A 113,403-nucleotide genomic window follows, 5' to 3' on the forward strand; every position below is an offset into this window, starting at 1 on the left:
CAAGGTGGCTGCTGGCGAAGCCGGTGGCATTACTCAGCACATCGGTGCGTACCACGTTGAAACCGACCGTGGCATGGTGACGTTCCTCGATACCCCGGGTCACGCCGCGTTTACCGCGATGCGTGCCCGTGGTGCCAAGGCGACCGACATCGTGATCCTGGTGGTTGCAGCGGACGACGGCGTGATGCCGCAGACCGTTGAAGCTGTTCAGCATGCCCAGGCCGCCGGTGTTCCGCTGGTCGTGGCAGTGAACAAGATCGACAAGCCGGGCGCCGATCTCGATCGCATCCGCAGCGAGTTGTCGGTACACGGCGTGACGTCGGAAGAATGGGGTGGCGACACGCCTTTCGTTCCGGTTTCGGCGAAGATGGGTACTGGCGTCGACGAACTGCTCGAAGCCGTATTGCTGCAAGCCGAAGTGCTGGAACTGACTGCAACCCCGTCGGCTCCTGGCCGTGGTGTCGTGGTTGAGTCGCGCCTGGACAAGGGCCGTGGCCCGGTGGCTACCGTTCTGGTTCAAGACGGTACCCTGCGCCAGGGCGACATGGTCCTGGTCGGTTCGAACTATGGCCGTGTTCGCGCCATGCTCGACGAGAACGGCAAGCCTATCAAGGAAGCCGGTCCGGCCATCCCTGTCGAGATCCTCGGCCTGGACGGTACCCCGGACGCTGGCGACGAGATGAGCGTGGTTGCAGACGAGAAGAAAGCCCGTGAAGTGGCTCTGTTCCGTCAAGGCAAGTTCCGCGAAGTCAAACTGGCTCGGGCTCACGCCGGCAAGCTGGAAAACATCTTCGAAAACATGGGTCAGGAAGAGAAGAAGACGCTCAACATCGTCCTCAAATCCGACGTCCGTGGTTCGCTGGAAGCTCTGCAAGGCGCTCTGAATGGCCTGGGCAACGACGAAGTGCAAGTGCGCGTAGTCGGTGGCGGCGTCGGTGGTATCACCGAGTCCGACGCCAACCTGGCACTGGCCTCCAACGCTGTACTGTTCGGCTTCAACGTGCGTGCCGATGCCGGTGCTCGCAAGATCGTCGAGCAGGAAGGTCTGGATATGCGTTACTACAACGTGATCTACGACATCATCGAAGACGTCAAGAAAGCCCTGACCGGCATGCTCGGCAGCGATGTTCGCGAGAACATTCTGGGTGTGGCCGAAGTGCGTGACGTGTTCCGTTCGCCGAAGTTTGGCGCGATCGCCGGTTGCATGGTGATCGAAGGTGTTGTTCACCGTAACCGTCCGATCCGTGTACTGCGTGAAGACATCGTTATCTTCGAAGGCGAGCTGGAATCCCTGCGCCGCTTCAAGGATGACGCGTCCGAAGTGCGTGCCGGCATGGAATGCGGTATCGGCGTGAAGAGCTACAACGACGTCAAAGTCGGTGACAAGATCGAAGTCTTCGAGAAGGTTCAGGTTGCTCGCAGCCTCTAACTCGCGCACTTCAGGGGCCACGCCACGCCGCTGCATGTCAATGCGCGGCACGGTGTCAGTGCTCTGAACGCAACGCCCGGTCTGGCTTTTTGCCAGGCCGGGCGTTTGCCGCTTTCAGACCCTTCGGATTTCACCGTGGGGCAGTAACAGGTAACAAGACATGGCAAAAGAATACAGCCGTACCCAGCGTATCGGCGATCAGATGCAGCGTGAGCTGGCACAACTGATCCGTCGTGAAGTCAAAGATCCACGCGTCGGTCTGGTGACCATTACCGCTGTTGAAGTCAGCCGTGACGTCGGTCACGCCAAGATCTTCATCACCGTGATGGGCCAGGACAACGCCGAAGACATCGCGCAAAGCATCAAGGTGCTCAACTCCGCTGCCGGTTTCCTGCGCATGCAGCTGGCCCGCGAAATGAAGTTGCGCAGCGTTCCACAGCTGCACTTCCACTACGACGAAAGCGTCGTGCGGGGCGCGCACCTGTCGGCCCTGATCGAGCGTGCGGTGGCTGAGGACAGTCAGCACCCGGTTGCGGCAGAAGCCGAAGACACCAAGGAGTAACCGGTGGCTCAGGTCAAACGTATCCGTCGTAACGTCAGCGGCATCATCCTGCTCGACAAGCCCCTGGGGTTTACCTCGAACGCGGCCCTGCAGAAGGTTCGCTGGCTGCTCAACGCCGAAAAGGCGGGGCACACCGGCAGTCTCGACCCGCTGGCGACCGGCGTGTTGCCGTTGTGTTTCGGCGAGGCCACCAAGTTCTCGCAATACCTGCTCGATTCCGACAAGGGGTACGAAACCCTGGCGCAACTGGGCAAGACCACCAGCACGGCGGATGCCGAAGGTGAAGTTTTGCAGGAGCGCCCGGTGACCGTTGGTCGATCCGATGTCGAAGCGGTGCTGCCGAAATTTCGCGGCCAAATCAGTCAGATACCGCCGATGTATTCAGCGCTCAAGCGTGATGGGCAGCCGTTGTACAAGCTCGCTCGTGCAGGTGAAGTAGTGGAGCGCGAACCGCGTTCTGTTACTATTGCGCGCTTGGAATTGCTGGCCTTCGAAGGTGATACTGCTCGGCTTGCGGTGGATTGCAGCAAAGGCACCTATATCCGTACCCTGGTGGAGGATATTGGTGAGCAACTCGGTTGTGGCGCTTACGTGGCAGAATTGCGACGTACCCAGGCCGGGCCTTTCACGCTGGCGCAGACGGTCACGCTCGAAGAGCTGGAAGCGGTGCATGCCGAAGGCGGCAACGAAGCGGTCGATCGCTTCCTGATGCCATCGGACAGCGGCTTGCTGGATTGGCCGTTGTTGCAGTTCTCGGAGGCGAGTGCTTTCTACTGGCTCAACGGCCAACCGGTACGTGCCCCGGACGCCCCGAAATTCGGCATGGTGCGGGTACAGGATCACAATGGTCGCTTCATCGGTATCGGTGAAGTGAGCGAAGACGGGCGCATCGCGCCGCGTCGACTGATTCGGTCAGAATGACCGGAACCAGTGGGGTGTGAAGGCGTCGTTGCTTTTGCACCCATTGGGACGAGGGTGGCTGTTAGCAGGCATGGTCACTTCTCATTTTTAGATACAGGGATTTGTCCCTGGCCTGTTGAAGCTGTTTCCCTGAAACAGTTTCCTGATAAAAGGATTGCCTCATGGCTCTCGACGTTCAAGAAAAAGCTCAAATCGTAGCTGACTACCAGCAAGCTGTTGGTGACACTGGTTCGCCAGAAGTGCAAGTTGCACTGCTGACCCACAACATCAACAAACTGCAAGGTCACTTCAAGGCCAACGGTAAAGATCACCACTCCCGTCGTGGTCTGATCCGCATGGTAAACCAGCGTCGCAAGCTGCTGGACTACCTGAAAGGCAAGGACGTGAGCCGTTACAGCGCTCTGATCGCTCGCCTGGGTCTGCGTCGCTAATCAGCGATTGCGCTAGAGGTTGGTTGTCTGTCGCACGTCAGTGGGTTTCCCGCTGGCTTGCGGCAGGCTCCCAGCCTCAAGTTTTATCTGGATGCACGTTTTACCCTGGACAGGCGTTGGGCCGATTCCCGACATTGCCCAAGAATTTCGCAAGAAGACAAGTTCCCCCAAGAGCCACAAAAGAAGGTAGGACACCGTGAACCCGGTAATCAAAAAATTCCAGTTCGGTCAGTCGACCGTTACCCTCGAGACTGGCCGTATCGCCCGTCAGGCCTCCGGCGCAGTACTGGTCACCGTTGACGACGACGTCAGCGTATTGGTGACCGTAGTCGGTGCCAAGCAAGCCGATCCAGGCAAGGGCTTCTTCCCTCTGTCCGTTCACTACCAGGAAAAGACTTACGCTGCCGGTAAGATCCCTGGCGGTTTCTTCAAGCGCGAAGGCCGTCCTTCCGAGAAAGAGACCCTGACTTCCCGACTGATCGACCGTCCGATCCGTCCGCTGTTCCCGGAAGGCTTCATGAACGAAGTGCAGGTTGTCTGCACCGTCGTTTCCACCAGCAAGAAAACCGATCCGGACATCGCTGCGATGATCGGTACTTCGGCTGCGCTGGCCATCTCCGGTATTCCTTTCGATGGCCCGATCGGCGCCGCTCGCGTCGCTTTCCATGAAAGCACCGGCTACCTGCTGAACCCGACCTACGAGCAATTGGCGGCTTCCAGCCTGGACATGGTCGTTGCCGGTACCGAAGAAGCCGTGCTGATGGTTGAATCCGAAGCCAAAGAGCTGACCGAAGACCAGATGCTGGGCGCCGTGCTGTTTGCCCACGATGAGTTCCAGTCGGTCATCAAGGCTGTCAAGGAACTGGCTGCCGAAGCGGCCAAGCCAACCTGGACCTGGGCTCCACAGGCAGAAGCCACCGAACTGCTGGGCGCGATCCGTGCCGAGTTCGGCGAAGCGATCTCCCAGGCCTACACCATCACCGTCAAGGCCGACCGCTACGCTCGCCTGGGCGAGCTGAAGGACCAGGTCGTTGCCAAGCTGGCCCGCGAAGACGGCCAGCCTTCCGCTGCCGACGTCAAAGCGGCTTTCGGTGAAATCGAATACCGCACCGTTCGCGAAAACATCGTCAACGGCAAGCCACGTATCGACGGTCGCGACACCCGCACCGTCCGTCCGCTGAACATCGAAGTCGGCGTGCTGCCGAAGACTCACGGTTCGGCGCTGTTCACCCGTGGTGAAACTCAGGCGCTGGTCGTTGCAACCCTGGGCACCGCCCGTGACGCGCAACTGCTGGACACCCTGGAAGGCGAGAAGAAAGACCCGTTCATGCTGCACTACAACTTCCCTCCGTTCTCGGTGGGCGAGTGTGGTCGCATGGGTGGCGCCGGTCGTCGTGAAATCGGTCACGGCCGTCTGGCCCGCCGTTCGGTTCAGGCCATGCTGCCGGCCGCCGACGTGTTCCCGTACACCATTCGCGTAGTGTCGGAAATCACCGAGTCCAACGGTTCGAGCTCCATGGCTTCGGTCTGCGGCGCTTCCCTGGCCCTGATGGACGCTGGCGTTCCAATGAAGGCACCGGTGGCCGGTATCGCCATGGGTCTGGTCAAGGAAGGCGAGAAGTTCGCCGTCCTGACTGACATCCTGGGTGACGAAGACCACCTGGGCGACATGGACTTCAAGGTAGCCGGTACCGCCAAGGGCGTGACCGCGCTGCAGATGGACATCAAGATCAAGGGCATCACCGAAGAGATCATGGAAATCGCCCTGGGCCAGGCCCTGGAAGCGCGCCTGAACATCCTCGGCCAGATGAACCAGATCATCGGCCAGTCGCGTACCGAGCTGTCGGCCAACGCGCCGACCATGATCGCGATGAAAATCGACACCGACAAAATCCGTGATGTCATCGGTAAAGGCGGCGCGACCATTCGTGCGATCTGTGAAGAGACCAAGGCTTCGATCGACATCGAAGACGACGGCTCGATCAAGATCTTCGGCGAAACCAAGGAAGCGGCTGAGGCAGCACGTCAGCGCGTTCTGGGGATCACTGCCGAGGCTGAAATCGGCAAGATCTACGTCGGCAAGGTTGAGCGCATCGTCGACTTCGGCGCATTCGTCAACATCCTGCCTGGCAAGGACGGTCTGGTTCACATCTCGATGCTGAGCGATGCTCGCGTCGAGAAAGTGACCGACATCCTGAAAGAAGGCCAGGAAGTGGAAGTACTGGTACTGGACGTGGACAACCGCGGCCGTATCAAGCTGTCCATCAAGGACGTTGCCGCCGCCAAGGCTTCGGGCGTTTAATCACCCGCCACGCCTGACGGCTTCATCGTCATGAAAAATGCCCCGCAGTGAACGCTGCGGGGCATTTTTTTTGCCTGGATGAAAGGCAAGCGCATCGTGAAGTTGCCTGGCTTTACCGTCAGTGCTAGGTTTAGCCCACTGCCCGTGTAGCTCAGTCGGTAGAGCAGCGCACTCGTAACGCGAAGGTCGCAGGTTCGATTCCTGTTTCGGGCACCATCTCTCCTATTTCACCTTCCTGCTCAAGTCTTCGACGGTTCGTTTGAGCTGATCGATGGCCCGGTCCTGATCGCTGACTTTCTGTTTCAGGCTGGAAATCTCGCTGTTGCTCGAACTCGAACTGGAACCGCTGCTGCGCTTGAGCTCCTCGATCTGTTTGCGCTGGTTGTCCAGGTCGCGCTCCTGCTCTTTGACGGTGCGCTTGAGTTCATCGATCTCCTTGCTGCTGGAACTGGAGCTGGACCCGCTGCTGCGCTTGAGTTCTTCGAGCTGGCGCCCATGATCGTCGAGCGTTTCGCGCATTTTCCTGAGGTCAGTGACGTCGATATCGGTTCTGATCAGCACTTCCTTGCCGTACTGGCTTTGAGTGGCGATCATTTTGTCGCCGTATGTCGCAGAGCCCGTGTTGCTCAGTTCAATGCCGGCCATTGCCATTCCTGGCAGGGCCAGGAGGCTCAACAGGGCCGCGAGCGTGGTAGTGGACAGAGCAGGGGAAAGCTTCGGGTAGCCAGGCATCACAAAGGTTCCTTGGGATGTGCGGAGATGGCACATCGCTATGACTCGGGCTTTCGACTTATGTTCCCGGTCGATCGCACGGCCCTGTGGTTTTTTGCGGGGCGGATGTAAAGAGGCGTGTAAATCGACCGACAAACATCCTATATTCGGAACTTGCCCGGGATTGTCCCAGGTGTTTTCAAATGATCCCCGAATGGTTCTGAAGGCCAGATAACCCGACGGTTCGCGGTTTTTTGCGTCAGAGAGATCCTTGATGATCCAGATCCATCTTCCATTCCCTCGATCAGCGAGAACGACATGACCGTAACAGCATTGAGCCAGGAAGCCCGGCACGAAGAAGCGCTTAAGAAGTACCTGCTCGAGTCCCCTCAATTGGCCGACGAGATCAAGGACCTGCCCGCCGACGATCAGAAAGACCAGCTCCAGTGGGCATTCGAGGATGAGGCTGAGGCCCAGGGCTTGCAGCCGTGGGAGTTGACGCTCAGGTACACCTCGAGCCCGGAGGAGTTCGAGGCGGCGCGACTGGCCCTGCACCGGGAGGCGGCCGAGGTGTTGGGCGTCGAGTGGGAAGAGTACTGCGAGATGAACAACCTGGTGGTTTGAGCCCCTGCGGCGGCAAACCTGTGGGAGCGCGCTTGTTCGCGAAGCGCTGTGTCAAACGACGAACCCGTTGCCTGACACAGCGCTTCGCGAGCAAGCCCGCTCCTACCCCTTGGCTCAGAGGCTGAGTCGCATCGACAGATCGACCGCCTTCACATCCTTGGTCATCGCACCGATCGAGATGTAGTCCACACCGGTTTGTGCAATCGGCAGCAACGTCGTTTCGTTGATACCGCCACTGGCCTCCAGTTTCGCCTTGCCGCCGTTCAGGCGAACGGCTTCGCGCATATCGTCCAGGCTCAACTCGTCCAGCATGATGATGTCGGCGCCGGCCTCGAGGGCCTCCTTGAGTTCTGTCAGGCTTTCCACTTCGATTTCAACCGGCTTGCCCGGGGCGATCTTGTGCGCGGCGTTGATGGCTTGCGCAATGCCACCACAGGCGGCGATGTGGTTTTCCTTGATCAGGAAGGCGTCGTACAGGCCGATGCGGTGGTTGTGGCAGCCGCCGCAGGTCACGGCGTATTTTTGCGCCATACGCAAACCCGGCAGGGTTTTGCGGGTATCGAGCAACTTCACCTGGGTCTGGGCAACGAAATCCGCCAGGTATTGCGCACGTGTGGCCACGCCGGACAGCAATTGCAGGAAGTTCAGGGCGCTGCGTTCACCCGTCAACAGCGAGCGTGCGGGGCCTTCGAGATGGAACAGGGGTTGATTGGGCTTCACTCGCTCGCCATCGCGCACCTGCCAGTGCACCGCTACGCGCGGGTCCAGTTGCCGGAACACTGCGTCCACCCAGGCCGTACCGGCGATGACAGCGTCGTCGCGGGTGATGATGGTGGCTTTGGCCAGTCGCTCGGCCGGGATCAGTTGCGCGGTGATGTCGCCGCTGCCGACGTCTTCGAGCAGCGCGCGGCGCACGTTGGCTTCGATTTCGGCGGTCAGGTCGGCGAGACGTAGATTCGGCATAACGGACTCCACAAACAAAGTGGCCCGATTATAGGGCCTTGGCGCAAGGCAACCCAAGGCGTGAGAGGCCTTTCGGTCGCTCCGGCTGCGTTTATTTGGTCGATCCGTCGGAGCAATTGGCGTTCTGCAATGGTCAATCTCCTGCCTCTGTTTTCAAGAGGGCACAGAGTCTGCTGGCACACGGGACATCTTTTGCAAGATAATGCGCCTTGCATTTGACGCCATGGCTTTGACGGGTACGGGAGGGCAGGATGCACAAAGACGGGAATGTGGTGCCTTTGCACAAGGCCGCTACCGATACGGCGAGTTCCTCGCCGCTCGCCCGTGTGCCCGTCATTCTGCTTCAGGTTCGCGACAAGGCCGTGCTTCAGCTGCGTCATGGCTTGCAGGAACTGTTCGATAACGCCGACGACACTTTGTTTGAAATGGCCGACCGCGCCAGCAATGACGTCGAGCAGAACATCTTCTTCCAGGCCATGCGCGATTTGCGCCTCAAGCGCAAAAGCATCGAACGGGTGTTTTTCGAGCATGTCCTGGAGGCGTTCGTCAGTCTCACCCGGTACAGCGGCGCTGCGATTGCCGCGCCTGTGGCGCCGGTCCTCGATGCGATGTCCGGCGATGAGCTGGAGCGTAGCGTGGCGGTGGAAGCCATGGTCAATAAAGTGCTGAACCGCGACGGTTTCGCGCTCGACCAACTGACAGCCAGGCTCAGCACCCTGATCGGCAAGAAACTGGTGACCCAGCATAATCCGCTGGGTCCGGCGATGCTCTGCGAGTACTTCATGCGGGCCGGGCGCAATCTCGGCGTGGAGATCAAGGTCAAGCTGATCGTCCTCAAGCTTTTCGAGCGCTATGTGCTCAGCGACGCCGACCAGCTCTACACCGAGGCCAATGAGTTGCTGATCGCCACCGGCATATTGCCCGACCTCAAGTCTGCCCCGGGGCGGCGCGCTCTCGACCGTGCCCAGGCCAGCGTCACTGAGCAACCCGTCGAAGCCAGCGCGCCGCTCGACGAGGGTGTGCAGGAAGTGTTCGCTGCGCTGCAGACGCTGCTGCTTCAAGTGCGTGGCAGTGTGGCGCCGACACTGGAACCCAGTGCGCCGGCACAACCGATCTCCACCCGTGACCTGCTGCGCATGCTCTCGCACTTGCAGCAATACGTGCCGCCCCTGGCGGTGCAGGACGATTTCGACCTGCGCGCCCAGCTCGAGCAGTTGTTGACCCGAATCAGCGTCAAAAGCGGCAAGTCACGGGTGGTTGGCGTCGCCGATGAGGACGTGATCAACCTGATCGCCCTGCTGTTCGAGTGCATCCTCGATGACCGCAATTTGCCGGACTCGCTCAAGGCGCTGATTGCCCGTCTGCAAATTCCGATGCTCAAGGTGGCCGTGCTGGACAAGAGTTTCTTCAGTCGCAGCACCCATCCGGCCCGGCGCCTGCTCAACGAAATTGCCGCGGCGGCCATGGGCTGGGGCGATTGCGACGATCATCAGCGCGACAGCCTGTACCTGCGGATCGAGCAGGTGGTGCAACGGTTGTTGAACGACTTCGTCGATGATCCGGCGATTTTCTCCGAGCTGCTGGCGGATTTTCTGGCCTTCACCAGCGATGAACGCCGTCGCAGCGAGCTGCTGGAACAGCGCACTCGCGATGCCGAGGAGGGCCGGGCCAGAACCGAACTGGCACGCCGGCGGGTCGAACAGGCCTTGAACACCGTGGTGTTGGGCAAGGTGCTGCCGCAGCAGGTGCTGGCGTTTGTTCAGGACGCCTGGAGCCAGGTCCTGCTGCTGACGTGTCTCAAGCACGGCGAGCCGTCTGATGAGTGGCGTGCCGACGTGGAGACCCTGGAGCAATTGGTCTGGAGCGTGCAGCGCCACGACGAGCCGGATACCCAGCAGCGGCTGTTGGCGCTGGTGCCGGGGTTGCTCAAGTCGTTGCGTAGCGGCTTGAGCCGCTCGGCGTTCGATCCGTTCGCCACCGCCGAGTTCTTCAGCGAGCTGGAAAGCCTGCACCTGCAATTGTTCGAACGCACGGATCAAACCGTGGCCTCCGAGGGTGAGGCCGACACGCCGCTGATGGTGCAAGTGCAGGAGCAGATCCAGTTGCGCACCGCCGACGAAGGACCGGTCGAGGCAGCCTCGACACGCTTGTCGGTGGATGATGAAAGCCTGGTTCAGGTCGATCGATTGACGCTGGGGTGCTGGGTCGAGTTCCGGGAAGACGAGGACAACACCCTGCGCTGCAAACTGGCCGCGATCATCGACGCCACGGGCAAATACATCTTCGTCGACCGCACCGGGATGAAGGTGCAGGAGCGTAGTCGCGCCGGCCTGGCATTGGATTTTCGCCAGGGAGTGGTGCGAGTCCTGGACGATACCCTGCTCTTCGACCGCGCCCTGGAGTCGGTGATCGAGCACCTGCAACGCCTCAATCGCGGCAAGTGATCGCACGCCGGGGGGCTATCGCGGCATACTGGGCGCCAACACAGTCGACGTTGAAGGAACCTGTATGCAGTTGGACCCCGCGAGCGGTTGGTGCCTGGGCGTGAATACCTGCCCCTCTCCCAACTTCAATGCGCGCCCCACGGGCGAAGTTTCCCTGCTGGTGATCCACAACATCAGCCTGCCGCCGGCGCAGTTCGCCACCGGCAAGGTGCAGGAATTCTTCCAGAACCGGCTGGATGTCACAGAGCATCCCTACTTCGAGGGGATCGCTGACCTGCGGGTATCCGCGCATTTCCTGATCGAGCGTGACGGCACGGTCACGCAGTTCGTCTCGTGCCTGGAGCGTGCCTGGCATGCTGGCGTGTCGTGTTTCGAAGGCCGGGAAACCTGTAACGATTTTTCCGTGGGCATCGAACTGGAAGGCACGGATGATCTGCCGTTCACCGACGCCCAGTACGAGGCATTGGTTGCCTTGACGTTGCAACTGCAAGGCGCCTTCACGGCGATTACCCCGCAACGCATCTGCGGTCACAGCGACATCGCGCCCGGACGCAAGACTGATCCGGGGCCGGCGTTCGACTGGGCGCGTTATCGATCCGCCCTGGCACGTAGCCCTGGCTAAAGAGGTACAACGATGAGTTTTCTGGTGTTGCTGTTGGCGGTGTGGATCGAGAAGTTCTCGGCCCTGCGCCATCGGATTCAACGTGACGGCGGTTGGGTGCGCGAGCTGCACAAGCTCGAGTCCAGCCCGCGCCTGATCAATCACCCCTGGTGGGTATTGGTGATCCTGGTGTTGCTGCCGGTGGCATTGCTGGGGCTGTTGCTGGTAGTGCTGGAGCCGGTCGCGTATGGGTTGCTGGCGTTGCCGGTGCATTTGCTGGTGGTGATTTACAGCCTGGGACGAGGTGATCTGCAGGGCGGTCTCGGGCCGTTTCGGGATGCCTGGCGCCGGGAGGACCTGCAAGCGGCCGCCCACGTGGCCAAGCGTGACCTCGATATCTGCGCCGACAGCGGCGAGCAGTTGCTGGAACGGGTCCAGGGCCATCTGCTGTGGCAGGCCTACCAGAGCTTTTTCGCGGTGATTTTCTGGTACTTCCTCCTCGGGCCGGTGGCTGCGTTGAGTTACCGGTTGCTCGCCCTGGCCGAAACGCATGGAAAAAACCCGGTCGTCGTCGAGTGCGCGACGCAACTGCGCCATGCGTTCGACTGGGTGCCGGTGCGCCTGCTGGCGGCGAGCTTCGCCCTGGTCGGCAATTTTGTCGCGGTGAGCCGGGTCATGCTGCATGAGTTGTTGAACTGGAATATCAGCGCCGCGCAACTGATCGAGAGAATCGGGCTGGTGGCGGGTGAAATTCCTGCCCCGGTGGCCGGGCCGGATGGCATCAATAACCTTGATCGGCTCTGGGAATTGCTGCTGCGCGCGGCGGTGCTCTGGTACGCCGGTTTCGCCTTGTGGACGGTGCTGCCCTAAGCCGAATGCCTAGCCGCAGGGCAAGCCTGCGGCTGTCGGTTTGAGACCGTTCCCGTTAACTTTAAGTTACAAAACCCCTTGTCGATTTGAGTTATACAACGGTAGCGCTCAATAGTGGCTATCTGCTGTCGATGCGCGCCTGCCAATAAAAATAAGAAATCGAAAGGGGGGACTTCCAGTGAAGAGCTTGCTCTATCCCGCTGTCGCGCTGATGAACCGCCTGAGCTTCGGCATGAAGTTCAGCCTGATCAGTATCCTGTTCCTGGTGCCGATGTTGGTGACCAACTTTTACCTGGTGCGCGATTCCTATCGTGAATTCCAGGGCACTCAGGTGGAACTGCAGAGCCTCGATCTGCTGGGCAGCAGCCTGACCCTGCGACGCGACCTGGAAACCCTGAATAACCTGGTGCAGATCAACGTCGTGCTCGGTCAGGCCGGCAAGGCCGGTGACGTCGAATCCAGGATCACGGCCCTTGAACAGGGTGTGCTGGCCCGTCTGCAAGGGTTGACGGCAATGACCATCGATCCTGAGCAGGTCGCCGTGTTCGATGGCAAGCGGGATGAAATGATCGGCGCGTTCAAGGCCCAGCAGACGGAAAACTCGTTGCAAAGCAAAAGTGCGCTGATCGGCAAGCTGCTGGGCAATGCACAGATTTTCAGCCAGATCATCGCCAGCCAGGCGGGGTTGAGCCGTGACACCCAGGGCGACATGCGCCAGCTCACCGAACTCATCACCAACATCACGCCACCTGTCACCCAGTTGCTGGGCGACGGTCGCGCCATGGGCGCCTACTCCCTGGGGCAGGGGTTTCTCAATTCGTCGTCGAGTACGCGGTTCGATGAGTTGTTGGCGCAGATCGAAAAGCAGCAGGCGGAATACGGCCTGAAACTCCAGGATGCGCTGGGCTCGAGCAAGGCCGCGCGGGAAACCCTGGCGGCCCAGGCCGAGATCAGCAAGGCGTCGTTGAAAAAGGCCAGTGAACTGTTCGAAGAGCAGGTTGTGATGGCCGATACCCTCGAGGCGCCGTGGCAGGCTTTCTACGATCAGGTCAGCGGCCTGATGGAGCAGACCTACCAGCTCAACGACGCGACCCTGAAATTCCTCGATACCCAGTTGCAGCAGCGCCTGATCCAGAACCGCACCCACATGCTCTTGCAGGCCATCGCGCTGTCGGTGGTGTTCGTGCTGATTTTCTATCTCTACGGCGGTTTCTATGCCTCGACGCGCACTACCCTCAGGCGCCTGGGCGCGATGATGGACAAGGTGGCGGCCGGCGACATGACGGTGACCTTCAACGCGAACAGCCGTGATGAACTGGGCGAGTTGGGCGAGGTGTTCAACGGCACCGTGAAGAAAATCCATGACCTGATCGAGCGGGTTGGCCAGACCGTCGCGGAAGTCGAGCGTCAGGCCGGGCAGGTCGAGACCGTCTCCGCCCGCAGCAACCAGGCTGTCGCGGGGCAGCGTACACAGATCGAACAGGTGGCGACGGCAATGAACCAGATGTCGGCCACGTCCCAGGAGGTGGCTCGCAGTGCGGCCGCAGCGGTCAGCAGCGCCCACAGCGTCAATGACGAAACCATCAACGGGCGCGGCCTGGTGGAGTCGCAGCAGGGCAGCATTGCGGCATTGGCCGGCGAGATCGATCAGTCGGTGCGGGTGATCAACCAGTTGGCCAGCGACAGCCAGTCCATCAGTACGGTGCTGGAGGTGATCAAAAGCATTGCCGAGCAGACCAACCTGCTGGCGCTCAACGCAGCCATCGAGGCGGCGCGGGCAGGGGAACAGGGTCGCGGTTTTGCCGTGGTGGCGGACGAGGTCCGGACCCTGGCCAAGCGCACCCAGCAATCGACCGAAGAAATCGAACAGATGATCGCCAGGCTGCACAGCGGCGTCGGTGCCGCGGTGAAGGCCATGGGCACCAGTCATCAAATGGCCAGCGGTACGGTTGGGCAGTCGGAAAAAGTCCAACAGGCGTTGGAAAACATCCTCGGTGCTGTAGGAATGATCGTCGATCAGAACCAGCAGATCGCTGCCGCCGTCGAACAGCAGACGGCCGTGGCGCACGACATCGACCAGAACATCGTCGAGATCAACCGGGCTGGCGAGCGCACTGCCGAAGGCGCACACCAGACCGAGGACGCCAGCCGGGCGTTGTCGGTACAGGTGCTGGAGCTCAAGCAACTGATCAACGCGTTCCGGGTGTAAGGCCTGCCGGACCCGCAGGAGCGAGCGTGCTCGCTCCTACAGGTTTCGGTGCACATTTTGTAATACTTGTTACCCCACCGCGTCGGCCCTATCTGGTTTTCCTCCAGGCTCTGGTTTTTGCTCTTCAATGAAGGATGATCCACAACCCTGACCTACCTTGAGGAGGCTCGGTTATGTCCGTCGCTATCACTGGAATCCACGGCCAATGCGCCCATTGCGCAAGCATTTGTCTGCTTGCACCCTGGCAGCTCAACGCCATCGCCATCAATGAAGCCTTTCCCTGTTCCCACTGCCACAAAGCCTTGAAGTTGAGTGACCCGAAACAGATCAGGCGGATCAAGTCGCTGGACTCGCTCGCGCTGCTGCGCGCCAGTACCTTGGTCATGGTTTGCACCGCGATGCTGGTGGCATTGGTGATGGAGTGGGTCGGGTTGCTCAGCGTGATCGAGCAGATCAACTTTACCCTGGTGGCGATTCTGATCTATCTGGTCGTTGTGCAATACGCGAGGCACCGGCAACACATCACACTGATTCTGGAAGCGGCCAGGGCACACGCCGACTGACGCTACCAGTTGAACAGCTCGCAGGCATTGGCCGTGCTCGCGGCGGCCAGTTGCTCGGGGCTGATCGACAAGATGTGCGCCAGTGCCGAGCAGATCGCCGGCAAGTGCGCCGGGCTGTTGCGCTGGCCGGCAAACATGGCAGGCGCCATGTCCGGCGAATCGGTTTCCAGCACCACGGACGCCAGCGGCAATTCGGCCAGCACGCGGTGCATGCGCAAGGCCTGTGGCCAGGTGGCGGCACCGCCCAGGCCCAACCTGAAACCGAGCCTGATGTACTCCCGGGCCTCTTCGCGACTGCCGGCGAAGGCGTGGATGATGCCGGCGCGTTTGAGCTTGAAGCGTTTGAGGGTGGCGATCACCGCCGCATGACTGCGCCGTACGTGCACCAGCACGGGCAGATTGAAGTCGACGGCCAGTTGCAACTGGGCTTCGAACAACGCCTGCTGGCGTTCGCGATCAAGGGTCTCGATGAAGTAGTCCAGGCCGATTTCGCCGACGGCGCAGAGCTGGCGGTGACCGGCCAGGCGACTCAGCCAGTCACCCAGTTCACGCAGATCTTCGGGTCGATGCTGCTCCAGGTACACAGGATGCAGGCCAAAGGCTGCGTGCAGGTCCGGATCGCCCTGCACCAGCTCCCAGACCCGCTGCCAGTTGCCCTGGTGAACGCCCAACACCACCATCCGACGCACGCCGAGGGCGCGACTTTCGGCCATCAATGCCTGGCGGTCGGCGTCGAAGTCCGGGAAGTCGAGGTGGGTATGGGTGTCGATCAGCTCCACGGCTCAGTCCTGGCGAATTCGCTGCTTGAAGGTCCGCGCGATGGCGTGCACGCCGGGTTGGTAGTCCGACTGCTCGATGGCGGCGAGGGCCAGTTGCAGCGCCTTGTCGGCGATCAACTGATGCTGCTGGGCCATCGCGTTGACCGGCAGGGGCAGGAAGTCCAGCAGCTGCGTGTCGCCAAAGGTGCCGAGGCGCAGGGGGCGGGATTTCAGCGGGAAATCGTGCAAGGCATCGAACACACCCTGCAGCAGCACATAGGATGTGGTGACCAGCGCATCCGGCAGATGCCCCAGGCGCTCAAGCAGTTCTTCCATCAATTGCTTGCCCCATTCGCGGCTGAACGACTCGCCGTGTTCGATCAGGATCTCGCCGGTGAATCCATCCAGCGCCTCCTTGAACCCGGCGGCCCGCTCCTGGCTGATGCTCAGTTCAGGGCGCGCGCCGATCAGGGCGATCTGCCGGGGGACGGGGTCGAGCAGGCTGCGCGTCAGCTGCAGGCTGGCTTCGCGGTCGTCGCTGATCACCGAACAGAAGTCGTCAGGCGCCATGACCCGGTCGATGGCGATGATCGGCATCCCCTTGGCTTGCAACTGACGGTAGCTGTCGTCATCGGCTGGCAGGCAACTGGCGACGATCAAGGCGTCGCAGCGCCGGGCGCGGAACAATTGCAGCAATTGCCGCTCGCTGTCCGGCGCATCGTCGGAGCTGGCGATCAACAGTTGATAGCCACGCGCCCGGGCCCCCTGTTCCAGCAACTTGGCGATCCGCGCATAACTGGGGTTTTCCAGGTCCGGCAGGATGAAGCCCAGGGTGCGGGTATGCCGGCTGCGCAGCCCCGCCGCTTGCGGGTTGGGCGTAAAGCCATGAAGTTCGACGACCGCGCGCACGCGCTCGACGGTGGCGCTGCTGATCCGTTGCTGTTCAGCCTTGCCATTGATGACATAACTGGCGGTGGTCACGGACACACCGGCCAACTGTGCAATATCACTGAGTTTCAAACCGGGATTTCCTTTTTTTCGGGCGTGCCCCGACATTTTCGCCAATCCTACCCGATTCGGGCATGCACCCTATTGTCGCAACCATCCGACAGGTTGGGCTTCAACCCTGAAAGATTATCGAGTAACGTGCCCAACATTCTAGATTAAACGTTTCAGCAAGCGTATTTTCTACACATTAGGTGCATTTGGCCGGTTCTGCCGCGAAACCGCCAAAAGTTGCGACCAAGCGCCTAAGCTGACTCATTCAAAACAATACCTGGCGCCCCGAGGTGCCAAAAAGGAGAACGCATGCTCGAGCTTACGATAGAGCAGATATCCATGGGCCAATCGGCCGTGGACAAGTCCGCCGCGCTGGAGCAGTTGGCCCGGCACCTGGTGGCCGATGGCCTGGTTGCCGACGGTTACCTCGCCGGTTTGCAGGCCCGCGAGGCCCAGGGCTCGACCTTTCTGGGTCAAGGTATTGCCATTCCCCACGGTACCCCGCAAACCCGCGATCAGGTGTATTCCACCGGCGTGCGGCTGATGCAATTCCCCGAGGGCGTGGACTGGGGCGACGGCCAGATGGTGTACCTGGCCATCGGCATCGCGGCCAAGTCCGACGAGCATTTGCGGCTCCTGCAACTGCTGACCCGCGCCCTCGGCGAAACCGATCTGGGCCAGGCCCTGCGTCGCGCCAGTACGCCCGAAGCGCTGTTGAAACTGCTGCAGGGCGCGCCCCAAGAGTTGGCCCTGGACGCCCAGATGATCGGCCTGGGAGTGTCGGCCGAAGATTTCGAAGAACTGGTCTGGCGCGGTGCGCGTCTGCTGCGTCAGGCGGACTGCGTCAGCAACGGTTTTTCCGCTGTCCTGCAGCAGGTCGAAGCGTTGCCTCTGGGGGATGGCCTGTGGTGGTTGCACAGCGAGCAGACGGTCAAGCGTCCGGGCCTGGCGTTTGTCACGCCGGACAAGCCCATGCGTTATCTCGGTCAGCCACTGACGGGGCTGTTTTGCCTGGCCAGTCTCGGTGAAGCGCACCAGGCCCTGCTCGAGCGCCTGTGCGCGTTGCTGATTGAAGGTCGTGGTCATGAACTGGGCCGTGCCACCAGCCGCCGTAAAGTCCTCGAAGTGCTCGGGGGCGAGCTGCCCGCAGACTGGCCGAGCGCGCGCATCGCCCTGGCCAACGCCCATGGCTTGCACGCGCGTCCGGCGAAAATCCTCGCGCAGCTGGCGAAAAGTTTTGAAGGCGAGATTCGTGTGCGTCTCGTCGATGGAAACGACAGCGCCGTGTCGGTGAAGAGCCTGAGCAAGTTGCTCAGTCTCGGCGCCCGCCGCGGTCAGGTGCTGGAATTCATTGCCGAGCCGGACATCGCTGCGGATGCCTTGCCGGCCCTGCTGGCCGCCATCGAAGAAGGCCTGGGTGAAGAGGTCGAGCCGCTGCCCGTGGTGAGCCCGCCGCGCGAAGTCATCACTGACATTGCCGAAGTGCTGCTCGCCCCGGCGGCCGGCAGTGTGGTTCAAGCGATCCCTGCCGCCCCGGGCATCGCTATCGGCCCGGCGCATGTCCAGGTGGTGCAGGCCATCGACTATGCGCTGCGTGGCGAGTCCGCCGCAGTTGAGCGCGAGCGTCTGCAACAGGCCTTGGCGCATGTGCGTCGCGACATCGCCGGGTTGATCGAGCGGAGTCTGTCCAAGGCCATTCGGGAAATTTTCATCACCCATCAGGAAATGCTCGACGACCCGGAACTGACCGATGAGGTCGAGGCCCGCCTCAAACAGGGCGAGAGCGCCGAAGCCGCCTGGATGACGGTGATCGAGGGCGCGGCCCGGCAACAGGAATCGTTGCAGGATGCGCTGCTCGCCGAGCGCGCGGCGGACTTGCGCGACATCGGTCGTCGGGTGCTGGCGCAACTCTGTGGCGTCGAGACCCCGAGTGAACCCGATCAGCCGTACATTCTGGTGATGGACGAAGTCGGACCGTCCGATGTGGCGCGCCTGGATCCTGCCCGGGTCGCCGGCATTCTCACCGCTCGGGGCGGCGCCACCGCGCACAGTGCGATCGTCGCCCGCGCACTCGGCATCCCGGCATTGGTCGGCGCGGGCGCGGCGGTGTTGCTGCTGGCGCCGGGCACGCCGCTGCTGCTCGATGGCCAGCGCGGTCGCCTGCATGTCGACGCCGATGCGGCGACCCTGCAACGTGCCGGTGCAGAACGGGATGCGCGCGAACAACGCCTGAAAGCGGCGGCCGAACAACGCCATCAACCGGCGTTGACCCGCGATGGTCATCCGGTGGAAGTGTTCGCCAACATCGGTGAAAGCGCCGGCGTCAGCAGCGCGGTGGAGCAGGGTGCCGAAGGCATTGGGCTGTTGCGCACCGAACTGATTTTCATGGCCCACCCGCAGGCGCCGGACGAGGCCACCCAGGAAGCCGAATACCGGCGCGTGCTCGATGGCCTGGCCGGTCGGCCGCTGGTGGTGCGCACCCTCGATGTCGGTGGCGACAAACCGCTGCCATATTGGCCCATCGCCAAAGAAGAGAACCCGTTCCTCGGGGTGCGCGGCATTCGCCTGACCTTGCAACGCCCGCAGATCATGGAAGCGCAATTGCGCGCCTTGTTGCGGGCTGCCGATAACCGGCCGCTGCGCATCATGTTCCCGATGGTCGGCAGTGTGGAGGAGTGGCGCGCGGCACGGGACATGACCGAACGCCTGCGCCGGGAAATCCCGGTCGCCGATCTGCAACTGGGGATCATGATCGAAGTGCCGTCGGCGGCGTTGCTCGCCCCGGTGCTGGCCAAGGAGGTCGACTTCTTCAGCGTCGGCACCAACGACCTGACCCAATACACCCTGGCCATCGACCGTGGTCATCCGACCTTGTCGGCCCAGGCCGACGGTTTGCACCCGGCGGTGCTGCAACTGATCGACATCACCGTGCGTGCCGCCCACGCCCACGGCAAATGGGTCGGTGTGTGCGGCGAGCTGGCGGCCGATCCGCTGGCGGTGCCGGTGCTGGTCGGTCTTGGCGTGGATGAACTCAGCGTCTCCGGGCGCAGCATTGCCGAGGTCAAGGCGCGCATCCGCGAACTCAGCCTGACCCAGGCTCAAACCCTTGCCCAACAGGCGTTGGCCGTGGGCAGCGCGAACGAAGTGCGCGAATTAGTGGAGGCGCTGTAATGGCCCGGATTCTCACCCTGACCCTCAACCCGGCACTGGACCTGACGGTGCAGTTGCCACGCCTCGAGCCCGGCCAGGTCAATCGCAGCGACGACATGCACACCCATGCCGCCGGCAAGGGCGTGAACGTGGCGCAGGTGCTGGCGGACCTCGGGCACCAGCTCACCGTCAGCGGATTCCTCGGCGAAGACAATCTGCAAGCGTTCGAAACCCTGTTCGCCAGGCGCGGTTTCGTCGATGCCTTCATCCGTGTTCCGGGCGCCACCCGCAGCAACATCAAGGTCGCGGAAGGCGACGGGCGCATCACTGACATCAACGGCCCGGGGCCGAAGGTCAGTGAAGCGGCGCAACAGGCGTTGCTCGATCGCCTGGATCAGGTTGCACCGGGGCATGACGCGGTCGTTGTCGCTGGCAGCCTGCCCCAGGGCATCAGCCCGCAGTGGTTGCAGGCGTTGGTGCTGCGCTTGAAAAAACTCGGGCTGAAGGTGGCGCTCGACACCAGCGGTGAAGCCTTGCGCGCGGCGCTCAAGGCGGGTCCGTGGCTGATCAAGCCGAATACCGAAGAGTTGGCTGAAGCGCTTGGCCGAGAGGTGGTTTCGGTCGCCGCGCAAGCCGATGCCGCGAGCCGTTTGCACGGGCAAGGCATCGAGCATGTGGTGATTTCCCACGGTGCCGACGGCGTGAACTGGTTCAGTGTCGGCGCGGCGCTGCATGCCACGCCACCGAGGGTCAGCGTCGCCAGTACGGTGGGCGCCGGGGATTCGTTGTTGGCCGGCATGCTTCACGGTCTGCTCAAGCCCGACACCCCGGAGCAGACCCTGCGCACCGCCACGGCAATTGCAGCGATGGCGGTGACGCAGATCGGTTACGGCATTGGCGATGCGACGCAATTGGCGCAGCTCGAACAGGGGGTACGCATTCATCCCCTGACAGAACAATAAGAGGGTATGTCATGAAGTTAGCCATTGTTACGGCCTGTCCGAACGGCATGGTCACCAGTGTGCTGTGCGCCCGCTTGCTCGATGCGGCGGCACAGCGCCAGGGCTGGAGCACCAGCGTCGAGGTCATCGACGCGGCGCACCCGGAGCGACAGTTGTCGGCGGCGACGATCGAGGCGGCCGAGTGGGTGCTGCTGGTGACCAGTGCGCCGGTCGACCTGTCGCGGTTTGTCGGCAAGCGCGTGTTCCAGAGCACCCCGGCGCAGGCGCTGCAGGATGTCGAGGCGGTGTTGCGCCGTGGGGCGCAGGAAGCACAGGTGCATGTGGCACCTGAGGCGGCGGTCGAACCTGTCGCCGATGCGCAGAATGCCCCGCGCCTGGTGGCGATCACGGCGTGCCCGACCGGGGTGGCCCATACCTTCATGGCGGCCGAAGCCTTGCAGCAAGCCGCCAAAAAATTGGGCTACGACCTGCAGGTTGAAACCCAGGGCTCGGTGGGCGCGCGCAATCCCTTGAGCGCCGCCGCGATTGCCGAAGCCGACGTGGTGCTGCTGGCCTGCGATATCGAAGTCGCCACCGAGCGATTTGCCGGCAAAAAAATCTACCGTTGCGGCACCGGTATCGCCCTGAAACAGGCCGAGGCGACGCTGAACAAGGCCCTGGCCGAGGGCAAGCAGGAAAGTGCGGCTGCCGGGGCCAAGGCACCGGCCAAGGAAAAGACCGGCGTCTACAAACACCTGCTGACCGGCGTGTCGTTCATGCTGCCGATGGTGGTGGCGGGCGGCTTGATGATCGCGTTGTCGTTCGTCTTCGGCATCACTGCGTTCAAGGAAGAAGGCACCCTCGCGGCGGCCCTGATGCAGATCGGTGGCGAGACGGCCTTCAAGTTGATGGTGCCGCTGCTGGCAGGCTACATCGCCTATTCGATCGCCGACCGCCCGGGCCTCGCGCCGGGGATGATCGGCGGCCTGCTGGCGAGCACGCTGGGCGCCGGTTTCATCGGCGGGATCATTGCCGGTTTCATCGCCGGCTACGCGGCGCAGGCGATCAATCGCTACGCGCGTCTGCCGCAAAGCCTTGAAGCGCTGAAGCCGATTCTGATCATCCCGCTGTTGGCGAGCCTGTTCACCGGCCTGGTGATGATTTACGTGGTCGGTAAACCGGTGGCGGGAATGCTTGCCGGGCTGACGCATTTTCTCGACAGCATGGGCACCACCAACGCGATTCTGCTCGGCGTGTTGCTCGGCGGCATGATGTGTGTGGACCTTGGCGGGCCGATCAACAAGGCGGCGTATGCCTTCTCGGTGGGGCTGCTGGCCTCGCAGAGCTACGCTCCGATGGCCGCGACCATGGCGGCCGGCATGGTGCCGCCCATTGGCCTGGGCATCGCCACGTTCCTCGCCCGTCGCAAGTTCGCCCAGACCGAACGCGAGGCCGGGAAAGCGGCGCTGGTGCTGGGGTTGTGCTTCATCTCCGAAGGCGCCATTCCCTTCGCCGCCAAAGACCCGTTGCGGGTGATCCCGGCAAGCATGGCCGGTGGCGCGCTGACCGGGGCCCTGTCGATGTACTTCGGCTGCAAACTGATGGCGCCGCATGGTGGGTTGTTTGTATTGGCGATTCCCAATGCGATCAACCATGCCTTGCTGTACCTGTTGGCGATTGTCGCCGGCAGCCTGCTGACCGCCGTGGCCTATGCCCTGTTGAAGCGCCCGGAAGCGGTCGAGCTGGCCGTCGAACCGGTCAACGCCTGACCTTCTGATCTGTGTGGGAGCGAGCCTGCTCGCGAAGGCGGTGCTACAGCCAACCGATAGGTTGGAGAAGAAACCGATGTCGCGAGCAGGCTCGCTCTCACAGGGCGTCAGTAGACGTCCCGACGATAGCGTCCCTGTTCGATCAGCCGCTCGACCTCTGCGGCGCCGAGTACGTCGTTGAGTACCTGGTCCACGCCGCTGGCCATGCCTTCCAGGCTGCCGCAAACGTAGAGCATCGCGCCGTCGGCCAGCCATATCTTCAGTTCATCGGCGGATTCGCGCAGGCGATCCTGAACGTAGATCTTCTCGGCCTGATCCCGCGAGAAAGCCAGGTCCAGGCGCTCGATATCCCCTGAAATCAGCCACTCCTGCAACTCATCGCGGCACAGGAAGTCATGCTCGCGATTGCGCTCGCCAAACAGCAGCCAATGACGCTGTTGCCCGTCGGCGATCCGAGCCTTGAGCAAGCTGCGCAGGCCGGCCAGGCCGGTACCGTTGCCCACCAGGATCATCGGCACGGGCTCGACCGGCAGATGGAAACCGCTGTTGCGGCGTACCCGCAGGCTGATGCCGCTGCCCACCGGGGCGTGTTCGGTCAGCCAGCCGGAGCCAATGCCCAGGCTGCCATCGGCATGCAGTTGCTGGCGCACGATCAATTCCAGCACGCCGTCGGCGGCAATCGACGCGATGGAGTATTCGCGCATCGCCAGAGGCACCAGCGCATCGACCAGGGCCTGGGCATGCAGGCCGACCAGATGGGTACGGTTCTCGGGCAGCTGGCGACTGGCGAGTGCCTGTTCCAGTGGCTGCGACAGGCTGTCGAGCTGCACCGTGGCCCGGCCATCGAGCCCCAGACCATCAAGGAAGTGTTCGATGGCCCATGGGCAATTGCGCGGCAGCACTTCCACCAGGTCACCGGCCAGCCAGCTGCTGGTGGTCGGGGCGCGAAGGCCGAGCAGGTACACCGGCGAGCCGCTGCTGTCGGGGTTCATCAGCTCTCGGCGCACCAGCGTCCAATGGTCGTAGCTCGGTGCCTGCCAGGTGTCCACGGGCGCATGACCGGTCAGCAGGCCCAGCTGTTGCTGCCAGTGACGCAAGGCGTACGGGTCGCCGCTGTCCACTTCCACCGGGGTGAACAGACTCTTGCCGCCGTGCTCGCCCAGCCAGGTGTGCAGGCGCCGGGCGAAACCGCAGAAGTGCTGATACTGGCGATCGCCCAGGCCCAGCACGGCGTAGTTCAGTCGCTCCAGGCTCAGCGCCCGGCCCAGCACCTTGCGTTCGAACCCGCGGGCACTGTCCGGCGCGTCGCCGTCGCCGAAGGTGCTGACCACGAACAGCGCGTTGTTCGATTCCCGCAGATCCTGTTCGCTCAGGCTCGCCAGCGGCTGCACGTTCACCGGCAACCCGGCGGCCTGCAACTGGCCGGCGGTCTGCCACGCCAGTTGCTCGGCAAACCCGCTCTGGCTGGCGAAGCCGATCAGCCATGCCGGGGTGTTGCCGCCCGGTTGGACCAGGCCCTGGCGCGCTTGCTTGATCTGGCGCTTCTTGCGGCGGCGATCGAGATAGAGCATCCAGCCGGTGATGAAAAACAGTGGCATGGTCAGGGCGGTGAGCGTCAGGATGATGCGTCCGCCAATACCGAAGTAGCTGCCGGTGTGCAGGGCGTAAATGCTGGTCAGCAACTGCGCCTTGAAGCTTTTGTCGCTGTAGCGGTCGTGCCGTTTGATCACGCCGGTGACCGGGTCCAGGGTGATCTGGTTCAGGGCGCGGTCATGGGGCGAGTCTTTCAACAGGTAGAACACCGTCGCCGGTTGTCCGGCCACGGGTGGCATGCGGGTGTTGTAGAAACTCAGGTCGGGACCCGCCGCGCTGTAGATGCTGCTCCACATGGCCGAGTAATCGGCGACCGGCGCCGGGCCGGCTGGCGCCGGGCCGCGATTGCGCACGCGTTCGTTCTGCGGCGCGTCGGAGAGCAACCGGGTCAGGCCCTTGCTGTACCACTCGTAGGACCAGAACAGCCCGGTCAGCGCCGACAGGAGGTAAAACACCAGGCACCAGGTGCCCGCGACGGAATGCAGGTCCCAGTTGAAGCTGCGACCTTTTTTCTTCCAGTCCAAGGTCAGCCAGGCGCGCCAGCTTTTCCACTGGCGGGGCCAGCGCAGGTAGAGGCCGGACAGGCAGAAGAACACCAGGATCAGCGTGCAGGCCCCGGTGATCTGGCGACCGCTGTCGCCCATGGCGAGGAAGCGGTGCAATTGCAGCATCAGGCCGAAGAAGGACTGGCCGCTCGCTTCGCCCAGCAGTTCGCCGGTGTACGGATCGAAGAAACGCATGGGACCGCGCCGTTCACCCGGCGGCGGGGTGAAGAAGGCCCGGGCGGCGATGTCGCTGTCGATATCGACCGAGAGCATCGCGACCTTCAGGCCGGTGGCCGCTTCGACTTTCGCCACCAGTTCGGCGGGCGGCAGCACACCGGCAACCTGTTTCTGCACCTGCAGCACAGAGGGGTTCACCGCATACAGGATTTCATCCTGAAACGAGACCATTGCCCCGGTGATGCCCATCAGGGCCAGGACCAGCCCGGCACTGATGCCAAAAAACCAGTGCAACTGGAACAGGGTTTTCTTCAACACGTCGCTCGCCTTGTTCGTTCGAAAGTGGTCATCACGGCGCGCATTATGATGCCGTGGGTTGTCGAGAAACATTCTTTTTCACACGCAAAAGCCCTGTTCATCCGGATGAACAGGGCTTCGCCTGACGGTTACTGCTTCGGTGGGAGCGAGCGGGCTCGCTCCCACCGGTCTGGCGGTGTTCCGGGAATCAGAAGTGGAAATTGGTGCTCAGCAATGCCGTACGACCGGCCGCCTGGTTGGCGAAGTGGGTCGAGAAGGCTTTGTCGTAATAGGTTTCGTCAGTCAGGTTCTGCACGTTCAATTGCAGGTCGATGTTCTTGGTCAGCTTGTAGGCGGCCATCGCATCGTAGCGAACGTAGGAATCCACCATGGTGGTGTTGTCCACGTTGCCAAATACCTTATCGACGTAGAACGCTCCGCCACCGATGGTCAGCTTTGGCGTGACTTGATAAGTCGTCCACAGGCTGGCGCTGTTTTTCGGGGTGTTCGGTAGTTCGTTGCCATTTTTGGCCTTGTTGGCAGGCAGATCACCGCCATCGACCTGTTCGCTGTCCATGTAGGCGTAACCGGCGAACACTTGCCATTGGTCGGTAAGCTTGCCGCTGGCCGACAGCTCGATGCCCTGGACGCGGGTTGTGCCGGCGTTTTCATACGACGTGGTGTTGACCTGAACCCGGGCGTTTTCCTTCTCGGTGCGGAACACGTCGGCGGTCAGCGACAGGCGATCGTTCAGGAAGTCCCACTTGGTGCCGATTTCGTAGTTCTTGGTGGTTTCCGGCTCCATGTCGCTGCTCAGCAGGTTGCCGCTGCGATCCGGTGTGCCGCTCAACGGGTTACCGTCCTGGCCTTCACCGAGGGTGGCGCCCGGTGGTGTGGCCGACGTCGCATAAGAGGCGTAAATGCTGCCGTTCGGTGCCGGCTTGTAGACCACGCCGAACTGACCGGTGACGAACTCACTGACGTCATCGCCCTTGTAGGTCGTCGCGCCGGCTGCGGTGTAGCTTTTGTATTCGGTGTCGAAATGGTCGTAGCGCAGGCCCATGTTCACCAGCCACTGCTCGGACAACTCCAGGGTGTCGAACACGTACAGCGCATAGGTGTCGGCTTTGGTGTCGGTGCCGGCATAGTTGCGCGAGATCGCGCCGTTCCATGGATCGTTCGGGTTCGGGTTCGACAGCGAGGTGCAGTTATAGCCACTTGGCGCGCCGATCATGGGAGGACGGCAGTTGGTGCTGGATGGAGGCGCTGTGGTCAGCGGCGTCGTGTCAGTGTTCACGTTGTACGAAGATTTTTCACTTTCTTCGCGGCTGAACTCGATGCCGGTGGAGAAGCTGTTCTTGAACCCGGCGATGTAGACATCACCAAACAGATCGGTCTGGTTGGTCGTCGTTTCCGTGTTGCTGACGCGGGTGTTGGCCCGGCGCCAAACGCTGTCGAAGTTGACGTTGCCCTTGCTGTCGTCCGGCTGGGTCAGGATGTAATCCTGCATGCTGGTGCCGTGGCGCAAGGTGTTCTTGATCGTCAGCGCGTCGCTCAGATCATGCTCGATGGCGAAGGTGGCGGTATCGGTGCGGCCCTTGCGGAAGTCACGGTCCAGACCATAGAAGTTGCTGTCGTCGCCTCCGGAGAACGGTTTGTCCGGATTGGCCTTGGTGCGCGGCGACGAGAACGAATATGGAATGCCCGAGTCCGGTGTGTCGTTGCTTTCCAGGTGGTAGTAATCGAGATTGACCCGGGTGTCGGTGCCCAGGCCGAACACCAGGGATGGCGCGACACCCCAACGGTCGTAATCGACCTGATCGCGGCCGGCGACATTGCTTTCGTGGCTCATCAGGTTCAGACGGCCGGCAGCGGTGTCGGTGAACTGGTAGTTGCCATCGAAGGTGTAACGCTGGGTCTGGTCCGAACCCCAGGTGAAGCCACCGTCGAGCGAGTTGCCAAGGTGGGCTTTCTTGCTCACCAGGTTGATTGTGCCGCCGGCCGCGCCACGACCGCCAATGGCGGAATTCGGGCCCTTGCTGACTTCGATCGATTCGACCGCGAAGATCTCACGGCTTTGCGAACCGGTGTCGCGCACGCCGTCCAGGTAGGTATCGCCCTGGGCATCGAAGCCGCGAATGAAGGGACGGTCGCCCTGCGGGTTACCGCCTTCACCGGCGCCAAAGGTGATGCCGGGAACCGTGCGCAGGGCGTCCTGCATGTTCAGCGCGCCGGTGTCCTTGAGGACTTGTTGTGGAATGACGGTGACCGAGCGCGGCGTGTCGACCAGCGGGGCGGTGTACTTGGGCGAAGAGGCCTTCTCGGCGTTGTAACTGGTCGCGTCCTGCGCTTCACCGGTGATGGCAGTGGCATCCAGGGCAATCGCGCCGTTCGGTGCCTTTTCGTCCGTCTTCTCGGCGGCGAACACCATGTGGCCTGCGGAGCCGGCGGTAAGTGCCACGCCAATCGCCGAGGCGAGCAGACGCGGTGAACTGACAGGTAATTGTGCTGGTTGGCGCGACATCTGAATTTCCCTTCCCCAAGGATTTGAGGTCGCGGAATATAGGGTAGACGCGTCTTTGTATCAATTGCGAAACGTTACTATTCGCACTGAATTTACATTCTTTACAATTTGCCCTTACGGTTTTTGATGATTCATTCGTCTGCCGGGTTTTACACTGGCAATAAGAATCAATACCATTGCCATCCTTTAGCCTTCAGGTACTTTCCATGCTGCTGCACATCAAGGGCTTGTTCACCAAAGAAGAGGTGCAGCGTATTCGCGAAGCCCTGGAACAGGCCGATTGGGCGGACGGCAAGATCACGGCCGGCTATCAGTCGGCCAAGGCCAAACACAATCTGCAATTGCCCGAGGGCCATCCGCTGGCCAAGGAGATCGGCGCGGCGATGGTCGAGCGGTTGTGGAAAAACCCGCAGTTCATGTCGGCGGCGTTGCCGCACAAGGTCTTTCCACCGTTGGTGAACTGTTACACGGCGGGCGGCAGTTTCGACTTCCATATCGACAACGCCGTGCGCCAACCCAAGGGCAGCATCGAGCGCGTGCGCACCGACCTGTCATCGACGCTGTTCTTCAGCGAGCCCGAGGATTACGACGGCGGTGAGCTGGAAATCCAGGACACCTACGGCGTGCAGCGGGTCAAGCTGCCGGCTGGCGACATGGTCCTGTATCCCAGCACCAGCCTGCACAAGGTCAACGCTGTCACCCGAGGCTCGCGGTTCGCCGCGTTCTTCTGGACGCAAAGCCTGGTCCGCGAAGACAGCCAGCGCGCGCTGCTGTTCGAAATGGACGGGGCGATCCAGCAACTGACACAGGACGTGCCTGATCATCCGTCACTGGTTCGCCTGACCGGGACCTATCACAACCTGCTGCGTCGTTGGGTCGAGGTATGAATTTCCGACTGCGCCGTGAGGAAGTGCTCGATGGCGACCAGCTCAAGGCCATGCTCGAAGAAAGTCCCGCCCGCGCCGCCCAGGCCATACTGCTCGCCGCTGGCGAAGGTGTGATCGACGCCCAGGCCTTGCTCGGACAGATCCTGCTGGAAGGCCAGGGCATTGCACGGGACCAGACGCTGGCGCTGCGCTGGTTCGAGATTGCCGCACAGGGTGGACACCTGATGGCGCGCAACATGCTCGGGCGCTGTCATGAACATGGCTGGGGCTGTGTGGCGGATGTTGCGCTTGCCGCGCGGCACTACCGCCTGGGCGCCGACGCGGGTCTGGATTGGGCGATGTACAACTATGCCAACCTGTTGGCGACCGGACGGGGTGGAGTCGAGGATCAGGTGCAGGCGCTGAGCCTTTATCGACGTGCCGCGCAGTTGGGCCACGCGAAGTCGATGAACCTGCTGGGGCGATACCTGGAGGAGGGGCGGTTCTGTCCAGCGGACCCGGCGGGCGCTGTGCACTGGTATCGACGTTCGGCCCTCGGCGGCGATTTCCGTGGGCAGTTCAGTTATGCGGCGGTGTTGGCGAGTGAAGGCAACCTCGATGAGGCGCTGGATTGGTTACGCAAGGCGCTGGTCGGCGGCAATCTGAATTTCCTGCGGGTGGCGAGCCAGTCGTTGCTGGGCGCCACCGATCCACAGATCCGTGCCCTGGCAGCCGACTACACCGAACGCTGCGCTGAACTCGAGCAGACGCTAACCCCCTTGTAGGAGCGAGCATGCTCGCGATGGACTTGAACGATGACGCGGGGTGCCTGATGCCCACGCGGCGTGCTTGAGTCCATCGCGAGCATGCTCGCTCCTACAGGGGGTACGATCTACAGGTGCACAAAAAAGCCCATGACAGGTCATGTCATGGGCTTTTCAATGCCTGCAGCGTTTACACGTAGAACGATTTCAGCGGCGGGAAGCCATTGAATTCAACGGCGCTGTAGCTGGTGGTGTAAGCACCGGTCGACAGCCAGTACAGGCGATCGCCGATGGCCAGGTTCAGCGGCAGGCCGTACTTGTAGTTTTCGTACATGATGTCGGCGCTGTCGCAGGTTGGGCCCGCGATCACCACTTCTTCCATCTCGCCTTTCTTCTCGGTCCAGATCGGGAACTTGATCGCTTCGTCCATGGTTTCGATCAGGCCGGAGAATTTGCCCACATCCGTGTACACCCAACGCTCGACGGCGGTACGGGATTTACGGGCAACCAGCACCACTTCACTGACCAGGATGCCGGCGTTGGCAATCAGCGAACGGCCGGGCTCCAGGATGATTTCCGGCAGGTCGTCACCGAAGTCTTCCTTGAGGAAGCGGATGATTTCCTCAGCGTAGGTTTCCAGGCTGTTGGTGCGGGTGATGTAGTTGGCCGGGAAGCCGCCACCCATGTTGATCAGCTTGAGGTGGATGCCGTCTTCTTCTTTCAGGCGCTCGAAGATCACCTTGACCTTGGCGATGGCGGCGTCCCAGACGCTGATGTCGCGCTGTTGCGAGCCGACGTGGAACGAGATGCCGTAAGGCACCAGGCCCAGATCGCGGGCGAGGATCAGCAGGTCCATGGCCATGTCGGTCTGGCAGCCGAATTTGCGCGACAGCGGCCAGTCAGCCGTGGTCGAGCCTTCGGTGAGGATGCGCACGTAGACCTTCGAGCCCGGTGCCGCCTTGGCGATGTTGCGCAGGTCGGCTTCGGAGTCGGTGGCGTACAGGCGCACGCCCTTGTCGTAGAAGTAGCGGATGTCCTTGGACTTCTTGATGGTGTTGCCATAGCTGATTTGATCCGCGCTCACGCCACGGCTCAGCACCTTGTCCAGCTCATAGATCGAGGCGATGTCGAAGCTCGAACCTTTCTCTTTGAGCAGGTCGATGATCTCGACGGCCGGGTTGGCCTTGACCGCGTAGTAGACCTTGGCGAATTCGAAACCGGCACGCAGGTCATCGTAGGCCTGGGCGATCATCGCGGTGTCGATCACCACGAACGGGGTTTCCTGTTTGTCGGCGAAGGCCTTCATTTTCTGAAAGGTTTCGCGCGCGAAATAGTCTTCGACCTGGATCGACATGCTGGGAACTCCTACTGGCAAACTGAAAAATCAATGGGTGCAAATGAACGCCCTCCGTATCCCCACTTTGGTTCGCCTACTTCCCAAGGCATTGCCGCCGAAAGCAAAAAGGCCATCCAGATCGTTTGAGAGCTACTGCAGGCTCGGCGCCTACGGCGCTACGCACGCAATACTGCGTTGGGAAGAGGCTCGGAATGCTCATTTACAATCAGTAGACTCCGCTTCCTCGCCTCTTCCCGCCTTGTCTTGCCTGCGCTCGCTACGCTCTCAAACGATCTGGACCTGTGTTCCCTTGGCCTTGCTGTCTCGTCGTCAGTACTTGAGCCGGATGGATCGTTTCCAGCATGGACGTTCGGCGCGAACTTTAGGGCGTGAGGGGCCTGAGATCAACAAAAAATGTCGCGTTTTTGCACTCTTCTGACGTGCGTGACCGACGTCACTCTTTGTAGCGGACAGAGATGACGGGCAGATGTTCCCGGACAATTTTCAAGTGTTAAAAATACCTGCACGTTCGACACTTATGAGCCCCAGATCATCGATAACTACGATGACGTCAACATCGGCGACGTTGGCTGCGAGACGGTTCTGTCAGTGCAAATCTGGTGAGTGCGAGGGCGGTTTTTCGAAGCGGTTGAAAGGCGTGGGTGTTGATATTTCTTTCCGGCCGTTGAGTAACGCCGAATGGCAGCGAAAAAGTGGGAGCGAGCCTGCTCGCGATTTGCCATGGCCACATTGTCGTTGGCTGACACTCCGCTATCGCGAGCAGGCTCGCTCCCACAGGTTGACGTGATGGGGTCCGATCAGACGGCCGCAGCCTCCGCCGGCGAAACGATGCTGGTCTTGCCGCCACGGGATTTGCCGGAACTCAGGTACTCGGCGATCGATTCTTGGGTCACTTCCCCCAGGAACACCCGTTCGGCATCCATCACCGGCAACCACGAACGGTTGAACTCGTACATCCGCGACAACAGGATGCGCAAATGCTCGTCATACGCCGCAGTGGCATTGAACTCACGCAGGTACTGCGCACAGGTGCCGGTCTGACGATGCAGGTCGCGACGTCTTACGTAACCGAGCGCCTTGTTCTCACCATCCGTGACCACGACGTAACGACGGTCATGCTCATCCATCAATTCCAGCGCATCGGCCACCGGGGTTTCCGGGCTGACCGACGGCGCGTTGTCCGCCGCGTCTTCGGCCTTCACCAGCAACAGGCGCTTGAGGGTGCTGTCCTGGCCGACGAAGTTACTGACGAACTCGTCCGCCGGGTGGGCCAGCAAGGTGTCCGGGTGGTCGATCTGCAACAGCTTGCCGGCGCGGAAGATGGCGATCTTGTCGCCCAGCTTGATGGCTTCGTCGATGTCGTGGCTGACCATGATCACGGTCTTGTTCAGCGCTCGCTGCATCTCGAAGAATTCATTCTGGATCATCTCGCGGTTGATCGGGTCGACCGCGCCGAACGGTTCGTCCATCAGCAGCAGCGGGGCGTCGGCGGCCAGTGCGCGGATGACGCCGATCCGTTGTTGCTGACCCCCGGACAGTTCGCGGGGGTAGCGGTGCAGGTACTGTTTGGGTTCCAGCTTGATCATGCTCATCAACTCGCGGGCGCGGTCGTGGCACTTCTGTTTGTCCCAGCCGAGCAGTTTCGGCACGACCACGATGTTCTCCTCGATAGTCATGTTCGGGAACAGGCCGATCTGCTGGATCACATACCCGATGTTGCGCCGCAGCGTCACTTCGTCGAGGTCGGTGGTGTCTTCGCCGTTGATCAGGATCTTGCCCGAGGTCGGCTTGATCAGGCGGTTGATCATTTTCAGCGTGGTGCTCTTGCCGCAACCCGACGGCCCGAGGAACACGCAGATCTCGCCCTCATTGACGGTCAGGCTGACCGAGTCCACGGCTTTCACGTCTTTGCCGTTGCTTTGGAAGGTCTTGCTGAGGTTTTGGAGTTCGATCATTTCAGGAGTCCTTTTGGAGTCAGCGTGCGTTGCAGCCATTGCAGGAGCAGGTCGGCGAAGATGGCCAGGAGACTGACCAACACGGCGCCGACGATCAGCATCGACATGTCGCTGCGGCTGATGGAAGCGAGGATGAGTACGCCGAGGCCACCGGCCCCGATGGTGGCGGCGATGGTCATGACACCGATGTTCATCACCACGGCGGTGCGCACGCCCGCGAGGATCACCGGCACCGCGATTGGCAGTTCGACCATGCGCAGGCGCTGGCCGAAGGTCATGCCAATGCCGCGTGCGGCTTCGCGGATGCCCGGTTCGACGCCGGTCAGGGCCAGGTAGGTGTTGCGCATGATCGGCAGCAACGAATAGAGAAATACTGCGGTGATCGCCGGCATCGGGCCAAGGCCCTGGCCGAAGGTCGAGTAGAACGGCAGCAACAGGCCGAACAGGGCGATCGACGGTACGGTCAGCAGCACCGTGGCGCTGGCCTGCAATGGGCCGGCGAGGGTCGGGAAACGCGTCATCAGAATGCCCAGCGGCACGCCGACCACGATCGCCAGGGTCACGGCGATGCCGACCAGGGTGATGTGCTGCCAGGTCAGGTGCAGCACTTGCTGCCAATCGAGGTGGGAAAAGGCGTTGATAAATTCCATGTCTTTTCCTTTATCAGTTCAAGGGATGCTGGCGCAGGAAGTCTGCGGCAACGGCTGAAGGGCTTTGGTGATCGACATCCACCCGCGCGTTGAGCTGGCGCATGGTTTCGTCGTCGAACAGTTCGGCCAGGGGCTTCAACTGCTCGGCCAGTTGCGGATGGGCATCGAGGAAGGCCTGGCGCACCACCGGCGCGGCGGTGTAATCGGGGAAGTAATGCTTGTCGTCTTCGAGCAGTTTGAGTTTGAAGGCGTTCAGGCGGCCGTCGGTGGTGTAGACCAGTCCGGCGAACACCTGACCGTTGCGCAACGCGGTGTAGACCAGGCCGGCGTCCATCTGGCGGATGTTCTTGCGCGTCAGGTTCATGCCGTACAGATCGACCATGCCGGCCAGGCCGTCGGAGCGATTGGCGAACTCGGTGTCCAGGGCCACCAGGTTGTTGGTCGTGGCTTCCTGGCGCAGCACCTTGTTCAGATCGCTGATGCTGTTGATCTGCGGGTACTCGTCGGCCACCTTTTTCGGCAGGGCGAGGGCGTAGGTGTTGCTGAATTTCGACGGGCTCAGCCAGACCAGACCTTTTTTCGCGTCGAGTTCTTTCACCCTGGCGTAGGACTGTGCGCTGTCGAGCTTTTCGGTGACATGGTTGTAGGCCACCAACGACACGCCGGTGTATTCCCAGAGCATGTCCAACTGACCGCTTTCGTGGGCACTGCGCGCCAGGTTACTGCCCAGGCCACCGGTGACTTGCACGTCGTAGCCCTTGGTGCGCAGGTATTGCGATGTGATTTCCGCCAGCAGGGTTTGTTCGGTGAACACCCGGGCGCCGATGCGCAGCAGCGGTTTTTCGGCGGCTTGGGCAAAGCCAGCGAGCAGCAGGAGGCCGCCTAGAATCAAGCTTGGTATTTTCATGAATATTCCTTTGCCGAGGCTTAAGACGGGCGCAGGCCGCGTTCGAGCCAGAGTCGGCTGGCGAATGTCACCAGGCCGTCGAGCAGCAGGGCCAGCAGGGCGGTGCAGGCGGCGCCGAGCAGCAGTTGCGGCTGATTGTTCAGGGCGATGCCGGGGAAGATCAGACTACCCAGGCTGTTGGCGCCGATCAGGAATGCCAGGGGGGCTGTCCCGACGTTGATCGCCAGGGCCACTCGCACGCCGCCGATGATGATCGGCACCGCGTTCGGCAGTTCGACTTTCCACAGGACCTGGCGCGGGGTCATGCCGATGCCGACGGCGGCTTCCTTGAGCGAGCCCTGGACGTTTTTCAAGCCTTCGTAGGTGTTGCGCACGATGGGCAGCAGCGAGGCGAGGAACAGGGCGAAGATCGCAGGACCGCTGCCGATGCCCAGAATGCCCAGGGCGATGGCGAGTACGGCCAGAGGCGGCACGGTGTTGCCGATGTTGAAGATTTGCATGAAGCGCTCGGCACGGTCGGTCATCGACGGACGGCTGAGAAAGATCCCGGCGGGGATGCCCACAACGAGGGCGGCCAGCATGGAGGCCAGGACCAGAATCAAATGCGCTTGCAGGTAAAACAATAAATCGTCGCGGTACTGTTCAATCGTGTTGATGCCAATCCAGTGGACCAGCAGGGCCAGGAGGGCGACCGCAACCGCACCTCCTGTCAGCCCTTTGCCATAGCGAATAGCCACAGGCGGACTCCTTTTCTTGGTCGGCGAACGCAGTCCCGTCTGGCAGGCCATTGCTGGCTGCCGGGCAGGCGTTCGCGAGAAGCGGCTGATGGCCGAGCGCTTTCCACTGCAGGAGCGAGTTTGCTCGCGATAGGCGTCCAGGCAACGGGTACTTTCAGAAGCACGCGTTATCGTTGACGACCATCGCGAGCAAGCTCGCTCCTACTGGGGACGGCGTACGGCCACATCGAGCCATGAGCACAGCCTCGTCAGGCTAACTTGCTGATTTTTCAGCCCCTGATACGAGTGTCGTAACAGGGGAGTGGACGCCTCCACCTTTTAAAAGGTTCCATAGCTGGCAGCATTTAGCCACCCCTTATCCTGCCTCACGTCCCTTTCAAGACCGCAAAGTGGCCGGCGGGCGGTGGTTCGGGACGGTCGGTTTGCGCTATACTCGCCGCCCTTTTTTGAATCACCGCCAGGCGATTTCCCATGACCAGACAGGCCGCCGAAGTCGCGAAACGCCGCACTTTTGCCATTATTTCCCACCCCGATGCCGGTAAAACCACCATCACCGAGAAGCTCTTGCTGATGGGCAAGGCGATTGCGATTGCCGGTACGGTGAAATCCCGCAAATCCGACCGCCATGCCACTTCCGACTGGATGGAAATGGAAAAGCAGCGGGGCATCTCGATTACCACGTCGGTCATGCAGTTCCCGTATCGCGAGCACATGATCAACCTGCTCGACACCCCGGGTCACGAAGACTTCTCCGAAGATACCTATCGCACCCTGACGGCGGTGGACTCGGCGTTGATGGTGCTCGACGGCGGTAAGGGTGTAGAGCCACGGACCATCGCGCTGATGGACGTCTGCCGACTGCGCGACACGCCGATTGTCAGCTTCATCAACAAACTCGACCGTGACATCCGCGACCCGATCGAACTGCTCGACGAGATCGAAGCCGTCCTCAAGATCAAGGCTGCGCCGATCACCTGGCCGATCGGTTGCTACCGTGATTTCAAAGGCGTTTACCACCTCGCCGGCGACTACATCATTGTCTACACCCCTGGCCATGGTCATGAACGCACCGAGACCCGGATCATCGAGAAACTCGACTCCGACGAGGCGCGCGCGCACTTGGGGGACGAGTACGAGCGCTTCCTCGAGCAGCTCGAACTGGTCCAGGGTGCCTGCCACGAATTCAACCAGCAGGAGTTCATCGACGGTCAGATGACCCCGGTGTTCTTCGGCACCGCGCTGGGCAACTTCGGCGTCGATCACGTCCTCGACGCCGTGGTGGACTGGGCGCCGCGCCCGCTGGCGCGTGTGGCCAACGAGCGCACCGTGGAGCCGGTGGAGGAGAAGTTCTCGGGCTTCATCTTCAAGATCCAGGCGAACATGGACCCCAAGCACCGCGACCGTATCGCCTTCATGCGCATCTGTTCCGGCAAATACGAAAAAGGCATGAAGATGCGCCACGTGCGCACTGGCAAGGACGTGCGCATCGGCGACGCCCTGACCTTCTTCTCTTCCGAACGTGAGCAACTGGAAGAGGCGTATGCCGGCGACATCATCGGCCTGCACAACCACGGCACGATCCAGATCGGCGACACCTTCAGCGAAGGCGAAACCCTGGGTTTCACAGGCATCCCGCACTTTGCCCCGGAACTGTTCCGCCGCGTGCGCCTGCGTGACCCGCTGAAATCCAAGCAATTGCGCCAGGGCTTGCAGCAACTGGCCGAAGAAGGCGCGACCCAGGTGTTCTTCCCGGAGCGCAGCAACGACATCATCCTGGGTGCCGTGGGTGTGCTGCAGTTCGACGTGGTCGCCAGCCGCCTGAAAGAGGAATACAAGGTGGAATGCTCCTACGAGCCGATCACCGTGTACTCCGCGCGCTGGATCGAATGCGCCGACAAGAAGAAACTCGAGGAATTCTCCAACAAGGCCGTGGAAAACCTGGCACTCGACGGCGGCGGTCACCTGACCTACCTCGCCCCGACCCGGGTCAACCTGGCCCTGATGGAAGAGCGCTGGCCAGACGTGAAATTCCGCGCAACGCGCGAGCATCACTAAACGCTGAGCTGAAACACCCAAAACCCCGGTCGCCAAAGCGCCGGGGTTTTTTATTGTTATCACGGTCCCTGTAGGAGCGAGCTTGCTCGCGATGGTCTGAAGTGCGCCGCTGGATGTCAGGCTGCCAGCGTCATCGTTAACGTCCATCGCTAGCAAGCTAGCTCCTACAGGGCGGTGGAACGATTGGAATAAGGGTAATTCACAACCGGTCTTTCGATTGCTTGCATTTTCTGGATGCAGTGGCGTCCTATCTGGAGAGCGGAGTTGATCGGCACTGATGGGTTTCAGCGCCGGATGGCATTCGTTGATCAGGAGGGAATCGGCTATGAACAGGTTGTTTCGCATTCTATTGCTGTTGAAGGTGTTGGTGATGCTGTCCTTCGGGACGTCGATGGCCTGGGCCGAGTGCGAGGACCATGACACGCAGGCGTCGAGCGGGCAGGTGGGGCATGCGGGGTTGATGGTCGCCAAGTCCGAGTCGGAGCCGGGTGATCAGGGACAGGGTGGCAGTTCGGGGGACGATGATTCGATGGACGATCCGGGTGCTGATGACGCGGATGAGGATGATAGTCAGACGTAAACTGCGGGAATCGACGCAACCTTGTGGGAGCGAGCCTGCTCGCGATGGAGGTCTATCGGGCAACGATGATGTTGACTGATTTGACGCCATCGCGAGCAGGCTCGCTCCCACAGGTCTTTTTTACGCGGCGCCGTCCAGGAACTGCTCCGCGTAGTGGCAAGCCACCTGACGGCTGTCCAGTGGACGCAGCAGCGGCTCTTCAGTGCTGCAGCGCTCGGTCGCGTAAGGGCAGCGCTTGTGGAAGGCGCAGCCCGGCGGCGGGTTCAGCGGGTTGGGCAGCTCGCCGACGATCTTGATTTTCGGCTTGGCCGGATCCGGGTGGATGGTCGGTGTCGCCGACAGCAGTGCCTGGGTGTAGGGGTGCAGCGGACGGGCATAGATGTCGTGCTTCGGACCGATTTCCACCGGGCGACCGAGGTACATCACCATCACATCATCGGCCACGTGTTGCACCACGGCCAGGTTGTGCGAGATGAACACGTAGCCGGTGTTGAATTCCTGCTGCATGTCCATGAACAGGTTCAGCACCTGTGCCTGGATCGATACGTCCAGCGCCGAGGTCGGTTCGTCCGCCACCAGCACCTTGGGCTGCAGCATCATCGCACGGGCCAGGGCGATCCGCTGGCGCTGACCGCCGGAGAACATGTGCGGATAACGCTGGTAGTGCTCGGGACGCAAGCCAACCTGCTTCATCATCGCCTGGACTTTCTCGCGACGTTCGGCGGCGCTCAGGCTGGTGTTGATCAGCAGTGGCTCGGCCAGTTGATCACCGATCTTCTGGCGTGGGTTGAGCGAGGCGTACGGGCTCTGAAACACCATCTGCACGTCTTTGCGCAATTGCTTGCGCTGGGCCTTGTCGGCACCGGCCACTTCCTGACCGGCGATTTTCAGGGACCCCGAGGACGGCTCTTCGATCAGCGTCAGGGCGCGGGCCAGGGTGGATTTGCCGCAACCGGATTCACCGACGACGGCCAGGGTCTTGCCGGCTTCCAGTTCGAACGATACGCCGTTCAGGGCGCGCACGGTGGCGTGGCCCTTGAACAGGCCACGGGACACTTCGTAGTGACGGGTGAGGTCGCGGGCGGTAAGTACGACGGCCATTACGCCACCTCCTGGTTCAGCGGGTAGAAGCAGCGGGCGAGGCTGTGGCTTTTCGGATCAAGGCCTGGACGTTGCGCACGGCAGTTGTCCTGCACGTACGGGCAGCGCGGCGACAGCAGGCAGCCCTGCGGACGGTCGTAACGACCGGGAACGATGCCCGGCAGCGTCGACAGGCGTGACGCCCCGAGGCTGTGCTCCGGAATCGCCTTGAGCAGTGCTTCGCTGTACGGGTGCGCAGGAATGTCGAACAGTTGCGGCACCTGGCCGACTTCAACGGCCTGGCCGGCGTACATCACGCACACGCGCTGGGCGGTTTCGGCCACGACCGCGAGGTCGTGGGTGATCAGCACCAGGCCCATGTTCTGCTCTTTCTGCAACGCCAGCAGCAGCTCCATGATCTGCGCCTGAATCGTGACGTCGAGGGCGGTGGTCGGTTCGTCGGCGATCAGCAGTTTCGGTTCGCCGGCAATCGCCATGGCGATTGCGACACGCTGGCTCATGCCGCCGGACAACTGGTGCGGGTAGGCGTCCATACGGCTGGCGGCGCCCGGGATTTCAACCTTTTCCAGCAGTTCGATGGCACGCTTGCGCGCCGCCTTGCCGGACATTTTCAGGTGCAGGCGCAGGACTTCTTCGATCTGGAAACCGACGGTGTAGCTCGGGTTCAGTGCGGTCATCGGGTCCTGGAACACCATCGCCAGGTCCTTGCCGACGATCTGCCGGCGCTGGCGGTTGCTGAGCTTGAGCATGTTCTGGCCGTCGAAACTCAGGGAATCGGCGGTGACGATCCCCGGGTGCTCGATCAGACCCATCAGCGCCATCATAGTTACGGACTTGCCGGAGCCGGACTCGCCAACGATGGCCAGGACTTCGCCCTTGTCCACCTTGAGGTCGAGGCCGTCGACCACGGGTGTGGCGTTCTTGTCGCCGAAGCGGACGTTGAGATTCTTGATTTCTAGCAGTGACATGGGAATCTCCTCAGGCGGCGTTCTTGAGTTTCGGGTCCAGCGCATCGCGCAGGCCGTCGCCCATCAAGTTGATTGCCAGCACGCTGAGCAAAATGGTCAAGCCCGGCAGGCTCACCACCCACCAGGCGCGTTCGATGTAGTCGCGGGCCGAAGCCAGCATGGTGCCCCACTCCGGGGTTGGCGGCTGTACGCCAAGGCCGAGGAAGCCCAGGGCGGCGGCATCGAGAATCGCCGAGGAGAAACTCAGGGTGGCCTGAACGATCAGCGGCGCCATGCAGTTGGGCAGCACGGTGATGAACATCAGGCGTGGCAGGCCGGCACCGGCCAGGCGTGCAGCCGTCACGTAGTCGCGGTTCAGCTCGCCCATGACAGCGGCGCGGGTCAGGCGAACGTAGGACGGCAGCGACACCACGGCGATGGCGATCACGGTGTTGATCAGGCCTGGGCCGAGGATGGCGACGATCGCCACCGCCAGCAGCAGCGACGGCAGGGCCAGCATGATGTCCATCAGGCGCATGATGGTCGGGCCGAGCATTTTCGGGAAGAAACCGGCGAACAGACCGAGCAGGATGCCCGGAATCAGCGACATCACCACCGACGACAGACCGATCAGCAACGACAGGCGCGAACCCTGGATCAGCCGTGACAGCAAGTCGCGTCCCAGTTCGTCGGTGCCGAGCAGGAATTGCATCTGCCCGCCTTCGAGCCAGGCCGGAGGGGTCAGCAGGAAGTCACGGTATTGCTCGCTCGGGTTATGCGGGGCCACCCACGGCGCGAAGATCGCGCAGAAGATCACCAACAGCATGAACAGCAGGCCGGCGACAGCGCCTTTGTTCCGGGCGAACGCTTGCCAGAATTCCTTGTAGGGCGAGGGGTACAGCAGGCTTTGATCCGCCGCGGAGGCAGCGGTGGCTACTGAGGAAGTTGGAGTGCTCATGAATGATGTCCTCAGCGCTGATGACGGATGCGTGGGTTGGCAAAGCCGTAGAGGATGTCCACCACGAAGTTGACCAGAATCACCAGGCAGGCGATTAACAGGATGCCGTTTTGCACGACCGGATAGTCACGGGCGCCGATGGCTTCGATCAGCCATTTGCCGATGCCCGGCCAGGAAAAGATGGTTTCGGTCAGGACCGCACCGGCCAGCAGGGTGCCGACTTGCAGGCCGACCACCGTCAGGACCGGAATCAGCGCGTTGCGCAGGCCGTGCACGAACACCACGCGAGCGGGCGACAGGCCTTTGGCGCGGGCGGTACGGATGTAGTCCTCGCGCAGCACTTCGAGCATCGACGAACGGGTCATCCGCGCGATCACCGCCAGCGGGATGGTGCCGAGCACGATGGCTGGCAGGATCAGGTGATGCAGGGCGTCGGCAAACGCACCGGGCTCATCGGCCAGCAGCGTGTCGATGAGCATGAAGCCGGTGCGCGGCTCGATGTCGTACAACAGGTCGATCCGTCCGGAAACCGGGGTCCAGCCCAGGGACACCGAGAAGAACATGATCAGGATCAGGCCCCACCAGAAGATCGGCATCGAGTACCCCGTCAGGGAGATGCCCATCACCCCGTGGTCGAACAGCGATCCTCGCTTGAGTGCCGCGATGACCCCGGCCAGCAGGCCCAGGATGCCGGCGAACAACAGCGCGGCCATGGACAGCTCCAGGGTCGCGGGGAAGAGGGAGGTGAACTCGGTCCATACGCTTTCACGGGTACGCAGGGATTCTCCCAGGTCGCCGTGGGCCAGTTTACCGATGTAGTCCAGGTACTGGGCGTAGAGCGGTTTGTTCAGACCTAGGCGTTCCATTGCCTGAGCGTGCATTTCGGGGTCGACCCGACGTTCTCCCATCATGACTTCCACCGGATCGCCAGGGATCATGCGTATCAACGCGAAAGTCAGCAACGTGATGCCGAAGAACGTGGGGATCAGTAACCCCAGTCGGCGGGCAATAAAACTAAACATCGTGTGGTGTACCTCATCAGCCGGTTAGGCGTGCCTGGTGTCCCTGGGGTCAGGGACACCGGGAGTTTTCTTATTTACTTCACCTGGGTGGTGGCGAAGTTATTCGTGGTGAGGGGGCTAATGTGATAGCCCTCTACGTTGTTGCGCATTGCGGTGAACATTCTAGTGTGCGCCATGCTGATCCATGGCTGATCCTGGTTAAAAAGAACCTGGGCCTGTTCATACAAGGCTGCACGTTCGGCCGGGTCGGTTTTCGCCCGGGCCTGATCAAGCAGGGTTTGAAACTTGTCGTTACACCAGCGGGCGTAGTTTTCGCCGTTTTTGGCCGCCTCGCAACTCAGAAGAGGCGTGAGGAAGTTATCCGGGTCGCCGTTATCGCCCGCCCATCCGGCGGAAACCAGGTCGTGCTCACCGTTTTTCGCGCGCTTGAGCATTTCGCCCCATTCCATCACGCGAATGTCGATCTTGATCCCGACCTTGGCCAGGTCAGCCTGCATCATCTGCGCGCCGAGCATCGGGTTGGGGTTGGTCGGACCGCCACCGTTGCGGGTGAACAGGGTGAAGGTGGTGCCTTCCGGTACGCCGGCTTCCTTGAGCAGGGCACGGGCCTTGTCGAGGTCGCGGGTCGGGTTTTTCAGCGTGTGGTTGTAGCCTAGCAGGGTGTCGGGGTACGGGTTGACCGCGACGGTGGCATTGCCCTTGCCAAACAGCGCGTTGACTGCCGCTTCCTTGTCGAACGCTATGTCGATGGCTTTGCGCACGCGCACGTCGCTCAAGTATTTGTGCGACGTGTTCATGGCGATGTAGGCAACGGTCATCGCGTTGAGTTCATCGACTTTCAGCTTCGGATCGTTCTTGATGCTCGGAATGTCATCGGGCTTGGGATACAGGGCGATCTGGCATTCGTTGGCCTTGAGCTTCTGCAGGCGCACGTTGTTGTCGATGGCGATCGCCAGGATCAGCGAGTCAGCCGGGGCCTTGCCACGGAAGTACTCCGGGTTGGCCTTGAAGCGAACCTGGGCGTCCTTGTTGTAGCGCTGGAAGATGAACGGCCCGGTGCCGATCGGTTTGCTGTTCAGGTCGCCGGTCTTGCCGGCCTTGAGCAGCTGGTCGGCGTACTCGGCAGGGTAGATCGAGGAGAACGCCATGGCGATGTCGGCCAGGAACGGCGCTTCCCGGCGGGTCAGGGTGAATTTGACCGTGTTGTCGTCAACTTTCTCGACGCTTTTCAGCAGCTCCTTGAAGCCCATGCTTTCAAAGTAGGGAAAGCCCACGCTCGACTTGTCGTGCCACGGGTGCTTCGGGTCCAGCTGACGCTGGAAGCTCCAGACCACATCGTCGGCGTTCATGTCGCGGGTCGGCTTGAAGTAATCGGTGGTGTGAAACTTGACGCCCTTGCGCAGGTGGAACGTGTAGGTCAGGCCGTCTTCGCTGATGTCCCAGGACTCGGCCAGTGCCGGCACGACATCCGTAGTGCCGGGCTTGAAGTCTGCCAGGCGATTGAAAATGGTTTCGGCCACCGCGTCGGCTGTGACTGCAGTCGTGTATTGAACCATGTCGAAGCCTTCCGGACTGGCCTCGGTGCAAACCACCAGGGGCTTGGCCGCTGCGCCAACCGCAACACTCAGCAAGGCGGCCGCGATGGCCGCACGTAGGGGAAGCATTTTCATCAAGAACCCTCTGCAATCGGTTAAGAGGACAAAAGCCGAACGGCCGATTCATCGCTGAATCAGCCGTTCGGCCGGGTGCATTACAAAATGTTGAACGGGATGGTGGTCACGAGGCGGAACTCGTTGATGCTGCCATCGGATTGTTGCTCACTGGCGCGGTGGGTGGTGTAGGTGGCGCGGATGGCAGTGGCTTTCAGCGGGCCGCTTTGTACCGCGTAGGAGGCGCCGATGCCATATTCGTAATGGTGTTCACCGTCCTGTTTCTGAATACCATCGTAGCCTTTGCCTTCTACGCCGCCATTGCCGTTGTAGTGAGTGCCGTCGATGCCCCAGCCGCGCGCCTGGTAGAGGTTGAATTTCAGGCCTGGCACGCCGTATTCAGCCATGTTCAGGCCGTAGGCGATCTGGAACGATTTTTCGTTCGGGCCGTTGAAGTCCGACAGCAGGGAGTTGGCCAGGTAGATGCCGTTGGTTTCGTGCAGGTAGTCGAAGTACTCGTTACCGTTCACTTCCTGATACGAGAAGGTCAGGCTGTGGGCCTGGTGAGTCAGGCCGAACGACAGCGAGTAGGTGTCGTTGTCGATGTCGCCGAGCAGCTTTTTACCTTCGTCCTGGGTTTTGTAGTAGTTCAGGCCGGTGGTCAGGCTCAGCACCTGGCTGTCACCCAGCACGTGGCTGGCGCCGAAGTAGTACTGGTTCCAGAAGTCCTTGGCCTGGGTCGCCCAGAGGCTGGTGGTCAGGCTGGCCAACGGATTGTAGGTGATGCCGCCAGTGTAGATGTGATCGGACTCCACGCTGCGGTTGCCGTATTCGGAACGGAATTTCTGCTGGCTCTGCTCCATACGCGGGGACACGCGGTCAAAGGTCGCGAAATCGAAAGCCAGGTTGTCCAGCTCGCCGATTTTCAGGCTGGCGCCCTGGAAGCTCGATGGCAGCGCACGGTTGCCGATGGTGTCCACTTGCGGGCTGCTGTAGCTCTGGCGACCGACGGTCAGGGTGCTGTTGGACAAGCGTGCCTTGACGTTGGCCAGGCCGAGTTTGCTCCACTGGTCGACCGCGTCGCCGTTGGAGTGGGCCAGGGTACGGTTGGAACCACCCTTGATGTCTTCGCGGCTGCGATCCAGCGCAATGGCGTTGTACGCCGCCACTTCGGTGCTGAAACCCACGGTGCCCTGGGTGAAGCCCGAGCTGTAGTTGAGGATGGTGCCCTGGACCCAATTGATCCGGCGCGAGCCTTCCAATTCCTCACCGTGGCGCTCGTAGCCATAACGGCCACCGCGCTGCAGGTCTTCGTTGGAGTACCAGTTGCGGGTCGTGCCGCTCAGGGACTGACCGTCGATGAAGCCGGTCGCTTCGCTTTGTGCACTCTTGTCTTTCACGGTGACCGGGGTGAACGCCTGGCTCTGGGTTTCCGCGTAAGCCGTGGCGGTGATGCTGCTGATGGCCAGGGCCAATATCGCGGTGCTGCTCAGTTTCATGGGTGAAGCTCCTTACTTTCTTTTTTTTTAATGCCGGTTTTTTTGGTGGTCCGGCTATTTGTTGGAACTCATTCACGCAAGGCAAACGTTTGCTAGTTGCCCATAAGGCGATTTACGGCAATACGCTTGCGTGAGGGTGCAATGCACCCCCAAGCGTTTTAGCTACACGGTTTGTTATTTATCGATGCTGACACCCGAGAACACGTTGCGGCCGAACGGACTTACCTTGAAGCCTTCGACTTTGGCGCTCAACGGCTGGTTGACCGTCGAGTGGGCGATAGGCGTGATCGGCACCTGCTGCTTGAGCAGTTGCTGGGCCTGTTTGTAGAGCACGGTGCGCTGGTCGCGATCGGTGACGATCTTGGCCTGCTTGATCAACTTGTCGTAAGCCGGATCGCACCATTGGGAATAGTTGTTGCCGCCGATGGCATCGCAGCTGTAGAGCGTGCCGAGCCAGTTGTCCGGGTCACCGTTGTCGCCGGTCCAGCCGATCAGACTGATGTCGTGTTCGCCATTCTTGGTGCGCTTGATGTATTCGCCCCATTCGTAGCTGACGATCTTCACCTTGAGCCCGATCTTCGCCCAGTCGGCCTGGAGCATTTCGGCCATCAGCTTGGCGTTCGGGTTGTAGGGGCGCTGGACCGGCATCGCCCACAGGGTGATTTCGGTGCCTTCCTTGACGCCGGCAGCCTTGAGCAGTTCCCTGGCTTTTTCCGGGTTGTAGGCGACGTCCTTGATGGTGTCGTCGTAGGACCATTGGGTCGGCGGCATGGCGTTGACCGCCAGTTGGCCGGCGCCCTGGTAAACGGCGTTGAGAATGCCCTGCTTGTTCACCGCCATGTCCAGCGCCTGGCGCACCTCGAGCTGGTCGAAAGGTTTGTGGCGCACGTTGTAGGAAATGTAGCCGAGGTTGAAACCAGGCTTCTCGATGAGCGTGAGTTTCGGGTCGTTCTTCAGTGCGTCGACATCGGCAGGGCGAGGGTGCAGGGTGACCTGGCACTCGTTGGCCTTGAGCTTCTGCACCCGTACCGAGGCGTCGGTGTTGATGGCGAAAATCAGGTTGTCGAGTTTGACCCGGCTCGGGTCCCAGTACTGCTTGTTGCCGCTGTAACGGATGTTGGAGTCTTTCTGGTAGCTCTTGAACACGAACGGCCCGGTGCCGATCGGCTTCTGGTTGATTTCGCTCGGCTTGCCCGACGCCAGCAACTGCTCGGCGTACTCGGCGGACAGGATGGCGGCGAAACTCATGGCGATATTCTGGATGAACGCGGCGTCCACGCTGTTGAGCGTCATGACCACGGTCAGCGGCCCGGTCTTTTCGACCTTGGCGATGTTCTTGTTCAGGCTCATCCCGTTGAAATACGGGAACTCGGTCGGGTAAGCCTTACGGAAAGGTTGCTGCGGATCGAGCATGCGGTTGAAGGTGAACAGCACGTCATCGGCGTTGAAGTCACGGGTTGGCGTGAAGTACTTGGTGGTGTGGAACTTCACCCCTTCGCGCAGGTGGAAGGTATAGGTCAGGCCGTCTTCGGAAATATCCCAGCTCTTCGCCAGCCCCGGGACCACATTGGTCGCGCCTTTTTCGAACTCTGCCAACCGGTTGTACAGCGGTTCGGCGGCATCGTTATCGGTTGCAGTGGTGTACTGCGCGGTGTCGAAGCCCGCCGGGCTGCCTTCTGAGCAGAACACCAGGCTGTTGTTGGCGGCCTGGCTGACGGAGGTTGCGGCCAGCAGGCCGGTGCCCAGCAATGCGGATAAAACCAAGGTATGGCGCATGACGCTCCCTTTTCTCGTTCTCTAAGTGTTTTCAACGAGTGACCCACCCCTTCGCAGGCGTGGTGGCCTCTCTGTTTCAATCCATGACAAGCAGCGATAACCCATTGCCCACGCATACACTGGTCAGATCCCGACGTTAAGAGGCGTGGGTCTGGCAGTAAATGCGTAAAGTCCTAAAGACTCGTAGGAAAGGTCAACGCGTCCGGCACCGCTGGCGTGGTACTTGGCGGAATTTTATGTAGGTAATTTCCTACTTTGCCGGCAGATAAAACGGCGGCGACGTCAGGAACGTCGCCGCCGTCAAACCTTACTTGCTGACGCTGACGCCGTAGAAGGAGTTCAAGCCAAATGGGCTGATCTTGAAGTCCTGCACGTTGGCGCGCATGGGTTGGAACACCGTCGAGTGAGCGATAGGTGTCATTGGAACAGCGTCCTTGAGGACGTGTTGCGCCTGCTTGTACAGTTCGGTGCGCTTGGCCTGGTCCGAAGTACGCTTGGCTTGCTTGACGATGTCGTCGAACTTCTTGTCGCACCACTTGGAGAAGTTGTTGCCTTCCAGCGAGTCGCAGCCGAACAGCACGTTGAGCCAGTTGTCCGGGTCACCGTTGTCACCGCTCCAGCCAATCAGCATCGCGCCGTTCTCACCACCCTTGGAGCGCTTGATGTACTCGCCCCACTCGTAGCTCTGGATCTTGACCTTCAGGCCGATCTTGGCCCAGTCGGACTGCAGCATTTCTGCCATCAGCTTGGCGTTCGGGTTGTACGGACGCTGTACCGGCATGGCCCACAGGACGATTTCGGTCCCTTCCTTGACGCCCGCTTCCTTGAGCAGCTCCTTGGCTTTCTCAGGATCGTACTTGGCATCCTTGATGGTGGTGTCGTAGGACCACTGGGTCGGCGGCATGGCGTTGACCGCCAGTTGGCCGGCGCCCTGATACACGGAATCGATGATCTGCTGCTTGTTGACCGCCATGTCCATGGCCTGGCGCACTTTCAGCTGGGACATCGGGTTTGGCTTGTCGTCGCCCTTGATCTTGTCCATCACGTTGTAGGCGATGTAGCCAAGGTTGAAGCCTGCCTGGTCAGGCATCTTCAGGTCCTTGTCTTCCTTCAGCGCCTTCAGGTCGGCCGGACGAGGGAACAGGGTGACCTGGCACTCGTTCTTCTTCAGCTTCTGGATACGCACCGACGGGTCGGTGGTGATGGCGAAGATCAGGTTGTCGATCTTGACGTCTTCAGGCTTCCAGTAGTCCTTGTTCCCGGTGTAGCGGATGTTGGAGTCTTTCTGGTAGCTCTTGAACACGAACGGGCCAGTGCCGATCGGCTTCTGGTTGATGTCCGGGGCCTTGCCGTCCTTGAGCAGTTGCGCGCCGTATTCGGCGGACTGGATCGAGGCGAAGCTCATGGCCATGTTCTGGATGAACGCGGCGTCAACGTCCTTGAGGACGAACTTGACGGTCTTGTCGTCGACTTTCTCGACCTTGGTGATGTTGGTGTCCATCCCCATGTCGGTGAAGTACGGGAATTCAGTCGGGTACGCCTTACGGAACGGATCGTCCTTGTTCAGCATGCGATTGAAAGTGAACAGCACGTCGTCGGCGTTGAATTCGCGAGTCGGCTTGAAATACGGGGTGGTGTGGAACTTGACACCGTCGCGCAGGTGGAAGGTGTAGGTCAGGCCGTCAGGGGAGACGTCCCAGCTGGTTGCCAGGCCAGGAATGACGGCGGTGCCACCACGCTCGAACTGAGTCAGGCGGTTGAACATGGTTTCTGCAGAGGCGTCGAAGTCGGTTCCGGTGGTGTATTGACCTGGATCGAAACCGGCCGGGCTCCCTTCGGAGCAGAACACCAGGTTAGTCGCAGCTTGAGCGAAGGGTGCGCTAGCCAGCAGGCTGGCGCCGACTAAAAACGGAATGACCGCGTGTTTGAGCATGGTGGCCTCATGATTTGTTGTCATTTTTGAATGTGAGGACGACCTTGTGAGTCGTGCCTGCGGATACTTATGCAGGGGCTGTACCCAATGCAATATCCCGAGTCGCTACAAGCCTGAAACGGTGGCACGAACGTACCTTAATGTCGCATTTGTATAATTTTGATGCATTTGAACGTTTGCGCGTTGCTTTTCTGGGCTGACTCGCGCACTTCTTTGGTGCGTAAAATCCTCGGGTTGCCCACGGCTGGGGCGGGGGTGTTACCTATTTAAACCCCGCAGTGTGGGGGGTAATGGGAGTGGTTATCGTTGCACCGAAAGTGTTCCCTGCCCGTGAGTTGCACCCAGTGCAACTCAGGTCGTTTTTTGCGGTAGGACTGTTTCGGTGGCAGATCCAGCATAGACGCTGGTGCAAAAAAAAGGCGATCACCGGGTGATCGCCTTTTTCGCCTTCGGGTTATCGAGTCAAGGCAGCAGCACTTCAATCGACCCGTCCGCCGTCATGCTGACCTGGCTGGTTCCGGCTTCAACTTCCGGGGTGACCGGCGCACTGTCCATGCTCGCGGCTTTCATCATCATCGGCGCGCGCATGTAGGGTTGCGGGTAGCCGTTGCTGTTGAGGTTCAGGTTGACGATTTTGTAGCCCTTGCCTCCCAGTGCATCGGTGGCCAGTTGCGCGCGGGCCTTGAAGGCGGTCACGGCTTCCTTGAGCAGTGTGTCCTCGCTGGCCTTGCGGGTCGGCGTGGCGATGGCGAAGTCCATGCCGCCCATTTTCAGGTCGGTCAGCAGCTCGCCGGTCAGCTTCGACAGCGCGGCGAAGTCGGTGCTTTCCAGGCGCAGTTCGGCGCGTTCACGCCAACCGGTGATTTTCTGACCCTTGGTGTCGTAGATCGGGTAGCTGTTGCGGCTGCCCTGGCGCAGGGTGATGTCCTTGACTTGTTTGGCCTGGTCCAGCGCCTTGTTCATGGTGGTGCTGACGGTTGCGGCCAGTTTGGCAGGGTCGGTGTTTTGCTCCTCGGTGTAGAGGGTCACGATCATCAGGTCGCGAGCCACTTCCTGGCTGACTTCGGCGCGCAGGGAAATCTGGTTGTAGTGAAGTTCGTCGGCAGCCAGTGCCGGGAGGCTGGCAACGGTGCCTGCACTGAGAGCGAGAAGGGCGGCGCTGCGGCGGAAAGTGTGCATGAAAGCTCCTTGGGCAATGCGCAGGGGTTGAGTCCGAGCCTGCGTGAAACCATCAGACTCTAGCTTTATTGATCCGGTTCGCCCAGTTACAACTTCTATACAGATGCCAGCATCGCAGGCAAGCAAGCAGGGCCTGTCTTATAGACGCCAGGGCAATTCCTGCCATGTGGCTGTTTGCCGCACTTTCGCCTGTCAGCCCCCGTGGTTGGTTATACTCCGTACGATTCGCCTGGAGCGCTCATCAGGAGAGCTCATGCTCGTCCCTTTTCAAATTACTTCTGCGACGCGCCAGAACCTCTGGCGGCTGACGTTCATCCGCATTCTGGTACTGGCTGCCCAGGCCGGTTCCGTGGGCCTGGCCTACTGGCTCGACCTGTTGCCACTGCCCTGGTTCCAGCTGGCGGCGACCCTCATTTGCTCGATGCTGCTGTGCGCCTTCACCGCCATTCGCCTGCGCACCACCTGGCCAGTGACGGAGCTTGAATACGCCGTGCAGCTGGCCTGCGACTTGTTTATCCACAGTGCCCTGCTGTATTTCTCCGGCGGTTCGACCAACCCCTTCGTGTCCTATTACCTGGTGCCGCTGACCATCGCCGCCGTCACGCTGCCATGGCGTTATTCGCTGATTCTGTCGGGCATCGCACTGGCGATGTACACCCTGCTGCTGGCGCGCTTCTATCCGCTGCAAACCTTCCCGATTGCTCGGGAAAACCTGCAGGTCTACGGGATGTGGCTGAGTTTCGCCCTGGCCGCTGCGGTGATCACCTTCTTTGCCGCGCGCATGGCCGAAGAACTGCGCCGCCAGGAAGAGCTGCGCGCCATCCGCCGCGAAGAAGGGCTGCGCGATCAGCAACTGCTGGCTGTCGCGACGCAGGCTGCCGGTGCCGCCCACGAACTGGGCACGCCGCTGGCGACCATGAGCGTGCTGCTCAAGGAAATGCGCCGGGACCATCACGACCCGATGTTGCAGGAGGACCTGAGCGTGCTGCAGGACCAGGTCATGCTGTGCAAGCAGACCTTGCAGCAACTGGTGCGTGCCGCCGAGGCCAATCGCCGGATGGCGGTCGAGACGCAATACGTCACCGACTGGCTCGATGAAGCGCTGAATCGCTGGCACCTGATGCGCCCCGAAGCCAGTTACCGCTTCCAGCGCCTGGGCCAGGGGCTGGTGCCGCGCGTTGCGCCGCCGCCTGACCTGACCCAGGCGCTGCTGAACCTTTTGAACAACGCCGCCGATGCCTGCCCCGAAGGGCTGCAAGTGACGCTGGACTGGAATGAGGAAGACCTGACCATCAGCATCCGCGACCATGGCGCCGGTGTGCCGTTGGCCATTGCCGAACAGATCGGCAAACCGTTTTTTACCACCAAGGGCAAAGGCTTCGGCCTCGGCCTGTTTTTGAGCAAGGCCAGCGTGACACGCGCCGGCGGCTCGGTGAAACTCTACAGTCATGAGGAAGGCGGCACGCTCACCGAGCTGCGCCTGCCCCGTGTTGCCCGAGGAGATGAACATGAGTGACGAGATCCAAGTCGAAGGCGAAGAACTGCCGCATTTGCTGCTGGTAGATGACGACGCCACGTTCACCCGCGTGATGGCACGTGCCATGGCTCGCCGTGGTTTTCGCGTCACCACCGCCGGTTCCGCCGAGGAAGGCCTGACCATCGCTCAGTCCGACATTCCCGACTACGCCGCGCTGGACCTGAAAATGGACGGCGACTCGGGCCTGGTGCTGTTGCCGAAACTGCTCGAGCTCGACCCCGAGATGCGCGTGGTGATCCTCACCGGATATTCGAGCATTGCCACGGCGGTCGAAGCGATCAAGCGCGGTGCCTGCAACTACCTGTGCAAACCGGCGGATGCCGATGACGTGCTGGCCGCGTTGCTGTCCGAGCACGCCGACCTCGACACCCTGGTACCGGAAAACCCGATGTCGGTGGATCGCCTGCAATGGGAGCACATCCAGCGTGTGCTGACCGAGCATGAAGGCAACATCTCCGCCACTGCCCGGGCCCTGGGCATGCACCGCCGCACCTTGCAGCGCAAATTGCAGAAGCGCCCCGTTCGCCGCTGAACCTGTGCTGAACGGACCACGTACACATCTCGCGACAAATCGAGCCGATCATCTATGATCGGTTCGTGCGTGTTCTTTTCTTTATCGAGCCTTTTTCATGAATCAGAACGCTGAGTATTCCGCGGTCAACGATGCTGTGCGCGGGCAGTTCTTTCGCAAAGTCTGGGCGATGATCACGCCCTACTGGCGCAGTGAGGAGAAAGCCAAGGCCTGGACGCTGCTGATCGCGGTGATTGCATTGTCGCTGCTCAGCGTGGGGATCTCGGTGTGGTTCAACACTTGGTACAAGGATTTCTACAACGCCCTGCAACAAAAGGACGAGGCGGCCTTCTGGCGGCTGATCCTGTATTTCTGCGGGATCGCCGCGGTGGCGATTGTCGGCGCGGTCTACCGGCTCTACCTGACCCAGATGCTGACCATTCGCTGGCGGGCCTGGTTGACCGAGCGGCACTTCAGCCGCTGGCTTGGCCACAAGAACTACTACCAGATGGAGCAGGGCGGTTACACCGACAACCCCGACCAGCGGATCTCCGAGGACCTCAACAACTTCACCTCCAATACCCTGGAGCTGGGCATTGGCCTGTTGCGCAACATTGTCAGCCTGGTGTCGTTCTCGATCATTCTGTGGGGCGTGTCGGGCAGCATCGAAGTGTTTGGTTTCACCGTTCCCGGCTATATGTTCTGGTGCGTGCTGGTCTATGCCGTCGTGGGCAGCTGGCTGACGCATCTGATCGGTCGTCGCCTGATCGGCCTGAACAACCGGCAACAACGTTTCGAGGCCGACCTGCGTTTCTCCATGGTGCGTATTCGCGAGAATGCCGAGAGCATTGCGCTGTACAACGGCGAACCCAATGAGAACCGGCGATTGAGCGACCGTTTCGGGCTGGTCTGGCACAACTTCTGGGACATCATGAAAGTGTCCAAGCGTCTGACGTTCTTCACCGCCGGTTACAGCCAGGCCGCCATCATTTTCCCGTTCATGGTCGCCGCCCCGCGCTACTTTGCCGGCAAGATCGAACTGGGTGAGCTGATGCAGATCAGTTCGGCGTTCGGCAACGTGCAGGAGAGTTTCAGCTGGTTCATCAGCGCCTACCAGAGCCTCGCCTCATGGCGCGCCACCTGTGATCGCCTGCTGAGTTTCCGTCAGGCCATGACCGACAACGAAGAGCGCGCGCCGGCCATCGATGTGCAGAATGCCGGCGCCATGTTGCAGGTGCGCAACCTGGGGCTCGACCTCGCCGACGGTCGTCATTTGCTGACCGACGCCGACATGACCGTGGCGCAGGGCGAGCGTGTGATGCTCAGTGGTCGTTCGGGCAGCGGCAAATCCACGCTGCTGCGGGCGATGGGACATCTGTGGCCGGCCGGCCATGGCAGCATTCGTCTGCCGGCGACGCGCTATCTGTTCCTGCCGCAAAAACCCTATCTGCCGATTGGCACATTGCGTGAAGCCCTGAGTTATCCACAGGCCGGCGACACTTACCCGCACGAGCGCTATGTCCAGGTGCTGGAAACCTGTCGCTTGCCGCACCTGGTGGCGCGCCTGGATGAAGCCAATCACTGGCAGCGCATGCTCTCGCCGGGTGAGCAGCAGCGGCTGGCCTTCGCCCGTGCCTTGCTGTACGCGCCGCAATGGCTGTACATGGACGAAGCCACGTCGGCGATGGACGAAGAGGATGAAGCGTCGCTGTACCAAGCATTGATCGATGAGATTCCGGGGTTGAGCATCGTCAGCGTCGGGCATCGCAGCAGCCTGAAACGCTTCCATCCGCGGCATGTTCGTATCGATAATGGACACCTTGTGGAACAGACCGTGACCGCCTGAACATCCCCGCCCCGCAGGGCGGGGTGATCGTACAACCGTGTTGCGCTATGATGCAGTTTCAGCCGAACTTTCGAGACAGACGTTCACCATGGAAAACCCGATCGAAGCTCCACGCCTCCCGCGCAAGCGCCGCAGCCTCGCACAGGAATTGGTGACGGTGCTGTCCGAGCAGATCCGCGACGGTCACCTCAAGCGGGGTGACAAGTTACCCACCGAGTCGGCGATCATGGACGCCCATGGTGTCAGTCGCACCGTGGTGCGCGAAGCGATTTCCCGCTTGCAGGCGGCCGGTCAAGTGGAGACCCGCCACGGTATCGGCACCTTCGTGCTCGACACCCCGAGCCCGAGTGGTTTCCGCATCGATCCGGCAACGGTGGTGACGCTGCGTGATGTGCTGGCGATCCTGGAGCTGCGCATCAGCCTCGAAGTCGAGTCCGCCGGCCTTGCCGCGCAACGCCGCAACCCCGAACAGCTTGCGCTGATGAGGGCGGCGCTGGATGCCCTCAACGAAAGCGCGGCCCATGCCAGCGATGCGGTGGCCTCGGACTTCCAGTTCCACCTGCAAATCGCGCTGTCGACCGGCAACCGCTATTTCACCGACATCATGACGCACCTGGGGGCCAGCATCATTCCACGTACGCGTCTCAATTCGGCACGCCTGGCCCATGATGACCAGCAACACTACATGAGCCGGTTGAGCCGTGAGCACGAAGAAATCTACGACGCGATTGCGCGCCAGGATTCCGATGCGGCGCGGGCCGCCATGCGCCTGCACCTGACCAACAGCCGCGAGCGGTTGCGTCATGCCCACGAAGAGGCTGAAGCACAGCGCGGCTGAGTGTCAGAGGATCGTTCCCTGGAACCGGGAACGATCCGCGTAGGGCCCCGGTTTCAGGGCTCAATACGCATCAGCAGCACATCCGAGGACAACTCCAGGCTCGACTCGTCCCGGAACTTGTAGCGCAGCGCGACCTGAGTGCCGAGATACGGCTCCAGGTCGGTCTTCGGGATCTGCAGTTCTATCCCCGTCAGTTCGACCATCTCGTCAGTCGTCTCGTCCCAGACACCGGCCGGCTCATCCTCGCCGTGCCACTCCGGCTCATCCGGGTCCGGGCCGAGGATCGGGTACAGCTCCCAGTTCGGCGGAATATCGTGCGGATCGCGCACGCGCACGATCAATGCATCCGTCAGGCTCGACAATGTCACGGTAGCGACCTGATCACGAGGGTCGGTGGGGAACTGGGGCAACACGGGTGAAGGAAAACACATCTTCGAGTACTCCATCTCATTGGACGCCACGATCCATTCGTGACGTCGTTTGACTCTAGGTGATGGCCTGCCAGTTCGCCGTTCACGATGTTTTTCGGAAAATTTCGACGGGCATTCGTTGCCGCGCTGACAAGCGCCGAGGCGCTCTGGACAAGGCTCCAGAGTGGTGCGAATCGCGGCCGGCGAACCGATTTGTGGCAGAAATTTTCACGCTGACGATGAAATGCAGTTGACGGTTGTTTTTTAAGTTGTACGATGACCTACAACTTCAGCGCAGGCTGAACGATTTCCTCACACAAAAACGTTGCTACCCAGGGTGTTCGAATAATGAATCCACAAGAACTGAAGTCCATCCTCTCTGCCGGTCTGCTGTCCTTCCCGGTTACCGATTTCAATGCCCAGGGCGATTTCAACCGCGCTGGCTACATCAAACGTCTTGAGTGGCTGGCCCCGTACGGCGCCTCGGCCCTGTTCGCCGCAGGTGGCACCGGTGAGTTCTTCTCCCTGGCCGCCAGCGAATACTCGGAAATCATCAAGACCGCCGTCGACACCTGCGCCACCAGCGTGCCGATCCTGGCCGGTGTCGGCGGTTCGACCCGTCAAGCCATCGAATACGCACAGGAAGCCGAGCGTCTGGGCGCCAAGGGCCTGCTGCTGCTGCCGCACTACCTGACCGAAGCCAGCCAGGACGGCGTTGCCGCCCACGTTGAAGCCGTGTGCAAATCGGTCAACATCGGCGTCGTGGTCTACAACCGTAACGTATGCCGCCTGACCGCTCCGCTGCTCGAGCGTCTGGCCGAGCGCTGCCCGAACCTGATCGGTTACAAGGATGGCCTGGGCGACATCGAACTGATGGTGTCGATCCGTCGTCGCCTCGGCGATCGCTTCAGCTACCTGGGTGGCCTGCCGACCGCCGAAGTCTACGCCGCTGCCTACAAGGCGCTGGGCGTGCCGGTCTACTCTTCGGCGGTGTTCAACTTCATCCCGAAAACCGCGATGGATTTCTACCACGCCATTGCGCGTGAAGATCACGCCACCGTTGGCAAGATCATCGACGACTTCTTCCTGCCATACCTGGACATCCGTAACCGCAAAGCCGGCTACGCGGTGAGCATCGTCAAGGCGGGTGCAAAAATTGCCGGCTATGACGCAGGTCCTGTGCGTGCGCCACTGACCGACCTGACCGGCGAGGAGTACGAAATGCTCGCCGCGCTGATCGACAAGCAAGGTGCGCAATAAAACATTCGATGCAAGGAGGCCGCTGAGTATTCAGCGGCCTTTTGCGTGAAGTCTCTTTATTTCGAGGGCGGTCCCGTGGCCACTGCAAAACGTTACGACAACTACATCAACGGCGAATGGGTTGCCGGTGCCGATTATTCGGCCAACATCAACCCGTCCGAGCTGAGCGACAACATCGGCGACTACGCCAAGGCTGACCTGGCCCAGGTCAATGCCGCCATCGACGCCGCCCGTGCCGCTTTCCCGGCATGGTCCACTTCCGGTATCCAGGCACGTCACGACGCCCTGGACAAAGTCGGCACTGAAATCCTCGCCCGTCGCGAAGAGCTCGGCACCCTGCTGGCCCGGGAAGAGGGCAAGACCCTGCCTGAAGCCATCGGCGAAGTCACCCGCGCCGGTAACATCTTCAAGTTCTTCGCCGGTGAATGCCTGCGCCTGTCCGGCGACTACGTGCCGTCGGTGCGCCCGGGCGTCAACGTTGAAGTCACCCGCGAAGCGCTGGGCGTGGTCGGTCTGATCACGCCGTGGAACTTCCCGATCGCCATCCCGTCGTGGAAAATCGCCCCGGCCCTGGCTTACGGCAACTGCGTGGTACTCAAGCCTGCCGACCTGGTGCCGGGCTGTGCCTGGGCCCTGGCGGAAATCATCTCCCGCGCAGGCTTCCCGGCCGGCGTGTTCAACCTGGTGATGGGCAGCGGTCGCGTGGTTGGCGATGCACTGGTCAACAGCCCGAAAGTCGACGGCATCAGCTTCACCGGTTCGGTGGGCGTCGGTCGTCAGATCGCCGTCAGCTGCGTCTCGCGCCAGGCCAAGGTCCAGCTGGAAATGGGCGGCAAGAACCCGCAGATCATTCTCGACGACGCCGACCTCAAGCAAGCGGTCGAGCTGTCGGTTCAGAGCGCGTTCTACTCCACCGGCCAGCGCTGCACCGCGTCGAGCCGTCTGATCGTCACCGCCGGCATTCACGACAAATTCGTCGAAGCCATGGCCGAGCGCATGAAGTCGATCAAGGTCGGTCACGCGCTGAAGGCCGGCACCGATATCGGTCCGGTGGTTTCGCAAGCGCAACTTGAGCAGGACATGAAGTACATCGACATCGGCCAGTCCGAAGGCGCTCGCCTGGTGAGTGGTGGCGGTCTGGTGACTTGCGATACCGAAGGTTACTTCCTCGCGCCAACACTGTTTGCCGACAGCGAAGCGTCGATGCGCATCAGCCGTGAAGAAATCTTCGGTCCGGTGGCCAACATTGTTCGCGTCGCCGACTACGAGGCCGCGCTGGCCATGTCCAACGACACCGAGTTCGGTCTGTCGGCGGGCATCGCCACCACGTCCCTGAAGTACGCCAACCACTTCAAGCGTCACTCCCAGGCCGGGATGGTGATGGTCAACCTGCCAACCGCCGGCGTGGATTACCACGTTCCGTTCGGTGGGCGCAAAGGTTCGTCCTATGGGTCGCGCGAGCAGGGCCGCTATGCGCAAGAGTTCTACACCGTAGTGAAAACTGCCTACATCGGTTCCTGATACACGCAATACCCGCAGCAACGAGCTTGCTCGCGATGGTCCAGATCCGCGGTGTAACCGCCCCGCGTCTTCGTTGACGACCATCGCGAGCCCGCCCGCCGCTGCACAGACAACATCGTTATTACCCGCATAAAAATAATCAGTGGGAGTACATCTACATGCAAGCCACCCAAAAGCCGACTCACGTCCGCTATTTGATCCTGCTCATGCTGTTTCTGGTGACCACGATCAACTATGCCGACCGGGCTACCATCGCCATTGCCGGCTCCAGCCTGCAAAAAGACCTCGGCATTGACGCGGTCACCCTCGGTTACATCTTCTCCGCTTTCGGTTGGGCCTACGTGGCCGGGCAAATTCCCGGTGGCTGGCTGCTGGACCGTTTCGGTTCGAAAAAAATCTATGCGTTGAGCATCTTCACCTGGTCGCTGTTCACCGTGCTGCAAGGCTTCGTCGGTGAATTCGGCATGTCCACGGCAGTGGTTGCGCTGTTCATGCTGCGCTTCCTGGTGGGCCTGGCCGAAGCGCCGTCCTTCCCTGGCAACGCGCGCATCGTTGCAGCGTGGTTCCCGACCGCTGAACGCGGTACGGCCTCGGCGATCTTCAACTCGGCGCAATACTTCGCCACCGTGCTGTTCGCGCCGCTGATGGGCTGGATCGTCTACTCCTTCGGCTGGGAGCACGTGTTCATCGTCATGGGTATCCTGGGCATCATCTTCTCGCTGGTCTGGCTGAAAGTGATCTACAGCCCGCGTGAACACCCACGGATCAACGATGCCGAGTTCAAGCACATCTCCGAGAACGGCGGCATGGTCGACATGGACCAGAAGGGCAAGAAGTCCGACGGTCCGAAGTGGGATTACATCCGTCAGTTGCTGACCAACCGCATGATGCTCGGCGTATACCTGGGCCAATACTGCATCAACGGCATCACCTACTTCTTCCTGACCTGGTTCCCGGTGTACCTGGTGCAGGAGCGCGGCATGACCATCCTCAAGGCCGGTTTCATCGCCTCGTTGCCGGCCATCTGCGGCTTCATCGGTGGTGTCCTCGGCGGCGTGATCTCCGACTACCTGCTGCGCAAGGGCCACTCGCTGACCTTCGCCCGCAAGGCGCCGATCATTGCCGGCCTGCTGGTTTCCAGCAGCATCGTGGCGTGCAACTACGTGGAAGTCGAATGGATGGTCGTGGGCTTCATGGCCCTGGCATTCTTCGGCAAGGGCGTGGGTGCACTGGGCTGGGCGGTGGTATCCGATACCTCGCCGAAACAGATCGCCGGTTTGAGCGGTGGCCTGTTCAACACCTTCGGCAACCTCGCGTCGATCACCACCCCGATCGTCATCGGTTACATCATCAGCTCCACCGGTTCGTTCAAATGGGCGCTGGTATTTGTCGGTTGCAACGCACTGGTTGCGGTGTTCAGCTATCTGGTGATCGTAGGTCCGATCAAACGTGTGGTGCTCAAAGAGCCACCGGTCAGCGGTCCTGAAGCCACTAAATTGTCCCAAGCGCATTCCTGAGGAGCGGCGTCATGCAGTTGATTGAACATTCCGACTCGCCGCGCTACATCCGTCTGCACGAGCGCGACAACGTGGTGATCGTGGTCAACGATCAGGGCGTTCCGGCCGGCACCGAGTTCGCCGATGGCCTGGTCACCGTGGACTTCGTGCCGCAGAGTCACAAGGTCACCCTGGAAGACATTCCGGAAGGCGGCCAAGTGATTCGTTACGGCCAGACCATTGGCTACGCCTTACAGCCGATTCCACGCGGCAGCTGGGTCAAGGAAGATCAACTGCGCATGCCGACCGCGCCACCGCTGGACAGCCTGCCGCTGTCCACCGAAGTGCCGGCCGCTCAGGCACCGCTGGAAGGCTACACCTTCGAGGGTTACCGCAACGCCGACGGCACCGTCGGCACGCGCAACATCCTGGGCATTACCACCACCGTGCAGTGCGTGACCGGTGTGCTGGACCATGCGGTCAAGCGCATCAAGGACGAGTTGCTGCCCAAATACCCGCACGTCGATGACGTGGTGGCCCTGACCCACAGCTACGGCTGTGGCGTGGCGATCACCGCGACGGACGCGTACATCCCGATCCGCACCGTGCGCAACCTGGCGCGCAACCCGAACCTGGGTGGCGAAGCCCTGGTGATCAGCCTGGGCTGCGAGAAATTGCAGGCCGGGCAGGTGATGCACGAGAACGACAGTTCGGTGGACCTGAGCGACGAGTGGCTGTATCGCCTGCAGGATTCGAGTCACGGTTTCACCGAAATGATCGAGCAGATCATGGCGCTGGCCGAGGTTCGCCTGAGGAAGCTCGATCAACGTCGTCGGGAAACCGTGCCGGCGTCCGAGCTGATCCTGGGCATGCAGTGCGGTGGCAGCGATGCGTTTTCCGGCATCACCGCCAACCCTGCGCTGGGTTTTGCCTCGGACCTGTTGCTGCGTGCCGGTGCGACGGTGATGTTTTCCGAAGTCACCGAAGTGCGCGACGCCATTTACCTGCTGACTTCCCGCGCGCAAACCAAGGAAGTCGCTCAGGAGCTGGTGCGGGAAATGGACTGGTATGACCGTTACCTGGCCAAGGGCGAAGCGGATCGCAGCGCCAACACCACCCCGGGCAACAAGAAGGGCGGGCTGTCGAACATTGTCGAGAAGTCCCTGGGCTCGATCGTCAAGTCCGGCAGCAGCGCGATCAACGGCGTGCTTGGCCCAGGCGAGCGTTTCAAAGGCAAGGGCCTGATCTTCTGCGCGACCCCGGCCAGCGATTTCGTGTGCGGGACCTTGCAGTTGGCCGCGGGCATGAACCTGCACGTGTTCACCACCGGCCGTGGTACGCCGTACGGTCTGGCGATGGCACCGGTGGTGAAGGTGTCGACCCGCACCGAGCTGGCGCAGCGCTGGCCGGACCTGATCGACATCGACGCCGGGCGGATTGCCACCGGACGTGCTTCCATCGAAGACCTCGGCTGGGAGTTGTTCCACTACTACCTGGACGTGGCCAGCGGCAAGAAGCAGACGTGGTCGGAGCAGCACAAGCTGCATAACGACATTACGTTGTTCAATCCGGCGCCGATTACGTAAGGCCGCGATGATTGCATCGCGAGCAGGTTCGTTGCCCCATTCGACTCTGTGGGAGCGAGCCTGCTCGCGATAGCTTTCTACCAGACGCCGAGGTCTCCAGTGGCTTATCATTAGCCCCCTAACGACACTCACCTGAAGGTCCTCTCCGGCATGCTGGCAATCTTCCTCGAAACCCTGAACATCACCGCTCCGGTGTTCGCCATGCTGTTTCTGGGGGTGGTGCTCAAGCGCGTCAACTGGATCAACGACAATTTCATTCATACCGCGTCGGCCCTGGTGTTCAACGTCACCATGCCGGCGTTGCTGTTTCTGGGCATCCTGCATGCCGACCTGCACGCCGCCCTGCAGCCGGCGCTGCTGATCTATTTCGCCATTGCGACGCTGGTGAGTTTCGCCGTTGCCTGGGGCTGGGCGATCTTCAAGTGCCCGCCGCAAGACCGCGGGATTTATACCCAGGGCGCCTTTCGCGGTAACAACGGCGTCATCGGCCTCGCGCTGGCGGCAAGCATGTACGGCGACTACGGGATTTCCCTGGGGGCCATCCTCGCAGCCCTGGTGATCCTGTTTTACAACACCCTGTCGACCATCGTGCTGGCGGTCTACAGCCCGGTGATCAAGTCCGACCCGTGGAGCATCTGCAAGAGTGTGATGAACAATCCGCTGATCATCAGCGTGCTGGCGGCAGCGCCTTTTGCCTATTTCAAGATCGGTTTGCCGGGTTGGCTGGAAACGTCGGGCCAATACCTGGCGCAAACCACCTTGCCCCTGGCGTTGATCTGCATCGGCGGCACGCTGTCGCTGGCGGCCATGCGCAAAAGTGGCTCGATGGCCTTGAGCTCGAGCCTGGTGAAGATGGTCGGTTTGCCGGTGCTGGCAACGCTGGGCGCGTGGCTCTGGGGCTTTCGCGGCGCGGAACTGGGGATTCTGTTCCTGTACTTCGGCAGCCCGACCGCTGCCGCCAGTTTCGTCATGGCCCGCCAGGCCAACGGCAATCATGAACTGGCGGCGGCGATCATCGTGATCACCACCTTGATGGCGGCGGTGACCACCAATATCGGGATCTTCCTGTTGCAGTGGGGCGGGTGGATCTGACCTGCGTCATGCCGTGTTCTTCGGCTCGAATCGCGAGCAGGCTCGGTCCCGCCATTGGAAAGCATTGCCTCCTGTGGGAGCGAGCCGGCTCGCGATAACGGTAGATCATCCACCGCAGGGGCAAAGGGTCATTCGGGCTTCTGGTAACTGTCGATCACTTCCTGCGCCGCCCGAAACGCGTCGATCGCCGCCGGCACGCCTGCATACACCGCGCAGTGCAGCAACGCCTCGCGAATCTCTTCCACCGTACAACCGTTGTTCAGCGCGCCCCGCACGTGGCCTTTGAGTTCCTGTGGACATTTCAGTGCGGTCAGGGCGGCGAGGGTGATCAGGCTGCGGGTCTTCAGCGGCAGGCCGTCGCGGTTCCATACGCTGCCCCAGGCGTGTTCATTGACGAAGTCCTGCAGCGGCTGGGTGAACTCGGTGGCGTTGCCCAGGGCGCGGTCGACAAACGCATCGCCCATCACCTGGCGGCGCACTTCAACGCCGGGTTTCTTGTTGTCGGTCATGGCCATTCCCTCTTGTGATGTTGGCGGCGCCAGGCGCGTAGCGACGTGAACAGCAGAAACGCCACCAGCGCCGGCAGGACGAAAAACAGCATCAGGTGTTCAAGCTTGCCGGCCAGGGGCATGCCGGTGGTGAACGACACCACGTGCAGGCCATAAGCCAGGTACAGCCCCAGAAACAGCAGGCCTTCGGCGCGGGTCACCCGATAACCGGAATAGAACATCGGCAGGCACAGCAAGGCGACGCCCAGCATCACCGGCAAGTCGAAATCCAGCGCATTGGGCGAGACCGACAGTGGCGAAGGGGCGATCAGCGCCGTCACGCCCAGCACGCCCAGGAGGTTGAACAGGATGCTGCCGATCACGTTGCCCACGGCAATGTCACGCTGCCCGCGCAGGGCGGCAATCAATGAGGTCGCCAGTTCCGGCAAGGACGTGCCGACTGCGACGATGGTCAGGCCGATGATCCGCTCCGACAGCCCGAGATCGGTGGCCACCGCAACGGCGGCGCCCAACAGCAGATGCCCGGCGTACACCAGCATGGCGAGCCCGGCGACAATCATCAGCAAGCTGCTAAGCCATGGCGCTTGAGGCCCTTCGTGGGGGTGCGATTGCGGGCGGGCCGAATGCCGCGACTGGCGCAGCAACAGCCCCAGGTACAGCGCCAGCGCCGTCAGCAGCAACGCGCCATCGACACGGGTGAGTTCTTCATTCCACGCCAGCACGAACACCAGCAGGCTGGCGCCGATCATCAGGGGAATGTCCAGACGCACCACTTGCCGTGACACCCGCAGCGGGATGATCAGCGCCGACAGGCCGAGGGTCACGAGGATGTTGAAGATGCTGCTGCCGATCACGCTGCTGACGGCGATGTCGACGTTCTGCGCAAGGGTGGCTTGCAGGCTGACCGCCATTTGCGGCGCGCTGCTGCCCAGGGCGACGATGGTCAGGCCGATGATCAGCGGGCGCACGTGCAGGCGTGCGGCCACGCGCACGGCGGCGCGCACCATCAGTTCTGCGCCGGCGATCAACAGGACCAGGCCGCTCAGCAGTTCGAGCACGCTGAGCAGGGGGAGATCGGCAAGTCCGAAAATGGTCGCGGCTCCCGTGGTCAGTCGTCGAGCGCTTGCACGCGAACCCGCGCGGTGCCGCTGCGGATCATGCCCAGTTGCTCGGCGGCTTCGTGAGACAGGTCGATCAGGCGTCCACGGGTGTGCGGCCCGCGATCGTTGATGCGGACCACGCAGGATTGGTTGTTCTTCAGGTTGGTGACCTTCACCCGCGTGCCGAAGGGCAACTGGCGGTGGGCGGCGGTCAGAGAATTCTTGTCGAAACGTTCGCCACTGGCGGTGCGCTTGCCCTGGTGCCTGGCGCCGTAATAGGACGCGATGCCCGTCTGGTCGTAGCCGTGTGGATCGACGGTATCGGTACTGGCGCAGCCGGCCAGTAGCGAGAGCAGGGCGAAGCTTGCGAACAGACGCTTCATTCAGGGGGTTCCAGATAGCAACTGCAGGAGCGAGCACGCTCGCTCCTGCAAGGGGCGGAGCCAGGCTTGTCTGCTGGCTCCATTCTCATCAGCCTTCGAGCTTGCTTTTCAGCAGTTCGTTGACCTGTTGCGGGTTGGCCTTGCCCTTGGAGGCTTTCATGGCCTGGCCGACGAAGAAGCCGAACATCTTGCCGCGTTTGGCTTCATCCGCCGCGCGATATTGCTCGACCTGCTCGGCATTGGCCGCGAGCATCTCGTCCAGTACCGCCGAAATCGCGCCACTGTCGGTCACTTGCTTGAGGCCGCGCTTGTCGATGATCTCGTCCGCGCTGCCTTCGCCGCTGGCCATGGCCTCGAACACGACTTTGGCGATCTTGCCGGAAATGGTGTTGTCCTTGATGCGCAGCAGCATGCCGCCCAGTTGCTCGGCCGATACCGGCGACTGGTCGATGTCCAGGCCCTGTTTGTTCAACAGGCTGCCCAACTCCACCATGACCCAGTTCGCCGCCAGCTTCGCGTCGCCGCTGATGCTCGCAACTTTCTCGAAGTAATCGGCTTGCTCGCGGCTGGTGGCCAGGACGCTGGCGTCATAGACCGACAGGCCGAACTGTTCCTGGAAGCGCTCGCGCTTCTGCGGTGGCAGTTCCGGCAAGGTCGCGCGCACTTCGTCGAGGTAGGCGTTTTCGATGACCACCGGCAGCAGGTCAGGGTCGGGGAAGTAACGGTAGTCGTTGGCTTCCTCCTTGCTGCGCATCGGGCGGGTTTCGTCCTTGTTCGGATCATACAGGCGGGTCTGCTGGATGACCTTGCCACCGTCTTCGATCAGTTCGATCTGACGCTGGATTTCGCTGTTGATCGCCTTCTCGATGAAACGGAACGAGTTGACGTTCTTGATCTCGCAGCGGGTGCCGAACTCGACCTGGCCTTTCGGGCGGATCGACACGTTGCAGTCGCAGCGCAGCGAACCTTCGGCCATGTTGCCGTCGCAGATGCCCAGGTAGCGCACCAGCGCGTGGATCGCCTTGACGTAGGCCACGGCTTCCTTGGCGCTGCGCATGTCCGGCTCCGACACGATTTCCAGCAGCGGCGTGCCGGCGCGGTTCAGGTCGATGCCGCTGGCGCCGTTGAACTCTTCGTGCAGGCTTTTGCCGGCGTCTTCTTCCAGGTGCGCGCGGGTGATGCCGACGCGCTTGACCGTGCCGTCCTCCAGGGCGATGTCCAGGTGGCCCTTGCCGACGATCGGCAGCTCCATCTGGCTGATCTGGTAGCCCTTGGGCAGGTCGGGGTAGAAATAGTTTTTACGGGCGAACACGTTGTGCTGGCCGATTTCGGCATCGATGGCCAGGCCGAACATGACCGCCATGCGCACCGCTTCCTGGTTCAGCACCGGCAGTACGCCGGGCATGCCGAGATCGACCAGGCTGGCCTGGGTGTTCGGCTCGGAACCGAAAGTGGTGGAACTGCCGGAAAAGATTTTCGACCGGGTGGTGAGCTGGGTGTGAATCTCCAGCCCGATCACGACTTCCCATTGCATGTGTTTCTCCTCAGAAGCCGGTTGGGGTGCGGGTGTGCCAGTCGGTGTTCAACTGGTACTGGTGCGCAACGTTGAGCAAGCGGCCTTCCTGGAAATACGGGGCGAGCAGTTGCACGCCGACCGGCAGACCGTCGACGAAACCGGCCGGCATCGACAGGCCCGGCAGGCCCGCGAGGTTGGCGGTGATGGTGTAGACGTCTTCCAGGTACGCAGCGACCGGGTCGCTGTTCTTGGCGCCAAGCTTCCAGGCCGGGTTTGGCGTGGTGGGGCCGAGAATGATGTCGACCTCGTTGAAGGCGGCCATGAAGTCGTTCTTGATCAGGCGACGGATCTTCTGTGCCTTCAGGTAGTAGGCGTCGTAGTAGCCGGCCGAGAGCGCGTAGGCGCCGACCATGATCCGGCGCTGCACTTCCGCGCCGAAACCTTCGCCACGGGAACGCTTGTACAGGTCGATCAGGTTTTTCGGGTCTTCGCAGCGGTAGCCGAAACGCACGCCATCGAAACGCGACAGGTTGGAAGAGGCTTCCGCCGGGGCGATCACGTAGTACGCCGGAATCGCGTGCTGCATGTTCGGCAGGCTGATCTCCTTGATCACGGCACCGAGTTTCTGCAGTGCCTTGACGCTGTCCTGGATCAGCTCGGCGATGCGCGGGTCGAGACCGGCGCCGAAATATTCCTTCGGTACACCGATGCGCAGGCCCTGCAGCGAACCGTTGAGGCCGGCGCTGTAGTCAGGCACGGGCTCGTCGATGCTGGTGGAGTCGTTCGGGTCGAAGCCGGCCATGCCTTGCAGCAGGATGGCGCAGTCTTCGGCAGTGCGCGCCAGAGGGCCGCCCTGATCGAGGCTGGAAGCGTAGGCGATCATGCCCCAGCGCGAGACGCGACCGTAGGTCGGTTTCAGGCCGGTGAGGTTGGTCAGCGCGGCGGGCTGGCGAATCGAACCGCCGGTGTCGGTGCCGGTGGCTGCCGGCAGCAGGCGCGCGGCAACCGCCGCCGCCGAACCGCCGGACGAGCCGCCCGGAACGTGTTCCAGGTTCCACGGGTTTTTCACTGCGCCGTAGTAGCTCGACTCGTTGGCCGAGCCCATGGCGAATTCGTCCATGTTGGTTTTGCCCAGCGTCACCGCGCCGGCGGCCGCCAGCTTGGCGACCACGGTGGCGTCGTACGGGGCCTTGAAGTTGTCGAGCATCTTCGAGCCGCAGCTGGTGCGAATGCCCTGAGTGCAGAACAGGTCTTTATGGGCGATCGGCGCGCCGAGCAGGGCGCCGCTCTCACCGTTGGCCCGGCGTGCGTCAGCGGCTTTGGCCTGCTGCAGCGCGAGCTCTTCGGTGAGGCTGATGAAACTGTTGAGCTGGGGATCGAGCTGGGTGATACGCGCCAGCAGGGTTTTGGTCAGCTCTTCGGAAGAAAACTTTTTATCGGCGAGGCCGCGGGCGATCTCGGCCAGAGTCAATTGATGCATTGCAGGCTCTTTCCCTTTAGTCGATGACTTTCGGAACCAGGTACAGGCCGTTTTCGACCGCTGGTGCGATGGACTGATAGGCCTCGCGATGATTGGACTCGGTCACGACGTCTGCACGCAGGCGCTGGCTGGCTTCCAGAGGATGGGCGAGGGGCTCGATACCGTCGGTATTGACCGCCTGCATTTCGTCGACCAGACCCAGAATGCTGTTCAGGGCCGAAGTAATATGTGGAAGATCGACTTCATTCAGGCCAAGGCAGGCCAGATGAGCGATTTTTTCCACGTCGGAGCGTTCAAGCGCCATGGGAATCTCCAGTGGAAAACAGGACGGAAGGCGTCCGTGTGTTAGATTGTCGGAACACTATCGCACTTCTACGGTCAATAAGGCCGCGATTGTGGGGCTTGGTGCACAGAAAAGCGGCCAATTTAACATATTGGCGCCTTGCCCAAAATCCCTGTCGTTGTTAGAGTTTGCCGCACTTTTTTACCCACGCGTTGCCTAGGGTCCCTTTCCCATGTTCAAGAAACTGCGTGGCATGTTTTCCAGCGATCTTTCCATTGACCTGGGCACTGCCAACACCCTTATTTACGTGCGCGAGCGCGGCATCGTCCTGAATGAGCCATCGGTTGTGGCTATTCGGACACACGGTAACCAGAAAAGTGTCGTCGCTGTCGGCACCGAAGCCAAGCGCATGCTTGGCCGTACGCCGGGCAATATCGCGGCCATTCGTCCGATGAAGGACGGCGTCATCGCCGACTTCAGCGTCTGCGAAAAGATGCTGCAATATTTCATCAACAAGGTTCACGAGAACAGCTTTCTGCAGCCTAGCCCGCGTGTGCTGATCTGCGTTCCGTGCAAATCCACCCAGGTTGAGCGCCGCGCCATCCGTGAATCGGCCCTCGGTGCCGGTGCACGTGAAGTGTTCCTGATCGAAGAGCCAATGGCTGCAGCGATCGGTGCCGGCCTCCCGGTCGAGGAAGCACGCGGTTCGATGGTCGTCGATATCGGTGGCGGTACCACCGAAATCGCACTGATCTCCCTCAACGGTGTGGTGTACGCCGAATCCGTACGAGTGGGCGGCGACCGTTTCGACGAAGCGATCATCACCTACGTGCGTCGCAACTACGGCAGCCTGATCGGCGAGTCCACCGCCGAGCGCATCAAGCAGGAAATCGGCACCGCTTACCCGGGCGGCGAAGTGCGTGAGGTCGACGTCCGTGGCCGTAACCTGGCCGAAGGCGTACCACGCGCATTCACCCTGAACTCCAATGAAGTGCTGGAAGCTCTGCAAGAGTCGCTGGCCACCATCGTTCAGGCGGTGAAAAGCGCACTGGAGCAATCGCCTCCGGAACTGGCTTCCGACATCGCCGAGCGTGGCCTGGTGCTGACCGGTGGTGGCGCCCTGTTGCGCGACCTCGACAAGTTGCTGGCCCAGGAAACCGGTCTGCCGGTGATCGTTGCCGAAGATCCGCTGACCTGCGTGGCTCGCGGCGGTGGCCGTGCATTGGAAATGATGGATAAACACACCATGGACCTGCTTTCCAGCGAATAAGTCGCCGGATTGCCTCTATGCTGTTGCGCGCGCAGGCGGCACTTTGCAGTGCCGCCTGTTGGCGTTTATCTTCTGTCAATCTGTATCCAGGCCGGTCTGGCGTATGAATAAACGGAACATTTGCCTGGGAGGAGCGGCTTATTAAACCGCTTTTCACCAAAGGGCCTTCACTGGGCGTGCGCTTGTTGGTGCTGGCCGTGCTTTCGGTCGCGCTGATGGTGGTCGATGCCCGCTTCTCGCTGCTCAAGCCGGTGCGTAGCCAGATGTCGTTGGTGCTGATGCAGTCCTACTGGATCACCGACCTGCCGCAGCGGCTGTGGCAAGGTGTGGCCAGCCAGTTTGGCAGCCGTACCGAACTGGTCGCCGAAAACGAAAAACTCAAGACCGAAAACCTGCTGTTGCAGGGGCGCATGCAAAAGCTGGCGGCCCTCACCGAGCAGAACGTGCGGCTGCGCGAGTTGCTCAACTCCTCCGCGCTGGTCAATGAGAAAGTCGAAGTGGCCGAGTTGATCGGCATGGACCCCAACCCCTTTACCCATCGCATCATCATCAACAAGGGTGAGCGCGACGGCGTGGTCCTCGGCCAACCGGTGCTCGATGCCCGCGGCCTGATGGGCCAGGTGGTCGAGTTGATGCCCTACACCTCCCGCGTGTTGCTGCTGACCGACACCACCCACAGCATTCCGGTACAGGTGAACCGCAACGGCCTGCGGGCGATTGCCAGCGGCACCGGCAACCCCGAGCGCCTGGAGCTGCGTCACGTGGCCGACACCGCCGACATCAAGGAAGGCGACCTGTTGGTCAGCTCGGGTCTCGGCCAGCGGTTCCCGGCAGGTTACCCGGTGGCCACGGTCAAGGAAGTGATTCACGACTCCGGCCAGCCGTTCGCCATTGTCCGCGCCGTGCCGACGGCCGCCTTGAACCGCAGCCGTTATCTGCTGCTGGTGTTCAGCGACAACCGCACGGCCGAAGAGCGCGCCAATGACGCGGCGCAGGCCCAGGAACACCTGGATGCGCAGGGTGGCGGGCCGGTCATTCCACCGACCGTACCGAAACCTGTCGGCGTGATTGCCCCGGCCGCCGCGGCCCCCGCCGCCACCCCGGCGACGCCTGCGACGGCACCGGCGGCAACCCCGGCCAAGCCGCCTGCCGCACATCCCGCCGCTGCCAAGCCGCCCGCGACGACACCGGCCGCCAAGCCACCTGCTGCCGTGAAACCGGCCGCCAAACCGCCTGTCTCCGCGCCGGCCACCACAGGGGGAAGAGAATAATGCCCGGTGCAACCGCCTCCCGAAACGGCTGGATGGTCTGGATGACCTTCGCCATCGGCCTGTTGCTCAGTGTTTCGCCACTGCCGCAGTTCATGGAAATCCTCCGCCCCTTGTGGCTGGCCCTGCTGCTGGCATTCTGGGCCCTGGCCATGCCGCAGAAAGTCGGCATGGTCACCGCCTGGTGCCTGGGGCTGGCTGAAGACGTGCTCTACGGCACATTGCTGGGCCAGAATGCCCTGATCCTGACACTCATCACGTTCCTGGTGCTGTCGTTGCAACAGCGGCTGCGGATGTTCCCGATGTGGCAGCAAAGCCTGGTGATCCTGGTGATCTTCGGCCTTGCGCAGTTGGTGCAGCTGTGGCTCAGCGCCTTGACCGGCAACCGCCAGCCGACGCTGGCGCTGGTCCTGCCGGCATTGGTCAGCGCGTTGCTCTGGCCCTGGGTCAGCTTCGGTTTGCGTGGCTTGCGTCGACGTTACAAAATCAGCTGATTCACTCAGGCATTGGCCCGCACTTGGTGACACGGGGCACTAAACAGGGAGATGTCTTGATGAAACAGTTGTACCTCGCCTCTGGCTCGCCGCGTCGGCGTGAACTGCTCACGCAGATCGGCGTGCCGTTCACCGCGATCAGTGCGGACATCGATGAAACCCCTCTGAACCATGAATCGCCGTCGGCCTACGTCGAGCGCCTTGCGCGCGGCAAGGCGCAGGCCGGGCGCGGGGCTGTGCCGTCCGGCACGGCCTTCTGCGTGCTGGGTGCCGATACCGCCGTGGTGCTCGACGGGAAAATTCTCGGCAAACCGGTGGACGAAGCCGACGCGTGCGCCATGCTTATGATGTTGGCCGGTCGGGAACATGAAGTCCTGACCGCCATTGCCGTGCTTGACGGCGAGCGTTGCGAGTCACGGGTTGTGCGCAGTCTGGTGCGCTTCCGTCCTGTCGATCGTGCTGAAGCCGCCGCCTACTGGGCGAGCGGCGAGCCTCGGGACAAGGCGGGTGGCTATGGTATCCAAGGGCTGGGCGCGGTGTTCGTCGCTGGCCTCAGCGGCAGTTACTCCGCCGTGGTTGGATTGCCGCTGTGCGAAACCGCTGAGTTACTTGGCCGTTTCGACATACCCTGTTGGCAAACCCTTAACGCGCTCTGAGCGCCGTAATGACAAGATGCGGCCATTATCGTGAACATGCCTGAACGAGACCCTGCCATGAGTGAAGAAATCCTGATCAACATCACGCCGATGGAGTCGCGCGTGGCGGTGGTTGAAAACGGTGTTCTGCAAGAGGTCCACGTCGAGCGCACACAAAAGCGCGGGATCGTCGGCAACATCTACAAGGGCAAGGTGGTGCGGGTTTTGCCGGGCATGCAGGCGGCGTTCGTCGACATCGGTCTGGACCGTGCGGCCTTCATTCACGCATCGGAAATTTCCCTTCGCGAAGGTCCGGCAGTCGAAAGCATCAGTGCACTGGTCCATGAAGGCCAGAGCCTGGTGGTGCAGGTCACCAAGGACCCGATCGGTTCCAAAGGCGCACGCCTGACCACCCAGTTGTCGATCCCTTCGCGATACCTGGTGTACATGCCGCGCACCGCGCATGTCGGCATTTCCCTGAAGATCGAAGACGAAGCCGAACGCGAACGCCTCAAGCAGGTGGTCTCCGATTGCGTGGCCAGGGAAGGAATCAAGGAAGCGGGTGGGTTCATCCTGCGAACGGCCGCCGAGGGCGCAGGCGCGGATGAAATCCTCATGGACATCCGCTATCTGCGCAGGCTCTGGGACCAGATCAGCGAACAGATCAAGACGATCGGCGCACCGAGCGTGATCTACGAAGACCTCGGCCTGGCCTTGCGTACCCTGCGCGATCTGGTCAGCCCGAAGATCGAGAAAATCCGCATCGACTCCCGGGAAACCTTCCAGAAAACCACGCAGTTCGTCGCAGAACTGATGCCGGAAATCGCCGATCGTCTGGAGCATTACCCGGGCGAGCGGCCGATCTTCGACCTCTACGGCGTCGAGGATGAAATTCAGAAGGCCCTGGAGCGCAAGGTCCCGTTGAAGTCCGGCGGTTACCTGGTGGTGGACCCGGCGGAAGCCATGAGCACCATCGACGTCAACACCGGGGCGTTCGTCGGTCATCGCAACCTCGAGGAAACCATCTTCAAGACCAACCTCGAGGCCGCGACCGCCATCGCTCGCCAGCTGCGCCTGCGCAACCTGGGCGGGATCATCATCATCGACTTCATCGACATGGAAGACGAGGAACACCAGCGCCAGGTGCTGCGCACCCTGGAGAAGCAACTGGAGCGCGATCACGCCAAGACCAACATCATTGGCATCACCGAACTGGGCCTGGTACAGATGACGCGCAAGCGCACCCGAGAAAGTCTCGAGCAGGTGCTGTGCGAGCCCTGCACCAGCTGCCAGGGGCGTGGCAAGCTCAAGACGCCGGAAACCGTTTGCTACGAAATCTTCCGCGAAATCCTCCGCGAGGCTCGCGCTTATCAGGCGGAGGGCTATCGTGTATTGGCCAACCAGAAAGTCGTTGATCGCTTGCTGGACGAGGAGTCGGGCAACGTTGCCGAGCTGGAAGGTTTTATCGGGCGCACCATCCGGTTCCAGGTCGAAACCATGTATTCCCAGGAACAATACGACGTGGTGCTGCTCTGAACCCCTGTGTTCCATCCTCACTAGAACGGCTGGCCTCAGCTTGTTGCAGTTTTTTTGCCATGGGAGCCAACTGACATGGAGCGTCTCACACGCGTAATGGCCGCACTGACCCGCTGGGGTCTGGGCCTGTGCGCGTTGGCTTTGGTGCTGATGGCGCTGTACGTCAGCCTGGGGCGCGAGCTGACGCCGCTGGTGGCCGAATACCAGCCCGAAGTCGAGGCCAAGGGCAGCGAAGCGCTGGGCATGCCGCTGAACATTGGATCGCTGGAGGGCAGCTGGCACGGCTTCGCCCCGATCCTGTTCGCTCGCGACGTCATGGTGGGCGAGGGAGCCAACGCCCTGCACCTGGATCAGGTGCGTGTGGTGCCGGATATCTGGGCCAGCCTGCTGGCACGCGAAGTGCGCATCGCTCATCTGGAACTCAACGGCCTGAAAATCAGCCTCAAGGAAGGCGAGGACGGTCATTGGGCGCTGGAAGGCCTGCCGGTGCAGCAGGACCAGCCGCTGGACCCGGAACAACTGCTCAATCGCATGCAGGCGGTGCAGCAACTGTCGGTGCTCGACAGTCAGGTGACCCTGCAGCCCTTGGACCAGCCACCGCTGACGTTGACCTACGTTGGCCTGAACCTGAAAACCGGCGCCTACCGCCAGCGGCTCGATGCGCGGCTGAACCTGCCCGATGGCCAGCCCGTGGCGATGAGCCTGCGCACGCGCATTCGCGCCAGCCAGTGGCAGGACGGCGAAGCGCAGGCCTATTTGAGCCTGCCACAGAGCGATTGGTCGAAATGGCTGCCTGAGCGCGTGACCCGGCAATGGAATTTTTCCCGGATCAAGGCCGGTGGCGAGCTTTGGTTCAACTGGGACAAGGGCGCGTTGCAGAGTGGCGCAGTCCGTTTGAACGCGCCGCAGATCAAGGGCGCCTACGCCGAGCGCAAACCGGTCCAGATCAACAACCTTGCGCTGAACGGTTACTTCCAGCGTGGCGCCGAAGGCCTCCTGGTGACCCTGGACTCCCTGGCCATGAATCTCGGCGAAACCCGCTGGGAGTCGCGCTTGCAACTGAGGCAGAGCCTGGCCACCGACAAGGCCCAGGAACTCTGGCACCTGCAAGCCGACCGCCTCGACCTGACCCCGCTGACGCCGTTGCTCAATGCCCTCGCGCCGCTCCCGCAGGGGGTCGCCACAGCGATAGAACGGCTCAAGGTCACCGGTGGCCTGCGCAACGTGCTGGTCGACTTTCGGCCCGGTGCCAGCGACGACACCAAGGTCAGCTTTGCCGCCAATCTCGAGCAGGTGGGTTTTGACGCCTACCACGGTGCGCCGGCCGCGCGTAATGTCAGCGGCAGCATCAGCGGTGACCTCGGTCACGGCGAGCTGCGGATGGACAGCAAGGATTTTGTCCTGCACCTGGACCCGATCTTCGCCAAACCCTGGCAGTACATCCAGGCCAATGCCCGTCTGACATGGAAGCTCGACAAGGAAGGCTTCACCCTGATCGCGCCCTACCTGAAGGTGCTGGGCGAGGAGGGCAAGATTGCCGGGGACTTCCTCATCCGCCTGCATTTCGACCACACCCAGGAAGACTACATGGACCTGCGGGTCGGTCTGGTGGACGGTGATGGCCGATACACCGCCAAGTACCTCCCCGAAGTGCTCAGCCCGGAACTCGATGAGTGGTTGCGCACCGCCATCCTCAAGGGCGCGGTCGATCAGGGGTTCTTCCAGTATCAGGGCTCGCTGAACCATGGGGCCGCCGACGCTGACCGCAGCATCAGTCTGTTCTTCAAGGTCCATGATGCCGAACTGGCGTTCCAGCCGGGTTGGCCGCATGTCAGCAAAGTCAGTGGCGATGTGTTCATCGAGGACAGCGGCGTACGGATTCTGGCGAGCAAGGGCCAGTTGCTCGACACCCAGGTCAGCGACATCTACGTCAACATCCCGCATGCGCCTGCCGGGCAAAGCGTCCACCTGTTGCTCGATGGCGGGTTCGCCGGCGGCCTCGGGGATGGCTTGAAAATCCTCCAGGAAGCGCCGATTGGTACTGCCGACACTTTTGCCGGATGGCAGGGCGAAGGCGATCTGCAGGGTAAGCTGAAACTCGATATCCCGTTGGCCAAGGGCGAGCAGCCGAAGATTCTGGTCGACTTCAAGACCGCCAAGGCACGTTTGAAACTGGCGGATCCAGAGCTCGAACTGACCCAGCTCAAGGGCGATTTCCGTTTCGACAGCGACAAGGGGCTGAGCGGGCAGAACATCGCCGCCCGAGCTTTCGACAAACCGGTCACCGCGCAGGTTTTCGCCGACGGCAGCCCGGGCAGGATCAAGACCCGGGTCAGCGCCTCGGGACAGGTCGAGGTCAAGAAACTCACCGATTGGCTGAAGGTGACCCAGGCGTTGCCGGTGTCAGGGGTTATCCCGTACCAACTGCAACTGAACCTGGGGGGCGACGACAGTCAGTTGCTGATCAACTCCAGCCTCAAGGGGGTGGCGGTCGACCTGCCTGCGCCGTTCGGCATGGCGAGCGATGTCGGGCGCGACACGATGTTCCGCATGACCCTGCAAGGGCAGGAGCGTCGTTACTGGGTCAAATATGGCGAGTTGGCGAGCTTCACCTTCGAAGCGCCACCGGGCAATTTTGCCGAGGGTCGTGGCGAGTTGTTCCTGGGTAACGGCGATGCAGTGCTGCCCGGCGCCAAGGGCCTGCGGGTGCGCGGCGCGCTTTCCGAACTGGATATCGGGCCGTGGAAAGACCTGGTGGACAAGTACGCTGGCCAGGACCCGGGCGGCAGTGCCAAGCAGTTGCTCAGCAGTGCGGACTTCAAGGTCGGCAAGCTCAGCGGCTTCGGGACTACGCTGGACCAGGCATCGGTGCAGGTGAACCGCAAGCCGGCAGCCTGGGCGCTGCAACTCGACAGCCAACAGGTCAAGGGCACCGTCGGCATTCCGGACGCAAAGGCCGCGCCGATCGCGGTCAATCTGCAATATGTGCGGTTGCCGGCGCCGGACCCGACGGTCCTGGCCGATGAAAACTCACCGGACCCGTTGGCCAGCGTCGATCCCACCCGGATCCCGGCAATGGATATCACCATCAACCAGTTGTTCCAGGGGCAGGACCTGGTCGGTGGCTGGTCGCTCAAAGTGCGCCCGACCGGCAAGGGCATCGCGCTCAATACCCTGGACATGGGGCTCAAGGGCATTCTGTTGCAGGGCGATGGCGGTTGGGAAGGTCCTCCAGGAGCCTCAGCCAGCTGGTTCAAGGGGCGGGCCAGCGGCAAGAACCTTGCGGATGTGCTGAAGGGCTGGGGCTTTGCGCCGAGCGTCACCAGTGAAGAGTTCCACATGGACGTCGACGGCCGCTGGCCGGGTTCACCGGCGTGGCTGGCCACCAAGCGCTTCTCCGGCACCCTCGATGCCTCGCTGAACAAGGGGCAGTTCGTCGAAGTGGAGGGCAGCGCCCAGGCCTTGCGGGTGTTTGGCCTGCTCAACTTCAACTCCATTGGCCGTCGCCTGCGCCTGGATTTTTCCGACCTGTTCGGCAAGGGCCTGAGCTACGACCGGGTCAAGGGACTGCTGACCGCGACGAACGGTATCTACGTGACCAGCAAACCGATTGTGATGACCGGCCCGTCGAGCAACGTGGAGCTGGATGGCACGCTGGATCTGGTGAACGAGCAGCTTGACGCGAAACTGCTGGTGACCTTGCCGGTGACCAACAACCTGCCGATCGCCGCGCTGATCGTCGGTGCACCGGCCGTCGGGGGCGCCCTGTTCCTGATCGATAAGCTGATCGGTGATCGCGTGTCGCGTTTCGCCAGCGTGAAATACACCGTCAAGGGCCCCTACAAGGACCCGAAAATCACCTTCGACAAACCTTTTTGAAACGCCATCCTTCGGACCGATGGAGTAGCATGGCCGTAGCATCGTGTTGATTTCAAATAAGGATACAGCCCATGTCAGTCGCGGTGATTCAAATGGTCAGCCAGAGCGATGTGCTGGCCAACCTGGCCCAGGCCCGGCATCTGCTCGAACAGGCCGCCGCCCAGGGGGCGAAGCTGGCCGTGCTGCCGGAAAACTTCGCCGCCATGGGGCGTCGTGACATCGCCGACATCGGCCGCGCCGAGGCGTTGGGTGAAGGCCCGATCCTGCCCTGGTTGAAACAGACCGCCCGCGACCTCAAGTTATGGACAGTGGCCGGTACGTTGCCATTGCCGCCGATGGATCGGCCGACGGCCAAGGTGCATGCGTGTTCGTTGCTGGTCGACGATCAGGGCGAGACAGTGGCGCGCTACGACAAGCTGCACCTGTTCGACGTGGATGTGGCGGACAGCCGCGGGCGTTATCGTGAATCCGATGACTATGCTTTCGGGAGTGGTGTGGTGGTGGCGGACACGCCGGTCGGCCGAGTGGGCCTGACGGTGTGCTATGACCTGCGCTTCCCCGAGCTGTACAGCGAATTGCGTGCCGCCGGCGCCGAGTTGATCACCGCGCCGTCGGCCTTTACCGCCGTCACCGGCGCCGCGCATTGGGAGGTGTTGATTCGTGCGCGTGCCATCGAGACTCAGTGTTATGTGCTCGCGGCCGCCCAGGGTGGAACGCATCCGGGGCCGCGGGAAACCTGGGGCCATGCCGCGATTGTCGACCCCTGGGGGCGGATACTGGCCCAACAGGATCAAGGCGAGGCCGTGCTGCTGGCCGACCGTGATAGCAGCGAACAGGCGTCCATCCGGGCGCGGATGCCGGTGTCCAGTCACCGGCGCTTTTTCTCGCAGGGCGCCCGGCGACCTGCCTCAGAACGATGAATTTAAGGCGTAAAGCATATGAGCGAGTTGTTGTCCTCAGTCAGTGAACATCTCCTGGCGCCCGGTGGCGTCACCATCGAGAGCCTGCAAGCGGTGCTCGGTGATCTGGCCGGCCCGGGCATCGATGCCGCCGACCTGTATTTCCAGGGACAGATTTCCGAGTCGTGGGCGCTGGAAGACGGGATCGTCAAGGAAGGCAGCTTCAATCTCGACCAGGGTGTTGGCGTGCGCGCGCAATCGGGTGAAAAAACCGGATTTGCCTACAGTAACGCCATCACCCTGGAAGCCCTGGGCGCGGCGGCTCGCGCTGCCCGTTCCATCTCCCGTGCCGGACAGAGCGGCACGGTGCAGGCGTTCACCGCCCAGGATGTCGCTCAGCTCTACGCCCCGGACAACCCGCTGGAAGTGCTGACCCGCGCCGAGAAAGTCGAATTGCTCAAACGCATCGACGTCGCGACCCGCGCCCTCGACCCGCGAATCCAGCAAGTGACCGTGAGCATGGCCGGGGTCTGGGAGCGCATTCTGGTGGCCGCCACCGATGGCAGCCTGGCGGCGGATGTGCGGCCGCTGGTGCGTTTCAATGTCAGCGTGATCGTTGAGCAGAACGGCCGGCGTGAACGTGGTGGTCATGGAGGGGGCGGGCGTACCGACTACCGCTATTTCCTCGCCGAAGACCGCGCCATGAGTTATGCCCGTGAAGCGCTGCGTCAGGCGCTGGTCAATCTCGAAGCCATTCCGGCACCGGCCGGTACGTTGCCGGTGGTGTTGGGCTCAGGCTGGTCCGGCGTGCTGTTGCATGAAGCGGTCGGCCATGGCCTGGAAGGGGACTTCAACCGCAAGGGCAGCTCTGCCTACAGCGGTCGCATGGGCGAGCGCGTCGCGTCCAAACTCTGCACCATCGTCGATGATGGCACGCTGGCCGGTCGTCGCGGGTCGCTGAGCGTCGACGATGAAGGCACGCCAACCGAGTGCACCACACTGATCGAAAACGGTGTTCTCAAAGGCTACATGCAGGACAAGCTCAATGCGCGCCTGATGGGCGTGGCCCGTACCGGCAACGGTCGTCGCGAATCCTATGCCCATCTGCCGATGCCCCGCATGACCAACACCTACATGCTAGCGGGCGAAAGCGACCCGGCGGAAATCATCGCTTCGGTAAAACGCGGCATCTACTGCGCCAACCTCGGCGGCGGCCAGGTGGACATCACCAGCGGCAAGTTCGTGTTCTCCACCAGCGAGGCGTACCTGATCGAGGACGGCAAGATTACCGCGCCGGTCAAAGGCGCGACGTTGATCGGCAACGGTCCGGAAGCCATGAGCAAGGTGTCGATGGTCGGTAACGACCTGTCGCTGGACAGCGGCGTGGGCACGTGTGGCAAGGATGGGCAGTCGGTGCCGGTGGGCGTCGGCCAGCCAACGCTGAAGATCGATGCGATTACCGTGGGTGGCACGGGCGCATAAAGGAAAGGAGCGGCGAGTGAGTCGCGTGGCGACTCACTCGCCTGGACACTCAACGCAGGCCGCGTTGCGTTTCGTCCAGCTCACGGATGTACTTGAAGATTTTACGGCTGGAGGCAGGAGGCTTGTTTTGCGCAACCTCGTGCTGGGCCTGACGGATCAGGGAGCGCAATTGCTGGCGATCGGCGTCCGGATATTCGCTGACGAATTTTTCCAGAACGGCATCGTCACCGGCAATCAGGCGATCGCGCCAGCGTTCAAGGTTGTGGAAGCGTTCGTTGTACTGGCGAGTGGAGGCATCGAGTTGATCGAGCAGAACCAGAATGGCGTCAGTGTCCTGATCGCGCATCAGTTTGCCGATGAACTGCAGGTGCCGTTTACGCGCGATGTGCGCAACGTGCTTGGGCGCATCGGCCAGGGCCCGGCGCAAGGCGTCGGTCAAGGGCAGTTTTGCCAGCAGGTCAGGCTTGAGTGTCGTGAGGCGCTCGCCGAGGTCAACCAGAGCATGCAGCTCGCGTTTGACCTGGGATTTGCTTTTTTCTCCCGTATCGAGGGAGTCGTCGTAAGAATCAACCATGGTGGCCGTCCGCAAGAAAACGCCGCCATGATAACCAGTCGGGGGCCGCTTGTCCGGCCCGGTCGCTCGAAGGCCTTTACCGAAAGCAGAATTTGAGTGGAGAACAGCATGAGTGCAGTTGAAAGCGTCGGCCCACAAGCGTTGCCGGCACTGCAGGAACAAGTCGAGCAAATCATCGCTGAAGCCAGGCGCCAGGGCGCCAGCGCCTGTGAAGTCGCGGTGTCGCTCGAGCAGGGCCTGTCGACGTCGGTGCGCCAGCGTGAAGTCGAAACTGTCGAATTCAACCGTGACCAAGGGTTTGGCATCACCTTGTATGTGGGCCAGCGCAAAGGGTCGGCCAGCACCTCGGCCAGTGGCCCGGAGGCCATTCGCGAAACCGTTGCTGCGGCACTGGCCATTGCCAGGCACACCTCGGAAGACGAAGCTTCGGGCCTGGCCGATGCCGCGCTGATGGCCAAGGATCTGCAGGATTTCGATCTGTTCCACGAATGGGACATCACCCCGGAACAGGCCATCGAGAAAGCCCTGCTCTGTGAGGCGGCGGCCTTTGATGCCGACGCCCGGATCAAGAACGCCGATGGCACCACGCTGAGCACTCATCAGGGCTGCCGTGTCTATGGCAACAGCCATGGTTTCATCGGTGGTTACGCGTCGACGCGTCATAGCCTCAGCTGCGTGATGATCGCCGAGGCCGACGGCCAGATGCAGCGCGATTACTGGTATGACGTGAATCGCCTGGGCCATCTGCTCGCCGACCCGGTGAGCATCGGTCAACGCGCGGCGCAGCGGGCGGCCAGCCGTCTGGGCGCGCGCCCGGTACCGACCTGTGAAGTGCCGGTGCTGTTTTCCGCCGAGCTGGCCGGTGGCTTGTTCGGCAGTTTCCTCTCGGCGATTTCCGGCGGCAGCCTGTATCGCAAGTCCTCGTTCCTGGAAGGCACCCTCGGACAGAAGTTGTTCCCGGAATGGCTGACCCTCGATGAGCGTCCGCATCTGGCGCGTGCCCTGGGCAGCGCGGCGTTCGATGGCGATGGCCTGGCCACGTACGCCAAACCGTTCGTCGAAAAAGGCGAGCTGGTGTCCTACATCCTCGGCACGTACTCCGGGCGCAAGCTGGGCATGCCGAGCACCGCCAACGCCGGCGGCGTGCATAACCTGTTCGTCAGCCACGGCGACGAGGACCAGGCTGCCTTGCTGCGACGCATGGGCCGCGGTCTGCTGGTCACCGAACTGATGGGCCAGGGCCTGAACATGGTCACCGGCGACTACTCGCGCGGTGCCGCAGGTTACTGGGTGGAAAACGGCGAAATCCAGTTCGCGGTCCAGGAAGTGACCATTGCCGGCAACATGCGCGACATGTTCAAGCAGATCGTCGCGGTGGGCAACGACCTGGAGGTGCGCAGCAACATCCGCACGGGCTCGGTGCTGATCGAGCGGATGACGGTAGCGGGCAGCTAAACCTTCTGCTTGTTTAAAAAAGGCGCGCCACCAATCGGGTGGCGCGCCTTTTTTATGGGCCGTTGTTGGGCGTCCAGACCATTGACGGGCTTGTTTTGGTTCTCATTATCATCTAATAATAAATCTCATTATCGAATGAGCCCGAGACATGAGTTCTGCCTTGCACGAGCAGCCGTACCTCGACAGCTGGCGCTGGATGAGTCGCCAGATCCGTTGCGCGCTGGACCCCAATGAGCCGCGCCTGATCGAACACTACCTCGCCGAAGGCCGCTATCTGGCGTGTTGCACGGCCACTTCACCCTGGACCATCGCCGAAACCACGTTCCGTCTGCTGCTCGACACCGCCGCCGATGTCGCGCTGCCGTGGCACTGGCGGACATTCTGCCTGGACCAGGCGTGGCGCCCGTTGCGCGATCTCGAACGCCTGTCGCTGTGCAAGTGCCGGCTCAAGCGCTGGCAGAGCTACACCTGGCAACTGGCGACCTGCGAGTTGCAACCCTCGATTCCCCTCATAGAACTGGTGCAAGGATTTTCAGATGAACAAGACTCGTATTGAGCGCGACAGCATGGGCGAACTTCAGGTCCCGGTGGATGCGCTCTACGGCGCCCAAACCCAACGTGCAGTGGATAACTTCCCGATCAGCGGCAGACCGATGCCGGTGCAGTTCATCCGGGCCTTGATCCTGGCCAAGGCCGCCGCCGCCAGGGCCAACATCGAACTCGAGCAGATCAGCGAGGCCCAGGGCCGAGCCATCGTCGACGTCGCGCTGGAGCTGCTCAAGGGCGATTTCATGCAGCACTTCCCGGTGGATATCTTCCAGACCGGTTCCGGCACCAGTTCCAACATGAACGCCAACGAAGTGCTCGCGACGCTCGCCAGCCGTCGGCTCGGCGAGCCGGTGAACCCCAACGATCACGTCAATTGCGGCCAGAGCAGCAACGACATCATCCCGACCACCATCCATGTCAGCGCAACGCTGGCGTTGCATGAGCAACTGCTGCCGGCGTTGACGCGCCTGGTCCAGGTGATCGAGCGCAAGGCCGAAGAGGTTCATCACCATGTCAAAACCGGTCGCACCCACCTGATGGACGCGATGCCGGTGCGCATGAGCCAGGTGCTCAACGGTTGGGCGCAACAGCTGAAGGCCAATATCGGCCACCTGCAAGGGTTGCTGCCGAGCCTGCAATCCCTGGCGCAAGGCGGCACGGCGGTGGGGACCGGGATCAATGCGCATCCACAGTTTGCCGCGCGTTTCAGCGAGGAACTGACGCGCCTGACCCAGGTGCCGTTCCAGCCGGGGACCAACCTGTTCGCCCTGATCGGCTCCCAGGACACGGCGGTGGCGCTCTCCGGGCAGTTGAAAACCACGGCGGTCTCGCTGATGAAGATCGCCAATGACTTGCGCTGGATGAACTCCGGACCGCTGGCTGGCCTGGGGGAAATCGAACTCGAAGCGTTGCAGCCGGGCTCGTCGATCATGCCGGGCAAGGTCAACCCGGTCATCCCGGAAGCGACGGCCATGGTCGCCGCCCAGGTCATCGGCAACGACACGGTGATCGCCATCGCCGGTCAGTCGGGCAATTTCGAACTGAACGTCATGCTGCCGATCATCGCCCAGAACCTGCTGAGCAGCATCGAACTGCTGGCCAACGCCAGCCATCTGCTGGGTGAAAAGGCCATCGCCAGCTTCAAGGTCAACGAGTCCAGGCTCAAGGAAGCGCTGTCGCGCAACCCGATTCTGGTGACCGCGCTCAACCCGATCATTGGTTACCAGAAAGCCGCCGAGATCGCCAAGAAAGCCTACCAGCAGGGGCGACCGGTCATCGATGTCGCGCTGGAACACACCGATCTGTCACGCAGTCAGCTGGAAGAACTGCTCAACCCGGAAAAACTCACCGCCGGCGGCGTGTAATCGCCACCACCGCTTTGGAGGCTCACCATGGAACACTGGAAACGCACAATCGAACGGGCAAACCGCTGTTTCATGCTGGGCGAACTGGTGGATGCCCGCGAGGCCTACCTGCAGGCGCTCGCCTTGGCCCAGGTGTTGTTCGAGCGCTGGCGCGATGCCGATGAAGCGGTGGCGGCCTGCGTGATCTCCCACCACAACCTCGCGGACCTGCACTTGCGCTTGAATCAGCCGGAGGAGAGCGCCGAGTACCTGTGTGCCATCCACCAGCGCCTGCTCAAGACCCTCCAGGATCCTCGAGTGGCACCGGCGCTGCGGGAAGCCGCGTTGCGCCAGAGCAGCAAAACCTATGTCGAACTGCTGAACTTCATCAGCGAACACGGCGAATACCCGCGCACCCATCGTTTGCTGCACATCGATACGGCGTCGCCCCCTGCGCCTCACCATCACGGAGTTCATTGAAATGGCTTTTAGCTTGCCTGCCTTGCCGTACGCCTACGATGCCCTGGAACCGCACATCGATGCGCAGACCATGGAAATCCACTACACCAAGCACCACCAGACCTACATCAACAACCTCAACGCCGCCGTCGAGGGCACCGAGTTCGCCGAGTGGCCGGTGGAAAAACTGGTGGCGGCCGTCCAGCAGTTGCCGGAAAAGCTGCGGGCTGCGGTGATCAACCAGGGCGGTGGCCATGCCAACCATTCGCTGTTCTGGGCAGTCATGGTGCCCAACGGTGGCGGTCAGCCGGACGGCGCGCTGGCCCAGGCAATCGACGCGCAGTTGGGCGGTCTCGAACCTTTCAAGGAGGCGTTCACCAAGGCCGCCCTGACCCGCTTCGGCAGCGGCTGGGCCTGGTTGAGCGTGACCCCGCAAAAGACCCTGGTGGTTGAAAGCAGCGGCAACCAGGACAGTCCGTTGATGAACGGCAACACGCCGATCCTCGGCCTGGATGTCTGGGAGCACGCTTATTACCTGCAATATCAGAACCGCCGCCCGGAATACATCAACGCTTTCTACAATGTCATCAACTGGCCTGAAGTCGCTGCGCGCTATCAGGCTGCAATGGCCTGAGGCTTTTATCAAAAGGATCCAGGGCTGACTATGGGCACTGAAACACTGGCGATCGGAAGTGGGCGTATGTTTCGTTACGCGTTGGGATCGCTGTTGCTGCTGGCGGGCATGAGCTTGCTGGTCGCCCAGGGCCTGGCGTGGCTGGGCCTTGAGCCGAAATTGCTGCGTGCGTTGCAGGGCGGTGCGATCTGCGCCCTGGGGACGGCACTCGGGGCGGTTCCGGTGCTGGTGGTCCGGCGCATGCCCCAGGCGCTCAGCGATACACTGCTCGGCTTCGGTGCCGGAGTGATGCTCGCGGCGACGGCGTTTTCGCTGATCGTCCCCGGTATTGCGGCGGCAGAAAACCTCGGGCTGACGCCTTGGGCGGCCAGCGGTCTGATCTGTTTCGGCATCATGCTCGGCGCGTTCGGCTTGTTTCTGGTGGATCTCAAGCTGTCCGGGGCCTCTCCCGAGATGCTCGTCGGCACCCCGGAGCGACCGGTCATTCCGCCACGGATCTGGTTATTCGTGTTTGCCATCATTGCCCACAACATTCCCGAAGGTATGGCTGTGGGAGTGTCGGCGGGTGGCGGCATGCCCGACGCCGACAGCCTGGCCATGGGGATCGCGCTGCAGGATGTGCCGGAAGGTCTGGTGATCGCCCTGGTGTTGGCCGGAGCAGGAATGTCGCGGGGCAAGGCGTTCCTGATCGGTGCGGCGTCAGGGCTGGTCGAGCCGGTTTTTGCGCTGTTGTGCGCCTGGCTGGTCAGCCTGGCCGAATTGCTCTTGCCTTTGGGGCTGGCGCTGGCGGCCGGGGCCATGTTGCTGGTGGTCACCCATGAGGTCATCCCCGAGTCGCGCCGCCATGGTCACGACAAGCTGGCCAGTCTCGGGTTGCTGATCGGGTTTTGCCTGATGATGGTGATGGATACGGCGCTGGCGTGACACGGACGATGCAGCAGCCGGGTGCCCGGCTGCTACGGGACGGACTTCATTCGCCTTCGTCGAAGTAGTTGTTGATCAACGCCACCAGCGCGTCCAGCGCTTCCTGTTCCTGCTCGCCTTCCGTGCTCAGATGGATTTTGGTGCCTTTGCCGGCGGCGAGCATCATCATGGCCATGATGCTTTTGCCGTCGACCATCGAGGTCGGTGTGCGTCCGGCCCTGATCTGGCAAGGGAATTGACCGGCTACGCCGACGAATTTGGCGGAAGCACGGGCATGCAAGCCCAGCTTGTTGATGATTTCGATTTCCAGAGCAGGCATCGCGATGTGAATCCTTTAGCTGAGGTCGCGGTGGCGGACCTGGACGTTCTTCAGGGATTTTTGCAGGACCTGGCCCAGACGTTCGGTCAGGTAGACGGAGCGGTGATGCCCGCCCGTGCAGCCAATGGCAATGGTGACATAAGCGCGGTTGCTGGCGGCGAAGCGGGGCAGCCATTTGAGCAGGTACGTGGAAATGTCCTGGAACATCTCCTCGACGTCCGGCTGTGCCGCCAGGTATTCGGCCACCGGTTGATCAAGCCCGGACTGCTCGCGCAGTTCCGGCTTCCAGTAAGGGTTCGGCAGGCAACGTACGTCGAACACCAGGTCGGCATCCACCGGCATGCCGCGCTTGAATCCAAACGACTCCACCAGGAACGCCGTTCCGGGTTCCGGCTGGTTCAACAGGCGCAGCTTGATGGTATCGCGCAACTGATACAGGTTCAGATTGGTGGTGTTGACCTTGAGGTCGGCGAGGTCGGCAATCGGCCCCAGCAGGGCGGCCTCATCCTCGATCGCCTCGGCCAGGGAGCGGTTGGCGCTGCTCAGCGGGTGACGCCGACGAGTTTCCGAGAAGCGCTTGAGCAACGTCTCTTCATCGGCATCCAGATACAGGACATCGCACTGGATATGCCGGCTGCGGACTTCCTCGAGCAGTTCGGGGAAACGGCTGAGATGGCTTGGCAGGTTGCGTGCGTCAATGGAGACGGCGACCAGCGGTTGCGTCAGTTCAGTATGGATCAGCGCGCGTTCGGCCAGTTCCGGCAACAACCCCGCCGGGAGGTTGTCGATGCAGTAGTAACCGTTGTCCTCGAGCACGTCGAGCGCGGTACTTTTACCTGAGCCGGAACGGCCACTGACGATGATCAAGCGCATGATTAGTGCCCGTTCTGCTCGTCCAGGACAACCTGATACAAGGCTTCATTGCTCGAAGCGCTGCGCAGGCGATCACGGACTTCCTTGCGATCGAGCATGCTGGCGATCTGACGGAGCAATTCAAGGTGCGCATCGGTAGCGGCTTGCGGGACCAGCAGAACGAACAGCAGGTCGACCGGAGCGCCGTCGATGGCGTCAAAATCGATGGGTGCATCCAGGTGCATCAAGGCACTGACGGGAGAGATACAGCCTTTGAGCCGACAGTGGGGAATGGCGATGCCGTTGCCAAAACCGGTCGAACCGAGTTTTTCACGGGCTATCAGGGCCTCGAAAACATCTTGCATCTCCAGATCGGGGACTTCCCGGGCGATCAGGTTGGCAATTTGCTCGAGGGCTTTCTTTTTACTGCCTCCCGGCACGTTCACCAGGGAACGGCCGGGGGTCAGGATGCTTTCAAGTCGGATCATGGGTTGGGGGTGTTAACGACCGGTTGCGCCCTGGAGGAGGCTCTGGGTCTTTTCCTTATGCTTTTTGAGTTGTTTATCCAGCTTGTCGGTCAATGCGTCGATCGCTGCGTACATATCGGTATGTTCCGCGTTGGCGACGACTTCATTGCCGGGAATATGCAGCGTGGCTTCGATTTTCTGCTTCAGCTTCTCGACCGTCATCGTGACCTGCACGTTGGTGATCTTGTCGAAATGCCGCTCCAGTCGTTGGAGTTTTTCGCCGATGTAGGTGCGAAGAGGTTCGGTCACTTCCAGTTGGTGTCCACTGATATTGACTTGCATACAGCTTCTCCTTCGTTGCCAGTGCATAAAGCGGTAGATCCGATGATCTACCACTGGAACGCTGTGGCGTGGCCCTACATCAACCGCTTGCGTTCGCTCGAAGGCGCGATCCCGAGGGATTCGCGGTACTTGGCGACGGTGCGGCGAGCCACCTGAATGCCTTGTGCCTCCAGTAAACCAGCGATCTTGCTGTCACTCAACGGCTTTTTCTGATTTTCCGCGGCAACCAGTTTTTTGATGATTGCGCGAATCGCCGTGGACGAGCATTCGCCGCCTTCGGAGGTGCTGACATGGCTGGAGAAAAAGTATTTCAGCTCATATATGCCCCGGGGGGTATGCATGAATTTCTGCGTGGTCACCCGGGAAATCGTCGATTCGTGCATGCCCACCGCTTCGGCGATGTCATGCAGGACCAGCGGTTTCATGGCTTCGTCGCCGTATTCCAGAAAACCGCGCTGATGTTCGACGATCTGGGTGGCCACTTTCATCAGCGTTTCGTTGCGGCTTTGCAGGCTCTTGATGAACCAGCGAGCCTCCTGCAACTGATTGCGCATGAAGGTGTTGTCGGCGCTGGTGTCGGCGCGGCGCACGAAACCGGCGTATTGGGCGTTGACCCGCAGCCGTGGCACCGACTCCTGATTCAGTTCCACCAGCCAGCGCTCGTTGTCCTTGCGCACGATCACGTCGGGAACGACGTATTCGGCTTCACTGGACTCGATCTGCGAGCCCGGGCGCGGATTGAGGCTCTGGACCAGTTCGATCACCTGGCGCAGCTCGTCTTCCTTGAGTTTCATGCGGCGCATCAGCTGGCTGTAGTCGCGACTGCCGAGCAGGTCGATGTAGTCGCTGACCAGGCGCTTGGCTTCGGCCAGCCAAGGGGTCTTGGCGGGCAACTGACGCAATTGCAGCAGCAGGCATTCGCCGAGATTGCGGGCGGCGATGCCGGCCGGTTCGAATTGCTGGATGCGGTGCAGGACGGCTTCGATTTCGTCCAGTTCGATGTCCAGTTCCGGATCGAAGGCTTCGAGGATTTCTTCGAGGGTTTCGTCCAGGTAACCCTGGTTGTTGATGCAATCGATCAGGGTGACGGCAATCAGACGGTCGGTGTCGGACATCGGCGCCAGGTTCAGTTGCCACAGCAGGTGGCTTTGCAGGCTTTCACCGGCCGAGGTGCGGGTGGTGAAATCCCACTCGTCGTCATCGTTGCTCGGCAGGCTGCTGGCGCTGGTCTGGTAAACGTCTTCCCAAGCGGTGTCGACGGGCAGTTCATTGGGGATGCGCTCGTTCCAGTCGCCTTCCTCGAGGTTGTCGACCGTCGGTGTGCTTTCCTGGTAGGAGGGTTCCTGGATTTCGGTGTTGGGCTTGTGTTCGACGTTGTCGGCCATGGGGTCGGAGTTATCGAAGTCGTCGCCTTCCTCCTGGCGTTCGAGCATCGGATTGGACTCCAGGGCCTCCTGGATTTCCTGTTGCAGGTCCAGGGTCGACAATTGGAGCAGGCGGATGGCCTGTTGCAGCTGCGGTGTCATCGTCAGCTGCTGGCCCATTCTCAAGACTAGCGATGGTTTCATGGCAGGGGCTTAACACCTTATTCCGGCGCGCATGCGCCATCCACTACAGGGCGCCGGAGCGCCAAACATAAGCAAATTATATGCCCGAAATAACATCGTTTGCCTAGAGCGCTGTAACAATAAAAAAATCTTGATTTTTCATCGCTACGAGCGCTCGGCCGCCCAGCCCGTGGCCTCAGTGCTTACAGGCGGAACTCATGGCCCAGGTAAACTTCCTTGACCAGGTCGTTGGCCAGGATGGTGGCAGAGTCGCCCTCGGCGATCAGCTGACCATCGTTGACGATATAGGCGGTTTCGCAGATATCCAGGGTCTCGCGGACGTTGTGGTCAGTGATCAGCACGCCAATGCCCTTGGCCTTGAGGTGGTGAATGATCTGCTTGATGTCGCCCACGGAAATCGGGTCCACACCGGCGAAGGGTTCGTCGAGGAGGATGAATTTCGGGCTGGTGGCCAGTGCGCGGGCGATTTCCACACGACGGCGCTCACCACCGGACAGGCTCATGCCGAGGTTGTCGCGGATATGGCTGATGTGGAATTCCTGCAGCAGGCTTTCCAGTTCCTTGCGACGGCCGGCCTTGTCGAGTTCCTTGCGCGTCTCGAGGATCGCCATGATGTTGTCGGCAACGGAGAGCTTGCGGAAGATCGACGCTTCCTGCGGCAGGTAGCCGATACCGGCCTTCGCACGGCCGTGCATCGGCTGGTGGCTGACGTCCAGGTCGTCGATCAGGACGCGGCCCTGATCGGCCTGGACCAGACCGACGATCATGTAGAAGCAGGTGGTCTTGCCGGCGCCGTTGGGGCCGAGCAGGCCGACGATCTGACCGCTGTCGATGGACAGGCTGACGTCGCGCACGACCTGGCGGCTCTTGTAGCTCTTGGCCAGATGCTGAGCTTTCAGAGTTGCCATTACTGGGCCTTTTGCTCGTCGGTTTTCTTTTTCGGCTGGATCACCATGTCGATCCGCGGGCGCGACTCGGTCACGTTGGTGCCTGTGGCGCGGCCGGCGCTGGCGAGCTTCTTGTTGGTGTCATAGACGATTTTCTCGCCCTGGGTCACGTTGCCGTCCTTGTCGACGACCTTGGCCCGATCGATCAGTACCACGCGGTCTTGCGTGGCGTGGTACTGGATGGTGACGCCCCAGCCTTGCACCGGCTTGGTGTCGCCCGCCGTTTGCAGTTGCTCGAAGTAGGCGAGGTTGCCGACCGAAGTCACCACGTCGATGTCACCGTTCGGGGCGCGGGTCATGGTCACCTTGTTGCCGGTGACCTTCATCGAGCCCTGGGTGATGATGACGTCGCCGGTGTAGGTGGCAACGCCATTCTTGTCGTCCAGCTGGGCGTCGTCGGCCTGAATGCGGATAGGCTGCTGCTGATCGGTCGGCAGAGCCCAGGCGCTCACGCTTCCCAGTGCTGCGCCCAGACCGAGCAAAATAGGGAGAGTTTTAACGAGCCTCATACTGTCCTCTTACGTTCGATAGCAGGTGTATCCTGCTGTCCTTCAAATACGCTTTCATGCCTACGCCAGTCGATACGCCACCGGCGCCGTCGATTCTAACGGGTTGCTGGGTCTGCGCATATTGCTGCTGCGGGAACACCGTCATGCGGGTTGAGGTGATGAGGGTGTCGCGTTTCTTTTCGTCGGTGCGCTTGACGCGCACGTTGTCGATCAGTTCGACCTCGGTACCGCCAGGGTTCACCTCACCGCGGTCGCTGGTGACATGCCACGGAAAGTCGGTGCCGCGGTACATGTTCAGGTCCGGCTTGGTGACCAGCGTGATGTCGGTGGCTTTGACGTGCTCGGCTTTGTCGGACGTCATTTCGTACTGCACGCGTCCGTCTTCGAGGTATTGCAGGGTGTGAGTATTGGTCGCGTACCAGTCGATGGGGCTGTCCTGGGTCTTGGCCGCCGGCTTGTCGAGGAAGCGTTCCGGGCTGATGTTCCAGTAGCCGACCGCAGCGAAGATCGCTGCGATGCAACCGAACACCAGGACGTTGCGAAATTTCTTGCTCAGCATAGTTGGCTCACAGGTACGCGGCGTTGGCCGCATCGAGGCGGCCCTGGGCACGCAGGATCAGTTCGCAGAATTCGCGGGCGGCACCCTCGCCACCACGGGCCTGGGTAACGCCGTGAGCGTGTTCACGGACAAAACTGGCGGCGTTGGCCACCGCAATCCCCAGGCCTACCCGGCGAATCACCGGCAGGTCGGGCAGGTCGTCGCCGAGGTAGGCGACGTTTTCATGGCTCAGGCCGAGCTGGGCCAGCAATCCGTCCAGCACCACCAGCTTGTCTTCACGACCCTGATAAACATGGGGAATGCCCAGGTTCATCGCCCGACGTTCGACCGCCGGGGACTTGCGGCCGCTGATAATGGCTGTCTGCACGCCCGCGGCCATGAGCATCTTGATGCCCTGGCCGTCGAGTGTGTTGAAGGCCTTGAACTCGCTGCCGTCTTCAAGAAAGTACAGGTGTCCGTCGGTCAACACGCCGTCGACGTCGAAGACGGCCAGTTTGATCTGTTTGCCGCGTTGCAGCAGGTCAGCACTCATTACATTACTCCTGCACGCAACAAGTCGTGCATGTTCAGGGCACCGACCGGACGATCGTCGCCGTCGACCACGACCAGTGCACTGATTTTATGGTCTTCCATGATTTTCAGGGCCTCGGCGGCGAGCATTTCGGCGCGGCCGGTCTTGCCGTGGGCGGTCATGACCTGATCGATCGTGGCGCTGTGGATGTCGATGCTGCGGTCCAGGGTGCGGCGCAGGTCGCCGTCCGTGAAGATCCCGGCCAGCTTGCCGTCGGCTTCCAGGATGACGGTCATTCCCAGGCCCTTGCGCGTCATTTCCATCAATGCGTCCTTGAGCAGGGTGCCGCGCTGGACTTGCGGCAGCTCCTGTCCGGCGTGCATGACGTTTTCCACTTTCAGCAGCAGGCGTCGGCCCAATGCGCCGCCCGGGTGGGAAAACGCGAAGTCTTCGGCGGTGAAGCCACGGGCCTCGAGCAGTGCAACCGCCAGGGCGTCGCCCATGATCAGGGCGGCGGTGGTCGAGGACGTCGGCGCCAGGTTGAGCGGGCAGGCTTCGTGCTCGACGTGGACGTTGAGGTTGACCTCGGCCGCCTTGGCCAGCGGTGACTCGGGATTGCCGGTCATGCTGATCAGCTGGATGCCCAGGCGCTTGATCAGCGGCAGCAGGGTGACGATTTCATTGGTGGAGCCGGAGTTCGACAAGGCCAGGATGATGTCGTCACGGGTGATCATGCCCATGTCGCCGTGGCTGGCTTCGGCCGGGTGGACAAAAAACGCCGTGGTGCCGGTGCTGGCCAGGGTGGCGGCAATCTTGTTGCCGATGTGCCCGGACTTGCCCATGCCGACCACGACCACTCGGCCTTTGCTGGCCAGAATCATCTCGCAAGCGCGTACGAAATCTGCGTCGATACGGGGCAGCAAGCCTTGTACGGCTTCCAGTTCGAGGCGGATGGTGCGTTGTGCCGATTGGATCAGCTCGCTTGATTGGCTCATGTCAGAAATCGTTTGACCTGATGAAAAGGCGGCGATTATAGCGGTAATGATCGAAACCCTCACGCAAGTTCGTCACGCTTTGTCATTCCTTGTTACTGAATGCGGGTAATTGACGTCATTTTTTCATCATCTGGTGGGGCAGGGGCGGCTTGACGCTTGGGCGCTCAGCCTTTGCAGTGATATAGTTCGCCGCCAGTTCGGCCCGCCCGGGGAGGTATGTGCTTTCGTCAGAAAGACAGGCGTCCGAGTGAGAGGCTGCATCGCAAGGAGTTTAGATGAGTGCCGATAACGCCTACGCGGTCGAGCTGAAGGGAGTGACCTTCAAGCGCGGTGCGCGCAGCATTTTCAATAACGTCGATATCCGTATTCCGCGCGGCAAGGTCACCGGCATCATGGGACCTTCCGGGTGTGGCAAGACCACGCTGTTGCGTTTGATGGGCGCTCAATTGCGTCCGGCCAAGGGCGAAGTCTGGGTCAACGGTCAGAACCTGCCGAAGTTGTCGCGCAGCGATCTGTTCGATGCACGCAAGCACATGGGTGTGCTGTTCCAGAGTGGCGCGCTGTTCACCGATCTCGATGTGTTCGAGAACGTCGCCTTTCCGCTACGGGTTCATACCGAGCTTCCGGAAGAAATGATCCGGGACATCGTGCTGCTCAAATTGCAGGCCGTCGGGCTGCGTGGCGCCATCGACCTGATGCCCGAGGAGTTGTCCGGCGGCATGAAACGCCGCGTCGCGCTGGCCCGGGCGATTGCCCTGGACCCGCAGATCCTCATGTATGACGAACCCTTCGTTGGCCAGGACCCCATTGCCATGGGCGTGCTGGTGCGCCTGATCCGTCTGCTCAACGACGCCCTGGGCATCACCAGCATCGTGGTTTCCCACGACCTGGCCGAGACGGCGAGCATTGCCGACTACATCTATGTCGTCGGCGACGGCCAGGTCCTGGGGCAGGGCACGCCGCAGGAGCTGATGAACTCGCAGGAGCCACGGATTCGCCAATTCATGACCGGCGAACCCGATGGCCCGGTCGCATACCACTTTCCAGCGACGGATTACCGCGCAGATCTTCTGGGGAAGCGTTGATGCGCAAGACTTCACTGCTGGAACGCGTACGCCGCTTCGGCCACGCCGGCATCGATGTGCTGGCCGCGTTCGGTCGTTCGACCATCTTTCTGTTTCATGCCCTGTTGGGGCGCGGCGGCATCGGCGGCGGTTTCGGCCTGCTGATCCGGCAACTGCATTCGGTGGGCGTGATGTCCCTGGTGATCATCGTGGTCTCCGGGGTATTCATCGGCATGGTACTGGCACTGCAGGGGTTCAATATCCTGTCCAGCTACGGTTCGGAGCAGGCGGTCGGGCAAATGGTTGCCCTGACCTTGCTGCGCGAACTGGGCCCCGTGGTCACCGCCTTGCTGTTCGCCGGCCGCGCCGGTTCGGCCCTGACGGCGGAAATCGGCAACATGAAATCCACCGAACAGTTGTCCAGTCTGGAAATGATTGGTGTCGACCCGCTCAAGTACATCATTGCCCCGCGCCTGTGGGCCGGCTTTATTTCCCTGCCGGTGCTGGCGATGATTTTCAGCGTCGTGGGTATCTGGGGCGGTTCGTGGGTGGCTGTCGACTGGCTGGGTGTGTATGAGGGTTCCTACTGGTCCAACATGCAAAACAGCGTGACCTTCACCGACGATGTGCTCAACGGCATCATCAAAAGTGTCGTCTTCGCCTTTGTCGTGACCTGGATCGCCGTATTCCAAGGCTATGACTGTGAGCCCACTTCAGAGGGGATCAGTCGTGCCACTACCAAGACCGTGGTGTACGCCTCGTTGGCTGTACTCGGCCTGGACTTTATTTTGACCGCCTTGATGTTTGGAGATTTCTGATGCAAAACCGCACCCTGGAAATCGGTGTCGGCCTTTTTCTGCTGGCTGGCATCCTGGCTTTGCTGCTGCTGGCGTTGCGGGTCAGTGGCCTGTCCCCGAGCGCCACCACCGAAACATATAAACTTTATGCCTATTTCGACAATATCGCCGGTTTGACGGTCAGAGCTAAAGTGACCATGGCCGGTGTGACCATCGGCAAGGTCACGGCAATCGATCTGGACCGCGACAGTTTCACCGGTCGGGTGACGATGCAGCTGGAAAAACGGGTGGATAACCTGCCGACTGACTCCACTGCATCTATTCTGACGGCTGGCCTGCTGGGTGAGAAATACATCGGCATCAGCGTGGGTGGCGAAGAAACCCTGCTCAAGGAGGGTGGGACCATTCACGATACCCAGTCATCGCTGGTGCTCGAGGACCTGATCGGTAAATTCCTGCTCAATACCGTTAGCAAAGACGCCAAATGAGGAGCTTTTGAATGATTTCTACCTTACGACGCGGCCTGTTGGTATTACTCGCGGCCATGCCGCTGATGGCTCACGCCGTGGCGGCGCCTTCCGCGCACGACCTGGTCGAGGACACCACGAACCGGTTGCTCCAGGACCTGTCGGCCAACAAGGAGAAATACAAGCAGGACCCGAACGACTTTTATACGGCGTTGAACACCATCGTCGGCCCCGTGGTGGATGCCGAAGGCATTTCCAAGAGCATCATGACGGTCAAGTACTCGCGCAAGGCCACGCCTGCGCAGATGAAGACCTTCGAGGAAAACTTCAAGCGAGGCCTGTTCCAGTTCTATGGCAATGCCCTGCTCGAGTACAACAACCAGGGGATCGTCGTCGATCCGCCCAAGGATGAGTCCGGCGACCGTACCAGCGTCGGCATGACCGTCAAGGGCACCAACGGCGCGATCTATCCGGTGTCCTACACCCTGGAGAAGATCAACGGCGAGTGGAAGCTGCGTAACGTGATCATCAACGGCATCAACATTGGCAAGCTGTTCCGCGATCAGTTCGCCGATGCGATGCAGCGCAATGGCAACGACCTGGACAAGACCATCAATGGCTGGGCCGGTGAAGTCGCCAAGGCCAAGGAAGCCAGCGAGAAGTCGTCCCAATGAGTGTGTCGGCCATTCGCATGACCGAATCCGGCGAGCTGATGCTCAGCGGCATGCTGGACTACATGACCGGCCCGGGCCTGCGCAAGCAGGGCCAGGCGCTGATCAAGGCGAGCAAGGCCAGCGCGTTGGTGGTGGATTGCTCGGCGGTGTTGAAGTCCAGCAGCGTCGGCTTGTCGCTATTACTGTGTTTCATGCGTGATGCCCAGCAAGCCGGCAAGTCGCTGAGCATCCGTGCAATGCCCGAAGACATGCGTGAAATCGCTCAGGTCAGCGAGCTGACCGAGCTGTTGGCGCATCCCTAACAGCATCAGCAGGGAAGCCCCCCGTCAGAGTCCTGCTTCGCGGGGTTCGCAGGCGCGGGGCTTTTTTGTATGATGTCCGACCCGCGCGCACAGGGCGCCGATTGAGGTTGAGCATGCAGGCCGTAGAAGTTAAGAGCTTCCTTGAAGCAAAGCTGCCGAACACGAAAGTGGAAGTTGAAGGCGAAGGCTGCAATTTCCAGCTGAACGTGATCAGCGATGAACTGGCGGCATTGAGCCCGGTGAAGCGTCAGCAGCAGGTCTATGCCCATTTGAACCCATGGATCACCGATGGCAGCATCCATGCGGTCACTATGAAATTTTTCAGCAGCACGGCCTGGGCCGAGCGCACCTGAGCCCAAGGGCGTCGAGATTCTTATGGATAAACTGATTATTACCGGTGGCACTCGTCTTGATGGCGAGATCCGCATCTCCGGGGCAAAGAACTCTGCCCTGCCGATCCTGGCGGCCACTTTGCTGTGCGACGGCCCGGTCACGGTTGCCAACCTGCCACACCTGCACGACATCACCACCATGATCGAGCTGTTCGGCCGCATGGGCATCGAACCGGTGATCGACGAGAAGCTGGCAGTCGAAATCGACCCGCGCACCATCAAGACCCTGATCGCTCCGTACGAACTGGTTAAAACCATGCGTGCGTCGATCCTGGTACTGGGGCCGATGGTCGCCCGTTTCGGCGAAGCCGAAGTCGCGTTGCCTGGCGGTTGCGCCATCGGTTCGCGTCCGGTCGACCTGCACATCCGTGGCCTGGAAGCGATGGGCGCGGTGATTGACGTCGAAGGCGGCTACATCAAGGCCAAGGCCCCTGAAGGCGGCCTGCGCGGTGCGCACTTCTTCTTCGATACCGTCAGCGTGACCGGTACCGAGAACATCATGATGGCCGCTGCCCTGGCCAAGGGCCGCAGCGTGCTGGCCAACGCCGCACGCGAGCCGGAAGTGGTCGACCTGGCTAACTTCCTGAACGCCATGGGCGCCAAGGTTTCCGGTGCTGGCACCGACACCATCACCATCGATGGCGTCGAGCGCCTGCACACCACCACTTACAAGGTGATGCCTGACCGTATCGAAACCGGCACCTACCTGGTGGCCGCTGCCGTGACCGGCGGTCGCGTGAAGGTCAAGGACACCGATCCGACCATCCTCGAAGCCGTCCTGGAAAAACTTCGCGAAGCCGGCGCTGAGATCACCACCGGTGAAGACTGGATCGAGCTGAACATGCACGGCAAGCGGCCCAAGGCCGTGAACGTGCGGACCGCTCCGTACCCGGCGTTTCCGACCGACATGCAGGCGCAGTTCATTTCGCTCAACGCCATTGCCGAAGGCACCGGCGCTGTGATCGAGACGATCTTCGAAAACCGCTTCATGCATGTGTATGAACTGCACCGCATGGGCGCCAAGATCCAGGTCGAAGGCAACACTGCCATCGTCACCGGCACCGAAAAGCTCAAGGGCGCGCCAGTGATGGCCACCGACCTGCGTGCTTCGGCGAGCCTGGTGATCTCGGCGCTGATCGCCGAAGGCGACACCCTGATCGACCGTATCTACCACATCGACCGTGGTTACGAGTGCATCGAGGAAAAACTGCAGATGCTGGGCGCCAGGATCCGTCGCGTTCCGGGCTAGTTTCTGCGTCATGGGCACAAGGACGTGCCCGTCGAATTGTTCCAAGTCGAGGGTGGTTGCACCCTCGATCTGTGTCCGGCGCCATTTGCGATCGGGCATGAGTACCTTGATAAGGACTGACGTTTCCCATGTTGACCATCGCACTGTCCAAGGGCCGCATCCTTGACGACACCCTGCCGCTTCTCGCCGAAGCGGGCATCGTGCCGACCGAGAATCCGGACAAGAGCCGCAAGCTGATCATTCCCACGACCCAGGACGACGTACGCCTGCTGATCGTGCGCGCCACCGATGTGCCGACCTACGTCGAGCATGGTGCCGCTGATCTGGGCGTCGCCGGTAAAGATGTGTTGATGGAATACGGTGGCCAGGGCCTGTACGAACCGCTGGACCTGCAGATTGCCCGGTGCAAGCTGATGACGGCCGGCAAGGTCGGCGCGGTCGAGCCCAAGGGCCGCCTGCGTATCGCCACCAAGTTCGTCAACGTTGCCAAGCGTTACTACGCCGAACAGGGCCGTCAGGTCGACATCATCAAGCTGTACGGCTCGATGGAGCTGGCGCCGCTGATCGGTCTGGCCGACAAGATCATCGACGTGGTCGACACCGGCAACACGCTGCGTGCCAACGGCCTGGAGCCACAGGATTTCATTGCGGACATCAGCTCCCGGCTGATCGTCAACAAGGCTTCGATGAAAATGCAGCACGCCCGTATCCAGGCGTTGATCGACACCCTGCGCAAGGCAGTGGAGTCTCGACACCGCGGCTGATTCACCTGCGCGACGTTGAGTCGCGCCCGTCTATCCGCCTCATAGCCAGAATTCTCGGGTGCCCAAGCGGAAACGACTGCTAAGTTAGGGCGCCTGAGTTTTTGCCAATCCTATGAGGCTCTCGCTATGACCGCACTGACTGCAATTCGCCGACTCAACGCTGCTGACCCGGATTTCGCGCATCATCTGGATCATCTGCTGAGCTGGGAAAGTGTGTCTGACGACTCGGTCAATCAGCGTGTACTGGACATCATCAAGGCGGTGCGCGAGCGTGGCGATGCGGCGCTGGTGGAGTTCACCCGGCAGTTCGACGGCCTGGACGTCAAGTCCATGGCCGACCTGATCCTGCCGCGCGAACGCCTGGAACTGGCCCTGACCCGGATCACCGTGCCACAGCGCGAAGCGCTGGAAAAAGCCGCGGCCCGGGTGCGCAGCTATCACGAGAAGCAAAAGCAGGATTCCTGGACCTACACCGAAGCCGACGGCACCGTCCTCGGTCAGAAGGTCACGCCGCTGGACCGCGCCGGCCTGTACGTGCCGGGCGGCAAGGCGTCGTACCCGTCGTCGGTGTTGATGAACGCGATTCCGGCGAAGGTTGCCGGCGTGACCGAAGTGGTCATGGTGGTGCCGACCCCGCGCGGTGAAATCAATGAACTGGTGCTGGCTGCGGCCTGCATTGCCGGCGTCGACCGCGTGTTCACCATCGGTGGTGCGCAGGCGGTGGCCGCGTTGGCTTATGGTACGGAAAGCGTGCCGCAGGTGGACAAGGTGGTGGGGCCGGGCAACATCTATGTCGCGACCGCCAAGCGTCACGTGTTCGGCCAGGTCGGCATCGACATGATTGCCGGCCCGTCGGAAATCCTCGTGGTGTGCGACGGCAAGACCGATCCGGACTGGATCGCCATGGACCTGTTCTCCCAGGCCGAGCACGACGAAGACGCCCAGGCGATCCTGGTCAGCCCGGATGCCGAATTCCTCGACCAGGTCGCCGAAAGCATCGCCAGGCTGCTGCCGACCATGGATCGCGCCGCCATCATCGAAACCTCGATCAATGGCCGTGGCGCCCTGATCCAGGTGCGTGACATGGCGCAGGCGATCGAGGTCGCCAACCGCATCGCGCCGGAGCACCTGGAGTTGTCGGTGGCCGATCCGCAGGCCTGGTTGCCGCAGATCCGCCACGCGGGTGCGATCTTCATGGGGCGCCACACCTCCGAGGCACTGGGCGATTACTGCGCAGGCCCGAATCACGTATTGCCAACGTCCGGCACCGCGCGGTTCTCGTCGCCGCTGGGTGTGTACGACTTCCAGAAACGCTCGTCGATCATCTTCTGCTCCGAAGCCGGCGCCTCCGAACTGGGCAAGACTGCCTCGGTACTGGCCCGTGGCGAATCGTTGAGCGCCCACGCGCGCAGTGCCGAATACCGCATCGCCGATAAAGACTTTCAAGGGCAGGGAAACTGAACATGAGTAAATTCTGGAGCCCGTTCGTCAAGAACCTGGTGCCCTACGTACCGGGCGAGCAACCGAAACTGGCGAAACTGGTGAAGCTCAACACCAACGAAAATCCGTACGGCCCATCGCCCAAGGCGTTGGCCGCCATGCAGGCCGAGCTCAACGACAACCTGCGCCTGTACCCGGACCCGAACAGCGACCTGCTGAAGAACGCCGTCGCCCGCTATTACGGGGTGAAGAGCGATCAGGTGTTCCTCGGCAATGGTTCCGACGAAGTCCTGGCGCACGTTTTCCACGGCTTGTTGCAGCACGATAAACCGCTGCTGTTCCCGGACATCAGCTACAGCTTCTATCCGGTCTACGCCGGGTTGTACGGCATCACGTTCGAGGCGGTGCCGCTGGACGCGCAGTTCCAGATCGATCCGGCGGACTACGCGAAGCCGAACGGCGGGATCATTTTCCCCAACCCGAACGCCCCGACCGGTTGCCTGCTGGCCCTGGACGCGGTCGAGCAGATCCTCAAGGCCAGCCCGGATTCGGTGGTCGTGGTGGACGAGGCCTACATCGACTTCGGGGGTGAAACCGCGATCAGTCTGGTGGACCGCTATCCGAACCTGCTGGTCACCCAGACCCTGTCCAAATCCCGTTCGCTGGCCGGCCTGCGGGTTGGCCTGGCGGTGGGGCATCCGGACCTGATCGAGGCGCTGGAGCGGATCAAGAACAGCTTCAACTCCTACCCGCTGGACCGCCTGGCGAACGTCGGGGCGGCGGCGGCCTTCGAAGATCGTGAGTACTTCGACAAGACCTGCCGCCTGGTGATCGAAAGCCGCGAATGGGTCACCGCACAACTGCAGGCCAAGGGTTTTGAAGTGCTGCCGTCGGCCGCCAACTTCATCTTCGCCCGTCATCCGCAGCACGATGCGGCAGGCCTGGCGGCGAAGTTGCGCGAGCAAGGGGTCATCGTCCGGCACTTCAAGCAGGAGCGCATTGCGCAATTCCTGCGAATTTCGATCGGTACGCCGGAGCAGAATCAGGCCTTGATCGAGGGGCTTGGGCAACTCTGACGGGTGGGTTAACGCGGTTCCCGGTTTTTCGTGGGAACTGCGTCATGCCGTGAGAATCGCCATGCGTCTTGCGCCCGGCTCTACTTTAACGCTTGTCTGCTTTGAAGTTGATGATGGCGCTGTCATCGTCTCCAAATGTCATGACGATGTTGGCCTCGACTGTTCGATAAGCGTTCTTGAAGGCCCCGGTGATGGCACCCGTCCTTGGTTCATGACGGGTGTTGTCATAAACCAGAACCCAGCTGTAACGGTGCGGTGTTTTACCTTTCTCGTAAAACTCCTGAAAGTTCATCGGCGGATTGTCGGTAAAACTTGCAATGAATACATCGTTCTCCGTTCCGCCCCTCGAGCTGCCCTCTGCCTGTAAAAAGGTGGCGTAAACCAGGCTCTGGTTGAAATAGACGATCTTCGACTTGAGCGTCTGCCCCTTCCAATTGATGGTGGCCTCTCCTATCTCGAATTCCCTGACGGATTTAACGTCAAACTCCTGTTGAGTTCCCATGAGCCTTCCTCACGCAGTTTGAAAGTTATCTGCCGGGAAAGCATAGGGTTGTGAATAGTTATCAGTCACTGTCAGAAATGACAGGGGGTTTAGACCTTATTGAAATAAAGACAGGTGTGGGAGCGAGCCTGCTGGCGATAGCTATTTTCAACTCATTATCCGTGCCGGAATTGAGCTCCTGGCTCGAGCAGGCTCGCTCCCACTTTAGAGGGCGATCTATTCGTGATGCGCTTCGCCCAGGAAGGTCAGCGAGCTGAACAACCCGCGGCTGCTGATATCTGCACTGTCCTTCACCGGCACTTGCACCTGCGCTGCAATCACATTCAGCCCCTCATTGCGCACCAGAACCTGCGCCCGCCCGTCCTTGTCGGTTTCGGTGCTCAGGGTATTCGGTGCATTGCGATAGTCGCCGATCAACTTCACGCCTGCCGCCGGCTTTCCATCCAGCAGGACCCGGACCGGCAGTGAGTTGCCCGGTCCGACGGTCAGTGGATCGACCTCCGGCAGAATCAGCAATTTGATCGAGTCGAGTTTGGGCAGCTTCGCCCCCGGCTGATAAATCGCCAGGCTGTACTTGAAGGTCTGGGTCGACTCGATGGCTCCCGGCACTTTGCTGCGCCCCTCGTTGATCCACTTTTTGTCTGCGGTCTGCGACCACATGCCGTTGTTCAAGGCCACGGCGATGATGGCAGGTGGTTGCAGCGCTTGCAGGCGGGCGTGATCGGCCAGGCGTTGCACGGTCACCGGAATCATTCTGCCGTTGACGTCATACGCCCAGGCACCGCTGATTTTCTGCGCCTTGAATGCGTTGTCTTCGGCGCCGTGGCCGTAGATCACTTCGAGGTGGCCGCGACGTTGTTCGGTCCACAGGCCATGGGCCGAAACCTGGGTGGCGAACAGCAGGCCGAGCAAGGCCAGGGATTTGACAGGGAGCATGGAGACGTCCTTTTACAGGGTGAGGGTCAGGCTGACGGTGAAGTTGCGTGGCTCGCCGGGGTTGACCCAGTAGTTGCTGTACGAGCGCTCGAAATACTTTTCGTCGAAAACGTTGTTCAGGTTCAGGCCCAGGGTGACGTGGTCGCTGGCCTGGTAATGGGCCAACAGGTCGACGGTGTGATAGGCGGGCAGTTCGAAGTCGCTGCCGGCCTCGCCCGAGCGATCTGCGACATACGTGAACGCCGCGCCGACGTCGGAGCCGCGCAAGCGGCCGTCCTGAAATTCATAAACCCCCAGCAGGCTGCCGCTGCGCTTGGCCACCCCGAGGATGCGACTGCCGGTGGGAATCACGGCGTCGCCCTGGGTCACTTCGGCATCGATGTAGGCGAAGGCGCCGATGATGCGCACGGCGTCGCTCACTTGCCCGCTGACTTGCAGATCGAAACCCTGGCTGCGGGCCTTGCCCATGGCGCGGCTGGTATCGGTGCCGGGATCGAGGGCGAGGACGTTTTCCTTGTCGATATGAAAGAAGGCGAGGGTGCTGCTCAAACGGTCGTCGAACAGCTGGTTCTTGATCCCGACCTCGTAGCCGACGCCTTCTTCCGGGTCGAAGGACCGGCCCTTGGCGTCCAGGCCATTGTTCGGTTTGAACGAGGTGGAGGCATTGGCGAACACGCCGGTTTGCGGAGTCAGTTGATAGAGCAGACCGGCGCGTTGGGTCAGGGCATCGTGGGTCTGGCGGCTGGCAGCGCCCCGGGTGTGGTCGTCGATGCGTTGCTCGAAATGTTCGAAACGCGCGCCGATCATTCCGCGCAGTTTGTCGGTGAAGACGATCTGGTCCTGCACGTTCAGCGCATGGCTTTCGACGTGTTCGAAGAAATCAGTCCCCGAACGCGCGCCATTGGGTTTTGCCTGGCCGTATACCGGTTGGTAGATGTCGATGGCGTAGGGGCCGCCGGCGAGGGTGGTGACACGCTCGTCCTTGCGATAGTTCTCGTACTCGCTGCCGACCAGCAGTTCGTGCTGCCAGCTGCCGATGTCGAACAGGCCGCGCAGTTCGAGTTGGGTGATGCTGTCGTGCCATTGGTTGTCACGCTCGCGATAACGCCGGTTGACCGTGTGGCCATCGGCGTTGAGTGCACGTTGTTCGGAGGCGAAGCCCCAGAGTTTGCCTTCCTTGTAATGGCTGGCCAGGCGCAGTTTCCAGCGGTCGTTCAGATGATGTTCGAGCGCGGCCTGGAGCTTGTTGTTGTGGTTGTCGATATCGCCGTCGTCAGGCTCGCCGAGAAAGGTCGAGCGCGAGACGCCGCTCCAGCGGTTGTCGGGCGCGACGACGCCGCGGTCGAAGGTCGAGCGGTGGCGGACGAATTCGCTTTCCACCAACAGGGTCGTGTCGGGGTTCAGTTGCCAGCTGAAGGAGGGGGCGACGAACACCCGATTGCGGGTGACGTGATCGCGAAAGCTGTGGCCGTCCTCGACGGCGAAGTTGACCCGCGCCAGCACATCGCCCTGCTGGTCCAACGGCGTGTTGACGTCCAGTGCGGTGCGGTAGCGATCCCAGCTGCCAGCGCTGGTTTGCAGGGTGGTGAAGGCTTCGCGCTGTGGCTTCTTGGTGACGATGTTCACCGTGCCGCCCGGATCGCCCCGGCCATAGAGGCTGGCCGCCGGGCCCTTGAGCACTTCGATGCGTTCGATGCCGGCCACGTCCGGCGTGCTCGGGTAGCCGCGATTGGCACTGAAGCCGTCCTGGTAGAACTCCGAAGTGGTGAAGCCGCGCACGCTGTATTCGTAGAGCGTCAGCCCGCCAAAATCGTTCTGTTTCGATACGCCTCCCGCGAAGTCCAGTGCGCGCTCGACGCGGGTGCTGCCCAGATCCTTGAGTACGCTGGCCGGCACCACGCTGATGGCCTGGGGGATATCGGCAATGGCGGTGTCGGTTTTGGTGGCGCTGGCCGACCGCGTGGCGCGATACCCCTTGACGGGCCCGGTGGGGGATTCGTAGTCGGAGGTGACGCTGATGGCCTCCAGTTCCAGGCTCAGCGGTTCTGCGCCAAGCAGCGGATCAGTCAGCAATCCAAGGGTCAGGCCGAGCAGCGAGGCCTTTTTTCGAGACGACATGTTATGTTGTTCCAATTGTTAGAATTGAAACAATATAACATGTCTAATGAGAATGTCTTCCAATGGCCCGAAAGGTTCGGGTCCGGCTTAGTTCTCTTCTTTTTCCTTCACCGGCGCCGGCGGCGGACGCAGGCCGATTTCCGCCGTGAGCTTGAGTTCCTTGCCGTTGCGCATCACCTGGATGGTGACCTTGTCGGTCGGTTTGATCCGCGCCACCTGGTTCATCGAGCGACGGCCATCACCGGCCGGTTCGCCATCGATGGTCAGGATCACGTCACCCAGTTGCAGGCCCGCTTTCTGCGCCGGGCCGTCACGGAAAATCCCCGCGACCACGATGCCTGGACGCCCAGAGAGGCCAAACGATTCCGCCAGTTCCTGGGTCAGCGGCTGCACTTCAATCCCGAGCCAGCCGCGAATCACCTGGCCGTGCTCGATGATCGACTTCATCACTTCCATCGCCAGTTTCACCGGGATCGCGAAACCGATGCCTTGCGAACCGCCGGACTTGGAGAAGATGGCCGTGTTGATGCCGGTCAGGTTGCCATTGGCATCCACCAGTGCGCCGCCGGAGTTGCCCGGGTTGATCGCAGCGTCGGTCTGGATGAAGTCTTCATAGTTGTTCAGGCCCAACTGGTTGCGGCCGGTGGCGCTGATGATGCCCATGGTCACGGTCTGGCCCACGCCGAACGGGTTGCCGATGGCCAGCGCCACGTCGCCGATGCGGATGTTGTCGGAACGGCCGACAGTGATCGAGGGAAGGTTCTTCAAATCGATCTTCAGCACCGCCAGGTCGGTTTCCGGGTCACTGCCGATCACGCGGGCCAGGGTTTCCCGGCCATCCTTGAGCGCGACGACAATCTGGTCGGCGCCGCTGGTCACGTGGTTGTTGGTCAGCAGGTAACCTTCCGGGCTCATGATCACACCGGAGCCGAGGCTCGATTCCATGCGCTTCTGCTTGGGCGAGTTGTCGCCAAAGAAGCGCCGGAACTGCGGGTCTTCGAACAGCGGGTGGTTCGGCCGGCTGACCACCTTGGTGGTGTACAGGTTCACCACCGATGGCGCAGCGATGGTCACGGCGTCCGCATAGGACACCGGGCCCTGCTGCGTAGTGGTGGTTTGCGGGGCTTGCTGCAGGTTGACGTCGAGGCTCGGGAGCCCGACCCACTCCGGGTAACGCTGGATAATCAACAGAGCGATAAGCACGCCGGCCAACAGCGGCCAGCCGGAAAAACGCAGCGCCTTGAGCATGAAGCACGTCCTGAGAGGTTGCAGGCGGTATGAGACCGCTCATAATGTCGCGCATTATACGAGGCCGCGCGCGCCTCTGAACGGGATATTTAGGAGTCTTTTATGGCCGTCGCCCTGAGCACACTCGTCGAAGAAGCCGACCGTTACTTGAACAGTGCCAGGATCGCCGATTATTGCCCCAACGGATTGCAAGTCGAAGGTCGTCCGCAGGTCATGCGCATTGTCAGTGGCGTCACCGCCAGCCAGGCATTGCTGGACGCTGCCGTCGACGCGCAGGCCGACCTGGTGCTGGTGCATCACGGCTATTTCTGGAAGGGCGAAAACCCGTGCATCACTGGCATGAAGCAACGCCGGTTGAAAACCCTGCTCAAGCACGACATCAGCCTGCTGTCCTATCACCTGCCGCTGGACCTGCACCCCGAGGTCGGCAACAACGTGCAACTGGCGCGTCAGTTGGACATCACCGTCGAAGGCCCGCTCGACCCGGACAACCTGAAAGTGGTGGGCCTGGTCGGCTCGCTGAATGAGCCGGCGACCCCACGGGATTTCGCCCGCCGGGTGCAGGAGGTCATGGGCCGCGAACCATTGCTGATCGAAGGCAGCGAAATGATCCGCAGGGTCGGCTGGTGCACGGGCGGCGGCCAGGGTTACATCGACCAGGCGGTCCTGGCCGGCGTCGACCTGTACCTCAGCGGCGAGGCTTCCGAGCAGACCTTTCACAGCGCCCGGGAAAACGGCATCAGCTTCATCGCCGCCGGTCACCACGCCACCGAACGCTACGGCGTTCAGGCGTTGGGCGATTATCTGGCGCGACGCTTTGCCGTTGAACACATCTTCATCGATTGCCCGAATCCGATCTGAGCCAGCCTTGTTTCCCCTGTGGGAGCGAGACCTGCTTGCCGGCGATGGCGTGCGCACACTCACACCGGATTTGCGAGCAGGCCCGCTCCCACAGGGCGCTGTGCGCCCAAACAGGCAGGCATATTCATATACCCTTTCGATCTATCCGGCGTCCTGATTAGAAGAGGTCGCTGTGCTAGGATTCCTCGCTCGAACACGGCCCGCTGGCCGTTCATAAAAGTTTTCGTGAGTAGCCATGGTCGACAAACTGACGCATCTGAAACAGCTGGAGGCGGAAAGCATCCACATCATCCGCGAGGTGGCCGCCGAGTTCGACAACCCGGTGATGCTGTACTCCATCGGTAAAGACTCCGCCGTGATGCTGCACCTGGCACGCAAGGCATTTTTCCCCGGCAAGCTGCCGTTTCCGGTGATGCACGTCGACACTCGCTGGAAATTCCAGGAGATGTACGCCTTCCGCGACAAGATGGTTGCAGACCTGGGCCTGGACCTCATCACCCACGTCAACCCGGACGGTGTGGCGCAAGGCATCAACCCGTTCACCCACGGCAGTGCCAAGCACACCGACATCATGAAGACCGAAGGCCTGAAGCAGGCCCTGGACAAGCATGGTTTCGACGCCGCCTTCGGTGGTGCCCGCCGCGACGAAGAGAAATCCCGCGCCAAGGAGCGCGTGTACTCGTTCCGCGACAGCAAGCACCGTTGGGACCCGAAGAACCAGCGTCCCGAGCTGTGGAACGTCTACAACGGCAAGGTCAACAAGGGGGAGTCGATCCGTGTCTTCCCGCTGTCGAACTGGACCGAACTGGACATCTGGCAGTACATCTACCTCGAAGGCATCCCGATCGTGCCGCTGTATTTCGCCGCCGAGCGTGAAGTGATCGAGAAGAACGGCACCCTGATCATGATCGACGACGAGCGCATCCTCGAGCACCTGAGCGATGAAGACAAGGCACGCATCGTCAAAAAGAAAGTGCGTTTCCGTACCCTTGGTTGCTACCCGTTGACGGGCGCGGTGGAGTCCGAGGCCGAAAGCCTCACGGACATCATTCAGGAAATGCTCCTGACGCGAACTTCCGAGCGCCAGGGCCGTGTCATCGACCACGATGGCGCAGGCTCGATGGAAGACAAGAAACGTCAAGGTTATTTCTAAGGGGCTGTCATGTCGCATCAATCTGATTTGATCAGCGAGGACATCCTCGCCTACCTGGGCCAGCACGAACGTAAAGAGCTGCTGCGCTTCCTGACCTGCGGTAACGTCGACGACGGCAAGAGCACCCTGATCGGGCGCCTGCTGCACGACTCCAAAATGATCTATGAAGATCATCTGGAAGCGATCACCCGCGACTCTAAAAAAGTCGGCACCACCGGCGAAGACATCGACCTGGCCCTGCTGGTCGACGGCTTGCAGGCCGAGCGCGAGCAAGGCATCACCATCGATGTCGCCTACCGCTACTTCTCCACCGCCAAGCGCAAATTCATCATTGCCGACACTCCCGGCCATGAGCAGTACACCCGCAACATGGCCACCGGTGCCTCCACCTGTGACCTGGCGATCATCCTGGTCGACGCCCGCTACGGCGTGCAGACCCAGACCCGTCGCCACAGCTTCATCGCCTCTTTGCTGGGCATCAAGCACATCGTCGTCGCCATCAACAAGATGGACCTCAAGGACTTCGACCAGGGCGTGTTCGAGTCGATCAAGGCCGACTACCTGAAGTTCGCCGAAGGCTTGAAGATGAAACCGACGAGCATGCACTTCGTGCCGATGTCGGCGCTCAAGGGCGACAACGTGGTGAACAAGTCCGAGCGCTCGCCGTGGTACACCGGCCAGTCGCTGATGGAAATCCTCGAGACCGTGGAAGTGGCGGGCGACCGCAACTTCACCGACCTGCGTTTCCCGGTGCAGTACGTCAACCGTCCGAACCTGAACTTCCGCGGTTTCGCCGGCACCCTGGCCAGCGGCATCGTCAAGAAGGGTGACGAGGTCGTGGTCCTGCCATCGGGCAAGAGCAGCCGCGTGAAATCCATCGTCACCTTCGAAGGTGAGCTGGAACACGCCGGTCCGGGCCAGGCGGTAACGCTGACCATGGAAGACGAAATCGACATCTCCCGTGGCGACCTGCTGGTTCACGCCGACAACGTGCCGCCGGTGACCGACAGCTTCGAAGCGATGCTGGTGTGGATGGCTGAAGAGCCGATGCTGCCGGGCAAGAAATACGACATCAAGCGCGCCACCAGTTACGTGCCGGGTTCCATCGCCAGCATCGTCAACAAGGTGGATGTGAACACCCTGGAAGAAGGTCCGGCCAGCGCGTTGCAGTTGAACGAGATCGGCAAGGTCAAGATCGCGCTCGACGCGCCGATTGCTCTCGACGGTTACGACAGCAACCGCACCACCGGCGCGTTCATCATCATCGACCGCTTGACCAACGGCACCGTGGGCGCGGGCATGATCGTCGCGCAACCGCTGGCGCATGGCACCAGCACCCACCACGGCAAACTGGCCCACGTGGCGACCGAAGAACGTGCCCAGCGCTTCGGCCAGCAGCCGGCCACCGTGTTGTTCAGCGGCCTGTCGGGCGCTGGCAAGAGCACTTTGGCCTATGCGGTCGAACGCAAGCTGTTCGACCTGGGGCGTGCAGTGTTCGTGCTCGATGGCCAGAACCTGCGTCACGACTTGAACAAGGGGCTGCCGCAGGACCGCGCCGGGCGTACCGAGAACTGGCGTCGTGCCGCGCACGTGGCGCGTCAGTTCAACGAAGCCGGCCTGTTGACCCTCGCGGCGTTCGTGGCACCGAGTGCCGAAGGGCGTGAGCAGGCCAAGGACCTGATCGGCAAGGAGCGTCTGCTGACGGTCTATGTCCAGGCCTCGCCGGCGGTGTGCGCCGAGCGTGATCCGCAAGGTCTGTACGCGGCGGCCGGGGACAATATCCCGGGCGAATCCTTCCCGTACGACGTGCCGCTGGATGCCGATCTGGTGATCGACACCCAGTCCGTGTCGCTGGAAGAGGGCGTCAAGCAAGTGCTCGAGCTGCTGCGTCAGCGGGGCGCGATCTAAGCTTCAGCGGCTAAAGAAAAACCCGCCGATGAGTGATCATCCGGCGGGTTTTTTATTGAAGCCTGCTCGGTCAACTGTGGGAGCCAGCCTGCTGGCGATTGCGGTGAATCAGCCTATAGATCTACTGAAGGTGAATCCGCTATCGCTAGCAGGCTAGCTCCCACAGGGTTCATTGCCTGGCTGGATACTCGCGATGCATCTGCTCCAGCAACGCATCCTTGTCCTGCCACAACTGGTTGATCCAGCCCTGGAACTGCAAGCGGTATTCACCGTCCTGGTCGTAGTTCTTGCCAATGAACTGCGGCGGTATCTTCAGCTCTTCAAAGTGCACCACCACATCCTTCACGTTCCCGCACAGCAAATCCCAGAACCCGGGACGTCCGCCGGGATAATGGATGGTCACGTTGACGATGGACTCCAGCTGTTCGCCCATGGCGTCGAGCACGAACGCAATGCCACCGGCCTTGGGTTTGAGCAGGTACTTGAACGGTGACTTCTGCTGGGCGTGCTTGCCTTCGGTGAAGCGCGTGCCTTCGACGAAGTTGAAAATGCCCACCGGGTTGTTGCGAAACTTCGCGCAGGTCTTGCGCGTGGTTTCCAGGTCCTTGCCTTTCTTCTCCGGGTGTTTTTCCAGGTACGCCTTCGAGTAACGCTTCATGAACGGAAAGCCCAGCGCCCACCACGCCAGGCCAATCACCGGCACCCAGATCAGTTCCTGCTTGAGAAAGAATTTCAGCGGCTGGATGCGCCGGTTGAGCACGTATTGCAGCACCAGGATATCGACCCAGCTCTGGTGGTTGCTGGTGATCAGATACGAGTGCCGATAGTCCAGACCCTGCAGGCCGCTGAGGTGCCAGCGCGTGCGACGGACCAGGTTCATCCAGCCCTTGTTGTTGCTGATCCAGGCTTCATGGGTATGGCTCATCAGCCAGCCCGCCAGGCGCTGGGTCAGCGCGAATGGCAAGACCTTGACGAGCGCCACGCAGAACAGGAACGAGCAGAGCAGAATCGTGTTCAACGCCAGAAGCAGCGAAGCAATCACACCGCGTGCCGGTGCAGGCAGAAAATCCAGCATTTAAACATCCAGAGGTCGGTTGGCGGCTTGAATCGCGGTGAGGGCGATGGTGTACACGATGTCGTCGACTTGCGCGCCACGCGGCAGGTCGTTCACCGGCTTGCGCAGGCCTTGCAGCATCGGCCCGAGGCTGACGCAGTCGGCGCTGCGCTGCACGGCTTTGTGCGTGGTGTTGCCGGTGTTGAGGTCGGGGAACACGAACACCGTGGCGCGACCGGCCACCTGGCTGTTCGGCGCCAGTTGCCGGGCCACGGTCTCGTTGGCCGCCGCGTCGTATTGCAACGGGCCGTCGATCAGCAGCGAGCGTTGCTGTTCGTGGGCGAGCAACGTGGCCTCGCGGACTTTCTCGACTTCTTCGCCGCTGGCCGATTCGCCGCTGGAGTAACTGATCATCGCCACACGCGGCGTGATGCCGAATGCCGCGGCCGAGTCCGCGCTTTGCAGGGCGATCTCCGCCAGTTCGGTGGCGCTCGGGTGGGGGTTCATCACGCAGTCGCCGTACACCAGCACTTCTTCGGGAAACAGCATGAAGAACACCGACGACACCAGGGTGCAGCCGGGCGCCGTCTTGATTAGCTGCAGGGCCGGGCGGATGGTGTTGGCGGTGGAGTGGATGACACCGGAGACCAGGCCATCGACTTCGTCCAGCGCCAGCATCATGGTGCCGATGACCACCGGGTCTTCCAGTTGCTGCTCGGCCATCGGCGCATTCAGGCTCTTGCTCTTGCGTAGGGCAACCATGGGCTCGACGTAGCGTTCGCGGATCAGGTCCGGATCGAGGATCTCCAGACCCGGCGGCAGCTCGATGCCCTGGGCGCGCGCCACGGCTTCCACATCTGCCGGTTTGGCCAGCAACACGCAGCGGGCGATGCCACGGGCCTGGCAGATCGCCGCGGCCTGCACGGTCAGCGGCTCGCTGCCCTCGGGCAGGACGATGCGTTTGTTGGCGCCCTGCGCGCGCTGGATCAACTGGTAGCGGAACACCGCCGGCGACAGGCGCATTTCCCGGGGCGTGCCACAACGCTGGTGCAGCCAGTCGGCGTCCAGATGGCCGGCGACGAAGTCGGTGATGATTTCCGCACGCTCGCGGTCATCGATCGGGATTTCCTTGTTCAAACCGTTCAACTGGTTGGCGGTGTCGTAGGAGCCGGTGCTCACCGACAACACCGGCAAACCGGCCTGCAGGGCGCCGCGGCACAGGTCCATGATGCGCGGGTCGGGCAGGGTGTCGCTGGTCAGCAAAAGGCCCGCCAGCGGCACGCCGTTGAGGGCCGCGAGGCTGACGGCGAGGATGATGTCGTCGCGATCGCCGGGCGTCACCACCAGTACGCCGGGCTTGAGCAGTTCCACGGTGTTGCGCATGGTGCGCGCGCAGATGATGATCTTGGTCATGCGCCGGGTTTCGTAATCGCCGGCATTGAGGATCTGCGCGCCCATCAGGTCCGCCACGTCGCGGGTACGCGGGGCGTTCAGTTCCGGCTGATAGGGAATGCAACCGAGCAGGCGGAAATCGCCGCTGCGCAGCAAGGGCGAATGCTCCCTCAGCCGCGAGGCGAAGGCCTCCATGCTTTCATCGGTCTTGACCTTGTTGAGAATCACCCCCAGGACCTTCGGGTCCTTCGGGCCGCCGAACAATTGCGCCTGCAGTTCCACGCGGCCGGAGAGTTCGGTCAGCACTTCGTTTTCCGGTGCCGAGACCAGAATCACGTCGGCGTCGAGGCTCTTGGCCAGGTGCAGGTTGACCCGGGCGGCGTAACTGGCGCTGCGGGTCGGGACCATGCCTTCGACGATCAGCACGTCCTTGCCGATGGCGGCCTGCTGGTACAACGTGATGATTTCTTCGAGCAGTTCATCGAGCTGGCCGTCGCCCAGCATGCGCTCGACATGGGCCAGGCCCAGCGGCTGCGGCGGTTTCAGGCCGTGGGTGCGCGCCACCAGCTCCGTGGAGCGCTCGGGCCCGGTGTCCCCCGGATGGGGCTGGGCGATGGGTTTGAAAAAACCGACCTTGAGGCCGGCTCGCTCGAGCGTTCGGACCAGCCCGAGGCTGATGGAGGTCAGACCCACGCCAAAATCGGTGGGGGCAATAAAAAAAGTTTGCATGCGGATTCTCTAAGGGTGCATGGCAAAGGTGACCGTCTATATCTGACGATCTACCGGGATTCAGTCGCCAAGATTATCGCTAACCGAGCCTTGAGCGCACCAACCGCATTCAAAGCGCTGGCCGATTCTTCCAGCACGTTGCGCGGGGTCAAGGACCCAGGCACGCGATTGCCACGGCGGCTGGTGGCGCAGGTGCTGCGTATGGCCACAGGACAGCTCGGCCACCCAGTGCCCGTCTTCATCCTGATGAAACCCCGTGACTGTCGAGCCAGGCGTTGCGGTCCGTTTGTCCGGGTTGTGTTCGCTTTCGGACGATGGCTTCGCTAGACTTGGCCTTTCTATTTTCTTCTGCAAAAGGTCTCGCCCCATGCTGATCGCCGCCAATAAGGCTGTCTCCATCGACTATACCCTGACCAACGACGCTGGTGAGGTCATCGACAGCTCCGCCGGCGGCGCGCCGCTGGTCTACCTGCAAGGCGCAGGCAACATCATCCCGGGCCTGGAAAAAGCCCTGGAAGGCAAAGGCGTCGGCGAAGAGCTGACCGTAGCCGTTGAACCTGAAGATGCCTACGGCGAATACGCTGCCGAACTGGTCAGCACCCTGAGCCGCAGCATGTTCGAAGGCGTCGACGAACTGGAAGTGGGCATGCAGTTCCACGCTTCCGCTCCGGACGGCCAGATGCAGATCGTGACCATCCGCGACCTGGACGGCGACGACGTCACCGTTGACGGCAACCACCCGCTGGCCGGTCAGCGCCTGAACTTCCAGGTCAAGATCGTTGCCATCCGTGACGCCAGCCAGGAAGAAATCGCTCATGGTCACGTCCATGGCGAAGGTGGCCATCACCACTGATTTTCTGCGCTAAGCTCAGAGAACTGGAGAGGCGCCCGAGGGCGCCTTTTTAGTCCGCGGCTGTCCTTGGCGGCATTGCCAAGAGGCTGTATCGAGAAAAACACGGGAATCTGGAGTACGTCATGAGTGCTTTTCACGACCTGAAATTGACAGCCCTGAATGGTCAGGAGCTTCCGCTGGCGCCCTTCAAGGGCAACGTCGTGCTGGTGGTCAACGTGGCCTCCAAATGTGGCTTGACCCCGCAATACGCGGCGCTGGAAAACCTTTATCAGCAATACAAGGACAAAGGCTTCAGCGTGCTGGGCTTGCCGTGCAATCAGTTTGCCGGGCAGGAGCCAGGCACTGAGCAGGAAATCCAGGAGTTCTGCAGCCTCAACTATGGCGTGACCTTTCCGTTGTCCAGCAAGCTGGAAGTCAACGGTCATGAGCGTCACCAGTTGTACCGCCTGCTGGCGGGCGAAGGCGCCGAATTCCCTGGCGACATTACCTGGAACTTCGAAAAATTCCTGCTGGGCAAGGATGGCCGCGTACTGGCGCGCTTCTCGCCGCGCACGGCACCGGACGATCCCTCCGTCATTCAGGCCATCGAAAAGGCCCTGAGCTGAAAGCCCCCTCGCCGTAGGAGTTCGCTCCTACGGTACGTCTTACCTTTTAGATCTTAATCACTGTAATCAATAGTGCTGTTCATCGCGGCTGACCCTCCATATTATCCTCGTCATAAAGTTACTCTCCGTGGAGCGCACTCATGCCCGTTCAAGCTTTGTTCAAACCGTTCCACCTTGGCACCCTCGAACTGCCGACCCGCGTGGTCATGGCGCCCATGACCCGTTCGTTCTCGCCGGGTGGCGTGCCCAACGCCAAAGTCATCGAGTATTACCGCCGTCGCGCCGCTGCCGGCGTCGGCCTGATCATCACCGAAGGCACCACCGTCGGGCACAAGGCGTCCAACGGTTACCCGAACGTGCCGCACTTCTATGGTGAAGAGGCACTGGCCGGCTGGAAAAAAGTCGTCGACGCCGTGCACACCGAAGGCGGCAAGATTGTCCCGCAACTCTGGCATGTCGGCAGTGTCCGTCGCATCGGCACCGAGCCGGATGCGAGCGTGCCGGGTTACGGCCCGTCGGAAAAACTCAAGGACGGCCAGGTCGTGGTTCACGGCATGAGTCAGCAGGACATTCAGGACGTCATCGCCGCGTTCGCCCAGGCTGCCAGCGATGCGAAGCGCATCGGCATGGACGGCGTGGAAATCCACGGCGCTCACGGTTATC

General features: G+C 61.5%; 102 protein-coding genes, 1 tRNA gene and 1 pseudogene (2 of these 104 running past the window's edge). 59 read left to right on the forward strand and 45 right to left on the reverse strand.

The genetic code is table 11. From position 1 onward, the window contains the following. From infB to IB249_RS28630, 6 genes are all read left to right on the forward strand, one after another. A protein-coding gene (gene infB / locus IB249_RS28605) for a translation initiation factor IF-2 (RefSeq protein WP_192309538.1) crosses the window boundary here: on the forward strand, window positions 1–1,429 show its 3' portion. The gene continues 1,100 nt to the left of window position 1, outside the view; 1,429 of the gene's 2,529 nt are visible here — the last part of the coding sequence; its start codon lies off the left edge, out of view; it ends in the stop codon at window positions 1,427–1,429. A 160-nt stretch (window positions 1,430–1,589) separates the two neighbouring features. Then, window positions 1,590–1,991, forward strand: a complete 402-nt coding sequence (rbfA, locus tag IB249_RS28610; RefSeq protein ID WP_192309540.1) for a 30S ribosome-binding factor RbfA — start codon at window positions 1,590–1,592, stop codon at window positions 1,989–1,991. 3 nt (window positions 1,992–1,994) lie between these two features. Then, window positions 1,995–2,912 carry a tRNA pseudouridine(55) synthase TruB gene (gene truB / locus IB249_RS28615; protein WP_192309542.1) on the forward strand — a complete coding sequence of 306 codons (918 nt, stop codon included), beginning with the start codon at window positions 1,995–1,997 and terminating at the stop codon, window positions 2,910–2,912. 161 nt (window positions 2,913–3,073) lie between these two features. Continuing rightward, entirely contained in the window at window positions 3,074–3,343 is a 270-nt protein-coding gene (rpsO, locus tag IB249_RS28620) for a 30S ribosomal protein S15 (RefSeq protein WP_003197723.1), read from the forward strand. A gap of 196 nt (window positions 3,344–3,539) precedes the next feature. Further along, a complete protein-coding gene (pnp, locus tag IB249_RS28625; RefSeq protein ID WP_192309545.1) occupies window positions 3,540–5,645 on the forward strand; it encodes a polyribonucleotide nucleotidyltransferase in 2,106 nt (701 codons plus the stop codon). 140 nt (window positions 5,646–5,785) lie between these two features. Further along, a tRNA-Thr gene (locus IB249_RS28630) sits at window positions 5,786–5,861 on the forward strand. A 6-nt stretch (window positions 5,862–5,867) separates the two neighbouring features. Here IB249_RS28630 and IB249_RS28635 read toward each other — a convergent pair. Further along, on the reverse strand, window positions 5,868–6,377 hold the full coding sequence (locus tag IB249_RS28635; RefSeq protein ID WP_192309548.1) for a hypothetical protein: 510 nt from the start codon (window positions 6,375–6,377) through the stop codon (window positions 5,868–5,870). Between the two features lie 297 nt (window positions 6,378–6,674). On the opposite strand from IB249_RS28635, the gene IB249_RS28640 reads away from it, so the two are divergent. Continuing rightward, window positions 6,675–6,980 carry a DUF6388 family protein gene (locus IB249_RS28640; protein ID WP_192309550.1) on the forward strand — a complete coding sequence of 102 codons (306 nt, stop codon included), beginning with the start codon at window positions 6,675–6,677 and terminating at the stop codon, window positions 6,978–6,980. Between the two features lie 114 nt (window positions 6,981–7,094). Here IB249_RS28640 and nadC read toward each other — a convergent pair whose 3' ends face one another. Further along, window positions 7,095–7,943, reverse strand: a complete 849-nt coding sequence (gene nadC / locus IB249_RS28645) for a carboxylating nicotinate-nucleotide diphosphorylase (RefSeq protein WP_192309552.1) — start codon at window positions 7,941–7,943, stop codon at window positions 7,095–7,097. Between the two features lie 251 nt (window positions 7,944–8,194). On the opposite strand from nadC, the gene IB249_RS28650 reads away from it, so the two are divergent. The 6 genes and pseudogenes from IB249_RS28650 to IB249_RS28670 all read left to right on the forward strand — a co-directional run bounded on the left by IB249_RS28650 (window position 8,195) and on the right by IB249_RS28670 (window position 14,630). Next, window positions 8,195–10,387, forward strand: coding sequence for a DUF1631 domain-containing protein (locus IB249_RS28650; protein WP_192309555.1), 2,193 nt, complete (start codon window positions 8,195–8,197; stop codon window positions 10,385–10,387). Between the two features lie 64 nt (window positions 10,388–10,451). Further along, complete coding sequence (gene ampD / locus IB249_RS28655; protein ID WP_192309557.1) at window positions 10,452–11,009, forward strand: 1,6-anhydro-N-acetylmuramyl-L-alanine amidase AmpD; 558 nt, start codon at window positions 10,452–10,454, stop codon at window positions 11,007–11,009. Window positions 11,010–11,021: 12 nt separating this feature from the next. After that, complete coding sequence (gene ampE, locus IB249_RS28660) at window positions 11,022–11,858, forward strand: regulatory signaling modulator protein AmpE (RefSeq protein ID WP_192309559.1); 837 nt, start codon at window positions 11,022–11,024, stop codon at window positions 11,856–11,858. 1,147 nt (window positions 11,859–13,005) lie between these two features. Then, window positions 13,006–13,209 (forward strand): annotated as a pseudogene (locus IB249_RS30290) (HAMP domain-containing protein); the annotation flags it as partial. A 153-nt stretch (window positions 13,210–13,362) separates the two neighbouring features. Next, the gene (locus IB249_RS30295; RefSeq protein ID WP_412548031.1) at window positions 13,363–14,067 is read left to right on the forward strand and encodes a methyl-accepting chemotaxis protein; all 705 of its coding nucleotides are present in this window, start codon (window positions 13,363–13,365) and stop codon (window positions 14,065–14,067) included. Window positions 14,068–14,240: 173 nt separating this feature from the next. Next, entirely contained in the window at window positions 14,241–14,630 is a 390-nt protein-coding gene (locus IB249_RS28670; RefSeq protein WP_192309561.1) for a hypothetical protein, read from the forward strand. Between the two features lie 2 nt (window positions 14,631–14,632). Here IB249_RS28670 and IB249_RS28675 read toward each other — a convergent pair whose 3' ends face one another. Next, the gene (locus IB249_RS28675) at window positions 14,633–15,409 is read right to left on the reverse strand and encodes a TatD family hydrolase (protein WP_192309562.1); all 777 of its coding nucleotides are present in this window, start codon (window positions 15,407–15,409) and stop codon (window positions 14,633–14,635) included. A 3-nt stretch (window positions 15,410–15,412) separates the two neighbouring features. Continuing rightward, window positions 15,413–16,408: a catabolite repressor/activator gene (gene cra, locus IB249_RS28680; protein WP_192309563.1), complete on the reverse strand. Its 996-nt coding sequence runs from the start codon at window positions 16,406–16,408 to the stop codon at window positions 15,413–15,415. A gap of 288 nt (window positions 16,409–16,696) precedes the next feature. Here cra and ptsP point away from each other — a divergent pair, with 288 nt between their 5' ends. Genes ptsP through IB249_RS28695 form a run of 3 tightly spaced genes read left to right on the forward strand, consistent with a single transcriptional unit; the run spans window position 16,697 to window position 22,247 of the window. Beyond that, entirely contained in the window at window positions 16,697–19,558 is a 2,862-nt protein-coding gene (gene ptsP, locus IB249_RS28685; RefSeq protein WP_192309564.1) for a phosphoenolpyruvate--protein phosphotransferase, read from the forward strand. Then, window positions 19,558–20,499 (forward strand): 1-phosphofructokinase, encoded by a 942-nt coding sequence (gene pfkB / locus IB249_RS28690; protein ID WP_192309565.1) that lies wholly within the window; start codon window positions 19,558–19,560, stop codon window positions 20,497–20,499. Before ptsP ends, pfkB begins: the two co-directional genes overlap by 1 nt. 11 nt (window positions 20,500–20,510) lie before the next feature. Further along, complete coding sequence (locus IB249_RS28695; protein ID WP_192309567.1) at window positions 20,511–22,247, forward strand: PTS fructose-like transporter subunit IIB; 1,737 nt, start codon at window positions 20,511–20,513, stop codon at window positions 22,245–22,247. Window positions 22,248–22,354: 107 nt separating this feature from the next. Here the strand turns inward: IB249_RS28695 and IB249_RS28700 are convergent, their stop codons facing one another. Then, a complete protein-coding gene (locus tag IB249_RS28700) occupies window positions 22,355–24,880 on the reverse strand; it encodes a PepSY domain-containing protein (protein ID WP_192309569.1) in 2,526 nt (841 codons plus the stop codon). A gap of 187 nt (window positions 24,881–25,067) precedes the next feature. Continuing rightward, complete coding sequence (locus IB249_RS28705) at window positions 25,068–27,383, reverse strand: TonB-dependent receptor (protein ID WP_192309571.1); 2,316 nt, start codon at window positions 27,381–27,383, stop codon at window positions 25,068–25,070. A gap of 206 nt (window positions 27,384–27,589) precedes the next feature. Between IB249_RS28705 and IB249_RS28710 the strand changes: the two genes are divergently transcribed. Together IB249_RS28710 and IB249_RS28715 are read left to right on the forward strand one after the other, a co-directional pair. After that, window positions 27,590–28,270: a Fe2+-dependent dioxygenase gene (locus IB249_RS28710; RefSeq protein WP_192309574.1), complete on the forward strand. Its 681-nt coding sequence runs from the start codon at window positions 27,590–27,592 to the stop codon at window positions 28,268–28,270. Next, window positions 28,267–29,034, forward strand: a complete 768-nt coding sequence (locus IB249_RS28715; protein WP_192309576.1) for a tetratricopeptide repeat protein — start codon at window positions 28,267–28,269, stop codon at window positions 29,032–29,034. The genes IB249_RS28710 and IB249_RS28715 overlap by 4 nt, the downstream gene beginning before the upstream one ends. A 169-nt stretch (window positions 29,035–29,203) precedes the next feature. Here the strand turns inward: IB249_RS28715 and IB249_RS28720 are convergent, their stop codons facing one another. From IB249_RS28720 to IB249_RS28740, 5 genes are all read right to left on the reverse strand, one after another. Further along, entirely contained in the window at window positions 29,204–30,367 is a 1,164-nt protein-coding gene (locus IB249_RS28720; RefSeq protein WP_192309578.1) for a type III PLP-dependent enzyme, read from the reverse strand. 800 nt (window positions 30,368–31,167) lie between these two features. Beyond that, a complete protein-coding gene (locus tag IB249_RS28725) occupies window positions 31,168–32,325 on the reverse strand; it encodes a betaine/proline/choline family ABC transporter ATP-binding protein (protein ID WP_192309580.1) in 1,158 nt (385 codons plus the stop codon). Beyond that, on the reverse strand, window positions 32,322–32,975 hold the full coding sequence (locus IB249_RS28730) for an ABC transporter permease (RefSeq protein WP_192309582.1): 654 nt from the start codon (window positions 32,973–32,975) through the stop codon (window positions 32,322–32,324). The genes IB249_RS28725 and IB249_RS28730 overlap by 4 nt, the downstream gene beginning before the upstream one ends. Before the next feature lie 13 nt (window positions 32,976–32,988). Continuing rightward, the gene (locus tag IB249_RS28735; RefSeq protein WP_192309584.1) at window positions 32,989–33,882 is read right to left on the reverse strand and encodes a glycine betaine ABC transporter substrate-binding protein; all 894 of its coding nucleotides are present in this window, start codon (window positions 33,880–33,882) and stop codon (window positions 32,989–32,991) included. Between the two features lie 20 nt (window positions 33,883–33,902). Beyond that, complete coding sequence (locus tag IB249_RS28740) at window positions 33,903–34,619, reverse strand: ABC transporter permease (protein ID WP_192309586.1); 717 nt, start codon at window positions 34,617–34,619, stop codon at window positions 33,903–33,905. A gap of 471 nt (window positions 34,620–35,090) precedes the next feature. On the opposite strand from IB249_RS28740, the gene IB249_RS28745 reads away from it, so the two are divergent. Together IB249_RS28745 and IB249_RS28750 are read left to right on the forward strand one after the other, a co-directional pair. Then, a complete protein-coding gene (locus IB249_RS28745; protein ID WP_192309588.1) occupies window positions 35,091–36,674 on the forward strand; it encodes a peptide chain release factor 3 in 1,584 nt (527 codons plus the stop codon). Window positions 36,675–36,999: 325 nt separating this feature from the next. Then, window positions 37,000–37,254 carry a hypothetical protein gene (locus IB249_RS28750; RefSeq protein WP_192309590.1) on the forward strand — a complete coding sequence of 85 codons (255 nt, stop codon included), beginning with the start codon at window positions 37,000–37,002 and terminating at the stop codon, window positions 37,252–37,254. A gap of 120 nt (window positions 37,255–37,374) precedes the next feature. Here IB249_RS28750 and IB249_RS28755 read toward each other — a convergent pair whose 3' ends face one another. The 9 genes from IB249_RS28755 to IB249_RS28795 form a co-directional block, all read right to left on the reverse strand. Next, window positions 37,375–38,355 (reverse strand): peptide ABC transporter ATP-binding protein, encoded by a 981-nt coding sequence (locus tag IB249_RS28755; RefSeq protein WP_192309592.1) that lies wholly within the window; start codon window positions 38,353–38,355, stop codon window positions 37,375–37,377. Then, window positions 38,355–39,323 (reverse strand): ABC transporter ATP-binding protein, encoded by a 969-nt coding sequence (locus tag IB249_RS28760; RefSeq protein ID WP_192309594.1) that lies wholly within the window; start codon window positions 39,321–39,323, stop codon window positions 38,355–38,357. The genes IB249_RS28755 and IB249_RS28760 overlap by 1 nt, the downstream gene beginning before the upstream one ends. Window positions 39,324–39,333: 10 nt before the next feature. Beyond that, entirely contained in the window at window positions 39,334–40,260 is a 927-nt protein-coding gene (locus IB249_RS28765; RefSeq protein WP_192309596.1) for an ABC transporter permease subunit, read from the reverse strand. An 11-nt stretch (window positions 40,261–40,271) separates the two neighbouring features. Next, the gene (locus tag IB249_RS28770; protein ID WP_192309599.1) at window positions 40,272–41,282 is read right to left on the reverse strand and encodes an ABC transporter permease subunit; all 1,011 of its coding nucleotides are present in this window, start codon (window positions 41,280–41,282) and stop codon (window positions 40,272–40,274) included. Window positions 41,283–41,356: 74 nt separating this feature from the next. Further along, on the reverse strand, window positions 41,357–42,952 hold the full coding sequence (locus IB249_RS28775) for an ABC transporter substrate-binding protein (RefSeq protein ID WP_192309601.1): 1,596 nt from the start codon (window positions 42,950–42,952) through the stop codon (window positions 41,357–41,359). Window positions 42,953–43,032: 80 nt separating this feature from the next. Next, the gene (locus tag IB249_RS28780; RefSeq protein WP_192309603.1) at window positions 43,033–44,430 is read right to left on the reverse strand and encodes an OprD family porin; all 1,398 of its coding nucleotides are present in this window, start codon (window positions 44,428–44,430) and stop codon (window positions 43,033–43,035) included. Between the two features lie 174 nt (window positions 44,431–44,604). Then, a complete protein-coding gene (locus tag IB249_RS28785) occupies window positions 44,605–46,206 on the reverse strand; it encodes an ABC transporter substrate-binding protein (protein WP_192309605.1) in 1,602 nt (533 codons plus the stop codon). Between the two features lie 307 nt (window positions 46,207–46,513). Continuing rightward, window positions 46,514–48,139 (reverse strand): ABC transporter substrate-binding protein, encoded by a 1,626-nt coding sequence (locus IB249_RS28790; RefSeq protein ID WP_192309607.1) that lies wholly within the window; start codon window positions 48,137–48,139, stop codon window positions 46,514–46,516. Between the two features lie 462 nt (window positions 48,140–48,601). Further along, window positions 48,602–49,318: an SIMPL domain-containing protein gene (locus tag IB249_RS28795; RefSeq protein WP_192309610.1), complete on the reverse strand. Its 717-nt coding sequence runs from the start codon at window positions 49,316–49,318 to the stop codon at window positions 48,602–48,604. 253 nt (window positions 49,319–49,571) lie between these two features. Here IB249_RS28795 and IB249_RS28800 point away from each other — a divergent pair, with 253 nt between their 5' ends. The 4 genes from IB249_RS28800 to IB249_RS28815 all read left to right on the forward strand — a co-directional run bounded on the left by IB249_RS28800 (window position 49,572) and on the right by IB249_RS28815 (window position 54,050). Further along, on the forward strand, window positions 49,572–50,834 hold the full coding sequence (locus IB249_RS28800; RefSeq protein WP_192309612.1) for an ATP-binding protein: 1,263 nt from the start codon (window positions 49,572–49,574) through the stop codon (window positions 50,832–50,834). Beyond that, the gene (locus IB249_RS28805; RefSeq protein ID WP_192309614.1) at window positions 50,827–51,387 is read left to right on the forward strand and encodes a response regulator transcription factor; all 561 of its coding nucleotides are present in this window, start codon (window positions 50,827–50,829) and stop codon (window positions 51,385–51,387) included. The genes IB249_RS28800 and IB249_RS28805 overlap by 8 nt, the downstream gene beginning before the upstream one ends. 97 nt (window positions 51,388–51,484) lie before the next feature. Then, window positions 51,485–53,212, forward strand: a complete 1,728-nt coding sequence (locus IB249_RS28810) for an ABC transporter ATP-binding protein/permease (protein WP_192309616.1) — start codon at window positions 51,485–51,487, stop codon at window positions 53,210–53,212. A gap of 88 nt (window positions 53,213–53,300) precedes the next feature. Next, window positions 53,301–54,050: a FadR/GntR family transcriptional regulator gene (locus IB249_RS28815; RefSeq protein ID WP_192309618.1), complete on the forward strand. Its 750-nt coding sequence runs from the start codon at window positions 53,301–53,303 to the stop codon at window positions 54,048–54,050. Window positions 54,051–54,103: 53 nt separating this feature from the next. Here the strand turns inward: IB249_RS28815 and IB249_RS28820 are convergent, their stop codons facing one another. Then, window positions 54,104–54,481, reverse strand: coding sequence for a hypothetical protein (locus IB249_RS28820; RefSeq protein WP_192309621.1), 378 nt, complete (start codon window positions 54,479–54,481; stop codon window positions 54,104–54,106). Window positions 54,482–54,808: 327 nt separating this feature from the next. On the opposite strand from IB249_RS28820, the gene kdgD reads away from it, so the two are divergent. The 5 genes from kdgD (at window position 54,809) to IB249_RS28845 (ending at window position 61,415) form a co-directional block, all read left to right on the forward strand. Further along, window positions 54,809–55,720: a 5-dehydro-4-deoxyglucarate dehydratase gene (kdgD, locus tag IB249_RS28825; protein WP_007981458.1), complete on the forward strand. Its 912-nt coding sequence runs from the start codon at window positions 54,809–54,811 to the stop codon at window positions 55,718–55,720. 75 nt (window positions 55,721–55,795) lie between these two features. After that, window positions 55,796–57,241, forward strand: coding sequence for an aldehyde dehydrogenase family protein (locus IB249_RS28830; protein ID WP_192309623.1), 1,446 nt, complete (start codon window positions 55,796–55,798; stop codon window positions 57,239–57,241). A gap of 158 nt (window positions 57,242–57,399) precedes the next feature. Continuing rightward, the gene (locus tag IB249_RS28835; RefSeq protein ID WP_192309625.1) at window positions 57,400–58,758 is read left to right on the forward strand and encodes an MFS transporter; all 1,359 of its coding nucleotides are present in this window, start codon (window positions 57,400–57,402) and stop codon (window positions 58,756–58,758) included. A gap of 11 nt (window positions 58,759–58,769) precedes the next feature. Then, window positions 58,770–60,323, forward strand: a complete 1,554-nt coding sequence (gene garD, locus IB249_RS28840) for a galactarate dehydratase (protein ID WP_192309627.1) — start codon at window positions 58,770–58,772, stop codon at window positions 60,321–60,323. 150 nt (window positions 60,324–60,473) lie between these two features. Continuing rightward, window positions 60,474–61,415, forward strand: coding sequence for an AEC family transporter (locus IB249_RS28845; protein WP_192309629.1), 942 nt, complete (start codon window positions 60,474–60,476; stop codon window positions 61,413–61,415). Window positions 61,416–61,543: 128 nt separating this feature from the next. Here the strand turns inward: IB249_RS28845 and IB249_RS28850 are convergent, their stop codons facing one another. From IB249_RS28850 to gatC, 6 genes are all read right to left on the reverse strand, one after another. Then, on the reverse strand, window positions 61,544–61,924 hold the full coding sequence (locus IB249_RS28850) for a carboxymuconolactone decarboxylase family protein (RefSeq protein WP_192309630.1): 381 nt from the start codon (window positions 61,922–61,924) through the stop codon (window positions 61,544–61,546). Then, window positions 61,921–62,982: a calcium/sodium antiporter gene (locus IB249_RS28855; protein ID WP_192309631.1), complete on the reverse strand. Its 1,062-nt coding sequence runs from the start codon at window positions 62,980–62,982 to the stop codon at window positions 61,921–61,923. Before IB249_RS28855 ends, IB249_RS28850 begins: the two co-directional genes overlap by 4 nt. Window positions 62,983–63,032: 50 nt before the next feature. Continuing rightward, window positions 63,033–63,407 carry a septal ring lytic transglycosylase RlpA family protein gene (locus IB249_RS28860; RefSeq protein ID WP_192309632.1) on the reverse strand — a complete coding sequence of 125 codons (375 nt, stop codon included), beginning with the start codon at window positions 63,405–63,407 and terminating at the stop codon, window positions 63,033–63,035. 88 nt (window positions 63,408–63,495) lie between these two features. After that, window positions 63,496–64,941, reverse strand: coding sequence for an Asp-tRNA(Asn)/Glu-tRNA(Gln) amidotransferase subunit GatB (gene gatB / locus IB249_RS28865; protein ID WP_192309633.1), 1,446 nt, complete (start codon window positions 64,939–64,941; stop codon window positions 63,496–63,498). A 10-nt stretch (window positions 64,942–64,951) separates the two neighbouring features. Next, window positions 64,952–66,403: an Asp-tRNA(Asn)/Glu-tRNA(Gln) amidotransferase subunit GatA gene (gene gatA, locus IB249_RS28870; protein ID WP_192309634.1), complete on the reverse strand. Its 1,452-nt coding sequence runs from the start codon at window positions 66,401–66,403 to the stop codon at window positions 64,952–64,954. A gap of 16 nt (window positions 66,404–66,419) precedes the next feature. After that, window positions 66,420–66,707: an Asp-tRNA(Asn)/Glu-tRNA(Gln) amidotransferase subunit GatC gene (gene gatC / locus IB249_RS28875; RefSeq protein ID WP_192309635.1), complete on the reverse strand. Its 288-nt coding sequence runs from the start codon at window positions 66,705–66,707 to the stop codon at window positions 66,420–66,422. Between the two features lie 211 nt (window positions 66,708–66,918). Here gatC and mreB point away from each other — a divergent pair, with 211 nt between their 5' ends. The 8 genes from mreB (at window position 66,919) to tldD (ending at window position 78,149) form a co-directional block, all read left to right on the forward strand. Beyond that, a complete protein-coding gene (gene mreB / locus IB249_RS28880) occupies window positions 66,919–67,956 on the forward strand; it encodes a rod shape-determining protein MreB (RefSeq protein ID WP_002555108.1) in 1,038 nt (345 codons plus the stop codon). 140 nt (window positions 67,957–68,096) lie between these two features. Then, window positions 68,097–69,227, forward strand: coding sequence for a rod shape-determining protein MreC (gene mreC / locus IB249_RS28885; protein ID WP_192309885.1), 1,131 nt, complete (start codon window positions 68,097–68,099; stop codon window positions 69,225–69,227). Then, window positions 69,227–69,718 carry a rod shape-determining protein MreD gene (gene mreD / locus IB249_RS28890; protein WP_192309637.1) on the forward strand — a complete coding sequence of 164 codons (492 nt, stop codon included), beginning with the start codon at window positions 69,227–69,229 and terminating at the stop codon, window positions 69,716–69,718. Before mreC ends, mreD begins: the two co-directional genes overlap by 1 nt. A gap of 59 nt (window positions 69,719–69,777) precedes the next feature. Next, complete coding sequence (locus tag IB249_RS28895; RefSeq protein ID WP_192309639.1) at window positions 69,778–70,374, forward strand: Maf family protein; 597 nt, start codon at window positions 69,778–69,780, stop codon at window positions 70,372–70,374. A gap of 57 nt (window positions 70,375–70,431) precedes the next feature. After that, on the forward strand, window positions 70,432–71,889 hold the full coding sequence (gene rng / locus IB249_RS28900) for a ribonuclease G (RefSeq protein WP_192309641.1): 1,458 nt from the start codon (window positions 70,432–70,434) through the stop codon (window positions 71,887–71,889). A gap of 75 nt (window positions 71,890–71,964) precedes the next feature. After that, complete coding sequence (locus tag IB249_RS28905) at window positions 71,965–75,768, forward strand: YhdP family protein (RefSeq protein WP_192309643.1); 3,804 nt, start codon at window positions 71,965–71,967, stop codon at window positions 75,766–75,768. Window positions 75,769–75,839: 71 nt separating this feature from the next. After that, the gene (locus IB249_RS28910) at window positions 75,840–76,688 is read left to right on the forward strand and encodes a carbon-nitrogen hydrolase family protein (RefSeq protein WP_192309645.1); all 849 of its coding nucleotides are present in this window, start codon (window positions 75,840–75,842) and stop codon (window positions 76,686–76,688) included. 18 nt (window positions 76,689–76,706) lie between these two features. Further along, entirely contained in the window at window positions 76,707–78,149 is a 1,443-nt protein-coding gene (gene tldD / locus IB249_RS28915; RefSeq protein WP_192309648.1) for a metalloprotease TldD, read from the forward strand. A gap of 49 nt (window positions 78,150–78,198) precedes the next feature. Here tldD and yjgA read toward each other — a convergent pair whose 3' ends face one another. Further along, window positions 78,199–78,723, reverse strand: a complete 525-nt coding sequence (yjgA, locus tag IB249_RS28920; RefSeq protein WP_192309650.1) for a ribosome biogenesis factor YjgA — start codon at window positions 78,721–78,723, stop codon at window positions 78,199–78,201. A gap of 108 nt (window positions 78,724–78,831) precedes the next feature. Here yjgA and pmbA point away from each other — a divergent pair, with 108 nt between their 5' ends. From pmbA to IB249_RS28950, 6 genes are all read left to right on the forward strand, one after another. Next, the gene (gene pmbA, locus IB249_RS28925; RefSeq protein ID WP_192309652.1) at window positions 78,832–80,178 is read left to right on the forward strand and encodes a metalloprotease PmbA; all 1,347 of its coding nucleotides are present in this window, start codon (window positions 78,832–78,834) and stop codon (window positions 80,176–80,178) included. Between the two features lie 148 nt (window positions 80,179–80,326). Continuing rightward, entirely contained in the window at window positions 80,327–80,734 is a 408-nt protein-coding gene (locus IB249_RS28930; RefSeq protein WP_192309655.1) for a FagA protein, read from the forward strand. After that, entirely contained in the window at window positions 80,715–82,091 is a 1,377-nt protein-coding gene (locus IB249_RS28935; RefSeq protein WP_192309657.1) for a class II fumarate hydratase, read from the forward strand. Before IB249_RS28930 ends, IB249_RS28935 begins: the two co-directional genes overlap by 20 nt. Window positions 82,092–82,118: 27 nt before the next feature. After that, the gene (locus IB249_RS28940) at window positions 82,119–82,550 is read left to right on the forward strand and encodes a hypothetical protein (RefSeq protein ID WP_192309659.1); all 432 of its coding nucleotides are present in this window, start codon (window positions 82,119–82,121) and stop codon (window positions 82,548–82,550) included. 1 nt (window position 82,551) lies between these two features. Next, the gene (locus tag IB249_RS28945; protein ID WP_192309661.1) at window positions 82,552–83,163 is read left to right on the forward strand and encodes a superoxide dismutase; all 612 of its coding nucleotides are present in this window, start codon (window positions 82,552–82,554) and stop codon (window positions 83,161–83,163) included. 30 nt (window positions 83,164–83,193) lie between these two features. Next, window positions 83,194–84,087 carry a ZIP family metal transporter gene (locus tag IB249_RS28950; RefSeq protein WP_192309663.1) on the forward strand — a complete coding sequence of 298 codons (894 nt, stop codon included), beginning with the start codon at window positions 83,194–83,196 and terminating at the stop codon, window positions 84,085–84,087. Window positions 84,088–84,133: 46 nt separating this feature from the next. Here IB249_RS28950 and IB249_RS28955 read toward each other — a convergent pair whose 3' ends face one another. The 10 genes from IB249_RS28955 to IB249_RS29000 form a co-directional block, all read right to left on the reverse strand. Next, the gene (locus IB249_RS28955) at window positions 84,134–84,406 is read right to left on the reverse strand and encodes an HPr family phosphocarrier protein (RefSeq protein WP_192309666.1); all 273 of its coding nucleotides are present in this window, start codon (window positions 84,404–84,406) and stop codon (window positions 84,134–84,136) included. 15 nt (window positions 84,407–84,421) lie between these two features. Next, window positions 84,422–85,279 (reverse strand): RNase adapter RapZ, encoded by an 858-nt coding sequence (gene rapZ / locus IB249_RS28960; RefSeq protein ID WP_192309668.1) that lies wholly within the window; start codon window positions 85,277–85,279, stop codon window positions 84,422–84,424. A 2-nt stretch (window positions 85,280–85,281) separates the two neighbouring features. Continuing rightward, on the reverse strand, window positions 85,282–85,746 hold the full coding sequence (gene ptsN, locus IB249_RS28965; RefSeq protein WP_192309670.1) for a PTS IIA-like nitrogen regulatory protein PtsN: 465 nt from the start codon (window positions 85,744–85,746) through the stop codon (window positions 85,282–85,284). A 12-nt stretch (window positions 85,747–85,758) separates the two neighbouring features. After that, window positions 85,759–86,067 (reverse strand): ribosome hibernation-promoting factor, HPF/YfiA family, encoded by a 309-nt coding sequence (gene hpf, locus IB249_RS28970; RefSeq protein WP_047537716.1) that lies wholly within the window; start codon window positions 86,065–86,067, stop codon window positions 85,759–85,761. A gap of 74 nt (window positions 86,068–86,141) precedes the next feature. After that, a complete protein-coding gene (locus IB249_RS28975) occupies window positions 86,142–87,635 on the reverse strand; it encodes an RNA polymerase factor sigma-54 (protein WP_192309672.1) in 1,494 nt (497 codons plus the stop codon). A gap of 182 nt (window positions 87,636–87,817) precedes the next feature. Continuing rightward, window positions 87,818–88,543 carry an LPS export ABC transporter ATP-binding protein gene (gene lptB, locus IB249_RS28980; RefSeq protein ID WP_192309675.1) on the reverse strand — a complete coding sequence of 242 codons (726 nt, stop codon included), beginning with the start codon at window positions 88,541–88,543 and terminating at the stop codon, window positions 87,818–87,820. Then, window positions 88,543–89,091: a lipopolysaccharide transport periplasmic protein LptA gene (gene lptA, locus IB249_RS28985; protein WP_192309677.1), complete on the reverse strand. Its 549-nt coding sequence runs from the start codon at window positions 89,089–89,091 to the stop codon at window positions 88,543–88,545. Before lptA ends, lptB begins: the two co-directional genes overlap by 1 nt. Further along, window positions 89,078–89,650 (reverse strand): LPS export ABC transporter periplasmic protein LptC, encoded by a 573-nt coding sequence (lptC, locus tag IB249_RS28990; protein ID WP_192309679.1) that lies wholly within the window; start codon window positions 89,648–89,650, stop codon window positions 89,078–89,080. The genes lptA and lptC overlap by 14 nt, the downstream gene beginning before the upstream one ends. A gap of 7 nt (window positions 89,651–89,657) precedes the next feature. Beyond that, a complete protein-coding gene (locus tag IB249_RS28995) occupies window positions 89,658–90,182 on the reverse strand; it encodes a KdsC family phosphatase (protein ID WP_192309682.1) in 525 nt (174 codons plus the stop codon). After that, window positions 90,182–91,156, reverse strand: coding sequence for a KpsF/GutQ family sugar-phosphate isomerase (locus IB249_RS29000; RefSeq protein ID WP_192309684.1), 975 nt, complete (start codon window positions 91,154–91,156; stop codon window positions 90,182–90,184). The genes IB249_RS28995 and IB249_RS29000 overlap by 1 nt, the downstream gene beginning before the upstream one ends. 275 nt (window positions 91,157–91,431) lie before the next feature. Between IB249_RS29000 and IB249_RS29005 the strand changes: the two genes are divergently transcribed. The 10 genes from IB249_RS29005 (at window position 91,432) to hisC (ending at window position 99,381) form a co-directional block, all read left to right on the forward strand. Continuing rightward, window positions 91,432–92,241, forward strand: coding sequence for an ATP-binding cassette domain-containing protein (locus IB249_RS29005; protein ID WP_192309704.1), 810 nt, complete (start codon window positions 91,432–91,434; stop codon window positions 92,239–92,241). Next, entirely contained in the window at window positions 92,241–93,038 is a 798-nt protein-coding gene (mlaE, locus tag IB249_RS29010) for a lipid asymmetry maintenance ABC transporter permease subunit MlaE (RefSeq protein WP_192309706.1), read from the forward strand. Before IB249_RS29005 ends, mlaE begins: the two co-directional genes overlap by 1 nt. After that, a complete protein-coding gene (gene mlaD, locus IB249_RS29015) occupies window positions 93,038–93,505 on the forward strand; it encodes an outer membrane lipid asymmetry maintenance protein MlaD (protein WP_007901560.1) in 468 nt (155 codons plus the stop codon). The genes mlaE and mlaD overlap by 1 nt, the downstream gene beginning before the upstream one ends. 11 nt (window positions 93,506–93,516) lie before the next feature. Further along, the gene (locus IB249_RS29020; RefSeq protein ID WP_192309708.1) at window positions 93,517–94,158 is read left to right on the forward strand and encodes a phospholipid-binding protein MlaC; all 642 of its coding nucleotides are present in this window, start codon (window positions 93,517–93,519) and stop codon (window positions 94,156–94,158) included. After that, complete coding sequence (locus tag IB249_RS29025; RefSeq protein WP_192309710.1) at window positions 94,155–94,460, forward strand: lipid asymmetry maintenance protein MlaB; 306 nt, start codon at window positions 94,155–94,157, stop codon at window positions 94,458–94,460. Before IB249_RS29020 ends, IB249_RS29025 begins: the two co-directional genes overlap by 4 nt. A gap of 113 nt (window positions 94,461–94,573) precedes the next feature. Next, entirely contained in the window at window positions 94,574–94,813 is a 240-nt protein-coding gene (locus IB249_RS29030; RefSeq protein ID WP_192309712.1) for a BolA family protein, read from the forward strand. A gap of 22 nt (window positions 94,814–94,835) precedes the next feature. Beyond that, the gene (gene murA / locus IB249_RS29035) at window positions 94,836–96,101 is read left to right on the forward strand and encodes a UDP-N-acetylglucosamine 1-carboxyvinyltransferase (protein WP_192309714.1); all 1,266 of its coding nucleotides are present in this window, start codon (window positions 94,836–94,838) and stop codon (window positions 96,099–96,101) included. A 128-nt stretch (window positions 96,102–96,229) separates the two neighbouring features. After that, entirely contained in the window at window positions 96,230–96,865 is a 636-nt protein-coding gene (gene hisG / locus IB249_RS29040) for an ATP phosphoribosyltransferase (protein WP_192309717.1), read from the forward strand. A 126-nt stretch (window positions 96,866–96,991) separates the two neighbouring features. After that, the gene (gene hisD, locus IB249_RS29045) at window positions 96,992–98,326 is read left to right on the forward strand and encodes a histidinol dehydrogenase (RefSeq protein WP_192309719.1); all 1,335 of its coding nucleotides are present in this window, start codon (window positions 96,992–96,994) and stop codon (window positions 98,324–98,326) included. Window positions 98,327–98,328: 2 nt separating this feature from the next. Continuing rightward, window positions 98,329–99,381 carry a histidinol-phosphate transaminase gene (gene hisC / locus IB249_RS29050; RefSeq protein ID WP_192309722.1) on the forward strand — a complete coding sequence of 351 codons (1,053 nt, stop codon included), beginning with the start codon at window positions 98,329–98,331 and terminating at the stop codon, window positions 99,379–99,381. Window positions 99,382–99,466: 85 nt separating this feature from the next. Here hisC and IB249_RS29055 read toward each other — a convergent pair whose 3' ends face one another. The 4 genes from IB249_RS29055 to algW form a co-directional block, all read right to left on the reverse strand. Beyond that, a complete protein-coding gene (locus IB249_RS29055) occupies window positions 99,467–99,883 on the reverse strand; it encodes a hypothetical protein (RefSeq protein ID WP_192309724.1) in 417 nt (138 codons plus the stop codon). Between the two features lie 216 nt (window positions 99,884–100,099). After that, entirely contained in the window at window positions 100,100–100,819 is a 720-nt protein-coding gene (locus tag IB249_RS29060) for a DUF4198 domain-containing protein (RefSeq protein WP_192309726.1), read from the reverse strand. Window positions 100,820–100,831: 12 nt separating this feature from the next. Continuing rightward, window positions 100,832–102,937 (reverse strand): TonB-dependent siderophore receptor, encoded by a 2,106-nt coding sequence (locus IB249_RS29065; protein ID WP_192309728.1) that lies wholly within the window; start codon window positions 102,935–102,937, stop codon window positions 100,832–100,834. Between the two features lie 87 nt (window positions 102,938–103,024). Next, on the reverse strand, window positions 103,025–104,185 hold the full coding sequence (gene algW / locus IB249_RS29070; protein ID WP_192309730.1) for a Do family serine endopeptidase AlgW: 1,161 nt from the start codon (window positions 104,183–104,185) through the stop codon (window positions 103,025–103,027). A 102-nt stretch (window positions 104,186–104,287) separates the two neighbouring features. On the opposite strand from algW, the gene IB249_RS29075 reads away from it, so the two are divergent. From IB249_RS29075 to cysN, 3 genes are all read left to right on the forward strand, one after another. Then, window positions 104,288–105,046 carry a Nif3-like dinuclear metal center hexameric protein gene (locus tag IB249_RS29075; RefSeq protein WP_192309733.1) on the forward strand — a complete coding sequence of 253 codons (759 nt, stop codon included), beginning with the start codon at window positions 104,288–104,290 and terminating at the stop codon, window positions 105,044–105,046. A gap of 235 nt (window positions 105,047–105,281) precedes the next feature. After that, window positions 105,282–106,199 (forward strand): sulfate adenylyltransferase subunit CysD, encoded by a 918-nt coding sequence (gene cysD, locus IB249_RS29080; protein ID WP_192309734.1) that lies wholly within the window; start codon window positions 105,282–105,284, stop codon window positions 106,197–106,199. A gap of 9 nt (window positions 106,200–106,208) precedes the next feature. Further along, the gene (gene cysN, locus IB249_RS29085) at window positions 106,209–108,107 is read left to right on the forward strand and encodes a sulfate adenylyltransferase subunit CysN (RefSeq protein WP_192309735.1); all 1,899 of its coding nucleotides are present in this window, start codon (window positions 106,209–106,211) and stop codon (window positions 108,105–108,107) included. A gap of 169 nt (window positions 108,108–108,276) precedes the next feature. On the opposite strand, the gene IB249_RS29090 is transcribed toward cysN, so the two are convergent. The 3 genes from IB249_RS29090 to IB249_RS29100 are packed head-to-tail and all read right to left on the reverse strand — an operon-like array spanning window position 108,277 to window position 111,681. Continuing rightward, window positions 108,277–109,182, reverse strand: coding sequence for an acyltransferase (locus tag IB249_RS29090; protein ID WP_192309736.1), 906 nt, complete (start codon window positions 109,180–109,182; stop codon window positions 108,277–108,279). Further along, on the reverse strand, window positions 109,183–111,282 hold the full coding sequence (pta, locus tag IB249_RS29095; protein ID WP_192309737.1) for a phosphate acetyltransferase: 2,100 nt from the start codon (window positions 111,280–111,282) through the stop codon (window positions 109,183–109,185). It lies immediately after the preceding gene. Between the two features lie 60 nt (window positions 111,283–111,342). Beyond that, complete coding sequence (locus IB249_RS29100) at window positions 111,343–111,681, reverse strand: DUF3565 domain-containing protein (protein WP_192309739.1); 339 nt, start codon at window positions 111,679–111,681, stop codon at window positions 111,343–111,345. Here IB249_RS29100 and IB249_RS29105 point away from each other — a divergent pair. The 3 genes from IB249_RS29105 to IB249_RS29115 form a co-directional block, all read left to right on the forward strand. Then, window positions 111,650–112,135 (forward strand): FKBP-type peptidyl-prolyl cis-trans isomerase, encoded by a 486-nt coding sequence (locus IB249_RS29105; protein WP_192309741.1) that lies wholly within the window; start codon window positions 111,650–111,652, stop codon window positions 112,133–112,135. The two genes, IB249_RS29100 and IB249_RS29105, sit on opposite strands and share 32 nt — an antisense overlap. Window positions 112,136–112,257: 122 nt before the next feature. Beyond that, window positions 112,258–112,740 (forward strand): glutathione peroxidase, encoded by a 483-nt coding sequence (locus IB249_RS29110; protein WP_192309744.1) that lies wholly within the window; start codon window positions 112,258–112,260, stop codon window positions 112,738–112,740. Window positions 112,741–112,880: 140 nt separating this feature from the next. Then, window positions 112,881–113,403, forward strand: partial view of an NADH:flavin oxidoreductase gene (locus IB249_RS29115; protein WP_192309746.1) — the beginning only. Its footprint extends 581 nt past the window's final position; only the first 523 of its 1,104 coding nucleotides appear in the window; its start codon is at window positions 112,881–112,883; its stop codon lies off the right edge, out of view.

It is taken from the genome of Pseudomonas sp. PDM04, from assembly GCF_014851765.1.
Lineage (GTDB): Bacteria > Pseudomonadota > Gammaproteobacteria > Pseudomonadales > Pseudomonadaceae > Aquipseudomonas.

What these genes read in the sequence shown, in the direction of transcription:
- lptA (WP_192309677.1), bottom strand. Translation starts at nt 89,091, where the DNA reads ATGAGGCTCGTTAAAACTCTCCCTATTTTGCTCGGTCTGGGCGCAGCA.
- IB249_RS29055 (WP_192309724.1), bottom strand. Translation starts at nt 99,883, where the DNA reads ATGGGAACTCAACAGGAGTTTGACGTTAAATCCGTCAGGGAATTCGAG.
- IB249_RS29090 (WP_192309736.1), bottom strand. Translation starts at nt 109,182, where the DNA reads ATGCTGGATTTTCTGCCTGCACCGGCACGCGGTGTGATTGCTTCGCTG.
- yjgA (WP_192309650.1), bottom strand. Translation starts at nt 78,723, where the DNA reads ATGGTTGATTCTTACGACGACTCCCTCGATACGGGAGAAAAAAGCAAA.
- IB249_RS28770 (WP_192309599.1), bottom strand. Translation starts at nt 41,282, where the DNA reads ATGTTTAGTTTTATTGCCCGCCGACTGGGGTTACTGATCCCCACGTTC.
- IB249_RS28850 (WP_192309630.1), bottom strand. Translation starts at nt 61,924, where the DNA reads ATGACCGACAACAAGAAACCCGGCGTTGAAGTGCGCCGCCAGGTGATG.
- IB249_RS28995 (WP_192309682.1), bottom strand. Translation starts at nt 90,182, where the DNA reads ATGAGTGCTGACCTGCTGCAACGCGGCAAACAGATCAAACTGGCCGTC.
- gatC (WP_192309635.1), bottom strand. Translation starts at nt 66,707, where the DNA reads ATGGCGCTTGAACGCTCCGACGTGGAAAAAATCGCTCATCTGGCCTGC.
- gatB (WP_192309633.1), bottom strand. Translation starts at nt 64,941, where the DNA reads ATGCAATGGGAAGTCGTGATCGGGCTGGAGATTCACACCCAGCTCACC.
- IB249_RS28810 (WP_192309616.1), top strand. Translation starts at nt 51,485, where the DNA reads ATGAATCAGAACGCTGAGTATTCCGCGGTCAACGATGCTGTGCGCGGG.
- IB249_RS29020 (WP_192309708.1), top strand. Translation starts at nt 93,517, where the DNA reads ATGATTTCTACCTTACGACGCGGCCTGTTGGTATTACTCGCGGCCATG.
- IB249_RS28735 (WP_192309584.1), bottom strand. Translation starts at nt 33,882, where the DNA reads ATGAAAATACCAAGCTTGATTCTAGGCGGCCTCCTGCTGCTCGCTGGC.
- kdgD (WP_007981458.1), top strand. Translation starts at nt 54,809, where the DNA reads ATGAATCCACAAGAACTGAAGTCCATCCTCTCTGCCGGTCTGCTGTCC.
- ptsP (WP_192309564.1), top strand. Translation starts at nt 16,697, where the DNA reads ATGCTCGAGCTTACGATAGAGCAGATATCCATGGGCCAATCGGCCGTG.
- IB249_RS28760 (WP_192309594.1), bottom strand. Translation starts at nt 39,323, where the DNA reads ATGTCACTGCTAGAAATCAAGAATCTCAACGTCCGCTTCGGCGACAAG.
- nadC (WP_192309552.1), bottom strand. Translation starts at nt 7,943, where the DNA reads ATGCCGAATCTACGTCTCGCCGACCTGACCGCCGAAATCGAAGCCAAC.
- IB249_RS28715 (WP_192309576.1), top strand. Translation starts at nt 28,267, where the DNA reads ATGAATTTCCGACTGCGCCGTGAGGAAGTGCTCGATGGCGACCAGCTC.
- hisG (WP_192309717.1), top strand. Translation starts at nt 96,230, where the DNA reads ATGTTGACCATCGCACTGTCCAAGGGCCGCATCCTTGACGACACCCTG.
- IB249_RS28780 (WP_192309603.1), bottom strand. Translation starts at nt 44,430, where the DNA reads ATGAAACTGAGCAGCACCGCGATATTGGCCCTGGCCATCAGCAGCATC.
- IB249_RS28905 (WP_192309643.1), top strand. Translation starts at nt 71,965, where the DNA reads ATGGAGCGTCTCACACGCGTAATGGCCGCACTGACCCGCTGGGGTCTG.
- garD (WP_192309627.1), top strand. Translation starts at nt 58,770, where the DNA reads ATGCAGTTGATTGAACATTCCGACTCGCCGCGCTACATCCGTCTGCAC.
- hisC (WP_192309722.1), top strand. Translation starts at nt 98,329, where the DNA reads ATGAGTAAATTCTGGAGCCCGTTCGTCAAGAACCTGGTGCCCTACGTA.
- IB249_RS28765 (WP_192309596.1), bottom strand. Translation starts at nt 40,260, where the DNA reads ATGAGCACTCCAACTTCCTCAGTAGCCACCGCTGCCTCCGCGGCGGAT.
- IB249_RS28785 (WP_192309605.1), bottom strand. Translation starts at nt 46,206, where the DNA reads ATGCGCCATACCTTGGTTTTATCCGCATTGCTGGGCACCGGCCTGCTG.
- IB249_RS28860 (WP_192309632.1), bottom strand. Translation starts at nt 63,407, where the DNA reads ATGAAGCGTCTGTTCGCAAGCTTCGCCCTGCTCTCGCTACTGGCCGGC.
- IB249_RS28635 (WP_192309548.1), bottom strand. Translation starts at nt 6,377, where the DNA reads ATGCCTGGCTACCCGAAGCTTTCCCCTGCTCTGTCCACTACCACGCTC.
- IB249_RS28795 (WP_192309610.1), bottom strand. Translation starts at nt 49,318, where the DNA reads ATGCACACTTTCCGCCGCAGCGCCGCCCTTCTCGCTCTCAGTGCAGGC.
- IB249_RS29000 (WP_192309684.1), bottom strand. Translation starts at nt 91,156, where the DNA reads ATGAGCCAATCAAGCGAGCTGATCCAATCGGCACAACGCACCATCCGC.
- IB249_RS28705 (WP_192309571.1), bottom strand. Translation starts at nt 27,383, where the DNA reads ATGTCGCGCCAACCAGCACAATTACCTGTCAGTTCACCGCGTCTGCTC.
- IB249_RS28800 (WP_192309612.1), top strand. Translation starts at nt 49,572, where the DNA reads ATGCTCGTCCCTTTTCAAATTACTTCTGCGACGCGCCAGAACCTCTGG.
- IB249_RS28710 (WP_192309574.1), top strand. Translation starts at nt 27,590, where the DNA reads ATGCTGCTGCACATCAAGGGCTTGTTCACCAAAGAAGAGGTGCAGCGT.
- IB249_RS29030 (WP_192309712.1), top strand. Translation starts at nt 94,574, where the DNA reads ATGCAGGCCGTAGAAGTTAAGAGCTTCCTTGAAGCAAAGCTGCCGAAC.
- murA (WP_192309714.1), top strand. Translation starts at nt 94,836, where the DNA reads ATGGATAAACTGATTATTACCGGTGGCACTCGTCTTGATGGCGAGATC.
- IB249_RS28930 (WP_192309655.1), top strand. Translation starts at nt 80,327, where the DNA reads ATGAGTTCTGCCTTGCACGAGCAGCCGTACCTCGACAGCTGGCGCTGG.
- hpf (WP_047537716.1), bottom strand. Translation starts at nt 86,067, where the DNA reads ATGCAAGTCAATATCAGTGGACACCAACTGGAAGTGACCGAACCTCTT.
- gatA (WP_192309634.1), bottom strand. Translation starts at nt 66,403, where the DNA reads ATGCATCAATTGACTCTGGCCGAGATCGCCCGCGGCCTCGCCGATAAA.
- mlaD (WP_007901560.1), top strand. Translation starts at nt 93,038, where the DNA reads ATGCAAAACCGCACCCTGGAAATCGGTGTCGGCCTTTTTCTGCTGGCT.
- IB249_RS29105 (WP_192309741.1), top strand. Translation starts at nt 111,650, where the DNA reads ATGCTGATCGCCGCCAATAAGGCTGTCTCCATCGACTATACCCTGACC.
- IB249_RS28805 (WP_192309614.1), top strand. Translation starts at nt 50,827, where the DNA reads ATGAGTGACGAGATCCAAGTCGAAGGCGAAGAACTGCCGCATTTGCTG.
- IB249_RS29075 (WP_192309733.1), top strand. Translation starts at nt 104,288, where the DNA reads ATGGCCGTCGCCCTGAGCACACTCGTCGAAGAAGCCGACCGTTACTTG.
- IB249_RS28775 (WP_192309601.1), bottom strand. Translation starts at nt 42,952, where the DNA reads ATGAAAATGCTTCCCCTACGTGCGGCCATCGCGGCCGCCTTGCTGAGT.
- IB249_RS28940 (WP_192309659.1), top strand. Translation starts at nt 82,119, where the DNA reads ATGGAACACTGGAAACGCACAATCGAACGGGCAAACCGCTGTTTCATG.
- IB249_RS29025 (WP_192309710.1), top strand. Translation starts at nt 94,155, where the DNA reads ATGAGTGTGTCGGCCATTCGCATGACCGAATCCGGCGAGCTGATGCTC.
- cysN (WP_192309735.1), top strand. Translation starts at nt 106,209, where the DNA reads ATGTCGCATCAATCTGATTTGATCAGCGAGGACATCCTCGCCTACCTG.
- IB249_RS28895 (WP_192309639.1), top strand. Translation starts at nt 69,778, where the DNA reads ATGAAACAGTTGTACCTCGCCTCTGGCTCGCCGCGTCGGCGTGAACTG.
- IB249_RS29065 (WP_192309728.1), bottom strand. Translation starts at nt 102,937, where the DNA reads ATGTCGTCTCGAAAAAAGGCCTCGCTGCTCGGCCTGACCCTTGGATTG.
- pta (WP_192309737.1), bottom strand. Translation starts at nt 111,282, where the DNA reads ATGCAAACTTTTTTTATTGCCCCCACCGATTTTGGCGTGGGTCTGACC.
- pfkB (WP_192309565.1), top strand. Translation starts at nt 19,558, where the DNA reads ATGGCCCGGATTCTCACCCTGACCCTCAACCCGGCACTGGACCTGACG.
- IB249_RS28955 (WP_192309666.1), bottom strand. Translation starts at nt 84,406, where the DNA reads ATGCCTGCTCTGGAAATCGAAATCATCAACAAGCTGGGCTTGCATGCC.
- lptC (WP_192309679.1), bottom strand. Translation starts at nt 89,650, where the DNA reads ATGCTGAGCAAGAAATTTCGCAACGTCCTGGTGTTCGGTTGCATCGCA.
- IB249_RS28650 (WP_192309555.1), top strand. Translation starts at nt 8,195, where the DNA reads ATGCACAAAGACGGGAATGTGGTGCCTTTGCACAAGGCCGCTACCGAT.
- rpsO (WP_003197723.1), top strand. Translation starts at nt 3,074, where the DNA reads ATGGCTCTCGACGTTCAAGAAAAAGCTCAAATCGTAGCTGACTACCAG.
- ampD (WP_192309557.1), top strand. Translation starts at nt 10,452, where the DNA reads ATGCAGTTGGACCCCGCGAGCGGTTGGTGCCTGGGCGTGAATACCTGC.
- IB249_RS28755 (WP_192309592.1), bottom strand. Translation starts at nt 38,355, where the DNA reads ATGGCCGTCGTACTTACCGCCCGCGACCTCACCCGTCACTACGAAGTG.
- IB249_RS28945 (WP_192309661.1), top strand. Translation starts at nt 82,552, where the DNA reads ATGGCTTTTAGCTTGCCTGCCTTGCCGTACGCCTACGATGCCCTGGAA.
- IB249_RS28790 (WP_192309607.1), bottom strand. Translation starts at nt 48,139, where the DNA reads ATGCTCAAACACGCGGTCATTCCGTTTTTAGTCGGCGCCAGCCTGCTG.
- IB249_RS29110 (WP_192309744.1), top strand. Translation starts at nt 112,258, where the DNA reads ATGAGTGCTTTTCACGACCTGAAATTGACAGCCCTGAATGGTCAGGAG.
- tldD (WP_192309648.1), top strand. Translation starts at nt 76,707, where the DNA reads ATGAGCGAGTTGTTGTCCTCAGTCAGTGAACATCTCCTGGCGCCCGGT.
- IB249_RS28950 (WP_192309663.1), top strand. Translation starts at nt 83,194, where the DNA reads ATGGGCACTGAAACACTGGCGATCGGAAGTGGGCGTATGTTTCGTTAC.
- hisD (WP_192309719.1), top strand. Translation starts at nt 96,992, where the DNA reads ATGACCGCACTGACTGCAATTCGCCGACTCAACGCTGCTGACCCGGAT.
- IB249_RS28745 (WP_192309588.1), top strand. Translation starts at nt 35,091, where the DNA reads ATGACCAGACAGGCCGCCGAAGTCGCGAAACGCCGCACTTTTGCCATT.
- IB249_RS29005 (WP_192309704.1), top strand. Translation starts at nt 91,432, where the DNA reads ATGAGTGCCGATAACGCCTACGCGGTCGAGCTGAAGGGAGTGACCTTC.
- ampE (WP_192309559.1), top strand. Translation starts at nt 11,022, where the DNA reads ATGAGTTTTCTGGTGTTGCTGTTGGCGGTGTGGATCGAGAAGTTCTCG.
- mreB (WP_002555108.1), top strand. Translation starts at nt 66,919, where the DNA reads ATGTTCAAGAAACTGCGTGGCATGTTTTCCAGCGATCTTTCCATTGAC.
- IB249_RS30295 (WP_412548031.1), top strand. Translation starts at nt 13,363, where the DNA reads ATGTCGGCCACGTCCCAGGAGGTGGCTCGCAGTGCGGCCGCAGCGGTC.
- IB249_RS28670 (WP_192309561.1), top strand. Translation starts at nt 14,241, where the DNA reads ATGTCCGTCGCTATCACTGGAATCCACGGCCAATGCGCCCATTGCGCA.
- IB249_RS28725 (WP_192309580.1), bottom strand. Translation starts at nt 32,325, where the DNA reads ATGATCGAACTCCAAAACCTCAGCAAGACCTTCCAAAGCAACGGCAAA.
- mreD (WP_192309637.1), top strand. Translation starts at nt 69,227, where the DNA reads ATGCCCGGTGCAACCGCCTCCCGAAACGGCTGGATGGTCTGGATGACC.
- ptsN (WP_192309670.1), bottom strand. Translation starts at nt 85,746, where the DNA reads ATGATCCGACTTGAAAGCATCCTGACCCCCGGCCGTTCCCTGGTGAAC.
- rng (WP_192309641.1), top strand. Translation starts at nt 70,432, where the DNA reads ATGAGTGAAGAAATCCTGATCAACATCACGCCGATGGAGTCGCGCGTG.
- rapZ (WP_192309668.1), bottom strand. Translation starts at nt 85,279, where the DNA reads ATGCGCTTGATCATCGTCAGTGGCCGTTCCGGCTCAGGTAAAAGTACC.
- IB249_RS28730 (WP_192309582.1), bottom strand. Translation starts at nt 32,975, where the DNA reads ATGGAATTTATCAACGCCTTTTCCCACCTCGATTGGCAGCAAGTGCTG.
- mlaE (WP_192309706.1), top strand. Translation starts at nt 92,241, where the DNA reads ATGCGCAAGACTTCACTGCTGGAACGCGTACGCCGCTTCGGCCACGCC.
- IB249_RS28975 (WP_192309672.1), bottom strand. Translation starts at nt 87,635, where the DNA reads ATGAAACCATCGCTAGTCTTGAGAATGGGCCAGCAGCTGACGATGACA.
- IB249_RS28820 (WP_192309621.1), bottom strand. Translation starts at nt 54,481, where the DNA reads ATGTGTTTTCCTTCACCCGTGTTGCCCCAGTTCCCCACCGACCCTCGT.
- IB249_RS29100 (WP_192309739.1), bottom strand. Translation starts at nt 111,681, where the DNA reads ATGGAGACAGCCTTATTGGCGGCGATCAGCATGGGGCGAGACCTTTTG.
- IB249_RS28935 (WP_192309657.1), top strand. Translation starts at nt 80,715, where the DNA reads ATGAACAAGACTCGTATTGAGCGCGACAGCATGGGCGAACTTCAGGTC.
- lptB (WP_192309675.1), bottom strand. Translation starts at nt 88,543, where the DNA reads ATGGCAACTCTGAAAGCTCAGCATCTGGCCAAGAGCTACAAGAGCCGC.
- IB249_RS28815 (WP_192309618.1), top strand. Translation starts at nt 53,301, where the DNA reads ATGGAAAACCCGATCGAAGCTCCACGCCTCCCGCGCAAGCGCCGCAGC.
- algW (WP_192309730.1), bottom strand. Translation starts at nt 104,185, where the DNA reads ATGCTCAAGGCGCTGCGTTTTTCCGGCTGGCCGCTGTTGGCCGGCGTG.
- pmbA (WP_192309652.1), top strand. Translation starts at nt 78,832, where the DNA reads ATGAGTGCAGTTGAAAGCGTCGGCCCACAAGCGTTGCCGGCACTGCAG.
- IB249_RS28695 (WP_192309567.1), top strand. Translation starts at nt 20,511, where the DNA reads ATGAAGTTAGCCATTGTTACGGCCTGTCCGAACGGCATGGTCACCAGT.
- IB249_RS28910 (WP_192309645.1), top strand. Translation starts at nt 75,840, where the DNA reads ATGTCAGTCGCGGTGATTCAAATGGTCAGCCAGAGCGATGTGCTGGCC.
- IB249_RS28845 (WP_192309629.1), top strand. Translation starts at nt 60,474, where the DNA reads ATGCTGGCAATCTTCCTCGAAACCCTGAACATCACCGCTCCGGTGTTC.
- IB249_RS28750 (WP_192309590.1), top strand. Translation starts at nt 37,000, where the DNA reads ATGAACAGGTTGTTTCGCATTCTATTGCTGTTGAAGGTGTTGGTGATG.
- IB249_RS29060 (WP_192309726.1), bottom strand. Translation starts at nt 100,819, where the DNA reads ATGCTCCCTGTCAAATCCCTGGCCTTGCTCGGCCTGCTGTTCGCCACC.
- IB249_RS28720 (WP_192309578.1), bottom strand. Translation starts at nt 30,367, where the DNA reads ATGTCGATCCAGGTCGAAGACTATTTCGCGCGCGAAACCTTTCAGAAA.
- rbfA (WP_192309540.1), top strand. Translation starts at nt 1,590, where the DNA reads ATGGCAAAAGAATACAGCCGTACCCAGCGTATCGGCGATCAGATGCAG.
- cysD (WP_192309734.1), top strand. Translation starts at nt 105,282, where the DNA reads ATGGTCGACAAACTGACGCATCTGAAACAGCTGGAGGCGGAAAGCATC.
- IB249_RS28640 (WP_192309550.1), top strand. Translation starts at nt 6,675, where the DNA reads ATGACCGTAACAGCATTGAGCCAGGAAGCCCGGCACGAAGAAGCGCTT.
- IB249_RS28835 (WP_192309625.1), top strand. Translation starts at nt 57,400, where the DNA reads ATGCAAGCCACCCAAAAGCCGACTCACGTCCGCTATTTGATCCTGCTC.